We start from the raw sequence: 113,710 nt of genomic DNA on the forward strand, positions 1-113,710 counted from the left end.
CCTTCGGTCTTGCGTTTCCGACTCTATCAGACCGTTTCCCGATCCGATTTCCTCGGTGCTTTCCAGGTTCCCGCTTTCGCGTTTCCCTTTCCGGCGGCTCCCACTTTATCAGAAGTTTTGAGCCGGACTGACCGGCCGCTCATTTCCGATTCATCGGGAGTGGCTTCTTCGAAATCGATGTTTTCGAGAAGCAGGCAGATACTCACTGTTGCCGACCGGACTAGATCCAGTTCCAGGCAACTGTTCGAATCTACCTCCCCACCAGGTCCGTGTCAACGGCTCCTGTGGGGCGAAGGAGAGACTAACAGGTCGGGAGGCGCGGTCGCACATCAGGCGGCCGTCGGCACCGTGGCGCTGCGCTCTGCTGCCTTGACGTCTCCAGTCTCTCCTGCACGGGCCGCTCGGCCGCCCAGGACGAAGACGTACATGAGGAAGGCGAGTTCCACAGCGACCCCGATCCCTATTCGAGCCCATGTGGGCAGGCCGGAGGGGGTGACGAAGCCTTCGATGGCGCCTGAGACGAAGAGGACGAGCGCGAGACCGATCGCCATGCCCACGGCGGCACGGCCCTCCTCGGCAAGGGCCGTGCGGCGGGAGCGGGGGCCCGGGTCTATGAGGGTCCAGCCGAGGCGGAGGCCGGTTCCGGCGGCCACGAAGACAGCGGTCAGTTCGAGCAGGCCGTGTGGGAGGACCAGGCCGAGGAAGGTGTCGAGTCGGCCGGCCGAGGACATCAGCCCGAAGCCGACGCCGAGGTTGATCATGTTCTGGAGGAGGATCCAGAGGACGGGCAGGCCGAGGAAGACGCCCAGGATCAGACACTGAGCGGAGGCCCAGGCGTTGTTCGTCCAGACCTGGGCGGCGAAGGACGCCGCAGGGTGGCTCGAGTAGTACGTCTCGTACTGTCCCCCTGGGCGGGTGAGTTCACGCAGCTCGCTGGGGGCCGCAATCGTGGCCTGCACCTCGGGGTGGGTGCCTATCCACCAGCCCAGGAGCACGGCGACGACGGTGGAAAGAAGCGCCGTGGGGACCCACCAACGGCGCGATCTGTAGACCGCGGCAGGGAAGCCCTGCGTCAGGAAGCGGGTGACGTCTCGCCAGGAGGCGCGTCGGGTGCCTGTGACTGCGCTACGCGCGCGTGCCACGAGCTGGCTGAGGCGTCCGGTCAGCTGGGGGTCAGGGGCGCTGGACTGGATCAGAGAGAGGTGCGTGGCCGTGCGCTGGTAGAGCACGACGAGTTCGTCGGCCTCGGCACCGGTGAGACGGCGTTGACGCCTGAGGAGAGCGTCGAGGCGATCCCATTCGGCTCGGTGGGCGGTGACGAATACGTCGAGGTCCATCGGTTTGCCTGCTCCTCGGCTGTTCGTCGGCGGCTCGTCCTGGGGTCAGCTTTTCGTACTGCGGCGCGATGCGTCCCCAGCTTGGCAGACTGGCCCTTCACGGGGCAGGCCAGGGGAAGGACTACAGGCGTGAGTGAGCTTGTGACGGGCGAGGCGGTGGCGCTGGAGTTGCGCCCCGCGAGGCTGCCCAGTAGGGCGCTTGCGGTACTGCTCGATCTGACCGTGGCCATGCTCGTCTACGTGGTCCTGACCATCGCTCTCGTAGCTGCCACGGCCTCGCTGGATGACGCGGCGCAAGTCGCGGTGTCGATAGCGGCCTCCGTTCTCGTGCTGGTGGGCGGGCCGATCGCGGTCGAGACGCTCAGCCATGGGCGCTCGCTCGGAAAGCTGGCGTGCGGGCTGCGGGTGGTGCGGGACGACGGGGGGCCGATCCGGTTCCGGCATGCGCTGGTCCGGGGTGGGATCGGTGTGGTCGAGATCCTGATGACGTTCGGGGTCGTCGCCTGCATCGCATCCCTGGTGTCGGCTCGCGGGCGACGGCTCGGCGATGTATTCGCCGGGACTCTCGTCGTTCGGGAAAGGGTGCCTGTGATGCGGACGGGCTTTCTGCCTCCGCCACCGCCCTGGCTGGCCGGGAGGTTCTCGGGGCTTGATCTGTCTGCGGTTCCCGACGGGCTGTGGCTCGCCGTCCGTCAGTATCTGTCGCGAATGCAGCAGCTGGACCCACAGGTCGGCTGGGCGATGGCGGAGCGGCTCGCCTCGGACCTCTCGGCGCGTACGGGCACGCCGGTTCCCCAGGGAGTTCCACCAGCTGCGTTTCTGGCGGCTGTGATGCAGGAGCGGCAGTCCCGGGAGGCGCGACGGGCCTTCGCGAAGGGAGCCGCGGTCGGGAGCCCGGCTACGGACGCGGTGCACCCGGCCGGTGCGCCGAGTTCCTACGAGCCCCCGGCCGGAATCCCTCCGGTGGTGGCTTCGCCGGCTGCCCATACGGCGCATGCGGCTCCGGCGCACAAGGCCGTCCAGACCGCCCGGCGGGATGCAGCGTCGAGCGACCGTCCAGCGGGCGGAACCGCCGAGTCCACCGGGTTCGTACCGCCGGCGTAGCCCCTTCGCGGCTGCCGTTCGGGCCTGGACCAGGCAGCTTGCATCGCTTCGGCGAACGTCTCGCTCAGATGAATGTGGACGGCGGCGATTCGAGGTCTTCGAGCTCGATGCCGGGCGCGGCGAGCACCACGTCGCCGGCGATGTGTACAGCGTGCTGCTCACCCGTGTCCAGGGCTGTGACCTGGTACTCGTCCACGGTCAGAGAGGCGTTGTCAGTGGCGTGTGTTTCTCTGTTCACCAAGGCCCAGGACTGGTCCACGGTGCGCGGGGCGAGGACGGGGTCGGTGAAGGCGACGAGGCGTACGCGAGTTGCTGTGGCGGAGGGGGTGAGGCGCAGGAGACGGGTGGTGGCGACGAGGAACGCGGGGGATGTGCCGGTGAAGGCGTGGGCGCGGACGTTGCCTTCGGTGGCCTGGGCTCCGCTGGGGTCCGTCCGGACCCAGGTGACGCCATCGAGGGCGGCACCGCGGACCTGCCAGCCCGCGGCATGCAGTTCGAGGCGGATGGGTCGGCCCAGCTCGTCGAGGGCGAGGTCGACGGAGCCCCGGTGATCGCCCGCGGGGCTGGTGAGTTGGGAGACGTAGCGCCAGCCGGAAGGTCCGGGGGCGCAGTGGAAGTGCTCTTCTGCGAGGGGGGTGTGATCGTGCGGATCGTGGAGCGAATAACGGCCGCGGGGCATGGGGGTCCTGGGTCTTGACGGGCTGGTCCGGCCGACGGGCCGCAGAGCCAAAGGGGCAGGCCCCCGACACGGGGGTGCGGGGGCCTGCCTCGGAGGAACTGCTGCTGGTGAGCGCGTCAGCGCACCGACACGCTCACCATCGACTGCGCCGAGCCGCTCAGTAGCGGTAGTGGTCCGGCTTGAACGGGCCCTCGACGTCGACGCCGATGTACGCCGCCTGCTCCGGGCGGAGCGTGGTCAGCTTCACGCCGAGGGCGTCCAGGTGGAGACGGGCGACCTTCTCGTCGAGGTGCTTGGGCAGCGTGTACACGCCGGTCGGGTACTCGTCGGGCTTGGTGAACAGCTCGATCTGGGCCAGGGTCTGGTCCGCGAAGGAGTTGGACATCACGAACGAGGGGTGGCCGGTGGCGTTGCCCAGGTTCAGCAGACGGCCCTCGGACAGGATGATGATCACCTTGCCGTCGGGGAAGGTCCAGGTGTGGACCTGCGGCTTGACCTCGTCCTTGACGATGCCCGGGATCTTGGCGAGGCCGGCCATGTCGATCTCGTTGTCGAAGTGACCGATGTTGCCGACGATCGCCTGGTGCTTCATCTTGGCCATGTCCGAGGCCATGATGATGTCCTTGTTGCCGGTCGTGGTGATGAAGATGTCGGCCTTGTCGACGACCTCGTCGAGGGTCGTGACCTGGTAGCCGTCCATCGCCGCCTGCAGCGCGCAGATCGGGTCGATCTCCGTGACGATGACGCGGGCGCCCTGTCCGCGCAGGGACTCCGCGCAGCCCTTGCCCACGTCGCCGTAGCCGCAGACCACCGCGGTCTTGCCGCCGATGAGTACGTCGGTGGCGCGGTTGATGCCGTCGATCAGGGAGTGCCGGCAGCCGTACTTGTTGTCGAACTTCGACTTGGTGACGGCGTCGTTGACGTTGATCGCCGGGAACAGGAGGACGCCGTCGCGCTGCATCTCGTACAGGCGGTGCACGCCGGTGGTGGTCTCCTCGGTCACGCCGCGGATCTCCGAGGCGAGCTGGGTCCACTTCTGCGAGCCGTTGGTGATGGTGCGGTGCAGGAGTTCGAGGATGACGCGGTGCTCGTCGGACTCGGCGGTGTCGACGGAGGGGACCTTGCCGTCCTTCTCGTACTCGACGCCCTTGTGGACGAGGAGGGTGGCGTCACCACCGTCGTCCAGGATCATGTTGGGGCCGCCGGTGGGGCTGTCCGGCCAGGTCAGCGCCTGCTCCGTGCACCACCAGTACTCTTCCAGGGTCTCGCCCTTCCAGGCGAAGACCGGGACGCCCTGCGGGTTCTCGGGCGTGCCGTTCGGGCCGACGGCGATGGCGGCGGCCGCGTGGTCCTGAGTGGAGAAGATGTTGCAGGAGGCCCAGCGGACCTGCGCGCCCAGGGCGACCAGGGTCTCGATGAGCACAGCGGTCTGCACGGTCATGTGCAGGGAGCCGGTGACACGGGCGCCGGCCAGCGGCTGGGTCTCGGCGTACTCCTTACGGATCGCCATCAGGCCGGGCATCTCGTGCTCGGCGAGGGTGATCTCCTTGCGGCCGAAGTCGGCCAGGGAGAGGTCGGCGACCTTGAAGTCCTGTCGGTTGTCGACAGTCGTCATTGCGAGCTGCTCCTCGGGGTTGGGACGAGGGTTGGGTACGGCTGATCTGCGCGGCGGCGGACACAGGGGTGCCCGAAGAGGACACAGGCATGCCCGCGTACGCGCAGCGCAGTCCGTCGGAGGCCCTCTCTCCCTCGGTCGGTCCGCACCGGGACCGCCCGACCGCCATCAGCAGCGACGTCTGGCTCGGTTCCAAGCTACACCGGACGCCCGGGCGGCCCCAGTCCGCCTTCGAACACATCAAGCCGATCGGCACCTTCGCCGGGTGCCGGCGTCCAGGGCTGGGAGGGCGATACCAGGACACCTACGAACGGAAGAGGAGGCAGAAGACCATGCCGAACAGGGACTTCCCCACCTTCGAGCAGGGCTGTGGATGTTGCAGGATGCCGGGCGATCGGGAATCGCTGATAGATCTTGCTGAGGGTGTGGCATGGACGCCGACGCAGGGGCCATCGGGGCTGAAGACGTCCTGAGCGACAACGATGTCAGCACCATGGAGCATCGTCGTCGCCGCGGACAAGGGTGCGGAACCGACGCCGACCGCAGCTGCTCGGTCAGCCGCTCGGGGGGTGATCAGGCCCCGCGGCCGTCGAGGGTGCGGGCCCGCGCAGCCGGTTCGCAGCGGGCGGCTAGCCTCTGCGCGGCGCGGATGTTCCGTGTGGGGAGGGAGTGGCGATGGGCAGGGCTCGGAAGCTCGGAATCTGGGCGGGGGTGCTGGGGTCCCTGGGTGTCGTGCTGGTGGTTGTGGCGCTGGCGAGCCTGTGGACGGGCTTCCACGGGACCACGGTGGCCAGCGACAGCATGTCGCCGACATACACGCAGGGGCAGCAGCTGGTGTACGAGCGCATGGAGGGACCGGGGTGCGCCGGGGCGACGTCGTGCTCTATTCGGCGCCGGAGCGCTATCAGGGCGCCGTCGTCATGCAGCGGGTCATCGGAGTCGGCGGCGATCACATCGTCTGCTGCACGGGGGAAGAACGGGGTGAGCGGCTGCTGGTGAACGGAAAGCCGCTCGACGAGCCGTACCTGGCGGGCGGTATCGCCGACGGGACGCACCAGAAGTACGACGTGCAGGTGCCCGAGGGGCGGCTCTTCGTGCTCGGTGATCATCGGTCGAACGTGCGGGACTCGCGGGCCTTTCCCGACGATCACGGGGGCACGGTCCCGGTGAGCGCGGTCCAGGGCCGTGTGACGGACGACTACACCGAGGCGGCCCTGCTCGGGGTGGCCGCGCTGGTGGGTGGCTTGATCGCGCTCACCGGGCTCGGACTGGGGATCGCGGCGGTTGCCGTACGGAAGCGTGTCGTCGTGCCCCCGCCGCCGCCCTGGGCCGTGCAGGTATGACGAGGGCCCGCCGAGCGTTCGGCGGGCCCCTTGGTCGTACGGCGAAGTGGTGTCAGTGGCCGGCGGGGTGCGGCGCCGGTCCGCCGGGGGTGGCCTCGCGGTCGGGGCCCTTGGTGGCCTCGGCCTCGCTGTAGATGTCCGGCTCGAGGTAGATGACGCGGGCGATGGGGACGGCGGCGCGGATGCGGGCCTCGGCGGCGTTGATGGCGGAGGCGACCTCCGCGGCCGTGTCGTCGTGCTGGACGGCGATCTTGGCGGCGATCAGCAGTTCCTCGGGGCCGAGGTGGAGCGTGCGCATGTGGATGATGCCGGTGACCGTGTCGCCGTCGACGAGGGCCGCCTCGATCTGCTTGACCTCGTCGACCCCTGCGGCCTCGCCGAGGAGGAGGGACTTGGTCTCGGCGGCGAGGACGAGGGCGATCAGGACGAGCAGGAAGCCGATGCAGACCGTGCCGACGCCGTCCCAGACGCCGTCGCCGGTGAGCAGGGCGAGGCCGACACCGCCGAGGGCGAGGACGAGACCGATGAGCGCGCCGAAGTCCTCCAGGAGGACCACGGGCAGCTCGGGTGCCTTGGCGCGGCGGATGAACTGCGACCAGGACAGCTTGCCGCGCAGCTCGTTCGACTCCTTGATGGCCGTCTTGAAGGAGTAGCCCTCGGCGATGATCGCGAAGACGAGGACGCCCACCGGCCAGTACCAGTGCTCCACCTGGTGCGGGTGGCGGATCTTCTCGTAGCCCTCGTAGATGGCGAACATGCCGCCGACCGAGAAGAGGACGATGGAGACGAGGAAGGCGTAGATGTAGCGCTCGCGGCCGTAGCCGAAGGGGTGCTGCGGGGTCGCCTCGCGCTGGGCCTTCTTGCCGCCGATCAGCAGCAGGAACTGGTTGCCCGAGTCGGCGAGCGAGTGGACGCCCTCGGCGAGCATCGACGAGGAACCGCTGAACGCGAACGCCACGAACTTCGATGCCGCGATCGCGAGGTTGGCGCCGAGTGCCGCCACGATCGCCCTGGTGCCGCCTGACGCGCTCATCTGTCCGCGTTGTCCCTTCGCCTTCGTACGTACGCCGTCCGGGGCCCCGCCTCGTCGCGGCTTTGCCCGTGCTTTGCCGGTGGGCCATTCTTGCAGCCCGGCCCGAGGACGGCGTGTCAGGTATCCACAACCCCGGTCATACGATCACAGTGGCCCGGAAGACCGTACCCGCTCCCGACACCTCGGCCTTCTCGCCTGCCGGGACGAAGACCGACTGGCCGGGGCGCAGTTCGTGTTCGCCCGCCTGCACGGAACCGGCCGTGCAGAGCAGGATCTGCGGGGTGGCGCGGGTGAGGTCGTGGGCGGAGCCGCCCTCGGGGAGGACGTAGCGCGACAGCCGGAACTCGTCGATCGGGGTCTCGTAGACCTCCTCGCCGTCCGGGGACGCCTCGGGGCGCAGTACGCCGGGGTCGCTCGCCTCGAAGCGGACGATGCGCAGGAGTTCGGGGACGTCGACGTGCTTGGGGGTCAGGCCGCAGCGCAGGACGTTGTCGGAGTTGGCCATGATCTCGACGCCGAGGCCGTTCAGATACGCGTGCGGGATGCCCGCGCCGAGGAACAGGGCCTCGCCGGGCTGCAGACGTACGTGGTTGAGGAGCATGGCGGCGATGACGCCCGGGTCGCCCGGGTAGTGGTGCGCGATGTCGGCGTAGGGCGCGTAGTCGCCGCCGAGGCGGGTGCAGGCGGCCGCGGCTTCGGCGACCGTGTGGTGCATCTCCTCGGGGTCGGCGGTGAGGATCGCCGTGAGGACCTCGCGCAGGGCGGCGTCCTCGGGGTGGGCGTGCAGCAGGTCTACGTACGGCTTGAGGGAGTCGACCCCGAGGCCGTCGAGGAGGGTGGCCGCCCGGAGCGGGTCGCGGAAGCCGCACAGGCCGTCGAACTCGGTGAGCGCGCAGATCAGTTCGGGCTTGTGGTTGGCGTCCTTGTAGTTGCGGTGCGGAGCGTCGACGGGGATGTTCCGGCGCTCCTCGTCCTCGTAACCCTCCTTCGCCTGCGCCAGGTTGGGGTGCACCTGGAGGGAGAGCGGAGCGCCGGCGGCGAGGATCTTGAGGAGGAAGGGCAGGCGGGGGCCGAACCTGGCGACGGCGGCCGGGCCGAGTTCTTTCTCCGGGTCCGCGTCGACGACCTCGACGAGCGTGCCGCGTCCGGTGCGCGAGGGTGCGCCCGGGTGGGCGCCCATCCACATCTCCGCCTGCGGTTCACCGGTCGGTTCGACACCGAGCAGGTGCGGGATCGCGGTGGTCGAACCCCAGGCGTAGGGACGGATGGTGTTGTCGAGGCGGTCCATGCTGTGTCTTCGTCTCCGTACGTACGCCGCGCTCGGCGGGCGCTGGTCAGTAAGCGCGGGTTGCGCGGGTCAACGTCAGGCCCCCGAGGCGAGCGCCAGGTAAACGGCGGCGAAATCCGTGATGGCGATCAGCTCGGCGAGGGTCTCCAGTTCGCCGCCGGGTTCCGGTTCCAGTTCACTGATCGGCGTGTCGTGGCTGAGGGCCAGGTCACGGGCGGCCGGTGCGGCGGTGAGGCCTTCGATCGGGCGGTCGCGGAGCAGCACCACGCGCGCGTGCAGGGCGGGTGCTTCCTCCACGCGGTCGCGGAAGAAGTCGTCCGGGTCGGCGCTGGCGGCGAGCGGGCCGGCCAGCAGGGCGCTGTGTGCGGCGAGTGCCTCGGGGAGTTCGGCGACGACCGCCGGGCGGCCGGAGAGTTCGGCGAGGGCGGCCGCGAAACGCCGTCCCGCGGGGCCCGCCGAGGCGCCCTCGGTCCATACGACGGGCAGCGCGTCGGCGAGTTCGGCGGCGAGCGTCTTGGCGGGGTTGCTGTAGGTCGCGATGGCGGGGCCGCAGCGTTCGGCGATGTGGTCGAGACGGTCGGCGATCTTCTCGACGGCCTCCGGTGGGGCGGTGACCAGGCCGGTGCGGTCGAGGAGGGCGAGGAGGGGTGTGAGCAGCGCCCACAGGACGCCGGGGGCGGAGGCGGCGAGCTCCTGTTCCTCCAGCTCGTACGGGGCTGTCGCCATCGGTACGAAGAGGCCGTGGGCGCCTTCCACCGCCTCGGCGAGCGGGGTGCGGGCGGGGGCGACGGCGACGACCGTGCAGCCGCGGCGGTAGGCCGCCTCGGCGAGCAGGGACAGGCCCGGTTCGGTGCCGTCGGGGGTGGTGATCAGGAGCAGGTCGACGCTCCCCGTCCAGCCCGGGAGTTCCCAGCGCAGGGCGCCCGCGGCAGGGGCGACGCCGGTGGGGGCGAGGCGGATGACGGGGCTGCCGGGGCCGGCGAGCGTGCCGAGGAGGTCGGCGACGCAGATCGCTGCGGCACCGGGGCCCGCGATGAGGACCGCGCGGGGGCGGCCGTCGGGCTTGAGGTCGCCCACGCCGGCCTCTGTGGCGTGCCGGGCCGCTGTGCGGACGCGGGCGCCTGCCTCGGCGGCGCCGCGCAGCAGGCCGCGGCGGTCGACTTCCGAGAGGGCCTCGGGGGTGTCGAGCAGCGATTCGTCGAGCATGGACGGAAGCCTCCGATCGCCGGGGGTTCTATGTGTGCGCCGGGGTTGTGCGCGTGGCGCGGGCTTGTTGCGCGGGTGCCCTTTTGCGCGCGTGCCTCTTTACGCGGGTGCCTTTTTGCGCGGTGGCTTTTGCGGGTGCCTGCTTGCGCGGGTGGCGGGGCTCGGCGTTACGCGGGGCGGCGGGCCTCGTCGACCAGCAGGACGGGGATGCCGTCGCGGATGGGGTAGGCCAGGCCGCAGTCCTTGCCCGTGCAGATCAGCTCGGTTTCCTGCTCGCCGGCTTCCTGCTCCTTGAGGGGGGCGTGGCAGGCCGGGCAGGCGAGGATCTCCAGGAGGCCGGCTTCGAGCGGCATGGGTGTGTGTCCCTTCGGGGGCGCGCGAGTGCGTGTGCGGATGTGCCTGGTCAGCGTACCGCCGTGGGGGGCGGGGTGCCGGGGTTGGGCCGAGGTCGGGTCGGGCGGCTGTGGGAGGGGGTCGCCCCGCCGCCCCTACCCGTTCCCGACCCCAGGGGCGCTGCCCCTTCGACCCCGCCAGGGGGCTCCCCCCTGGACCCCCATCGGCCTGAACGGCCTCGTCCTCAAACGCCGGACGGGCTGAAAGGGGTGTGGTCAGGCTCGGATGATGGTCAGGGCCTCGTCTCGGATCTTTGTCATGGTGGCCTCGTCCCTTGCCTCCGCGTTCAGGCGGAGCAGGGGTTCCGTGTTGGAGGGGCGGACGTTGAACCACCAGTCCGTGGAGGTGACCGTCAGGCCGTCGAGTTCGTCGAGGGTGATGTCCTCGCGGGCGCCGTACGCCGCCTTGATGGCCGCCAGGCGGTCGGCCTGGTCGGCGACCGTCGAGTTGATCTCGCCGGAGCCGACGTAGCGGTCGTACTCGGCGGTCAGGGCGGAGAGCGGGCCCTCCTGGCCGCCGAGCGCCGCGAGGACGTGGAGGGCGGCCAGCATGCCCGTGTCGGCGTTCCAGAAGTCCTTGAAGTAGTAGTGCGCCGAGTGCTCGCCGCCGAAGATCGCGCCCGACTTCGCCATCTCGGCCTTGATGAAGGAGTGGCCGACCCGGGTACGGGCCGGGGTGCCGCCGTGTTCGCGCACCACCTCGGGGACCGACCAGGAGGTGATCAGGTTGTGGATGATCACGCCCTTGCCGCCGTTCCTGGCCAGCTCGCGCGCGGCCACCAGGGCCGTGATGGCGGACGGCGAGACCGGGTCGCCGTGCTCGTCGACGACGAAGCAGCGGTCCGCGTCGCCGTCGAAGGCGATGCCCAGGTCGGCGGACTCCTCGCGCACGCGCTGCTGCAGGTCGACGAGGTTCGCCGGGTCCAGCGGGTTCGCCTCGTGGTTCGGGAACGTGCCGTCGAGTTCGAAGTACATGGGTACGACGGTCAGGGGCAGGCCGGCGAAGACCGTGGGGACGGTGTGGCCGCCCATGCCGTTGCCCGCGTCGACGACAACCTTCAGGGGGCGGATGGAGGCCAGGTCGACGAGGGAGCGCAGGTGGGCCGCGTAGTCCGACAACGTGTCGCGCGAAGTGATGGTTCCCGGCTCGGCGACCGGCTCGAGGGCGCCCGACTCGCTCCACTGCTCGGCCAGTTCGCGGATCCGGGACAGGCCCGTGTCCTGGCCGACGGGCGCCGCGCCCGCGCGGCACAGCTTGATGCCGTTGTACTGCGCCGGGTTGTGCGAGGCCGTGAACATCGCGCCCGGCAGGTTCAGGGCGCCCGAGGCGTAGTACAGCTGGTCGGTCGAGCACAGGCCGATCTCGGTCACGTCGACGCCCTGTGCGGCCGCCCCGCGCGCGAAGGCACGCGACAGGCCCGGGGACGACGGCCGCATGTCGTGGCCGATCACGATCGCGTCCGCCCCGGTCACCTGGACGAAGGCCGCACCGAAGAGCTCGGCCAGCGACTCGTCCCACTGGTCCGGGACCACCCCGCGTACGTCGTACGCCTTCACGATCTGCGACAGATCAGCAGCCACGGCCAACCCTCCTGAAGTCCTATCGGTCGCCTCAAACTACCCGTACCGGCAGGCCGTGCGCCGCGCGGACTCAGAGTGCACTCCCAGCCGTCGCCTCAGGTCAGAGCCGGGTGAGAAACGGGGAAGGACCGGGGCAGGATCCGGGAAGAGCCTGGCCAGGATCCGGAAGAGGCAGCGCAGAATCCGAAAAAGTCAGAATCCGGAAGAGTCAGGACAGCATCCAGTCCAGGACCGGCGAGTTCTGGCCACCACGATCAGGCGCATCACCAGCAGCAGGCTCGCGCTCCAGGGCAGCACCCCGCGCAGCAGATCCCCCTCGCGGCCCGCTAGGCCCACGGCCGCGCAGGCGATGGTGAGGTTCTGCGGCAAGATCATCTTGCCGAGGTGTCCGAGCCGGAGACCACCACCCCGAACCAGCCCAGGACGGGTGGCAGGAGAGCCAGTCCGGCTCCCGCCGCCGCCACGAAGTGGCCGATGGTGCCTGCCCGCCCGGAGAAGTTCATGACGTACGCGAGCGCGAGCACGGACGTCACGGTCTGGATCGCGGACCTCAGCTCGTGCACGGTCGCCAGCCACTCCTTGACCGCCACGCGGGCGTGCACACCGAGCACGACCGCCGTGCAGACTCCGGCGACGAGGACGAGCGTGCCGCCGGTCGACACGATCGGTCTGTGTCGCCCGGGCCGGCCAGTCCTTGACCGCCGGGATCTGCGCGACGGAGAAGATCGCGACGATGAGTGCGTACGGGGCGTAGGCGCGCAGGACTTCGGGGCGCGAGTCCTCGTCCCGTTCCTCGCTGCGCACGCCGGTGAGCACGGACGCGCGTACCGACTCGGCGGTGGGCACGCGCGCGTGCGGTACGGCGACCAGGGCGCCCGCGCCCACCAAGGAGGCACCGATGTCGGCGAGTTGTGCGGAAGACGTAGTTGGAGGCGGCGAACTGGGCGACGGTGAAAGCGACTCCGCACACCAGGGCAGGCATCCAGGTCTCGCGCAGGCCGCGCCGTCCGTCCACCAGACAGACCAGGACGAGTGGCACCAGCGGTGCCGGCAGCGGGGTTTGACGCCCCACCACGGAGGCCACGGAGTCCAGCGGCAGCCCCGTCACCTGTGCGAGCGTCACGTCCGGTGTGCCATCGCCCCGAAGGCGACCGGTGCCATGTTGGCGATGAGCGCGACGACCGCGGCGCGCACCGGGTCGAAACCGAGGGCGACGAGCATCACGGAGCAGATCGGGACCGGCGCACCGAATCCGGCGAGGCGTTGACCACGATCCACAGGATGGGGAAGAGGCCGAAGACGGCCCTCTGGGCGGCGCTGAGAGCATCTGGTCGAGCGGCATGCGGTAGGCGAGCCAGGCGACCAGAACGGCCGCCAGAAGCCCCGTCAGGCCCGCCAGGTGCGACTCATGCGGAAAGCGATTTCCCACCGGACGCCTCACCGGATGATCGTGTCCGCGCCAAGGGCGCGCCAACGGGTGTGCACCACTGGGCGGAACGGGGGACGGAAAGCGCGGCTCAGTTGTCCGGAGAGCGCAGTACCCGCAGATGCCCGCGCCGCGCGACCTCCATGGGGTCCGCCGTGCGCGCCCCGCCGCCGGCGCCTGCCGCCCGCTCCTGGGGGCGGGCCGCCTCGCGCACCGCGTTGGCAAGCGCTTCCAGGTCGTCGCCGCTGGGGCGGGCCGGAGCGGAGCCGTCGAGCAGTCGGACGACCTCCCAGCCGCGCGGGGCGGTGAGGCGCTCGGAGTGCTCGGCGCACAGGTCGTAGCAGTGGGGTTCGGCGTAGGTGGCGAGCGGGCCGAGGACCGCGGTCGAGTCGGCGTAGACGTACGTCAGCGTCGCGACGGCGGGACGGCCGCAAGCGGTGCGCGAACAGCGACGTACAGGGCTCACGACGTTGGACGGTACCGCACTCTTGAGCGGGCCGCGACGACTCTCCCCCAGCTCACCCCACCGTGTCGTACTGTGAAACACCCCACACCCCTCCCCTGGAACACCCGACTGACCTGCACGGACGCACATTCACACGGCCTTGCGGGCCTCTTCGCCCGATCAACACACCGTACAAACACCGTCAATTGCCCCAAGATCGTCGGTCTCGTAGAGATACGGAAACGAGCCCAACCTTGGCTGGAATGGTCATCCTGCGACAGGCCGTCCAGGGGGATCCGAGGCACTCCGGCCGGCCGCGTGGGGCACGGCGTGCGGTCCCGGCGGGGACTACGCTTCACCAGTGATGGACAACCCCGTACCGCACCGTGCCGCCCGCCCCGGGCCCCGCCGTCGTGATCGCCACGGCCGGGGCATGCGCGGCCCGATCGCGCCGCCCCAGGTGCCGCTCGCCGCGAGCCGTGCCGAGGCGTTCGCGGATCTGGTGCAGGACTCCGTGGAGCGGCTGGAACGGCGGTGGCCGCAGCTCGCCGAGATCGACTTCCTCGTCCTCGAGGTGCCGCGCCTGGACGGCCCGGCCGAGGCCTGGAGCGACGAGGCGGTGCCGCTGGGCGGCACGATCCCCTCCCGGGAGGGGCGGCCGGCACGGGTGGTCGTCTATCGGCGGCCGGTGGAGATCCGCACCAAGGGGCGCGACGAGCGGGCCGCTCTGGTGCACGAGGTCGTTGTCGAGCAGGTGGCGGAGTTGCTGGGGCTTACTCCGGAGACGGTGGATCCGCGGTACGGGGAGGACTGAGCGGCGGTTCTGTGCACCCGGCGGTGGTGTGGCCGTGCTGGGGGCTACCGCCCCCAGACCCCCGCTTTTCGGCCTGAACGGCCTCGTCCTCAAACGCCGGACGGGCTGAAAAGATCAAACCCCGGGCGGCGCTCACCAGCAACAGCTACTTCTGCAGCACCGACAGGTCCTGGTCCGCCTCCGGTACCGCCACCGTTCCGCGGTCGTCCGGCAGGGTCTGGACCGTGAAGCCCGGGACTCCCTCCTGCGTCGCCGCCAGCGTGCGTGCCGCGTAGACCGGGCCGCCCGACAGGGGCTCGACCGTCAGGGCGTAGGTGCCCTGGAGGCCGCTCGGGACGGGGGCGGTGATGTCCTGGGTGGTGCCGGCCTTGATCGTGTACGTCTTCGAGACCGCGGTGCCGCCGTCGCTGCCCGCGGACGCGGTGACCTTCACCTGGGCGGTGCGGGTGGGTGCGGCGAGGGACAGCGTGGTGCCCTTTCCGCTGTTGTCGGCGGACGTCGCGCGCGTGCCCACCGGGCTGGTGGCCGGGATGAACGCCGTCTCCTGCTTGTCGCCCTTGCCCCGTACGACGCGGAGCGCGGCGACCACCGGTACGGACTTGTCGGTGGGCGTGAGGACCAGGGAGCCGGCCTCGCCGCGGGTGACGGGGCCGAGGTCGACGGCGCTGGTCATACCGGCCTTCACGTGCAGCGTCTCGTTCCCGGCGGGCGTGATCTGACCGGACGGGGAGGCGAGCCGTACCTTCAGGTCGGCGTCCGCGTCGCCGGGCGTGAAGGCGATCAGGCGCACGTCCGTGGCGTCCTTGGGGATGCCGGGCAGGACGAGGCTGCCCGCCGGGTCCGTGGACGCGGCCAGCCAGTCGCCGCCGGACTTGTCGTCGAGGGCCTGCACTGCGGCGCCCACGCGGCCGCTGCGGACGTTCACGTGCACGGTGAGGTCGGTCTGCTTCACGTCGGTGAGCGTGGACAGCAGGACCGGGTCGCTGGAGTGCGGTGCGACGGTGATGCCCTCCCCCACGGTCGACTTGAGGGCGCCGTCCTTGCCGTAGAGCTCGATGTCGACGACGGCGGCGGAGTCGTCCGGGTTGGTGAGGTGGACATAGTCGGTGCGGGCGGCGTCCGTGCTGGCACCCGGGAACCAGAACTCGGTGTCCGGGGCTGTGCAGTTGACGCCCTGGAGGCCGCGTCCGCTGCCCGCGGCGACCTCGGTGGTCTCCTGCACCGCCCAGCCGGGCGCGAACCTGCCCTCGGCGGTGCCGACGAGCGCGGGTGTGTCAGCACCGGAGGTGTCACCCGTGACGGGCTTGCCGGGCTCCTTGGGCGTGAGGACCGGCTTGTCGCCCGTCGGCTTGCCGGCCTTCTTCTTGCTGTCCTTTTTGCTGTCCTTCTTGCCGCCCGTCTTGCCGCCCGTCTTGCCGCCCGTCTTGCCGCCCGTCTTGCCGTCGGCGCCCGCCGCGTCGGCCGACTGCTCGGAGGCGGACCGGAGTTGGGCCGTGCCGTCGCTTCCCGTGCCCTTCGTGACGGGCGTGAAGGATGTGTACGACGTGTCGGCGAGGTCCGAGGTACTGGGCTGCGGACACAGCAACGTGGTGCGTTCCACGGGCAGTTCGGCGGCCGTCTTGGCGGTGTCCGCGCCGGAGGCGCCCGGCTCGGTGAGCGAGGCGAAGCCCGTGATGGCGGCGAGCGCGGCCGTGCCTGCGATCAGGGAGATGGTGGTGCGGTTCACTGCTGACTCCCGTCGGGGCGCTCATGGGCGTGCGGGTGCGGCTGCGGCTGCTCCGGGTCGTACGTCGGGTCGTAGCCCTGCTGGTACGACGGGTCGTACGCGGTCTGGTCGTACGACCCCTGGGAGGAGCCGCCGTACGCGTACGGGTCGTACTGGCCGCCCTGGTACGGGTCCGCCTGGTACGTCTGGTCGTAGGTGCCCGCCGGGTACTGCTGGGTGCCCTGGTACTGCTCGTTGCCGTAGCTGCCGTAATCGGCGCCCTGGTAGCCCGCCGCGTCCCAGTCGCCGTAGGACTGCTGGTGCGGGACCGCCACCGGTGTCTCCTCCGCAGGAGGAGACGGGAACTCCTCGCTCGGGCCCGCCTCTTCGGTCTCGGCCTCCGCCTGGGCGCGCAGGCGGCGGGCGCGGCGGCCCTCGCCCGCGACGGCCTCGGCGGGTACGGCCGGTTCCTCGGGGAGGTCGTCGTCGACGTCGCGGCGCCGGCCGGGCAGGGCCAGGACGACGAGGACGACGGCCAGGAAGCCCTGCGCCCACAGCCAGGCGGTGTGTGTGATCGGGTCGTTGTAGGTGACGTCCAACTTGCCGCCGGAGGCGGGGAGTTGGAAGCCCTGGGCCCAGCCGTCGACGGTGGTGCGGGTGAGCGGCCTGCCGTCCAGGGTGGCCGTCCAGCCCTCGGAGGCGGTGTCGGCGAGGCGCAGGACGCGCGCGCCGGAGCCGGACGGGACCGTGGTGTGGATCTCGACGGGTCCGGCGGCGACGGGCTGCGCCGTACCGGAGCCGGAGGCGGGGACGAGGGTGGCGCGCGCGACCTCCTGGTCGACCCGCCACAGGGCGCTGCCGCCCTGCTGGCTCAGCCGGGAGAGGCCGGGGGTGGCGTCCAGGACGCGGGTGACCTCGCGGGGCGCGCCCTTGCGGACGAGGACGTAGCGGACGGCGAACTTGCCGAGTTGGTCGGCCTGGTCGGCGCCGGAGCCGGCGACGAGATTGGCGACGACCTTGTCGAGCCTTGCGTTCTCACCGCCGGCCGCGGCGCTCTCGGCGTCGCCGAGCCGGGCGCCGGAGCCGCGCACCAGGGTGTAGCCGACGCGGGCCGTGGAGTCGCTGTCGAGCACGAGCGTGCGTGCCTGGTCCTGGGTGCCGCTCTCCTCGGCGACGAACGCGGGGACCTGCACGGGGTCCTGCCGCTCGACCGGTCCGTCGGCGCCGCGGATCATCCAGCCGAAGGCGATGACCAGCGGGCCCGCGAGCGCGGCGAAGGCTATGAGTGCGGCCACCGGCTGGCGCCAGCCGAAACTCTGCTCGGCCACGCGCGCGCGTGCACCCTCGGCGCCGAGGACGGCGGCGGTCAGGAGGGCGAGGCCGTAGACGAGGGTTGCCGGGCCCGCCCAGGTCGAGCGGTTGGACAGGACCGCGAAGACGAGGCCCACCAGGGCGACCGCCCAGGCCGTCCAGATTCCGAACTGACGCTCCGAGCGCAGCAGGGCGGCCAGCGCGGCCAGGACGATGCCGATGAGCATCAGCCCGCTGACCGTGCCCGGCCCGCCGGGGCTCATGCCGAGCAGGTCGAGGGCGGAGGCGGCCGAGGGGCCGTAGTCGAGCCCGGCCTCCTTGAAGAAGCCGAACGGCAGCAGCGACAGCGACCAGGGTGCGAGGACCAGCAGGGGCGTGCCGAGCTGGGCCAGGAAGCGCAGGCCGTGGGCGGTGAGGTCGGTGCGCCGCACGGCGAGCGGCGCGAGGCCGAGGACCAGCGCGACGGGCCACACGATGGGCGTGAACGCCGTGGTGATCGTCAGCAGCAGCGTGTACGCCCAGGTGGCGCGCCAGCTGCCTGGTGTTCCCGAGGTGTTCGCGAGGCCGCTGGCCGCGATGCCCGCGCGCGCGATGAGCGGCAGCAGCACGGCCAGTACGGCGGTGCCGATGCGGCCGCCCGCGAGCGCGCCCGTGGCGGCCGGCAGGAAGGCGTAGACGACGGCGGCCCATGCGCGCAGCAGACGCGACTCGACGAGCGGGCGGGAGGCGAAGTACGCGGTGACGCCGGCCAGCGGCACCGAGCAGACGAGCAGGACCGTGACCGCGAGTCCGGTGGAGCCGAACAGCACGGAGGCGAGCATCGCCACGATCGCCAGGTACGGCGGTGCGGGCGGGGTACCGCCGGCGCCCACGGCGTGCCAGGAGTCGAGATAGCGCGACCAGAGCGCGCCGGAGTCGGCCGGGGCGGGCAGCAGGGCGCCGCCCGCGAGCGCGCCGCCGCCGAGCAGGGCGCGGCAGGCGACCAGCGAGACGAACAGCAGCACCAGGAAGAGCATCGGGCCGGGCTTGCGGCCGATGCGCTTGAGGCGGGCGAACTGCTCGATCTCCAGGAAGTCGGCGTCGTCGCCGCCGGGCCCGGACTCGACCGCGCCGCCGTGCCGTCCGGCGCCGGAGGTCACCTCGGGGTCGGAGCGGCCGACGAGATCGCCCGCGGCCTGCTCGACGGTGGCCCGTATGGTCGCGCCGGGCGGGGGGAACAGGGCGCGCAGTTCGCCCTTGTCGATCTGCGGCCGGCCGCGCCTGCGCCGTCCGGCGATGATCCGCTCGGGCCGCAGCAGCGTGCCCAGCAGGCCGCGGATCTCGTCGACCGCCTGCCCCGGGACCTTGCCGACGAGGTAGGCGACGGTCCGCAGGAGCGTGCCGAGCACGAGGCGCACCAGCACCCAGGGCAGCGCGGCGGTACGCGTGTTCACCAGGAGCGTGTAGACGGCCCCGGCCTTGTCGACCTTGTGCGGGGAGGCGACGGTACGGCCCGAGCAGTCGACGGTGCGGCGCTCACGGGAGGCCGCCTCGGCGTGTCGTACGACCGCCTCGGGGGCGACGAGGACGCGGTGTCCGGCGGCGGTGGCGCGCCAGCACAGGTCGACGTCGTCACGCATCAGCGGCAGCCGGTTGTCGAAACCGCCGAGCTGCTCGAAGACGTCGCGCCTGATCAGCATGCCGGCGGTGGACACGGACAGCACGGCCCGGACGTGGTCGTGCTGGCCCTGGTCCTGTTCGCGGCGGTCCAGGCCGGTCCAGCGGCGGCCGGAGTTGGCGATGGTGACGCCGACCTCCAGGAGCTGGCGGCGGTCGTACCAGCCGCGGAGCTTGGGGCCCACGACGGCCACGTCGTCGCGGCCGAGCTCGTGCTCGTTCTCCACGACGCGCAGCAGCTGGGCCAGGGCGTCGGGGTCGGGGGCGCAGTCGTCGTGCAGCAGCCACAGCCACTGGACCGGCTCGCCGTGCGGGAGTTCCGGCATGTCGTACGCGTCGTCGCGCCAGCTGCGGGTGACCGGGTCCCAGCCGCTGGGCCGCCTCAGATAGGGCAGCTCGTCGGGGGTCAGGACGGGCGCGCTGCGTTCCGCCTCCTCGACGGCCTGGCCGAAGCCGGTGCGCCGGGCGAGGTGCAGCACGCGGTCGGCGCCGAGGGCGTCGGTGAGCAGCTGGGCGGAGTCGTCCGCGCTGCCGGTGTCGGCGGCCACGGCGTACTGAACGGGGCGCTCCTGGCCGAGCAGCCCGGCGAGCGCGTCGGGCAGCCAGCGGGCGCCGTCGTGGGAGACGACGACCGCCGTCACCACGTGACGCGGAAACTCAGGCGGGCGGGTCGGGTCGAACCCGGCTGTGGCAGCGAGGTCTTGGTGGGCTGCCGTGTGGCTGTGCACGGACATCGAGGTACGGGCCCCGGTTCGGTGGACTGCGGTGGACGTCTGTGCCCTCCGGGGGCAGCGAGGCGTCTCGGACGAGCGACCACACTATCGGCTGGGCATCACGGCGGCCCGCCGCCTGTGGATAACCCCACCTGCGACGGGCCGTTCGAATGTGTTTCGGTTGTGTGGGGGCGGCGGCCGCCCGCTCAGATCGCGGCCTTCTTCAGACGGCGTCGTTCACGCTCGGACAGTCCGCCCCAGATGCCGAAGCGCTCGTCGTTGGCGAGGGCGTACTCGAGGCACTCGGAGCGGACTTCACAGGCCAGGCACACCTTCTTGGCCTCACGGGTGGAGCCGCCCTTCTCGGGGAAGAAGGACTCGGGGTCGGTCTGGGCGCACAGCGCGCGCTCCTGCCAGCCGAGTTCCTCGTCCGCGTCGTCGACCAGCAGTTGCTGCACCAGCTCGGTCATGTGCGCCCCTCGTCTGTCTTTCGCGTCCCCGTGATGTAGCCGTTACCGATTCCGGCTGAACGACACGAGTGAAATTACAAGTGTGCTGCTCCGGGCGAGTCAAGCCGAGATCTGCTATTGAGCCCCTTATTCACTCTGCGGAACCAAGGCCATGCGGAAAGTGTTCAAATCGGCATAAACCTTGACATGCAGACGAGGCCCGGAAGGGCCTTCGACCCCGAGCAGAGCCTGTACGGGGAAGGACGCCCGCAGATCCGATCTCGTTCCACGCGCACCTCGAAGCAAACCGGATCACAGTCGGATCACAGGACCGCAACGAGGTTTGAGCGCCATGTGTCCCGGGCGGCGCATGCACAAACCTTTCGCCTCCGAGATGAACCGGATGAGGTGAACCATGTCCCACCTACCGGGCGCCGAGTTGACAGGGAGGGTGTGAACCGCTGTCCTTATGGGCATGCTCGCGAACTTGGCGCTCACCTCGACCCGCACCGCCGGGTCCCACGGTGCTGCCCGCGCTCGCTGTAGCTGTTGTTGCTGTGCCAGCTGTTGAGCCACACCCGCTCCGGCTGTAGGCCCTGTCGTCCGTGACGGGGCTCCCGTTCCCTCTGACCTTTCTTTCACTGAGGAACCACGCACCCCTTATGAACAGCGACAACGACCTCCAGATCGCCGGCGACATCCTCGAAGTGCAGCACCTGCTGCAGCCCCCGCGCGAGCACCCGGCCACCGTCGCCGAGTTCGTGGGCCTGGCCCGGTCCATCGCCGCCGACCGCTCCCAGTGGGAGCACCTCGTCGAGTACGACGCGACGACGCGCTGGTACCACCGGCTGCGCACGGGGCCGGGCTACGAGGTGTGGCTGCTGTCCTGGGTGCCCGGTCAGGGCAGCGGGCTGCACGACCACGGCCGCTCCTCCGGTGTGCTGACCGTCCTGGAGGGCACGCTGACCGAGCGGACCGAGCGGGGCACGCGCGCGCTGGGCCCGGGCGCGCAGCGGGTGTTCGCTCCGGGGTATGTGCACGAGGTCGTCAACGACGCGCTGGAGCCGGCGGTCAGTCTGCACGTCTACTACCCGGGCCTGACGGAGATGCCGATGCTCCCCCAGTCTCAACTCCGTTCGACCGGGGGGACCGCCATCGCATGCACCGCCACCCCTGCTGCGTACGACGAGGTCGACGCCGTAACCGCCTGACGCGTTGTCGTACCCGCCTGTAAGACTTGGCCCATGCGCATTGTGGTTCTGGCAGGCGGCATCGGTGGTGCCCGGTTCCTGCGCGGTCTGAAGCAGGCCGTGCCGGACGCGGACATCACCGTCATCGGCAACACCGGGGACGACATCCACCTCTTCGGACTGAAGGTCTGCCCGGACCTCGACACGGTGATGTACACGCTCGGCGGCGGTATCAACGAGGAGCAGGGCTGGGGGCGGGCCGAGGAGACCTTCCACCTCAAGGAGGAGCTCGCGGCGTACGGCGTGGGGCCGGAGTGGTTCGGGCTCGGGGACCGGGACTTCGCCACGCACATCGTGCGGACGCAGATGATCGGCGCCGGGTATCCGCTGAGTGCGGTGACGCAGGCGTTGTGCGACCGGTGGAAGCCGGGCGTACGGCTGATTCCCATGACGGACGACCGGGTCGAGACGCATGTGGCCGTCGAGGTCGACGGTGAGCGCAGGGCGGTGCACTTCCAGGAGTACTGGGTGCGGCTGCGGGCCTCGGTGCCGGCCGAGGCGGTCGTGCCCGTCGGGGCGGAACAGGCGAAGCCGGCGCCCGGTGTGCTGGAGGCGATCGCGGAGGCCGACGTGGTGCTGTTCCCGCCCTCGAACCCGGTTGTCTCCGTGGGCACGATCCTCGCCGTGCCGGGCATCCGGGAGGCGATCGCCGATGCCGGGGTGCCCGTCGTCGGTCTCTCCCCCATCGTCGGGGACGCGCCCGTGCGGGGCATGGCCGACAAGGTGCTCGCGGCGGTCGGCGTGGAGTCGACGGCCGCGGCGGTGGCCGAGCACTACGGCTCGGGTCTGCTCGACGGCTGGCTCGTCGACACCGTGGACGCGGGCGTCGTGGACCGGGTCGAGGCCGCCGGGATCCGGTGCCGGGCCGTACCGCTGATGATGACCGACATCGAGGCGACCGCCCGGATGGCACGCGAGGCACTGGCACTGGCGGAGGAGGTGCGGGTGCCTTGAGCGGCATTTCCGAGGGCACGGGCGCGTGCGGCGACAGGGACGGCGGGTATCGGGTCTGGGCCGTGGGCGGGATTCCTGAGGTCGTGCCGGGGGACGACCTCGCCAAGTTGATCGCCGCCGCCGAACCCGGGCTGGCCGACGGGGACGTGTTGCTCGTCACCTCGAAGATCGTGTCCAAGGCGGAGGGACGGGTCGTCGAGGCGGCCGACCGGGAGGCCGCGATCGATGCCGAGACCGTGCGGGTCGTGGCGCGGCGCGGGGCCCTGCGGATCGTCGAGAACCGGCAGGGGCTGGTGATGGCCGCGGCGGGCGTCGACGCCTCCAACACCCCCTCCGGCACGGTGCTGTTGCTGCCCGAGGATCCCGACGCGTCCGCCCGGGCGATCCGGGCAGGGCTGCGGGACGCCCTCGGCGTCAACGTCGGGGTCGTCGTCACCGACACCTTCGGGCGGCCCTGGCGCTCGGGGCTCACGGACGTCGCGATCGGCGCCGCCGGGGTGCACGTGCTCGACGATCTGCGCGGGGGCACGGACGCGTACGGCAATCCGCTCAGCGCGACGGTCGTGGCGACGGCGGACGAGCTGGCCGCCGCCGGCGACCTGGTCAAGGGCAAGGCCGCCGGGCTGCCCGTCGCCGTCGTGCGGGGGCTGCCTCATGTGGTGGCCCAGGGCGACGGAGAGGGGGCACGGGCCATGGTGCGCGGCGGGCGCGACGACATGTTCCGGCTGGGGACGTCCGAGGCGATCCGGACGGCGGTGACCCAGCGGCGTACCGTGCGGGCCTTCACGGACGAGCCCGTCGATCCCGGTGCCGTACGGCGGGCGGTCGCCGCGGCCGTGACCGCGCCGGCGCCGCATCACACGACGCCGTGGCGGTTCGTGCTGCTGGAGTCGCAGGACGCGCGGACCGGGTTGCTGGACGCCATGCGCGACGCCTGGATCGCCGATCTGCGGCGTGACGGAAAGAGCGAGGAGTCCATCGCCAAGCGGGTACGGCGGGGGGATGTGCTGCGGAACGCGCCGTATCTGGTGGTGCCGTGTCTGGTGATGGACGGGTCGCACACGTACGGGGACGCTCGGCGGGACGGGGCGGAGCGGGAGATGTTCGTCGTCGCCGCGGGGGCCGGGGTGCAGAACTTCCTGGTTGCGCTGGCCGGGGAGCGGTTGGGGTCCGCGTGGGTTTCCTCGACGATGTTCTGCCGGGATGTGGTGCGGGAGGTCCTGGGGCTGCCGGGGGACTGGGATCCGATGGGGGCGGTGGCTGTGGGGCATGCGGCGGAGGAGCCGCGGGCCAGGCCCCAGCGGGAAACCGGGAGCTTTATCGCTGTGCGATGACGTTTCACCAGGTGCGCCGGGTGGTGCCTACGGTTGAGGGTTCTGGTTTTCGTGCGCGACTGCGGGCGAGTGGGGGTTTGTCGCGCCCACGCGGCGGAGCCGCATATTCGTACAGTCCCGCGCCCCCTGAAAAACTTGTGCGCACCCGGCAGCCGCTGTGTACCGCCTAGTCTCGTAGAGCATCCCCGATACCCCCAGGAACTCAGCTGTGGCAGGACGGTTCTCTCCCCGGCCCACGCGTACGACCGTGCGCGGTGGGCATGTCGTGGTGCCCGGGGGTGTGCCGCGGCAGGCCGGTGCGCCCGGGCGGGTGCGGACCGTCGTACCGGACGGGCCGCTTGATCTTGGGCTGGTGCTGGGGCCGCTTCGGCGGGGTGGCGCGGATCCGACGTTCCGGGCCATGCCGGACGGGTCCGTTTGGCGGGCCAGTCTGACTCCCGGGGGGCCCGGAACCCTGCGCGTCTCCGTGTGCGGGGGTGAGGTCCGTGGGGAGGCCTGGGGGCCCGGGGCCGAGTGGCTGCTGGAGCAGTTGCCGGAGCTGCTGGGGGGCGCGGACGAGCCCGATGCGTTCGTGCCGCGGCACCGGCTTGTGGCGCACACCGCGCATCGGCGGCCGGGGCTGCGGCTGACGCGGACCGGGCTGGTGCTGGAGTCGTTGATCCCGTCCGTTCTGGAGCAGAAGGTCACGACCGGGGAGGCGTACCGGGCGTGGCGGCTGCTCGTGCGGAAGTTCGGGGAGCCGGCGCCGGGGCCCGCTGCGGGCGGGCGACTGTGGGTGATGCCGGGGCCGCGGACCTGGGCGTTGATTCCGTCGTGGGAGTGGCACCGGGCCGGGGTCGACAACAAGCGGGCGTCGACGATCCTGCGGGCCGTGAAGGTCGCTGCGCGGCTGGAGGAGGCGGTCGGGATGGAGCCGGCGGCCGCGCAGGCGCGGCTGGAGGTCGTGCCGGGGATCGGGCCCTGGACGTCCGCGGAGACCGTGCAGCGCAGTCATGGGGCGCCGGATGCGGTGACCGTGGGGGATCTGCATCTGCCGGGCATCGTGGGGTGGGCGCTTGCCGGGGACCGGGATGCGGACGATGCGGCGATGCTGGAGTTGCTGGAGCCGTATGCGGGGCAGCGGCATCGGGCTGCGCGGTTCATCCTGCTGAGCGGGCGTACGCCGGCGCGGCGGATGCCGAAGATGCCGAAGACCGACATCGGTCGGCTGTGACGCCGCGGACGAATCAGCCTGCGTCCACCGGCCGCTCGAAGAACGTCTCCAGGACCACCGTCGCGTGCGTCCCGCTGACCCCCTCGATCGCGTAGAGGCGTCGTAGCACGTCCTGGAGCTGTTCGGTGGTGGCGGTGCGCACCTTCACCAGCACGGCCGCACTGCCCGCGATGACGTGTGCCTCCTGGATCTCCGGTACGGCGGCGAAGGCATCGCCCCGCTCACCCATCCAGGCGCTGGAGTCGACATGGACGAAGGCGAGCACTCCACGGTCGAGCGCACCGGGGTCGACGTCGACCGTCGTGGCCCGGATGACGCCCTGTTCGCGCAGCTTGCGCACCCGCTCGTGGGCGGCGCCCGCCGACAGGCCGACCTCCTTGCCCAGCACCGCGTAGGACTGGGTGGCGTCTCGTTGGAGCAGCGCGACCAGCCGACGGTCGATGTCATCCACTCGCTTCATATGAAGACCATATCTGATTCGGCAGAGTGCATGTTACGTTGAATTTCATCCTGATCGACAGCCCGCTAGGGGAACCATGTCAGGCACCATCGTCAAGAACCTGTACGAGATCCTGGACGACCGCTTCCGGACCGGACGGTGTACGAACGGCGACAGCCGGCTGGAGGTGCTGTACGACGGCTGCCGCTGGGCCGAGGGCCCGTTGTATCTGCCCGCCTGGCGCCAGCTGATCTGGAGCGACATCCCGAACGACCGCATGCTGCGCTGGGACGAGGCCACCGGCACCGTCACCGTCTTCCGCACCCCGGCCGGTCACGTCAACGGCAACACGCTCGACCGGCAGGGCCGGCTGGTCAGCTGCGAGCAGGGCAACCGCCGCGTCACCCGCACCGAGCCCGACGGTTCGGTCACCGTCCTCGCCGACCGCTACGAGGGCAAGCGCCTCAACAGCCCGAACGACTCCGTCGTACGCTCCGACGGCACGATCTGGTTCTCCGACCCGGACTTCGGCATCACCAGCGACTACGAGGGCCATCGCGCCGAGTCGGAGATCGGCGCGTGCAACGTGTACCGGATCGACCCGGTGAGCGGGCGGGTGCAGCTCGCCGCCGACGGGTTCGAGGGGCCCAACGGCGTCATTCTCTCCCCGGACGAGCGGCGGCTGTACGTCTCCGACACCCGGGCCGCCCGTATCCGCGTCTTCGACGTCGGCGACGACGGCACGCTGTCCGGCGGGAAGGTCTTCGCCACGGCCGCCGAGGGCGTCCACTACGACAACATCCGCTTCGACGACGAGGGCCGGTTGTGGGCCGCCGCGCTGTCCGACGGGGTGCACTGCTACGACCCCGACGGCACCCTCGTCGGCCGGCTCCGCGTGCCCGAGCCGGTCTCCAACATCGCCTTCGGCGGCCCGAAGAACAACCGGCTGTTCATCACGGCCACCACCTCGCTGTACTCGCTGGTGATGTCGGTGACGGGGGCGCCACGCGTGTGAGACCCGGGCGGGGCGCCCCCGGGGGCGGCACTACTGGTCCGAGGAGAACCGCACCGACCCCGCTGGGATTTGGGCGTCGCACCACACTCGTACGCCGGTGCGCAGTTCGTTGTCGGCGCCGATGACGGCGCCGTCGCCGATGACCGTGCCGGTGAGGACGGAGCGTTCGCCGACGCGCGCTCGGGTGCCGATGAGGGAGTCGGTGATGACGGCGCCCGGTTCGATGACGGCGCCGGGGAGGATGGCCGAGCCGAAGACCCGCGCGCCCTCCGCCACGAACGCGCCCTCGCCCACCACCGTGCCGCCCGTCAGCTTGGCGTCGGGGGCGACCCTCGCCGTCGGCAGGATCAGGCGGTCGCCGCAGCGGCCGGGGACGGCCGGGGACGGCGCCCGGCCCAGGACCAGGTCGGCGGAGCCGCGGACGAAGGCCGCCGGGGTGCCGAGGTCCAGCCAGTACGTCGAGTCGACCATGCCCTGCAGATGGGCCCCGGCCGCCAGGAGGTCGGGGAAGGTCTCGCGTTCGACCGAGACCGGGCGGCCCGCGGGGATGGTGTCGATGACCGAGCGGCGGAAGACGTACGCCCCCGCGTTGATCTGGTCGGTGACGATCTCCTCGGGGGTCTGCGGCTTCTCCAGGAAGGCGAGGACACGGCCGGTGTCGTCCGTGGGGACCAGGCCGTAGGCGCGTGGGTCCGTGACCTTGGTGAGGTGCAGGGAGACGTCGGCGCCGGTCTTCTGGTGGGTGTCGACCAGGGCGCGGATGTTCAGGCCGGTGAGGATGTCGCCGTTGAAGACGAGGACCGGGTCGTCGGGGCCCGAGTGCAGGCGGGACGCGACGTTGCGGATGGCGCCGCCCGTGCCGAGGGGCTCCTCCTCCGTCACGTACTCGATGTGCAGGCCCAGGGACGAGCCGTCGCCGAAGTACGGCTCGAAGACCTCGGCCAGATAGGACGTGGCCAGGACGATGTGGTCGACACCTGCCGCTCTGGCTCTCGCCAGCTGGTGGGTGAGGAACGGGACGCCGGCCGCCCGGACCATGGGCTTCGGCGTGTGGACCGTGAGCGGGCGCAACCGCGTGCCCTTGCCGCCGACCAGGAGGATCGCTTCTGTCACCTGTCGTCTCTGCTTCCTGCCGGGACCGGCCGAACTCTCTTTCGACCGGCCAGTTTATGCAGACCGTCGTGTGGTGATGTGGATGGCCGTTGCGGCGTCCCGCGTTCCGCCCGGTGCCCCGCTATGACGTAGATAACGCTTCCGTGCCCGACTCCTTTGCGAGAACCGGCGGTCCCTCAACGGCGGCCCTGGTAGTGCGCCGCGGTGGAGCGGATCGTGCCGAGCTTCCGGTACAGCTGCCAGCCAGGGCACGCCGTGGGGTAGCCGTCGCGGTGGCCGGAGATCACATTCATTCGGACGTTCTTACCCTTTCGGTAGAGATTGCCACCGCTCGACTTCAGATATGTCTTTCCGCGGGGATTGGCGCCGTAGAGGCCCAGTTTCCAGGCCGTGAGCCGGGCGATGGCCTTCAGGACGGCCGCGGGCGGCTTGCTCTTGCTGAAGTTGCCGATGACGGCGATGCCCATGCTGTTGTTGTTGAAACCGAGGGTGTGAGCGCCCCTGACCGCCTTCGCCACTCCCCCGGCGCGGCCCTCGTAGATGGTTCCGCACTTGTCGACGAGGAAGTTGTAGCCGATGTCGCGCCAGCCCATGCTCACAACGTGGTAGCGGTAGATGGCACGGATGACGGAGGCCGCCTGCGAACAGCGGTAGGTGTTGCCGGACGACGTGTGGTGCACGAACGCCGCCTTGACCTTCTTCGTGTAGGCGAACCCCCTCTCGCGCAGATCCTCGTCCGCGCCCCAGCCCCGGCGGGTGACGATGCGGGGGCGGGGCCCGATGTGCGGCTTCTTGCGCTGACCGGCCGTCAACTCGTGCCCGCGCAGCGTCCGCATCTCCCGCACGGTCGCCGACTTGCTCAGCGCCGGGATCACGGTGGCGTCGAGCGGGACGAGATCGGCGTTGGCGGAGGACGAGGCCTGAGCCTCGGCCGACTCGGAGTTGCCGGTCCCGGTGCCGGGGGGGCCGGCCTGGCTGCCGTGGGGCACGATCGGGGCCGTGCTCCGCATCGGAACCTCGTCGCCGCCGTCGTCCGGGCCGCCGGGGTCCACGAGTTGCAGACGCAGGCCTGAGGGGAGTCCGGCCGGCGCCGGGACGGCGCGGGTGCTGCGGGCGTGACCTTCGGCACGGGGTCCGCCCTCGGCCCGGACCCGGACCTCCACCCCGTCCGAGTCGCCCACCCACAGCGGTGCGGTGGAGCCGCGGACCCGGCCCGAGGCACCCTCGGCGGTGCCGGGGTCGGCCGCGTCGTCGTTGTGCGTCTCCAGGGTGCGCCAGCCGGACCAGACGCGATTGCCGGCCGCGCGGGTGCGGACCTGGACCTGGCCGTGCAGTTCGGTGTTCGGGTTGTCCCAGACGACGCCGACCATCGAGAAGTGCCGTACGTCCCGGCGGGTCAGTCCCTGCTCCACGAGGGCCGTCGAGGCCGTCGATCCGAGGGCGCGGGTGAGGGGGGTCAGCGGGGCGAGCGGCAGCGACTGCGTGCTGCCGTGCACGTCGGGCCGCGCGGGCGCCGGCGCGGATCCTGCGCCGGCCAGCGCGGCCCTCGCCGTCGCCACGGGGACGGGCAGAGTCAGCGGAAGGGCGAGGGCGGCCGCGCAGGCGACGCCGATCGAGGAGGCGATCGAGGAGGCAAGGAATCCACGCATGCTCCTGATCTTGGACATAGTCATACATATCTGTCCATACCGAAATTGACGGATCGTCGGATTTCGTTCCTCCGAACCGGTGGCCCCAGCAGGGGGTGAGCGCGCGGTCGTCCGCGTACCCTTGCGCGGGTGAACGCCACCGACCGCACCCCTGCCGACCTGCTGCGTTCCGCGCTCGCCGCGGACCCCGGACGCCCCCTGGTGACCTTCTACGACGACGCCACGGGCGAACGTGTCGAACTCTCTGTGGCCACCTTCGCCAATTGGGTGGCCAAGACCGCCAATCTCCTCCAGGGCGACCTCTCCGCGGCCCCCGGCGACCGGGTCGCGCTGCTGCTGCCGGCGCACTGGCAGACCGCGGTGTGGCTGCTGGCGTGTGCGTCGGTGGGGGCGGTCGCCGATGTCGGCGGGGATCCGGCGGCGGCCGATGTGGTGGTGAGCGGGCCGGACACGCTCTCCGCCGCCCGGGCCTGCCGTGGGGAGCGGATCGCGCTCGCCCTGCGGCCGCTGGGTGGTCGCTTCCCGCAGGTGCCGGACGGCTTCGCCGATTACGCCGTGGAGGTGCCGGGCCAGGGGGATCGGTTCGTGCCGTTCGCGCCGGTGGATCCCGACGAGGCCGGGCTGATCGTGGCCGGGCGGGAGCTCAGCGGCGCGGAGGTGGTCGAGCGGGCCCGGGCGGAGGCGGCGGGGCTGGGCCTCACCGGGCCGGGGGCGCGGATTCTGTCCGGGTTGCCGTACGACACCTGGGAGGGGCTGAATGCCGGGCTGTACGGACCGCTTGCCACCGGGGGATCCGTGGTGCTGTGCCGGCATCTGGAGCAGCTGGGGGAAGAGGCGCTGGCCTCGCGGGTCGAGAGTGAGCGGGTGAGTGTGGTGCGCCGCTGAGGGGTTGTTTTTTCGGGTGCGGGTCCGTCGTGGCTGGTCGCGCCCACGCGGCGGAGCCGCATATCGACACAGCCCCGCGCCCCTCAAGGCGGTGCAGTCACCCGGATGGATCAGCACCGGACGCTTCCACCCGTCTCTCCACGCCATGCTCGTAAGGACTGCATGTTCCTACGCCATGAGGGGTGGAGCCGCACGTGAAAGGGCTGGTACGGCGGCGTCGGCGGCGGTGGGTGCGGTTCGGGGGTCTTGCGGTTGCCGCCGTGGTCGTGGGGGCCGTCGCCGGCGGGGTGGTGGTGTACGCGAAGCTCGACGGGAACATCAGGGCCGACGATGCGGCCGCCCGGGAGCTCGCCCGGTATGACAAGGAGCGGCCCACCTCGCTCGTCAAGGGGGCGCAGAACATCCTGCTGATCGGGTCGGACACACGGGCCGGGGACGGGAACGCCCGGTACGGGCGGGACTCGGGGACCGAGCGGTCCGACACGACGATCCTGCTGCATCTCTCCGCGGGGCGGCACGCCGCCACCGCGATCTCGCTGCCCCGTGACCTGATGGTGGACATCCCGGCCTGTCTGCGGTCCGACGGGAACCGCTCCGAGCCGATGTTCGCGATGTTCAACTCCGCCTTCGAGACCGGTGGTTCGGCCTGCACCATCCGGACCGTGGAGAAGCTGACGGACATCCGCATCGACCACCACATCGTCCTCGACTTCCACGGATTCAAGCAGATGGTCGACGCGGTCGACGGCGTCCAGGTGTGCCTGAAGAAGCCGATCGACGACAAGGCGGCCAAGCTGAAGCTGCCCGCCGGACGGGTCACGCTCGACGGCGAGCAGGCTCTCGGGTACGTGCGCGCCCGCAAGTCCCTCGGCGACGGCAGCGACACCGACCGGATGGACCGTCAGCAGCGGTTCCTCGGGGCGCTCGTCAACAAGGTCCAGAGCAACGACGTACTGCTGAACCCGGTGAAGCTCTATCCCGTGCTGGATGCCGCCACCTCGTCGCTCACCACCGACCCGGGGCTGGCGAGCCTGCGCGGGCTGTATCAACTCGTGCGCGGGCTGCGCGACATCCCCACAAAAGCGGTGCAATTCCTCACGGTTCCGCGGGAGTCGTACGTCTACGACGCCAATCGCGACCAGCTCGTGGAGCCGGAGGCGGAGAGATTGTTCGAACGGGTGCGCAGGGACGCGCCATTGGCGGTCGCGCCGGAAGTTCCGCGGGATTCCGACTCAAAGAGCCGTAATTCGGCCACGGGTGACATGGGGAACTCGTACGGGTATTCGGGCAGGGATTCGTATGAGCAGTCGCACGACTACGGCGCGTACGGGCACGGCGACGCGAAGTCGGGCGGACAGCGGTACGGCGGGGCTCCGGAGGGCAGTTCGCCCGCGCCGACGTTCCGCGGGAACACCGCCGACGAGGACAGCTGCGGGTAGGGCGAGCATCGACGCGACGAACAGCCGTCCCAAGAAAACCCGAAGAAATGGGTGGATTGCCCAGTTGTAGGGGCGTGGAATTTGTCACCGACGTCGCTCCACGCTCAACTGGCCGGATAGTGTGAGCGATCCGGTGCACCGGTCCGCCAGGTCCTTCCTGGGGTCGCGCACTGTGTGACCGAGACCCGAGCGTCTTTGAGGGGGAAGGCGCCGCGTGGCCCAAACGGAGGATTCGGAAACCGTGGACGCGCAAAGCCGTGGGCGGGCGGAGAACATCGACCCCGCAGACCAGTGGGTGCTCAATCCGAACACCGGCGAATACGAACTGCGACTGGCTCCTTCCGCACCGCAATCGGCGGTTCCCAGGCCGCGCAGGGCCGCCCCCCGGGGCGCGGACGGCGCGGCACGCGGGCGTACGGCGAATCCGCAGGCCCCGGGCCGCGGGGTGCCGCCGCAAAGGCGCCGCCGTGGCGCGCCCGAGGAGCCGCCGCCGGGGCGGCGTGGCCGCCGGCCGGTGCAGAAGAAGTCGAAGGCGAAGAAGGTCCTGCTGTGGACCGGCGGCACCATGGCGTTCGTGCTGGTCGCCACGGCCGGCGCCGGGTACCTCTACATCAAGCACCTCAACGACAACATCACCTCCGTCTCCGACGACGGCGCGAGCACCGGTGGCTTCAGCAAGGGCAAGGCGATCAACATCCTGCTGATCGGCACCGACAAGCGCACCGGCAAGGGCAACGACGAGTACGGCGACAAGGACAGCGTCGGTCACGCCGACACCACGATCCTGCTGCATGTCTCCAAGGACCGCTCGAACGCGACGGCGCTGAGCATCCCGCGTGACCTGATCACCGACATCCCGGACTGCCCGACCACCCAGGCCGACGGCTCCAAGAAGGTCATCGCCGGCACCAGGAACGTCCGCTTCAACACCAGCCTCGGCCAGGACGACCGTACGCCCAGCTGTGTCGCACGCACCGTCACGGAGCTGACCGGCATCAAGCCGGACAACTTCATGGTGGCCGACTTCAACGCGGTCAAGACGCTGACCAGCGCGGTGGGCGGCGTCGACGTCTGCCTCGGCAAGGACATCAACGACCCCAAGTCGCATCTGAACCTGAAGAAGGGCATGCGGCACATCGAGGGCGAGACCGCACTCGCCTTCGTGCGCACCCGGCACGCGGTGGGCTTCGGCGGTGACCTGAGCCGGATCACCCTGCAGCAGCAGTTCCTCAGCGCGCTGATGCGCAAACTGAAGTCGAACGACACGCTCACCGACCCGACGAAGATGATCAGGGTCGCCGAGGCGGGCACCAAGGCGCTGACCGTCGACGCCAACCTCGACAGCATCGGCAAGCTGAAGGACCTGGGTCTGGAGCTGGGCAAGCTCAACCCGAAGAACCTGACGTTCACCACGGTGCCGGTGATCGACAACCCGGCCGAGAAGGTGCACGCGACGGTCGTCCTCAAGCCGGGCGCGGCCCAGCCGGTCTTCGACGCCATCAGGAACGACGTCTCCTTCACCGCGGTGAAGGAGAAGAAGAAGCAGGAGGCGGCCGCGGTGGCCGCCCGCCTCAAGGGCACCAAGTCGGCCGCGTCCGCGGTCCGGGTGAGGGTCCTGAACGGCGGCGCCGAACCCGGCAGTGCGCAGGCGGAGCTCGAGTACCTGCAGAACCAGGCGGGCGTGCTGAAGTCCGAGAACGCCGGCAACGCGGGCGTACAGCTCAGCAGGACGACGCTGGAGTACGGCCCCGACCAGGCCGACCAGGCGCGCCGGCTGGCCGCCATCCTGGGCCTGTCCGGCTCGGCGATGAAGCCGGGCAAGAGCGTGATCAACTCCCAGGGCCTGCCGGCCATCACGCTGACCCTCGGCAAGGACTTCCCGGGCGCCGGGGACTCCTTCACCGCGGCGACCAAGGCGCCGGACGTGGACAAGACCACGGCCGACAAGGTTGAGTGCGCCAAGTAGTGACCTGACAGGCCTGTCGTACGTCTAACAGGGCGTACGACAGGCCTGATGCATGGGCGCAGGGTGGGGAGGACGGGGAGATGGCGCAGAGCAGCGTGCAGGGGGAAGGGACGTTCCGGGGCGTTCCGCACACTCGTGAACCCGAGCGGAACGGCGGTGGGCCGGGCGGCGGGCGGCGGGTCGGACCGGGCAGTCGCGGGCCGCGGCGGGGGCGCCGGGTGCTCAGATGGTCGGCGACCACGCTCTCGGTGCTGATACTCGGCACGGCCGGCGCCGGATACCTGTACTACCAGCACCTCAACGGCAACATCCAGAAGGGCGAGCGCAGCAGCGGCGACGCCAAGGCGCAGAAGACCGCGCCGAACGCGGCGGGGCAGACCCCGCTGAACATCCTGCTGATCGGTTCGGACAGCCGTAACTCCGACGAGAACGTGAGGCTCGGCGGCGCCAGGTACGACCGCGGCACCCCGCCGCTGGGCGATGTGCAGATGCTGATCCACCTCTCCGCGGACCGCAAGAGCGCCGCCATGGTGAGCATTCCTCGTGACACCCGGGTGGAGATCCCCCAGTGCAGGGACCCGCAGACCGGCAAGATGTTTCCGGAGACGAACAAGATCATCAACGAGTCCCTGGCCCGTGGCGGTGCCGGCTGCACGCTGGCCACCTGGGAAAAGCTCACCGGGGTCTACATCGACCACTGGATGACGATCGACTTCTCGGGTGTGGTGCGGATGGCCGACGCCATCGGCGGCGTCGACGTCTGTGTGAAGCAGAACGTGTGGGACCACCCGACGGCCGCCGTGCCCGGGGGATCCGGCCTCAAGCTGACGGCCGGCACCCACAAGGTCGAGGGCACGCAGGCCCTGCAGTGGCTGCGCACCCGGCATGCCTGGGGCAGCGACCTGATGCGGGCCAGGGCCCAGCACATGTACCTCAACTCGATGATCCGCACGCTGAAGAACCAGAACGTCTTCACCGACACCGGGCGGCTGACGGACCTCGCCGAGGCGGCCACGAAGTCCCTCAAGGTCTCCGAGGAGATCGGCACCGTCAAGAAGCTCTACGACCTGGGCATGCAGCTCAAGTCGGTGCCGACGGACCGCATCACCTCGGTGACGATGCCGAACGTCACGGACCCGCAGAACTCCGAACACGTCATACCTGACGGCGCGGGCGCCGCAAAGCTCTGGGAGATGCTCCGCGACGACATCCCCCTCGACAACAAGGGCAAGGCCTCGGACGCGAAGAAGACGACCGTCAAGGAAGAGGCCACGAAGGCCCCTTCGGCGCCGGACGGCCAGATCGGTGTCGTGGTGCAGAACGCCACCGGGACCTCTGCCCTCGGCCCGGTCGTAGGACGCGCGGGCACGGTCGCCCACGAGTTGGTGCAGCAGGGGTTCAGCAAGGCGTCCAGGGACGCGACGGCGGGGCTCTCCGCGGACCGGACCGTCGTGCGCTATCCGAGCGCGGAACTGGAGGGTGACGCCCAGCGCATCGCCAAGTCGCTGGGTATTCCGCTGAGTTCGGTGCAGAGGTCGACGGACGTCTCCGGGGTCACGGTCGTCGTCGGCGCCGACTGGCGCACCGGCACGGCGTATCCGAAGCAGTCGAAGCCCAAGGCAGGCGACCTGCCCGGCAACGCGGACGCCATCAACGGCTCGGACAAGGGCCAGTGCATGGACGTGTACGGACCGTACCGCTGGGCCTGATCTTCACCGATCCGCACAGCGAACTCCCAAGTGCCTGCACAATGATGAGGCGCGCTCACGTCCGAGGGACTTCAGGGGGCGGCGCGCCCTCTCATTCGCCTGATCCGGGGGGACGGGCAGCGGAGAGGTTCGGCATGTCCAGGGGTGGGAGGCAGGGAGTTGGCGCGGAGCAGTGTGCGCGGAAAGGTTTCCGCGGTCGAGGACACGATGTCCCTGACACCGCGGGACCGGGACGCGACGACCGAGCACGGGCGGCACGGCGGAGGCAGACGCAGAAAGGGCCCGGGCGGCGACGGGAAGCGCCGCAGACGGCGCGTCCTGCGCTGGGCGGCGATCGTCCTGGCGGTGGTGATACTCGGCACGGCGGGGGCCGGTTATCTCTACTACCAGCACCTGAACGGCAACATCAGGAAGGACCCCCTGAACATCGGGGACGCCAAGGACAGGGCGGCGGCGTCCCAGGCGAACGCGGCCGGCCAGACGCCGCTGAACATTCTGCTGATCGGGTCGGACGGGCGGAACAACAAAGAGGACCAGAAGCTCGGCGGCGCCAAGGACACCTTCAACACCGCGCCGCGCGCGGACGTCCAGATGCTGCTGCACCTCTCGGCGGACCGCACCAACATGTCAGTGGTCAGCATGCCGCGCGACACCCGCTTGGACATGCCCAAGTGCACGGACCCGGACAGCGGCAAGGTGTACCGGGCCACGACGTTCACCATGACCAACGACTCGCTGGGCCGCGGCGGCCCCGGCTGCACGGTGGCGACCTGGGAGAAGCTCACCGACATCCACATCGACCACTTCATGATGATCGACTTCGCGGGTGTGGTGTCCATGGCCGATGCGATCGGCGGTGTGCCGGTCTGCGTGGACGCCAACATCCGCTCCAAGGACCGTCAGGGCCACGGCTCGGGCCTGAAGCTGAAGGAGGGCACCACCGACATCAAGGGCGTCCAGGCCCTGCAGTGGCTGCGCACCCGGTACGGCTTCGAGGACAACACCGACATAGCCCGGGCCAAGGCCCAGCACCAGTACATGAACGCGATGGTCCGTCAGTTGCGCGAGAACGCCACGCTGAGCAACCCGGGCAAGCTGCAGTCTCTCGCCGAGACGGCCACCAAGGCTCTGACGGTGGACGAAGGGCTCGGCACGGTGGCGAAGCTGTACGACCTGAGCAAGGAGCTCAAGAAGGTCCCCACCAAGCGCATCACCATGACCACGATGCCGTGGCAGTACGTCTCCGCCACCGACACCCGGGTCGTGCCGAAGCCGGGTGACGCGGCGAAGCTGTTCCGGCTCGTCCGCGAGGACATCGCGCTGGACGGCAAGGGCAAGAAGAAGTCCGCCGGCACGAAGGCGTCCTCGGACCCGGCCGCGGCGGACGACAAGATCGCCGTACAGGTGCAGAACGGCACCCGGTCCAGTACGCAGCCCGCGGCCACCGGACGGGCGCGTACGATCGCCCAGCTGCTGGTCGGCAAGGGGTTCACCGAGGCGGTGGCGGACACCACGACGGTCCTCAGCGAGGAGAAGACGGTGATCCGCTATCCGAGCGCGGACCTGGAGGGCGACGCCCAGCGCATCGCCAAGTCACTGGGGATTCCGCTCGGTGCGGTGCAGAAGTCGGCCGACGTCTCGGGGGTCAGGCTGGTCGTCGGCGCCGACTGGCGCTCCGGTACGACGTACACGGCCCCGAAGGACGACGACAAGACGCCCTCGTCCGCGCAGGTCATCAACGGCTCGGACAAGAAGCAGTGCATGCACGTGAACCCGGACTACACCTGGTAGCCCGGGTTCAACAGGCGGCCCCGGGTGCTCAGTTGGAGACGAGCACCGCGGGGCGGCGGGAGGCGATGACCTTCTTCGCGAGCGCCTTGGGGCTGGTCAGGAAGCCCCAGCCCCACGACATGTGCATGGTGGCGAGAGCGACCGGGATCTGCAGCCGCGCCTTCAGCGGCAGCCCCTTGCCCGCCGGGACGGACCCGAGGGTTATCGCCGCGAGATAGCCGCCGGGGATCACGAAACCCCAGGGCGTCAGGACCGCGCCGACCACGAGACCGGCCGCGATCGCGAGGACCGCCGTCGGCGGCGCGAGGTAGCGCAGGTTGATGGAGCCCTCGTGGTAGCGGGCGACGACATGCCGCCAGCGGCCGTAGTCCTTGTACTGCTTGGCGAGGGCCCTGACCGACGGCCGCGGCCGGTACGACACCTTCAGCTCCGGCGAGAACCAGATCAGCCCGCCCGCCTCCCGGATCCGGAAGTTCAGCTCCCAGTCCTGGGCGCGGATGAACTCCTCGTTGTACCCGCCCTGCTGCTCCAGCGCCTCGCGCCGGAACACCCCGAGGTAGACGGTCTCGGCCGCCTGGGCCTCGCCACCGGTGTGGAAGGCTGCGTTGCCGACGCCGATCTTCGAGGTCATGGCGGCGGCGACCGCGTGCTCCCAGTCGTTCTCGCCCTCGGCATGCATGATGCCGCCGACGTTCTGCGCGCCGGTCTCCTCCAGGAGCCGTACGGCCGTCGCGATGTAGTTCGGCGAGAGCATGCCGTGCCCGTCGACGCGGACGACGATCGGGTGCCGGGAGGCCTTGATCGCGGCGTTGAGGGCGGCGGGCGTACGCCCCGCCGGGTTGGGGACGGTGTGGACGCGCGGGTCGGCGGCCACGAGCTCGGCGGCGATCTCGTCCGTGCGGTCCTTGGACGGACCGAGGGCGAGGACCACCTCCATCTCGCCGGCGTACTCCTGCGCAAGGATCGCTTGGACGGCTCCGCGCAGATGCCGCTCCTCGTCGAGGACAGGCATGATCACAGAAACGGCGGGGAGCGGCGCGTCGGGGTTGGCGTTCATCGCCCGTTACGTTACCGCGAACGGGGGACACCTTTGCGCCCCGCCGGGGCGGTGGCCCGGTCCACAGATCGTATCGGCCTACGGTGCTCACGGTCCCACGTACGGCCGTCGCCCGGAGGTGTCCGCCTTGCCCACGCAGCCTCGGTCCGCCGCGCCCGCCCCTCCGCAGCGCCGGCCCCAGCCCGCGCGCACGCCACCGCCGCGCGGGCCGCGGCCGCCCGTGCCACGGAGGAAGCCGCGCTGGGTGATGCGGGCGGCGACGACCCTCTCCGTGGTCGTGCTCGCCTCCGCCGGGATCGGGCATGCCGTGGTGACCAGCCTGGATGCGGGCATCGCCCGCGTCGATCCGTTCAAGGACATGAAGAACCGCCCCAAGGCCGGTCACGGCATGAACGTCCTGCTGGTCGGCACCGACGGCCGCGACCGGATCAGCGAGGCGGAACGGCACCGCTACCACCTGGGCGGCGAGCCCTGCCACTGCACCGACACCATGATGATCGTGCACATCTCCGCGGACCGGGAGCGGGCGACCGTGGTGAGCCTGCCGCGCGACTCGTACGCCATGACGCCCGCGCACACCGACCAGAAGACCGGCAAACGGATTCCCGGCCACCCCATCAAGATCAACGCGGCGTACGCGGAGGGCGGCCCGAACCTCACCGTCCAGACCGTCGAGGACATGACCCATGTGAAGATCGACCACTATCTGGAGGTCGACTTCACGAGCTTCATGAAGACGGTGGACGTGCTCGGCGGAGTCTCCGTCTGCACCGCCTTCCCCCTGAAGGACACATACACCGGACTCGACCTGCCCGCCGGGACGCATGTCCTCAACGGCGGACAGGCCCTGCAGTTCGTGCGCGCCAGGCATGTCGACGCGGACTCCGACCTCGGCCGGATGAAGCGCCAGCAGCGGTTCCTGGCGGCCCTCATCGAACGGGCCACCTCCTCCGGGATCCTGCTGAACCCGATGAAGTTCCGGGACGTGACACGGGCCGTGCTGGGATCGGTGCGTGCGGACAAGGGTTTCGGCACGGACGAGCTGCTCGACCTCGGGCGGGCGATGCGCAACTTCTCCCCCTCGTCCTCCGAGTTCACGACCGTGCCCATCGGGCAGATGGGCTACGTCGTGCCGGGCATCGGCGAGACGCTGAAATGGGACACCGCCAAGGCCGACCGTCTCTTCCAGTCGCTGCGCGACGACAAGCCGCTGGCCGCGCGCCCGTCCCGCCCGCAGCCGGTGCCGGTCGAGGTGGACCCGCAGCAGATCCACGTCCAGGTCGAGAACGGCACGGCCACGGAGGGACTCGGCAAGCGGGTGGACGCCGCCCTGGCGGCGACGGGCTTTCGCACGACCCGGGTGCCGGCGGACGCGGACGACCACGCCCAGAAGCGGACCGTCATCGTCTACGACCCCGGGTGGGACCGCTCCGCGAAGGCGCTGGCCACCGCGCTGCCCGGCAGCGAACTGCGGGAGGTGCCGGGACTCGGGCCGACCTTGAAGGTGATCGCGGGGGCCGACTTCAAGCAGGTGCGGCGGGTGCGGGCGGAGGCCGCGGACCAGGGGGAGCCCGGGGTGATGACGGGGGGCCAGGAGATGTGCTCGTAACCCGAACGGACCTGTGTCGCGACCCCTGACGGAATGTCGCGGGTCGTGCACTGTGCGGCATAAGTTGCGGATTGTTGGCGTCCGCCCGATGGCGCGCGGCGCCCGGCGGGCGTAGGAACAGAAGGGCACGGGGCCCACCCCCGGGCCCCTCTGCCTCTCAGGAGGAGCCATGACCCAGCCCGGAACCATGACCGCCATGAGCAAGGAGATGCAGGACTGCGTCCAGGCGTGCATGTCCTGCCACACCGTCTGCGAGGAGACCATGAGCTCCTGCATGCAGATGGGCGGGCAGGCCCAGATGCAGATCATGCGTGCGCTCATGGACTGCTCCGAGACGACCCGCATGTGCGCGGACATGATGATGCGCCGCTCGCCGATGTCGGCCGAGATGTGCGCGATGTGCGCCAAGGCGTGCGACATGTGCGCCGAGGCGTGTATGTCCATGCCGGACGACCCGCAGATGATGCGGTGCGCGGAGGCGTGTCGTCGCTGTGCCGAGATGTGTCGTGCGATGTCGGGCGCCACGATGTGACGACTGTCTGAGCGTGGCTCAAGGGCACCCGCGGTGTGGGTGCCCTTGATCAAGTGCGGGCGGGATGTGCGCGGCGCCGGGCGTCGGTGCAGGCCGGGGCGGTGCGCGGCCCGGCGGTGCGGGGTGCCGCCTTTCTTTGGGTCGGGAGCCGCCCTGAGCGGCACGTATGCCCGCAGGCTAGGGGGGCTCCGGGCCTGTCATGTGAACAGGGGCTCCAGCGCACGCTCCAGGTCCTGCGCCGTTCGGAAGTGGACCGGCTGCATCCCGAGCGCCGTTGCAGCCTCGGTGTTTTCTTCTGTGTCGTCGATGAACAGGCAGCGTTCGGGGCGCACGCCCGCCAGGTCGGCTGCCAGGCGGTAGATGCGGGGGTCCGGCTTGGCGAGGCCTACGCGGGCGCTGTTGACGACCTCGTCCGCCAGGTCGGCGAGGCCGAGCGCGGTGAGGTCGTCCTCGAGGCGGACGGTGGCGTTGCTGACGAGGACGAGCGGCACCCGGGTACGTGCCCGCCGCAGCAGCGAGACCACCTTCTCGTCGGCCGAGAAGGGCGACTCCAGCAGGGCGGTGCCCAGGTCCCAGGCCGTGGCTTCCGGGACCAGCCCGGCAAGGCCCTCGGCGATCGCCTGCACCCACTCCTGCAGGTCGACCCGGCCCAGCAGCACCGGCAGATCGGTTCCCGGCGCGAAGGCGACCTTCGCGGTCGTGCCCTCGGCGAGCCCGGCGGCCCGCTCCAGGGCGTGCAGCCCGGAGGGGTCGTAGGACCGGATCACGTTGTCCACGTCGCAGAGCACCGCGTCGAACGGTGCTCTGCCAGGCAGCCGCTCAGTCACCCGAGACCGTGACCTTCTGGTCGTTGTTCAGCTCGTCCACCAGCGTCTTGACCTTCGCCTTGTCCCAGAGGAGGTTGCCGCCGGTGGAGCCGGAGATCGGCATGTTCATCGACGTGCCGTCACCGCCGCTGACGCCCTTCATCGCCCAGAACATGGACGCCAGGTCCCACAGGCTCATGTCCTTGTCGACGGTGAGCGAGTCCAGACCCGCGCCCATCGTCGGGTACAGCTTGAAGGGGTTCATGACGGTCGACGGGGTGGCCACCTGGTGGGCCAGCGCGGAGAGGAACTTCTGCTGGTTCTTGGTGCGCTGCAGATCGGAGGTGGCGAACGCGTGCCGGGTACGGACGAAGGCGAGGGCCTGCTCGCCGTTCAGCGTCTGCTCGCCGGCCTTGAAGTCGGCGCCCGAGTACTTGTCCTTGAAGCCCTTGTCGATGTTGATGGTGACACCGCCGACCGCGTCCACGATGTTGGCGAAGCCGGCGAAGCCGATCTCCACGTAGTGGTCGATGTGCAGGCCCATGTTGGCCTCGACCGTGCGGACCAGCAGGGTCGGCCCGTCCTCCGCGTAGGTCGCGTTCAGCTTGGTCTGCCGGCCGGTGGCCGGGTAGGTCTTGCCGGAGGTCGACCCCTTGTAGGAGGGGATCGTCACGTTCGAGTCGCGAGGCAGCGATATCAGCGTGTCGCCGCTGCTGCCGACGTGCAGGATCATCATCGAGTCGGTCCGCTTGCCCTCCGCAGAACCTGTGTGCAGCTTCTGCTTCTGCGCGGAGGACAGCCCGGCCCGGCTGTCGGAGCCGACGATCAGGTAGTTCGTGCCGTCGCCCGGGGCCGGCCGGTCGATGACCGTGGACAGGTCGACGTCTCGGTGCAGCTTGCCGTCGGCCCAGAAGTACGTGGCGACCGACGTCACGGCCAGTACCGTGACCAGGGTTATGGCGGTCCACTTGATACGGCGCCGCCAGTTCGGCCGCGGCCGGTACTCGCCCTGGTCACCCGAGCCGCCCGGCCCTCCGCCGCCGGGCGAGCCGTAGACCTGGCCGGTGTTGTAGCCGCTGTCGTAGCCGTCGCTCGCGTTGTCGCCGCCGTACCCCTGGCCGTTGACGTACGAGGGCTGCTGGGGCACTCCGCCGCCGTACGGCGGGGCAGAGCCCCCGTAGCCGCCCGAGGCAGGCCGGCGGACCTGCCGCATCGCGCGGGCACCCTCGGGGTGCGCGCTCGCGCTGCCGCGTCCGTACCGGTTGCGGTTGTCGTCGGACCATGCCTCGGGCCAATCGTTCATGGGGCCCAGTGTGCCGGGAGCAGCCATGCCCTTCACAAGGGTCGTAGGAAAATCAGGGCACGCCTGTTGCGAAGCCAACACAAAGTCCGCGGATGTGACCTCGGCATAAGGTGGAGGCCATGACAGACCAGGCCCCCGCCACGGAATCGGACACCTCGGATATACCGGAGGTCCCTGGCAAGCCCACCTCGGCGTCCCGGACCACGCTCAGTCACATCATGACGCACAACGACACGAATCTGCTGGGCACGGTGCACGGCGGCGTGATCATGAAGCTGGTGGACGACGCGGCGGGCGCGGTGGCCGGCCGGCACAGCGGCGGTCCTGCCGTCACGGCGTCGATGGACGAGATGGCGTTCCTGGAGCCGGTCCGCGTCGGTGACCTGGTCCATGTGAAGGCTCAGGTCAACTGGACCGGCCGGACCTCGATGGAGGTCGGGGTCCGGGTCCTGGCCGAGCGCTGGAACGAGTCGACCCCGCCCACCCAGGTCGGCTCCGCCTATCTGGTCTTCGCCGCGGTGGACGCCGACGGCAAGCCCCGCCGGGTGCCGCCGGTGCTGCCGGAGACGGAGAAGGACCGGCGCCGCTACCAGGAGGCCCAGATCCGCCGCACCCATCGGCTGGCGCGGCGGCGGGCGATCGTGGAGCTGCGCGAGAGGCGGGCGGCGGAGGGGCTCGACGACTGAGCCGGAACGCAGCACAGCCCCCGGCAGGACGCCGGGGGCTGTGCCATGTGCGCCGGGGGTGCTACGGCAGGTTCCGCGCCATCACGATCCGCTGGACCTGGTTGGTGCCCTCGTAGATCTGGGTGATCTTCGCGTCGCGCATCATGCGCTCCACGGGGTAGTCGCGGGTGTAGCCGTACCCGCCGAGCAGCTGTACCGCGTCCGTGGTGACCTCCATGGCCACGTCCGACGCGAAGCACTTGGCGGCGGCGCCCTGGAAGGTCAGGTCCTTGTCGCCGCGCTCGGAGGCGGCCGCGGCCTGGTAGGTGAGGGCGCGGGCGGCGGAGACCTTCATGGCCATGTCGGCCAGCATGAACTGGATGCCCTGGAAGTCGGCGATCGGCTTGCCGAACTGCTTGCGCTCCTGGACATAGCCCTTGGCGTAGTCGAGGGCGCCCTGCGCGACACCCAGCGCCTGCGCGGCGATCGTGATGCGGGTGTGGTCGAGGGTCTTCATCGCCGTGGCGAAGCCGGTGCCCTCCTCGCCGATCATGCGGTCGGCGGGGATGCGGACGTTGTCGAGGTAGACCTCGCGGGTCGGGGAGCCCTTGATGCCGAGCTTCTTCTCCGGGGCGCCGAAGGAGACGCCCTCGTCCGACTTCTCGACGACGAAGGCCGATATGCCCTTCGAGCGCTTCGAGGGGTCCGTCACGGCCATCACCGTGTAGTACTCGGAGACGCCCGCGTTGGTGATCCAGCGCTTCACGCCGTTGAGCACCCAGTGGTCGCCGTCGCGGACCGCCTTCGTCTTCATGCCGGCCGCGTCGGAACCCGCGTCCGGCTCGGAGAGGCAGTACGAGAACATCGCGTCGCCCTTGGCGAGCGGGCCCATGTACTTCTTCTTCAGCTCCTCGGAGCCGGAGAGGATCACCGGGAGCGAGCCCAGCTTGTTCACGGCCGGGATCAGGGACGAGGAGACGCAGACACGCGCGACCTCCTCGATCACGATGACCGTGGCCAGCGCGTCGGCGCCCGCGCCGCCGTACTCCTCGGGGACGTGCACCGCGTGCAGGTCGTTCGCGACCAGGGCCTCCAGTGCCTCCTGTGGGAAGCGGGCGTCCTCGTCCACGACGGAGGCGTACGGCGCGATCTTCGCCTCGGCCAGTGAGCGGATCGCGTCGCGGAGCATGTCGTGCTCCTCGGACGGGCGGTACAGGTCGAAGTCAGCCGATCCGGCCAAGGTTTCTCACGCTCCAAGGACGCTTCTGACGCACTGTGGTGATGGCGCTAATTACCGTTAAGTAACTCAAATTTTAGGGGGCCGCCCACGGGAGGGATACGTGACCTTGGCGACAGCGGGAAAACTGCCCGGGGAACGGCCCGACTATGCTCGGCTCGGCACCAACCACGTCCCTCTCTGGAGCACCCATGGCCCTCAGGATCACCGTGATCGGCACCGGCTATCTCGGCGCGACACACGCCGCCGCGATGGCGGAGCTGGGCTTCGAGGTGCTCGCCCTGGATGTCGTACCGGAGAAGATCGAGAAGCTGGCGCGGGGCGAGGCCCCGATGTTCGAGCCGGGCCTCGACGAGTTGCTGCGCAAGCACGTCGCCGGGATCGAGGGGTCGACCGGGCGGCTGCGCGTCACCATGGACTGGGCCGAGGTGGGGGCCTTCGGCGACGTCCACTTCCTGTGCATCAACACCCCGCAGAAGCACGGCGAGTACGCCTGCGACATGTCGTACGTCGACTCCGCCTTCGCCTCGCTGGCCCCGCATCTGACCGGGCCCGCCCTGGTCGTCGGCAAGTCGACCGTGCCGGTGGGGTCCGCCGACCGGCTGGCCCGCTTCCTGGTCGAGAACTCCCCGGCCGGCGAGGACGCCGAGCTGGCCTGGAACCCCGAGTTCCTGCGTGAGGGCTTCGCCGTGGACGACACCCTGCACCCCGACCGGATCGTGGTCGGTGTCCGGAGCGAGCGGGCGGAGAAGCTGCTGCGCGAGGTGTACGCGAAGCCGGTGTCCGAGGGGACGCCGTTCGTCGTCACCGACTTCCCGACCGCCGAGCTGGTGAAGACCTCCGCGAACTCCTTCCTCGCCACCAAGATCTCCTTCATCAACGCGATGGCGGAGATGTGCGAGGCCTCCGGCGGCGACGTCACCAAGCTCGCCGAGGCGATCGGGTACGACGACCGGATCGGCAAGAAGTTCCTGCGGGCGGGGATCGGGTTCGGCGGCGGCTGTCTGCCCAAGGACATCCGGGCCTTCATGGCGCGCGCCGGTGAGCTCGGCGCCGACCAGGCGCTGACCTTCCTGCGCGAGATCGACTCGATCAACATGCGGCAGCGAGGGCAGATGGTGGAGCTGGCCCGGCAGGCCCTCGGCGGCGGGCCCTTCCTGGGCAAGCGGGTCGCGGTGCTCGGTGCCACCTTCAAGCCCGACTCGGACGACGTACGCGACTCCCCCGCCCTGAACGTCGCCGGTCAGATCCACCTCCAGGGCGGCCAGGTCACCGTGTACGACCCGAAGGGCATGGACAACGCCCGCAAGGTCTTCCCGACGCTCGGCTACGCCGACACGGCGCTGGAGGCGGTGCGGGGCGCCGACGTGGTGCTGCATCTGACCGAGTGGCGGGAGTTCCGCGAGCTGGACCCGGCGCAGCTGGGCGAGGTCACGGCGGCCAAGGTGATCCTGGACGGGCGCAACGCCCTCGACCCGGAGCTGTGGCGCAAGGCGGGCTGGACGTACCGGGCGATGGGGCGCCCTACAGCGTGAGAGAGCCGTTGGGGCGCGCCGGTGTCGGGAGGCCATGGGGGCACCTCCCGCTCGAGCGAAGCCGAGAGTGGGGGAGCGCCGAGGCCCGAAGGGCTGAGCACGATCGGCCTCCCGACACCGGCATGAAGCGCCCCGGAGGCGAACGAACAACTAAAGGGGGACGACGCCGGTTCGGCCGAGGCTCAGTCGGCCGAACCGGCGTCTTGTTGCATTCTGCACCACCGGCCGCCGACACGGCCCGTGAACTACTTCGCCCGGTACCGGCGCATTTTCGCGCGCGCCCCGCACACCTGCATGGAGCACCAGCGGCCACGGCCGGCCGGGCTGCGGTCGTAGTACGCCCAGTGGCAGGTGACCGACTCGCAGGCCTTCAGGCGCACCCAGGTACCGGCGACGAGTGATTCGGCTACGGCGGCGGCGACGCGGGAGACCAGGGTGCCCGCGTCGGCGGGTGCCAGCGCCGCCGAGCCGTCCGCGGTGTCGACGGTCAGGCGCAGGGGCGCCGAGGCCAGCAGCTCGCCCAGGGGCGTCACCGGGGCGTGCGGCGGATGACCGGCGTGGGCGAGCAGCACGGCGCGCAGTGACTCGCGCAGCTCACGCGCAGCCGCCACCTCTGCCTCCGGGAGACCGAACCGCGCCCGGCCGTCCGCCGTGTCCAGCGCGTCGGCGCCGGACTCGATGTCCAGCGTGTTCACCAGGGACTCGACGAGCACCAGGCTCCCCGGCGCGGCCGATCTCTCACTCATGCTTGCGACGTTACCTCCAATGAGGCAGCATGCAGTAACCGTTACTGCATGACCGCATCTACAGGTAACGCAGGAGGAAGTCATGGCTCTCGCCGAACTGGGCGCCGTCGTCCTGGACTGTCCCGACCCGAGCGCGCTGGCCGGGTTCTACGCCGAGGTGCTGGGCGGCACCGTCAAGGCGGAGGACGGCTGGGCGGACCTCACCACCCCCGACGGCCGGGCGCTGGCCTTCCAGGCCTCCCCCGGCTTCGTCGCCCCCGAGTGGCCCGCGCCCGACCACTCGCAGCAGTTCCACCTGGACCTGACCGTCGAGGACCTGGACGCCGCCGAGGCGGGTGTGCTGGCGCTCGGCGCCAAGCCGCTGGACGCCGACGACCGCTCGCGCACCTGGCGGGTTTACGCGGATCCGGCCGGGCACCCGTTCTGTCTCTGCGCCTGCTGAACCGGGAGGACACCATGCCAGTGGCCCGCTTCCGCTCCGTCGTCCTCGACTGCCCCGACCCGCTCGCACTCGCCCGCTTCTACGCGGGTGTCGTGGGCGGTACGCCCGAGGAGGAGGACCCCGACTGGGCCGTACTGCACGTCCCCGGCGGGCCCCGGCTCGCCTTCCAGCGGGCGGAGGGCCTCGTCCCGCCCGAGTGGCCGCGTGCGGACCGCAACTCGCAGCAGTTCCACCTCGACTTCGACGCCGGGTCCACCTGGGAGGAGATCGACGCGGCGCACGAGAAGGTGCTGGCGCTGGGGGCGCGGCCGCTGGACCTGGAGGACCGGGAGAAGAAGGACTTCCAGGTGTACGCCGACCCGGCCGGGCATCCGTTCTGCCTGTGCCGGATCAGCGAACCGTAGACCGGCCGTCGGCCTGCGCGAGCGTCGCCGTCGAGGGCTCCCGGCGCTCCTGGAGCGCGCGGGCCGTGAAGTCGGCCGCGCGCAGCACGCGCTGCACGTTTCCCCAGGTCAGCAGGGCGACGTCGGTCTCGGACCAGCCACGGTCCAGAAGTTCGGCGATGAGGCGCGGGTAGCAGGAGGTGTCGCCCAGGTGCTCGGGGTGGGCGGTGCCGGCGTCGTAGGTGCCGGACAGGCCGACGCAGTCCGGGCCCGCCACCTCGCGCACATGGTCGAGGTGGTCGGCGACGTCCTGGACGGACGGGCCCGTCTGGTCCGGTGTCAGCGGCACCATGCACAGGCCCTTGGCGGCCCCCAGCCGGGTGAGCAGGTCGTCGGTGAGGTTGGCCGGGTGGGGGCGCAGGGTGGCTGAGGCGGAGCGGGTGAACAGGACCGGCGCCCTGGAGACCGCCAGGGTGCGGCGGACGGTGTCGGAGGAGGCACCGGAGAGGTCGGCGAGCACCCCGAGCCGGTTCATCTCCCGCAGGACCTCCTCGCCGAACCGGGTGAGCCCGTCCTCGCTCGCCCAGGACACCCCGGACAGGGTGAGGATGCGCAGGCCGAGGGTGTGCAGGGCGCGCAGGATGCCGAGGGAGTCGCCGAGCGCGGCGGCTTCGGCGGGGCCGAGCAGCACGGCGATACGGCCGCAGTTGTGGGCGTCGGTGGCCTGCCCGGCGGTGTGGACGAGGCGCAGCCCCTCGGGGTGGGCGCGCGCCACGATTTTCACGAGGTCCAGCTGCTCCAGGGTCGCCGCGACGATCCGGTCGCCGTCGATGCCCTCCGGCAGGTGCAGCGACCCGAACAGCATGCCGACGTGCCCCTCGTGCAGCCGCGGCACATCCGTCTCGACATCGCTCTCGCCGAGCTCCAGGTCGTACCAGGACAGATGCCTGAGGGCCCAGGGGAGCCCGTTGTAACCGTCGGCGACGGGATGGACGGCGAGGATGGCATGGGCGCGCTCCACGGGGTCGGCGCCCGGATCGGAGACGGGCTGGTAGGACCCGGTCTGGAAGGGGTCCGGCAGGCCGATGCCGTCAAGCTCCCCGATGGTCTGCAGTTCGTCGTCCTGGAGGTCTGCCATGGCGCGGGCTCCGTACGTCGTGAATCGTCCCCAAGGGGTACGGTCACCGTCGCACGGGGGCGCGGGGCGCTTCCTGATGAGTGGGGCGTTCGGGGGTACGGGACCCGGCTCAGCGCTCCCGAGCCGCCTCGACGACCTCGTGGGGCGTGGCGGACGGTCAGCCGTCCAGGGACTCGATCGTCGCGTTGGACGGCGGGCGGGTCGCCTGGAGCTCGCGGGACACGTCCTCCGCCGCGGCCAGTACCCGTACCGAGTTCTGCCAGGTCAGCTTGGCCAGGTCGGGCTTGGACCAGCCTCGGTCGAGGAGTTCGGCGATCAGGTTCGGGTAGCCCGAGACGTCGTTCAGTCCGTCCGGGGTGAAGGCCGTGCCGTCGTAGTCGCCGCCGATGCCGAGGTGGTCGATGCCGGCGACCTCGCGCATGTGGTCCAAGTGGTCGGCGACCGTGGAGACCGTGGCGACCGGGCGCGGGTTGCGCTCCTCGAAGGCGCGGTGCACCTTCATCGCCTCGGGGGTCGTGTCGAGGTGGTGGAAGCCGTGGGAACGCAGGTTCTCGTCCGCGGCGGCCGTCCAGTCCACGGCCGCCTGGAGCACGAACTTCGGCACGAACGTCACCATCGCCACGCCGCCGTTCCCGGGCAGCCGCTCCAGCACGTCGTCGGGGATGTTGCGCGGGTGGTCGCAGACGGCCCGGGAGGAGGAGTGGGAGAAGATCACCGGCGCGGACGTGGCGTCCAGTGCGTCCCGCATCGTCGTCGCCGCGACGTGGGAGAGGTCGACGAGCATGCCGAGGCGGTTCATCTCCCGGACCACCTCACGGCCGAAGGACGAAAGACCGCCGACGTTGGGCTCGTCGGTCGCCGAGTCCGCCCACGGGTTGTTGTCGTTGTGGGTGAGCGTCATGTAGCGCACGCCCAGCCCGTACAGGCCGCGCAGCGTGCCGAGCGAGCAGGCGATGGAGTGCCCGCCCTCCGCACCCATGAGGGAGGCGATACGGCCGTCCTTGCGCGCCGCCTCCATGTCGGCGGCCGTCAGCGCGGGCGCCAGGTCCGCCGGGTAGCGCGCCAGCAACTGCCGTACGCAGTCGATCTGTTCGAGCGTCGCGGGCACCGCGTCCGGCAGATCGGAGCGGACGTACACCGACCAGTACTGCGCACCGACGCCACCCTCGCGCAGCCGCGGGATGTCGGTGTGCAGATGGGCGTTCTGGTGTACGGCGATGTCGCGGGCGTCCAGGTCGTAGCGGACCTGCTTGCGCAGCGCCCAGGGCAGGTCGTTGTGGCCGTCGACGACCGGGAACTCGCCGAGGAGTTCCCGGGCCGCCTCCAGCGAGGCGGAGGTCATCGCCGTCACTTCCCGGATCCGAAGCCGAAGCCGCCCGACCCCTCGACCTTGGCGCGCAGGCGCTTGCCCTTCTCGGTGGCCTGGTCGTTCAGTTCCTGCTGGAACTCCCGCATGCGGCCGAGGAGTTCCTCGTCCTGCGTGGCCAGGATGCGGGCCGCGAGCAGGCCCGCGTTGCGGGCGCCGGCGACGGACACCGTCGCGACGGGCACGCCGGCCGGCATCTGCACGATCGACAGGAGGGAGTCCATGCCGTCCAGGTACTTCAGCGGCACCGGGACGCCGATGACCGGCAGCGGGGTGACGGAGGCGAGCATCCCGGGCAGGTGGGCGGCGCCCCCGGCGCCCGCGATGATCACCTTGAGCCCCCGCTCGGCGGCCTGCTCGCCGTACGCGATCATCTCGCGCGGCATGCGGTGCGCGGAGACGACGTCGACCTCGTAGCCGATCTCGAACTCGTCGAGGGCCTGGGCGGCGGCCTCCATGACGGGCCAGTCGGAGTCGGAACCCATGACGATGCCCACGAGGGGGCCGGCGGCTGTACTCATTCGGTGATGGTGCCTCTCAGGTAACCGGCTGCGTGACGTGCGCGCTCGAGGACGTCGTCCAGGTCGTCGCCGTAGGTGTTGACGTGGCCCACCTTGCGGCCGGGCTTCACGTCCTTGCCGTACATGTGGATCTTCAGCTGGGGGTCGCGGGCCATGCAGTGCAGATACGCGGAGTACATGTCCGGGTAGTCGCCGCCCAGCACGTTGACCATCACGGTCCACTTGGCGCGCGGGCGCGGGTCGCCGAGCGGGAGGTCGAGGACCGCGCGCACATGGTTGGCGAACTGCGAGGTCACGGCCCCGTCCTGGGTCCAGTGACCGGAGTTGTGCGGGCGCATCGCGAGCTCGTTGACGAGGATGCGGCCGTCGCGGGTCTGGAACAGCTCGACGGCGAGATGGCCGACGACGTCCAGTTCCTTGGCGATGCGCAGCGCCATCTCCTCCGCCCGGAGGGCGAGGCTCTCGTCGAGGTCGGGGGCGGGCGCGATCACGGTGTCGCACACGCCGTTCACCTGCTGGGACTCGACCACCGGGTACGCGACCGCCTGGCCGTGCGGGGAGCGCACGACGTTCGCCGCCAGCTCCCGTACGTAGTCGACCTTCTCCTCGGCGAGGACCGGGACGCCCGCGCGGAACGGGTCCTCGGCCTCGGTCACGTCGTCGACGACCCACACGCCCTTGCCGTCGTAGCCGCCGCGGACGGTCTTGAGGACGACGGGGAAGCCGTCGCCCTCCGCCGCGAAGGCGGCCACGTCCGCCGGGTCGGTCACGATCCGGTGCCGCGGGCAGGGCACGCCGATCGCATCGAGCCGCGCCCGCATCACGCCCTTGTCCTGGGCGTGCACGAGCGCGTCGGGGCCCGGGCGCACGGGGATGCCGTCCGCCTCCAGTGCCCTGAGGTGCTCGGTGGGTACGTGTTCGTGATCGAAAGTGATCACATCGCAGCCCTTCGCGAACTCACGCAGTGTGTCGAGGTCGCGATAGTCGCCGATGACGACATCGCCGACGACCTGCGCCGCGGAGTCCTGAGGGGTGTCGCTGAGGAGCTTGAACCTGATGCCGAGCGGAATGCCTGCCTCGTGTGTCATACGAGCGAGCTGGCCTCCGCCGACCATGCCGACTACCGGGAACGTCACGCCCCTAGGGTATCGGCCACAGCACGCCGGCCGGTTTCCGGCCGTTGCCCGGGTCCTCTTACTCCCGCCTTTCCCGGCTTTTCCGGTCCTCTTCCCCACCTCTATCCCGTCTGTGAACGCAACGACAGGCGTTTGAGATGGGGGGTGGTTAGCATGGCTGGGTTGACGAAACCGACCGAATGGGGGCCTGCACGGCCATGGGACATGGTTCCGCCGGGCTGCGAAGGCTCGCACACGAGGTAGCGAAGTTCGGTGCGGTGGGTGCCCTGGGCACCGTCGTGAACTTCGGAGTCTCCAATCTGCTGTGGCACCTCACGAGCCTGCAGGCCGTACGCGCCAACGTGATCGCCACCGTGGTCGCGATCGGCGTCAACTACCTGGGGTTCCGCTACTTCACCTACCGTGACCGCGACAAGAGCGCCCGGACCAAGGAGCTCTCGCTCTTCCTGGCCTTCAGCGCGGTCGGCCTGGTGATCGAGAACGGCATCCTGTACGCGGCCATCTACGGCTTCGGCTGGGACAGCTCGCTGCAGCGCAACATCTTCAAGGTCGTCGGCATCGGACTCGGCACGCTGTTCCGGTTCTGGTCGTACCGCTCGTGGGTGTTCAAGGCCCTGCCGGCCCACGAGACCGTCGCCGACGCCGAATCGATCCTGGAAGAGGCCGAAGCGGCCGAGGCCCGCCGCCCCAAGCCCAAGGCACGCGTCAGCTGATCGCTCCACGGGCCGTGCAGGTGGGGTCTGCCGCGGGGCCCGCGAGTCGGCTACGCCCGCGCCGCTTCACCGGACTTCGCCGAGGCGCCGAGAGCCTGCCCGAAGCAGTCCGGGCCACGTGAGGCCGGCCGCGCCCCACCGGGGGTTCCGGTCTCACCGGACCATCGGCTCCTCGTCCTCCGCCGGCGGCCGCTTCAGCGGCGTACGCGAGAGGAACAGGCCGAACACCGGCGGCTGGGTCTGCAGCATCTCCAGGCGGCCGCCGTCCGCCTCCGCCAGGTCCCGCGCCACCGCCAGCCCGATGCCCGTGGAGTTCCGTCCGCTGATCGTGCGCTCGAAGATCCGCGCACCGAGGTCGGCGGGCACGCCCGGTCCCTCGTCGGTGACCTCCACGACCGCCTGGTTGCCGGTCACGCGGGTCCGCAGCGCCACCGTGCCCCCGCCGTGCATCAGCGAGTTCTCGATCAGCGCTGCCAGCACCTGGGCGACCGCGCCCGGTGTGCCGACCGCCTGCAGATGCCGTTTGCCGGAGCTCACGATCGCCCGCCCGGCCTGGCGGTAGGCGGGCCGCCACTCGGCGAGCTGCTGCTGGATGACCTCGTCGAGGTCGAAGGAGACGGCGTTGCCGGTGCGGGGGTCGCGGGAGTTGGTCAGCAGCCGCTCCACCACGTCCGTCAGCCGCTCGACCTGGGTGAGGGCGACATTGGCCTCCTCCTTCACCGTGTCCGGGTCGTCGGTGAGGGTGATCTCCTCCAGCCGCATCGACAGCGCGGTCAGCGGTGTGCGCAGCTGGTGGGAGGCGTCGGCGGCCAGACGCCGCTCGGCGGTGAGCATGCGGCCGATGCGCTCGGCGGAGGAGTCCAGGACGTCCGCCACCCGGTCCAGCTCGGGAACGCCGTACCGCTTGTGGCGGGGCCGCGGGTCGCCGGAGCCGAGTCGCTCGGCCGTCTCCGCGAGGTCGGTGAGCGGGGAGGCGAGCCGGTTGGCCTGCCGGATCGCCAGCAGTACGGCGGCCACCACGGCGAGCAGCGCGACCAGCCCGATGATCAGCAGCGTGCGGCCGACCTCCCGGCTCACGGTCGAACGCGGCTCCTCGACGACGACCCGCTCGCCCTCCTCGCCGGTGGCCCGGCCGCGGATGACCTCGCCGTCGGGCTTGGTGCCGACCGCGATGGGCGACTGCCCCGGGACCTCGATCACGGCGTACCGCTCACCCGTGACCTGTCCCTTCAGCACCTCCGCGCTGACGGTCCCGGCCCCGATGAGCCGGCTGTCCACGATGCTGGCCAGCCGCTGAGCCTCGGAGCTCACCCGCTCCTGGGCACTGTTGCTGATGGTCCGCGTCTCGACGATGACGAGGGACACGCCGAAGACGGCGATGACCACGAGCACGACGGCAAGCGTGGACTGGATGAGACGACGACGCACGAGGCCCTCCGGGCAGTGGCTTTACGACGACCAGTGTGCCTCGGGGGCCCTGCCGACTCCGAGCGGCTCCTGCCGGCTCTTCTCGAACCGGCTCTTCTCGAACCAGCTCTTCTCGAACTAGCTCTTCTCGAACCGGAAACCCACACCGCGCACGGTGGCGATGTACCGCGGGTTCGCCGCATCGTCGCCCAACTTCTTGCGCAGCCAGGAGATGTGCATGTCGAGGGTCTTCGTGGACGACCACCAGGTGGTGTCCCACACCTCGCGCATCAGCTGGTCCCGGGTGACGACCCGGCCCGCGTCCCGCACCAGCACCCGCAGCAGGTCGAACTCCTTGGCGGTGAGCTGGAGTTCCTCGTCCCCCATCCACGCCCGGTGCGACTCGACGTCGATCCGCACGCCGTGCGTGGCGGGCGGCTGCGCCGGCTCGGCCGCACCGCGCCGCAGCAGGGCCCGGACACGGGCGAGCAGTTCGGCGAGGCGGAACGGCTTGGTGACGTAGTCGTCGGCGCCCGCGTCGAGGCCGACGACGGTGTCCACCTCGTCGGCTCGCGCGGTCAGGATGAGGATCGGCACGGTGTGGCCTTCGGCGCGCAGCCGGCGGGCGACCTCTAGGCCGTCCATGCCGGGCAGTCCGAGGTCCAGCACGACCAGGTCGATGCCGCCGGCGTTTCCGGCGTCGAGCGCGGTGGGTCCGTCCTCGCGCACCTCGACCTCGTAACCTTCCCGGCGCAGGGCGCGGGCCAGCGGTTCCGAGATGGACGCGTCGTCCTCGGCGAGCAGTACACGGGTCATGAGGTGATGGTAGTCCGCTCTTGACAGGTGCTGTGGTGTGATCGGCACCCGTGATTCTTACCTTCGGACGCTCCGAAGCGAACCTGTGCCTGTGCGGTGCCATCGTCGAAGAGACCTTGGAAAAGGTGTGTATGGTTCCACCTCCGCCTGTGATCCCGGTCTCAAGTCCTTCCATATCCGGCACTGTCCTGCCGTATGGTGAAACAACGCCTGTAGCACTGCGGGGACCTTTGGCAACCACTTGACGCCGAAGGTCTCTTTTGTGTGCGGTAAACCCCCACCAGCACAGCAAGGAACGACCATGGCGTCCAGCCTGACGAAGGACTCGGTCCGCCCGGACACCCCCGGCTCCGAGAAGACCTTCTTCGGCCACCCTCGCGGACTGGCCACTCTCTTCATGACCGAGATGTGGGAGCGGTTCTCCTACTACGGCATGAAGGCTCTGCTCCCGCTGTACCTGGTCGCTCCGGGCGGCCTGCACCTGAGTGCGGCCACTGCGACCGCGATCTACTCGGTGTACCTGTCGCTCGTGTACCTGCTCGCCCTCCCCGGCGGCTGGTTCGCGGACCGGGTCCTCGGGCCCCGCAAGACGGTGGCCGTGGCCGGCGCGATCATCATGCTCGGCCACCTCACCCTGGCCCTGCCGAACTCGGGCACCTTCTACGGAGGCCTCGGCCTCGTGGCCATCGGTTCAGGTCTGCTGAAGGCCAACATCTCCACGATGGTCGGTCACCTCTACGACGGTCCGGAGGACCCGCGCCGCGACGGTGGCTTCACGCTCTTCTACATCGGCATCAACCTCGGCGCCTTCGCCGCGCCGCTGGTCATCGGCACCGTCGGCGAGAACGTCAACTGGCATCTGGGCTTCGCGCTGGCCGCCCTCGGCATGGCGCTGGGTCTGGCCCAGTTCCTGCTCGGTACCCGCCACCTGGACTCGCGCTCGGACATCGTCCCGACGCCGTTGTCCGACGCCGAGAAGAAGGCCACGCTGACGAAGGCCGCCCTGTGGGCGGGAGTCGCGGCCTTCTTCTACGTGATCGTCGGCGTATCCGGCGTCTACACGCTGAACTGGCTGCTGGTCCCGATCACCGTGGCGGGTCTGCTCATCCCGGTCGTCGTGATCGCCCGCATCAAGCGGGACAAGGAGCTGGACCGCGCCGAGCAGTCCAAGATGAGCGCCTACATCTGGTTCTTCGTGGCCGCCGCCGTGTTCTGGATGATCTACGACCAGGGTGGCTCGACGGTCTCCCTGTTCGCCGAGGCCTCCGCCAAGAACACCGTGTTCGGCTGGGAGTTCCCGGTCTCCTGGTACCAGTCCGTCAACCCGGTCATGATCATGGCGTTCGCGCCGGTCTTCGCCTGGGCGTGGCTGGCGCTGGCACGGCGCGGCAAGGAGCCGAGCACCGCGGTGAAGTTCGCGATGGGCCTGGTCCTGATCGGTGCGTCCTTCTTCCTGTTCCTGGCTCCGCTGGCGATCGCCGACGGTGGTCACAAGGCCGCCGCGATGTGGCTGGTCGGCATCTACTTCGTGCAGACCGTCGGCGAGCTGATGCTCTCCCCTGTCGGCCTGTCGGTCACCACGAAGATGGCGCCCGCGAAGTACGCCTCCCAGATGATGGGCGTCTGGTTCCTGGCCGTCACCGCCGGTGACGCCACGACCGGCCTGCTCTCCATCGCCGGCGTCGACCTCAACAAGACGGGCATCGTGATGCTGCAGGCCGTGCTTGCGGTGATCGCCGGTGCGGCGGTGTGGATGTACCGCCGGAGCGTGAAGTCGCTGATGGGCGACGTTCACTGAGTCCGAACCGTTGAAGAGGGCCACTGCACCGCGGTGGCCCTCTTTGTCATCGGGCTAACTGCTCCTCCGCTTCGGCAGGAACGTGAAGACCGCTGCGCCCAGCAACACCGCGGTGCCCGCCACCAGGCCCAGTGCCTTCAGGGCGCCGTGATCGTTCGAACCCGTCTCCGCCAGGCCGCCGCTCGACGACCCGCTGGATGACGAGCCGCCGGAAGTCGACGAACCGCCCGACGCGCCGCTCGCCTGCTGTGTCGTGTCCAGGGTCAGGGAGACCTCGGTCCTGTCGGGCTTGCAGGTGGTCGTCGTGCCCAGGGCGTTGATCGTGAGGACGCCCGGGGACAGGGTCGACCTGCCGTCCGCGCCCGGTTTGTAGGTGCCCGTCAGGTCGGAAATCTCGATGGGTTCGCCGGACTTGATGTCCTTGGAGTTCGTCGGGCCCTCGACGTGCACCGTGCCCTTGTCGGCGCCGCCCAGGACCACCTCCATCGACGGCTTGACCGAGCCCTTGGGGATGTCGGCCGGGCTGTCCATCACGGACTTCTTGAACCGCACGGTGAGGTCGAAACTCCCGCCGTCCTTCTTGGCGTTGATCTGGATGGGCGAGGTCGCCTTCTTCTCGCCGATGGGCGACTGGCAGGTGTACGGGATCTCGACCTGCTTGCCGGTGAAGTCGGTCTGGTCGCTGCCGGTGCCGTCACTGGCGGAAGCGGAGGCCGACGCGGACGGCGAGGCGGACTGGGAGGCCGAGTCCGTCGGCTGCGGTGTCGTGCTCGACGAGCTTCCGCCGCCCGGCGACACCTGGATCGTCGCCGCCTTCTGCACCGTCTCCTTCGGCGTGCACTTGGTGTCGGTGGACATGGCGTTGACGGTGTACGCGTCCGGAGTCAGCGTCACCTCGCCCGGTGCCGTCAGCTTCAGGCTGCCCTTCATGTCGGACAGCACCATGGCGCCGCCCTTGGGGATGGCGGGGTTCGTGCGGGTGCCCTGCATCGCGATGTCGGCGGCCTGCGCGCCGGCCGCCTTCAACACCCCGGACGGCTGCACCGAGTTGGCGGGCAGGTCGATGATGTCCGGGTTCTTGGAGGCGGCCTGGACGAACTTCCATACGACGTCCACCGTGTCGCCCACCTTCGCCGTGGCCGGCGCGGTGATCTCGACCTTCGTGGTGCCGTCGACAGGGGTGATGCCCGCGGGCGGCACGCAGTGCGTCGCGAACGACACCTCCGCGGCCTGCGCGGGCCCGGCGGCCAGGCCCAGCAGGATGCCTGCCGAGCCCAGTACCAGGGCGGCGCCCGCCGCACCCGCTCTCCCGCTGCCGACCGGTGTGACTCTCCTGCGCTTTCTCACGGGGGTCCCTTCCTGGTGGGAGTCGTAGGACTCGTCGGGCTGTCGTCGTGGTGCGGTGCGGAGAGCCGACCGGCCGTGCCCGGATCGGAGTCCGGGGTGAACCACGGCAGGGTCGAGTTCGAGGGGGGCTCCTGAGCCGCCTTGGGGCTGAACTTCGGCATGCGCAGGGCCAGTTCGGGCAGGCGGAGTCCCCGGTGCCGGAGACCGCCGGCGCGGCGCGGCCGTACCCGGTCCACGATCGCCATCCCGGCGCGGAACAGCGCGGCCGGCACGACCACGCAGACCAGCAGCCAGAACAGGGTCACGCCCCACGGGCGGCCCACGCCCCAGGGCTGCTCGGCGAGGACCCTCCCGCTGTACTTGAGGGAGACGGAGTAGTCGCCGTGCGCTCCGGCCGTCAGCTCGACGGGGAGTTTGATCTCCGCCTTCTTGCCGGGTGCGATGGTGCCGCGCCACTCCTGGTCCTCCCACTGCGGGGCGAACACGCCGTGGGAGGTGCCGAGTTGGAAGACCGGGTTCTTGATCGCGGTGGTGCCGGCGTTGCCGACGGTGAAGACGAGGGTGCGGGTGGGCGGCGCGCCGAACCAGGTGAGCAGGCCGCTCGCCCCGTCGAGCCGGGTGTCCGTGAGGACCGACAGCCGCCCGCCGGACGGCTCGGCGGGCAGCGGTTCGACGGCGTGTCCGGCCACCTGGAAGACCGCGTCCGCCTGCGCTTTCGCGCCCTCGACCGTCGCCACGTGCACCACGCACGGACACGGCACCGGCGGCTCAGCGACCGGCAGCTTCTTGCTGAAGGAGCCCTTGGCGTCGGTGGTGACGGCCCTTCCGTCCGAGTTGGCGCAGGAGTTGGTGCCGCCGATCACGCCCCGGGACGGGGTCGCCTGCCCGCAGACCAGCATCATCAGCAGGGCGTTCGGCCGCCAGCCGCTGCCGCTGACGGTGATCGAACCGCCGGTGCCGGCCTGGGACCGGGAGAGCCCGACGGTCGGCCCGTCCGCCGCAGCCGTGCCCGCCAGGGGCAGCAGGAGCAGCGCGAGCACCACCGGCAAGGCCGTGATCCGCAGCTTGCCGTTCACGTCACCGCTCCCGTCAACTCGACTTCCTTACCCGGGCATTCGAGCGCCTCGCCGTCGCCCGTACGGCGCCCACGACGTCGTGGACCTCGTACGAGAAGCAGTGCGCCCCCCGCCACCACCGCACCCGCGGCTCCCGTCACCGCTCCCCACGGCACGAAGAGCGCCGCCACGCCGGCCGAGTCGCGCGCACCGCCCGCCGCCGTCACGGTCAGCCGGACGTCGACCGAGTCCAGGGCAGGGCGGTCGGACCAGGGCTCGGCGAGACGAAGGCGCTGCCCGGGCCTCAGGCGGACCGGCAGCGCCCGCGGGGCCCGGTCGAGGACCGGCCCGAAGACGCCGTCGACATGCACGGCAAGGCTCGGCACGAGCACCGTGGTGCCGCGATTGACCAGGTCATACGTGATGCGCCTACCCCGCACGGCCACGTGCTCCACGGTCAGCGCGGACAGCACCGGTCCACCCGTCCGCAGCCGCACGGGAACCACTGCCCGGCGGCCGTCCTGGTCCCGCGCGACGATCTCGCCACCGCGATCATCACGCGCACTCACGGCGAACGGCACGTCGGCCCGCGTACGGGCGGGCACCCGCACCTGCTCGGCGGCAAAGGTGACCGGAACCCCGCTGCCGCTCAGCCGCACCGTGACCGCCCGCCCACTCCGGTTGACCACGGACACCGCATCCTGCAGCACCGCTCCGGGCGCTCCCTCGGCGTAGAAGGCCGGCCGCGACCCCCCGGCGGGCACGAGCGCCCAACCATCGGCGGCGGAGGCCGACGGGGCAGCGATCACGACCAGCAACAGAGACCCGAACAGGACACGAGCAGCAGACGACATCCGGCGGCTCCAGTGGTCGTGCGGACGGCGCTTCGGCACCACCCTGAAGGGGAGCGCCCCATCAGGAGCGCGGGGAACTGCGCGACCAGCCACGACGAAGCCGCAGACGACCGGCGGCGCATCGCGGCACAGCCGACGAACCGTTACCGCCGGGCTGTCTGATTCCGCCGAGTCACCCACAACGCCCCCGCGACTCCGGCAAGGAGCACCGTGCCGCCAAGCGTCCCCAGCGCGACGGCGGAGTCATCAGGCCCGGTCTGCGGCAGGGAACCGCCGGAATCCGCACCGCCCTGACCACCCCCGGCGGAGCCCCCGGCAGCCGTCACATCAAGGCTGAGTGCCGGCCCCGGACTGTTCGACGGCGTGCAGGTGGTCGTCGTACCGAGCGCCTTGATCGTCAGAATGCCCGGCGTGAAGGTGACCTTCCCGGTCTTCTTCGGCGTGTACGTGCCCGTCAAGTCGTTGATCTTGATGGGGGTGTTGGCGGGGATCGCCGCCTGGTTGGCGGGCCCGGAGACGGACACCGTGCCGCTGTCGGCGCCGCCCAGCACGATGGTGGCGCTCGGGTTCATCGCGCCCTTGCCCAGTTCGACCGGGCTGGAGGAGACGCCCTTCTGCCACGACATGGTGAGCTTGTAGGCGCTGCCGCTCTTGACGCTCTTGACGCTCTTGATGTCGATGGGCGAGACGGCACTCTTGTTGCCGATCGGCGTCTTGCACTGGTAGTTGACGTCGACGACCGTGGCCTCGGCTGCGGGGGCGGCGAGCAGCACCGCCGAGCCGGCCAGGGCCGCGGCGGACGCGAGCGCGGCGGTTCGATTCCGGTACGACACGGTTCCGCTCCCTCTTCGAGATCCTCGGGTTCCTCCGCCAATTCCTGACGGCACATCAGATTCGGCCGTCAAGGTACGCCCGGCGTCCTGAGGAGGGAAGAGAAGGTGCGCGCCGGAGTTGTGGGGATCCGGCGCGCACGGGAGGGGGTTCGAGTGGAGGGGGTGACCGCGGGTAACCCCGGGCTAGTGCGTCCGCAGGACGTCCGGCGCTCCCCACCGCCGCAGCACCTCCGGCACCGCCACCGTGCCGTCCGCCCGCTGGTGCTGCTCCAGGAGCGCGGGCAGCAGACGGCTGGTGGCGAGGCCCGAGGCGTTGAGGGTGTGCAGGTAGGCCGGTTTGCCGCCGCCGGTCGGGCGATAACGCATGGCCCCGCGTCGCGCCTGGTAGTCGCGGGCGTTCGACACCGAGCTGACCTCGGCGTACGCCCCCAGGCTCGGCAGCCAGACCTCCACGTCGTACGTCTTGGCCTGGGCGGGGCTGGTGTCCCCGGCCGCGAGTTTGGTGACGCGGTAGTGCAGGCCGAGTCCGGCGACCAACTCCTCGGCGCGGGCGAGCAGTTCCAGCTGGGCGGCCTCCGAGTCCCCGGGGCGCGTGTACTGGAACAGCTCGACCTTGTTGAACTGGTGGCCGCGCAGGGTGCCCCGGTCCGCGGTGCGGTGGGCGCCGCTCTCCTTGCGGTAACAGGGCGTGTAGGCGACGTACCTGAGCGGCAGGACCCGCTCGTCGAGGGTCTCGCCGCGGTGCAGGTTGGCCAGGGCGGTCTCGGCGGTGGGGAGGAGGAAGTGCTCGTCCACGCGGAAGACCTCGTCGGCGAACTTCGGGAACTGTCCGGCCGTATAGCCCGCTTCACGGGTGAGCAGGTGCGGCGGCAGCACGAATTCGTAGCCCGCCCGGCGGTGGGTGTCGAGGAAGTGGTTGAGCAGCGCCCACTCCAGGGCGGCGCCGTCGCCCCGGTAGATCCAGTAGCCGCTGCCCGCGAGCGCCGCGCCCCGCCGGTGGTCGACGAGGCCGAGGTCCTGGGCGAGCTGTACATGGTCCTTGGGCGCGAAGCCGAACGCGGGCGGGGCGCCCACGGCCCGTACGACCTGGTTGTTCTGCTTGCCGCCCGCGACGACGTCGTCGTCCGGGAGGTTGGGCAGGGCGTCGAGGAAGTCCTGGTGCCGCCGTGCCAGCCGGTCGAGCCCGGCCTCGGCCTCCGTCAGCCGGTCGGCCAGGGCCCCGGCAGCGGCCCGGAGCTCCTCGGCGGCCTCGCCGGCCCGCCGTCGTGCGGCGATGTCCGCCGAGATGCGCCGGCGCTCGCCGCGCAGCCGCTCCACGGCCGTCCGGGCCTCGTGGAAGGCGGCGTCCAAGGCGAGGAAGGCCGGGATGTCGGCGTCCACGGCGCGCTTGCGCAGGGCGTCGCGGACGGTGTCGGGGTGCTGTCGGATGAGGGTGACGTCGAGCATGGTGCGCGCTCCGTCCGGTTCTGCCGGAGCGGCACGCGCCGCCCCGGGGGTGGTCCCTCGGGGCGTGGGCGAGAGGGTGCTCGCGGTGCCACCACGCCTTCACCGTCGTACGCAACCAAAGCTCACGGCCGTACGACGGTCTCGTTGCGGCCCGATGACGGGGGCCGGCCGGCGGGGCATTTCCTCCCCGCACTCGGGAGTGGATTCGCCCTGGCCCGCATGGACCCCGGCTACTTGTCTCCGTCAGCGCGTTGCAGACAAGGGTAGGCAGCGGGTCCGGGCCCGCCAAGCCGATTACCCCGGAGCGCCGAGCTCCGCCCACACGGTCTTGCCGGTCACGCCCGGTGTCCGGACGACACCCCAGTCCAGACACAGCCGCTGCACGATGAACATGCCGTGCCCGCCGGGGCGGCCCGCGCGGTGCGGGGTGCGGGGTGCCGGCTGGCCGGAGCCCTTGTCCGAGACCTCGATGCGGATGACCTTGTTGTCGCAGGCGATCCACAGCTGCTCTGGGCCCTCGGCGTGCAGACAGGCGTTGGTGACCAGCTCGGAGACGACGAGCAGCACGTCCTCGGCGGCGGCCCGCTGGTCGGCCGTGGCGGCGGGCAGCCAGCCCCACGCGTACAGCGCCTGGCGGGTGAAGTCGCGGGCGAGCGGCACGACACCGCTCTCGCCGTCGAAGTCCAGCCTGCGGGCCTGGCCGCCGCCCGCGGACGACACGGGCGCAGCCGACGACAGAGCCTCGCCGCCCTCGGACGCCCCGGAAGCGCCGCTCGGCTCCGGGCCGCGGTCGCCCGGCGAGTAAGGCCGGGTGGTGCTCATCAGCGCTTCACCTCACCGATTCACCGATTCACCAGTTCACGATTCAAGAGTCAGTACGTACCTCGACGGTGGATCCGCCGCTGTGCCGCCGGACACATTGCTGCCGACACGTTCAGGATGTCCCTGCCGACAGGATGTCTCCTGCCCGACCGAACCGGCGGAACACCCCCCTATTCGACCCGGAGGGCGCGAGGCCCGGAAAAGGCCGGTCACACAGGGGTGAGTGGGGCAGGACACGGGGTCGGGCGCGGCGGCCGGGCTCAGCCGGATTCCTGGGCCAGGGCCGCCTCGAGCGTGTCATGGACGGTGAAGACCGCTTCCGCCCCGGTGATCTCGAAGACGCGCGCCACCACGGGCTGCATCCCCGCGAGATGCACTCCGCCCCCCGCTGCCTCCGCCTTCAGGCGTGCGCCGAGCAGCACGTTGAGTCCGGTGGAGTCGCAGAACTCCAGCCGTGTGCAGTCCACCACCAGCCGGCTGAATCCCTTGGTGAGGCATTCCTCGAGTGGCTCACGCAACAGATCGGCGGTGTGGTGATCCAACTCACCCACCGGGGTCACTACGGCGCTGGAGCCCTCTTCCCTGACCTCCACCAGTAGCCGGCCAGACTGTGTGCTGCCGACCGTCCCGCGGTCCATGCCGTCTTTCTCCCGACGTCGTGGCTGCTGACTCACGCCCTCGAACACTACGCCTTCCTCACACTCTCCGACACCCGAACAACCGCACGCAAACGGACATATACCTACAGAACGCACTTGCGATGAACGTGGGAAAGCGGGTAGGGCTAGTAGACATACGTAACCGACCACGGCCGGCTTTGGAGGCGCCGCACACCGCAGTGCACGCACTGGCTTCGGCAGCCATATGCCGAGAACGATGGAGGACATCATGTCACCCCGGCTCGACGCATCGCATACCCAGGAGGCGACGTCGACATCCCCTCCGGAACATCTGGATCCCATCGAGAGCATCGAGAGCAACGACCCAGACACGCTTGCCGGGCTGGCAGGCCTTCCGGAGATCCCCCCGTACGACGAAGTGGGACCGGTAGACGCACGCGCGCTCTCCAAGACCCTCTTCGAGCGCCTTGAGTCCCTCGAGGAAGGCACGTACGAATACTCGTACGTCCGCAACACCCTCGTCGAGCTCAACCTCGCGCTGGTCAAGTTCGCCGCCTCCCGCTTCCGCTCACGGAGCGAGCCGATGGAGGACATCATCCAGGTCGGCACGATCGGCCTGATCAAGGCGATCGACCGGTTCGAACTGGCGCGGGGTGTCGAGTTCCCCACGTTCGCCATGCCGACCATCGTCGGCGAGATCAAGCGGTTCTTCCGCGACACCTCGTGGTCCGTGCGCGTACCGCGCAGGCTGCAGGAGCTCCGGCTCGACCTGGCCAAGGCCGGTGACGAGCTGGCCCAGAAGCTCGACCGGGCGCCGACGGTTGCGGAACTCGCCGAGCGCCTCGAGCTGACGAAGGAAGAGGTCGTCGAGGGCATGGCGGCGTCGAACGCGTACACCGCCTCCTCGCTGGACGCCCAGCCCGAGGAGGACGACGCCGAGGGCGCGCTGGCGGACCGGATCGGCTACGAGGACCACGGACTCGAAGGCGTCGAGTACGTCGAGTCGTTGAAGCCGCTGATCGCCGAACTCCCGCCCCGGGACCGGCAGATCCTGTCCCTGCGGTTCGTCGCGGGCCTGACCCAGTCCGAGATCGGCGACGAGCTCGGCATCTCGCAGATGCATGTGTCGCGGCTGCTGTCGCGGACGCTGACGCGGTTGCGCAAGGGCCTGACCCTCGAGGAGTGACGGTCCAGGGGTGACGGTCTTCCCACCCCCGTTTTTCTGAGCGCGGTCCGTCCGGTTGCCGGGCGGGCCGCGCTCAGGCGTCCCCGGTGTTACCCACAGAAACTCTTTCCCCAGAGGTTTCCATCCATCACTATGGGCCCCCATACCCGCCGGTCGGTCAGAATCCCGGCGGGCTGCAAGGGTGCAAGGAGGCGGGCGGATGGCTCGGGCCGACGGGACCGACAAGGGAGTCGAGACCGGGGACGGCCGGGGGTCCGGGGGCATCCCCCGGACAGAGGTGCATGCGGGCGCGTCCGACGCGCGGCTGACCGAACTGCTGCGCACCAGCGCCCCGACCCTCTACCCGGCTCTGCAGGAACTCCGCGCCCGGCATCAGCCGTCGGTCCTCGACTACGCCCGGCTGTGCACGACGAGCGAGTCCGCCGCACGCGACCTGGCCACACAGGCGTTCACCCTGGCGGCCCGGCAGACGGCACGCGGCACCGAACCGCTGGTCCCCGTCCGTCTTCACCTCCTGCTGCTGACCGGGCGCCTGGCCGCCTCCTGGCCGGCCGAAGGGCGGGCGGGCGGTCTCGACCCGGGGCTGCTGCTCGCCCTGACCGCGGCGGGCTCCGACCTCCCCGTCCCGCCCATGCTCACCGCCTTCCGGTCCCTTCCGTCCCGTGCCCAGGGCCTCGTCTGGTACGGCGTCGTGGAGCAGGAGGCGGAGGACAGGACGGCGGCCTTCCTCGGTCTGACCCGCGAGGACGTGGGCCACGAGACCGCCTCCGCCCTCCAGGCCATGGGCCAGGCGTGTCTGCGTTCCCGGCTGGCCGCCTCGGCCGACCCGCGCTGCGGCAACTTCGGCCGGCTGATCGAGGAGTCGGTACGGCCGCACAGCCCGCGCACCAGCGCCGACCTGCAGGCGCACATGGTGCACTGCGCCCACTGCACGACGGCCTACGAGGAACTGTCGGCCCTGCGCGACGCGCCCCGCACCGCGCTGGCCGAGGGCATGCTGCCATGGGCCGGCAAGGCGTATGTCACGACGCCCGAGGCGCCGCGCCCCAAGGCCCGTGCGGACGTCACGCCGTGGCCTCCGTCCCGGCGCCTCCTGCTGACCTCGGTCGCTGTCGGCGTGGCCCTGGCGCCCCTGATCGTCTTCCTGCTCTCCCAGGCCGCTTCGCCGTCCTCGCCGCCCCAGGAGGCGGCGGGCGCGGTGGGTACGCCGACGATCCCGACGCAGGTCACGGTCACGGCGACGGTCTCCGCCGTCCCTTCGCCGTCGCCGTCACCTTCGGCGAAGAGCAAGTCGCCGTCACCGACGCGGAGTTCAGCACCGTCCAAGCGACCCTCCAAGTCGCCTTCGAAGTCTCCGAAGCCCTCCCCCTCGCCCACCCACGCCCCGGACGGCACGTTCGCGCAGATCGTGAACGTCGCCACCGGGCGGTGCCTGGACGTCCGCGACGGCGACTTCCAGGACGGCACGGACGTCCTCACTGCCCCCTGCTCCACCTCCCGCACCCAGCGCTGGCGCGTCGACTCCGGGCGCGGGGTGGTGCAGTCCTTGGCCGACCCGGACTTCTGCCTGGACAGCCGGGGTGATGTGGACAGGGGCGTGGGCATCTGGGAGTGCGACTCGGTGTACAGCAGGAACGGCCAGAACCTCATGTTCATGGTGGACGCCGACGGGGTGGTCCGGCCCGCGATCGCCATCGAGACGGCGCTGACTCCGTACTGGGGCGACGGGCTGTCGCTGCGACCGCTGGACGGCGGTGCCGAGCAGCGCTGGCGGGCGGGGGCCTCCTGACCGGGAAGCCCGGTCAGACTTCCCGGACGCCCCGCCGCCACACCCCGGTCACCAGCGGCACACCCGGCCGGTAGGCGAGGTGGACGTGGCTCGGGGCGTCAAGGGTGACGAGGTCCGCGCGGGCGCCGGGGCTCAGGCGGCCGACGTCGTCCCGGCGCAGGGCCCGGGCACCGCCCGCGGTGGCCGACCAGACCGCCTCGTCCGGGGTCATCCCCATGTCCCGTACCGCGAGGGCGATGCAGAAGGGGACGGAGGAGGTGAAGGACGAGCCCGGGTTGCAGTCGGTGGAGAGGGCGACGGTGGCGCCCGCGTCGAGGAGACGGCGGGCGTCGGGCCACTCGGCGCGGGTGGAGAACTCGGCGCCGGGCAGCAGGGTGGCGACCGTGGCGCTGCCCGCGAGCGCGTCCACGTCCGCGTCCGTGAGATGGGTGCAGTGGTCGGCGCTTGCGGCATCGAGCTCGACCGCCAGCTGGACGCCGGGGCCGTAGGAGAGCTGGTTGGCGTGGATGCGCGGGTGCAGGCCCCTGGCCTTGCCCGCGGTGAGGATCGCGCGGGCCTGGTCGCCGTCGAAGGCGCCCTTCTCGCAGAAGACGTCGATCCAACGCGCGTACGGCGCACAGGCGTCGAGCATCTCGCCGGTGACCAGGGCGACATAGCCGGCGGGGTCGTCGGCGTAGTCGGGGGACACGATGTGGGCGCCGAGGTAGGTGACCTCGTCGGTGTGGGCGGCGGCGATGCGCAGGGCGCGGGACTCGTCCTCGGTGGTCAGGCCGTAGCCGGACTTCGTCTCGAAGGTCGTGGTGCCCTGGCGGAGCGCCTCGGCGAGGTAGCGGGTGAGGTTGGCCTCCAGCTCCTCGTCGCTCGCGGCGCGGGTGGCGGCGACGGTGGTGCGGATGCCGCCCGCGCTGTACGACCGTCCGGACATCCGGGCGTTGAACTCCTGCGTCCGGTCGCCCGCGAAGACCAGGTGGGAGTGCGAGTCGACGAAGCCGGGCAGGACCGCCCGGCCGCCGGCGTCGACCCGGTTGTCAGTGGCGGGTGCTTTGCTTGATTCACCGGTCCACGCGATGCGGTCGCCGTCGATGACGAGCGCCGCGTCCTGGATCAGTCCGAGGGGGGAGCCGTCACCGAGGGAGGGGTCGTTGGTGACCAGCGTGGCGATGTTGGTGATGACGGTGCTGCTCATCGTCGTGTCCTCGTGGGTGGCCGGACGGGGGATGGTGGTCAGCCGCGCAGGGCTTCGACGGCTTGTGCCAGGGCCTGCGGCACATCCGGTACGAGCGCGTGCGCGCCGTCTCGTACGACGTGCCGACCGCCCACGACCGTATGCCGTACGTCGGCCGCGCTCGCGGCGAATACGGCGGTCTCGGCACCGAGCCTGGACAGCGGCCCCGCTGTCCTGACGGAGTCGAGCGCGATCGTCGTGAGGTCGGCGAGGGCGCCCGGTTCGATCCTGCCCGCCTCGTCCCAGCCGAGGGCGGCGTGACCGTCGGCCGAGGCCGCGCGCAGCAGTGCCGCGGCGGTCCAGTGGCCGCGGCTGCGGGTGCGCAGGCGCTCGTTGAGCTCCATCGCGCGGGCCTCTTCGAGCAGGTCGATGACGGCGTGGCTGTCGGAGCCCAGGGAGAGCGGGGAGCCCTCGTTCTGCAGGGCGGCGGCCGGTCCGATGCCGTCCGCGAGGTCCCGTTCGGTCGTCGGGCACATGCAGGTGCCGGTGCCGGAGCCGCCGATGAGGGAGATGTCCTCGGCGGTGAGGTGGGTGTTGTGGACGCCGGTGGTGCGCGGGCCGAGCACCCCGTGCAGGGCGAGGAGCTGGGTCGGGGTGCACCCGTGGACCTCCAGGCACGCCTCGTTCTCGGCGGTCTGCTCCGACAGGTGCACGTGGAGCGGGGCCCGCCGCTCCTCGGCCCACCGCGCCACGGTCGCCAACTGGTCCGCGGGCACGGCCCGTACGGAGTGGATCGCCGCACCGATCCGCGCGTGATCCCGTTCCTTGAGAACTGAACAGCGTTCCGCCCAGGCCTCCGCGCTGCCGTCGGAGAAGCGCAGCTGGTGGGTGTTGGGGGGCTCGCCGCCGGGCCGGTTCGAGAGGCCGGAGGAGAGGTAGAGGGTGTCGAGGAGGGTGATGCGGATACCGGCGTCGGCGGCGGCCGCGATGAGGGCCTCGCCCATGGCGTTGGGGTCGGCGTAGGGGGTGCCGCCACGCGCGTGGTGGACGTAGTGGAACTCGCCGACGGAGGTGACGCCCGCCAGCGCCATCTCGGCGTACACGGCGCGGGCGAGCGCGTGATAGGTCTCCGGGGTCAGCCTGTCGGCGACCGAGTACATGACCTCGCGCCAGGTCCAGAAGGTGCCGGAGCCGACCTGGACGGTGGAGCGCAGGGCGCGGTGGAAGGCGTGCGAGTGGGCGTTCGCCAGCCCGGGCAGCGTGAGTCCGCGCAGGATCTCGGCGCCCGGAGGCGGGGCGGGCACGTCGGTGCGGACGGCGGTGATGCGGCCGTCGGCGACGTCGAGGGCGACTTTCGGCTCGACGTGGGTGTCGAGCCAGGCGTGCTCCAGCCAGTACGTCCGCGTGCGGGGGTGCGTCACCTGCAGGCCAGCCCTTCCAGTACGTCGGCGAGTGCGAGCACCCCGGCCACGCAGTCGTCCTCGGCGGCGAACTCGGCCGGGGAGTGCGAGACACCCGTGGGGTTGCGCACGAACAGCATGGCGGTCGGGATGCTCCCGGAGAGGATTCCGGCGTCGTGTCCGGCACCGGTACCCAGCACGGGCACCGTGATGTCGGTGTCCTTGCCGAGGATGCGGGCCAGCTCGTCGCGCAGGGCGTGGTCGAACTCGACGACGGGCGTGAAGGACTCCCGGACCACGTCGAGGTCGATGCCGTGGGCGGCGGCGTACTCACGAGCGGCGTTCTCGATCCCGCCGACCACGGCGTCGAGGCGCTCCTGGTCCTCGGCGCGGGAGTCGAGCCAGCCGCGCACGAGCGAGGGGATGGCGTTGACACCGTTCGGCTCGACGGCGATCTTGCCGAAGGTGGCTACGGCACCGGCGAGTTCGGCCTCCCGGCGGGCGGCGAGCACGGTCTCGGCGTACGACAGCATGGGGTCGCGCCGGTCGACGAGACGGGTCGTGCCGGCGTGGTTGGCCTCGCCCCGGAAGTCGAACCGCCAGCGGCCGTGCGGCCAGATGGCGCTGGCGATGCCGACGCGGTCGCCGGACAGGTCGAGCGCCCGGCCCTGCTCGACGTGCAGCTCGACGAAGGCGCCGATCCGCCCGAGCCTCTCCGGGTCGGCCCCGATGGCGTCGGGATCGTAGCCGGCGGCCTCCATGGCCTTGGGCAGGCTGATCCCGTCCCCGTCGGTCAGCTTGTGGGCGTTCTCGACGGTGAGCTGTCCGGCGGTGAGCCGCGACCCGACACAGGCCAGCCCGAACCGGGCGCCCTCCTCGTCACCGAAGTTGACGATGGCGAGCGGCTTGCGGAACTCCACTCCCCTGCCGCGGAGTTCGTCGAGAGCGGCAAAGGAGGACACGACGCCCAGGGGACCGTCGAAGGCGCCCCCGTCGGGCACGGAGTCAAGATGCGACCCCGTGACCACGGCGTCCCCGGCCCCCGGATCCCCGACCCAGGCCCACTGATTCCCGTTCCGGTCGACCTCGTACACCAACCCACGTGCCCGGGCCTGCTCCTTGAACCAGGCCCGACACTCGACATCGGCCCCGGTCCAGGCGAACCGCCGGTACCCACGGGACTCGGCATGCCGCCCGATGGGAAGCAACTCCCGCCACATGGAGTGGAACGAGCCACCACCGCCAGGCTGCGAGGCGCCCGCCTGTCCAGACTGCGGGGCGTCAGCCGGCCCAGGCTGCTGGGCATCAGACCGCCCAGGCTGTCGGGCCTCAGACCGTCCAGGCTGCGAGGCGCCCGCCTGTCCAGACTGCGGGGCGTCAGCCGGCCCAGGCTGCTGGGGCTGCGGGGCGTCAGGCCCTCCAGGCTGTGGGCAGTCGTTCCGCAGGGCGGAACGGGTGGACACAGCCGAAGCCGCAGTCGGCGACGAGACCTCAGCCCCCACCGGACGGTTGCCGCGCCGCTCATCTCCCGGAAGGGTCACGCGTCGTCACCCTCGCGCATGGGAACCCGCACGCCCCGCTCGTCGGCGACCGACTCGGCGATGTCGTACCCGGCGTCGACATGCCGGATGACACCCATCCCGGGGTCGTTCGTCAGCACCCGGCGGATCTTCTCGCCCGCCAGCTTCGTACCGTCGGCGACGGACACCTGCCCCGCGTGGATGGACCGGCCCATGCCCACACCGCCACCGTGGTGGATGGACACCCAGGACGCACCCGACGCCACGTTCACCATCGCGTTCAGCAGCGGCCAGTCGGCGATCGCGTCCGAGCCGTCGAGCATGGCCTCGGTCTCGCGGTACGGAGACGCCACGGACCCGCAGTCCAGATGATCCCGCCCGATGGCCAGCGGAGCCGCCAGCTCACCGGAGGCCACCATGTCGTTGAACCGCTCCCCGGCCTTGTCCCGCTCGCCGTAGCCGAGCCAGCAGATACGCGCGGGCAGCCCCTGGAAGTGGACCCGCTCCCCCGCCATCTTGATCCAGCGCGCGAGGGACTCGTTCTCCGGGAAGAGGTCCAGGATCGCCTTGTCGGTCTTCGCGATGTCGGACGCCTCACCGGACAGCGCGGCCCACCGGAAGGGCCCCTTGCCCTCGCAGAACAGCGGCCGGATGTACGCCGGCACAAAGCCGGGGAACGCGAACGCCCGCTCGTACCCGGCGAGTTGGGCCTCGCCGCGGATCGAGTTGCCGTAGTCGAAGACCTCCGCGCCGGCATCCATGAAGCCGACCATCGCCTCGACGTGCCTGGCCATCGACTCCCGCGCGCGCACCGTGAACCCGGCCGGGTCCTTCGCCGCCGCGTCCGCCATGTCGTCGAAGTCGATGCCCAGCGGCAGATACGACAGCGGGTCGTGGGCGGAGGTCTGGTCGGTGACGATGTCGATGGGGGCGGATTCGGCGAGCATGCGGGGCAGCAGTTCGGCGGCGTTGCCCAGCAGGCCGATGGAGAGCGGGCGGCGCGCGTCGCGGGCCTCGACCGCGAGCTGGAGGGCGTGCTCCAGGCTGTCGGCCTTCACGTCCAGGTACCGGTGCTCGATGCGGCGCTCGATGGCACGCGGGTCGCAGTCGATACAGATGGCGACGCCGTCGTTCATGGTCACGGCGAGGGGCTGGGCGCCGCCCATGCCGCCGAGTCCGGCCGTCAGCGTGATGGTCCCGGCGAGGGTGCCGTCGAACTTCTTGGCGGCGACGGCGGCGAAGGTCTCGTAGGTGCCCTGGAGGATGCCCTGGGTGCCGATGTAGATCCAGGAGCCGGCGGTCATCTGCCCGTACATGGTCAGGCCGAGGGCCTCCAGACGGCGGAACTCCTCCCAGTTGGCCCAGTCGCCGACCAGGTTGGAGTTGGCGATGAGGACGCGCGGGGCCCATTCGTGGGTCTGCATGACACCGACCGGGCGGCCGGACTGGACCAGCATGGTCTCGTCCTGCTTCAGCCCCTTCAGGGTCCGCACCATGGCGTCGAAGGAGCGCCAGTCGCGGGCGGCCTTGCCGGTGCCGCCGTAGACGACGAGCTTGTCGGGGTGCTCGGCGACCTCTGGGTCGAGGTTGTTCTGCAGCATCCGCAGGGCGGCTTCCTGCTGCCATCCCAGGGCGCTCAGTTCCGTGCCGCGCGGTGCTCGGACGGGGCGGGGTCCTGACATGGTCTGCCTCCTAGCGGATTGTTGCTGCCGTTATTCACATCCTGACGTCCTGAATAGAACTAGTCAATACATCCGCGGGCCAGCATGCGCCCGCCGCAGATGTTTGGCTGGAAGCACAGGCACGGACGGCGAGGAACGGGGGACGTCATGGACGGCAGGTACGGCAGGGACGGGGACGGGGCCGAGCGGTCGGCCCGGCGTGACGACGCGGTGCGGGCCGCCGTGGAGCAGGGGCTGCTGGGGCCCGGCACCCCCATCGTCGGCCTGCTCGACGTCACCGGCATCCGGGAGGCGGCCGCCGAGCTGCGGGCGGCGTTCGACGCGGTCACGGCGCCCGGCACCCCCGTGCTGCACGCCTTCGCGGTGAAGGCGACGCCGCTGGTGCCGGTGCTGCGGCTGCTGGGCACCGAGGGGATCGGCGCGGAGGTGGCGAGCCCGGGCGAGCTGGCGCTGGCGCGGGCGGCGGGCGTGCCGCCGAACCGCACGGTCCTGGACTCGCCCGCGAAGACCCCGGCCGAGCTGCGCGAGGCGCTGGCGCTGGGCATCGCCGTGAACGCGGACAATCCGCAGGAGCTGGACCGCATCGACGCCCTGATGCGGTCGGCAAACAGCCGCTCCCCGCTGGGGATCCGGGTGAACCCGCAGGTCGGCGGGGGTTCCATCGAGGCGACGTCGACCGCGACGGCGACCTCGAAGTTCGGGGTGGCGCTGCGCGACGAGGGGGCGCGGGAGTGGGTCGTACGGGCGTATGCGGATCGCCCGTGGCTGCGTCGGCTGCATGCGCACACCGGGTCGCAGGGCATTCCGCTCTCGCTGATGGCGCAGGGCGTGGCCGAGACGTATGCGCTCGCCGAGGAGATCAACCGGCGGCTGGGGCGCCCGCAGATCGACACCCTGGACATCGGCGGCGGGCTGCCGGTGAACTTCGGCTCGGACGACACGACACCGACGTACGCGCAGTACGCGCGGCTGCTGAGCGAGGCGGTGCCGGGACTGTTCGACGGGCGGTACGGGCTGGTCACCGAGTTCGGGCGGTCGTTGCTGGCCAAGCACGGCACGGTGGTGGCGCGGGTGGAGTACGCCAAGAGCGCGGGCGGGCGGCCGGTCGCGGTCACGCACGCGGGCGTGCAGGTGGCGACGCGGACGGTGTACGCGCCGGGCGCCTGGCCGCTCAGGATCGCCGCCTACGACGGCAAGGGGCGCCCCAAGGAGGGCCCGGCGGTCGTGCAGGACGTGGCGGGGCCGGCCTGCTTCTCGGGCGACCTGCTGGCGGAGGGGCGGGCGCTGCCGCTGCTGGAGCAAGGGGACTACGCGGCGGCGCTGGACACGGGGGCGTACTACTTCGCGCACCACTACGCGTACAACTCCCTTGCGCGGCCCGGGATCTACGGCTTCGCGCCGGACGGGGCCGGAGGCGTCGCCTTCGCGACCGTCCGGGAGCCGCAGAGCCTCGACGAGATCGTGGCCGAGTCGGGAGGGGCGCACGCGGACTCGCTCACCACCCTCCGGACGCCTGACCACCATTGACGTACGCCGATGGATCTGATGGTCAACTGGGCGTGAATCAAGGCAAGTTGACCTACCTTAGTCCCTCGCCGCATGTTCCACTGGAAAATGCCAGAATGCTCACCCCTCGCGCACACGTTGCGTAGTTTCGGCGTCACTCAGCCGAACCGCAGGCGGGAGGGGAGCCACGGTGCCCGGAATCGACGAGTGTCTGCTGGAAGCGATGCGACTGCCCGGTGCCCGGGGGGCCGCACTGATCGACTGGATGAGCGGGCTGGCCCTGGGCACCGTCGGCGAGTCTCCTGGCGGCGACCGGGAGGCGGCCGCGGTGGAGGCCGCCGAGATCGCCCGGCTGGCCGCCGAGCAGCGTGCGTTCGCGCCGGACGACGATCCGGACGACGGCGCGGCCGCCGACGCGGATCCGCCGGTCGAGGACCTGATCGTCAGCAACCGGGACAGTTATCACGTGCTGCGGTTCGTGGGGGCCTCCTTCGACGGCAGTGTGTTCCTGCACCTGTGGCTGGCCCGCGCGGAGGGCAACCTGGCGCTGGCCCGCATCCGGCTGGGCGAGATGGCCGAACGGCTGGTGCTGGCATGACCGCCGTCCGGACGGCCGAACCCCCGCGTCTGCCCGTGCGCACCAAGACCGCGGCCGGTGAGCGGGGGTGGGGCGGTGTCTCGCCGATGCTGACCCGGCTCGCCGCCGAGCGGGCCACCGGCGTGCTGGTCCGCGAGCGCGGCACCCTCCACCTGGCCGAGGGCCTGGTCGTACACGCCGAGAGCCCGTACGCACCCGGCCTGGGCACCCTCCTCACGGCCCACGGCACGCTCGCCCCCGAGGCCTGGCAGCGTGCGCTCACGGAGGCGGACGACGGTCACGGCGTCGGCGGCCACCTCGTCGAGGGCGGCCATCTCGCCTCCGGGGCACTGGAGTTGTGCCGGCTGACGGCCCTGTACGACGCCGCGTACTTCGCCCTCGCCCCCAGCAGCACACCCGGCCGCTTCCGCTACGGCACCGCTCACCCGCTCGGCCCGGTCCACCCGGTCCCGGTGGCCGCCCTGGAGCACGAGACGCTGCGCCGCCGCGACCTCCTCCACCGCATCTGGCCGGATCCGAGGACCGACGAGGCCCCCCTGATCCGCGCGGACCCCGTGGCGGCCCCCGCCCTCACCCGCCGCCAGCAGACGGTGCTGGACCGGGTGAACGGCGTGCGCACGGCGCCCGACATCGCCCGCGAACTGGGCCGTCCGGCCTTCCACACCCTGGTGGACGTGCGGCGGCTGACGGCGGCAGGGGTCGTGTCGCCGCGGCCCGGACCGGCACAGCCGAAGCCGGCCCAGCCACCGGTCGCCGGCGGTGGCTCGCCGCCGGCGGCCGGCCCCGAACAGCTGCCGCCCGATCCCCACACCATCTTGCTGAAGAGGCTCAGGGATGCGCTGGAGGCCCTTTGACTGGTTCGAGAGGAGACACCGGATGGCTGCCGACCCCCACATCCTCGAGGAGCTGCGCCGTCTGAGAGCCCGCGTCCCCCAGCTCACCGGCGCCCTCGCGACCGGCCTCGACGGGCGCGTCCTCGCCCACGACACCCCGGGCGTCGAGCCGAACGGCATGGCCGCGCTCGTCGAGACCGCGCACGGAGCAGCGGTGAAGCTGGCGGACGCGACGGGACAGGGCGAGTTCCGCGAACTGCTCGTGCGGGGTGTGTACGGCTATGTGGCGACGTACGCGGCGGGCGGCGCAGCCGTGCTGACGCTGCTCGCCCAGGACCGCGTGAACCTCGGCCGGCTCCTCCTGGAGGGCCGCCGGGCGGCCGCCCGCATCGGCGAGCTCGGCGACAGCCGTACGACACCCGCCCACCAGAGCAGTCCGGCCAGGGAGGGCAGGGCGGCCAGACCGGAGACCAAACCGGCCGCCACAAGGACCAGAACCCCGCGCGCAGCACGCAGCACGACCACCAACGCGCGCACCACCACGGAAAGTTGAGAGGAACCGAGGAGCACAGTCATGGCCAACACCGAAACCGCGCTGAAAGAGGCGCTCGCCTCCATCGAGGGCGCCACCGGCGTCGCGCTCGTCGACTACACCAGCGGCATGGCGCTGGGCACGATGGGCGGCAGCAAGAGCTTCGACCTGAATGTCGCCGCCGCCGGCAACACCGATGTCGTCCGCGCCAAGATGCGCACCATGGAGCACCTCGGGCTGAAGGGCCAGATCGAGGACATCCTGATCACGCTGAACGATCAGTACCACCTGATCCGCCTGATCAGCGGTCGCGGCGGCAACGGTCTCTTCCTGTACCTGGTGCTGGACGCCAAGAGGTCCAACCTGGCGATGGCCCGCCACCAGCTGAGGAAGATCGAGGAGGAGCTCGAAGTCTGACCGTCCGTCTCACTGGACGAGCGCCGCGGTGCGGCGCCGCGCTCCGCCCGGAGCCGCGTCGCCCGCCGCGATGCCCGTGCTGCGGTACGCCTTGACGGCCTGGCCTTGCCGGCCGGGCGGCCGCCGTTCGCGGCGAGCCAGTCGACGCGCACCCACAGCAGGGCGTCGTCGGCCCGTTCACGCCGCCCGAGCCAGGCGGCCTTCAGCCGCAGCCCGGTACCGCACCCGGCGAGCAGCATGCCCCCGGCGGCGGGCACCGCGAACGCGCTGCCCACGGCCGCCGCGAAGGCGAGCAGCAGCCACCAGCGGTGCCCGCGGCGCCAGTTGCGCACGCTCACCGCGCGGTCCTGGAGCACGTCGTGCCTGCCGGCCCGGGCGGCCGCCCGGGCGAGACCGGCGTACCGTCTGCGCCGCGCGGTCGAGACGACCGCCACGGCGAGGATGAACAGCACGGCTCCCGACATCACGCCGATCCGCCGCCCGGTCAGCCCCGGCACCAGCACCCCTGCACCCGCCGCGAACACCCCGGCCCACCACAGGGGTGCGGCTCCGGCCCGTACGACGACGGCCACCCGAGCCAGACCCTGGGCTCTGCCTTCTCCGCGTGCCACGTCCGTCTCCCGTCTCATGTCTGTGCGGCATCCGTGAGACGCACGCTAACGAGGCAACGTGAGACGAATCTGAAAACATGGGCCTACTCCACGAACAGCCCCCGCGCCGCCGCCCGTGCGTCGAACTCCTCCAGACGGGCCTGCGCGTCCGGCAGGTCGTCGCACATCGCCTCCAGCAGGACGCGGCCGAGCAGCATCGGCGCGCAGGCGGTGTCGAAGGCGAGGCCCGTGCCGACGGCGGCGGGCAGGAGCAGGTCGGAGACCTTGGCGACCGGTGCGAAGGCCGAGTCGGCGACCGTCACCACCGTCAGGCCGGCCTCCTTCGCGAAGGCCAGCGTGTCCACGACCTCGCGCGGATGCCGGGGCAGCGCGAAGCACAGCAGCGCCGTCGCCCCGGCCCGTACGGCGGCCTCGATGCGGTCCTGGATCATCGTGCCGCCCTCGTTCAGCAGCCGTACGTCCGGGTGGACCTTGGCGGCGAAGTAGCCGAAGCCGTAGGCCTGGGAGGCGGCGGCGCGCAGCCCGAGGACGGGCAGCGGGCGGGAGGCCGCCAGCAGCCGGCCCGCCTTCTGCACGGGCCGGGGGTCGGCCAGCAGCTCCGCGAGGTGCCGCAGGTTCTCGATCTCGGCCTCCACGGCCTGCTGGTACTCGTTGTACGAGCCGGCGTCCGCGGCCTGTTCGGCGGGGGCGACCTCGCGCAGGTGCTTGCGCAGCGCCGGGTAGCCGTCGAAGCCGAGGGCGACGGCGAAGCGGGTCACGGACGGCTGGCTGACCCCGGCCAGTTCGGCCAGCTCCACGCTGGACAGGAACGGCACGTCGGCGGCGCGCCGCACCATGCTGTGCGCGATGCGCCGCTGGGTCGGCGTCAGCCGGTGCCCCTCGAAGAGCGCCTGCAGCCGCCCCGCCGGACTGTCCACCACGCTCGGTTCCCTCTCCGTGCTCATGACCCGCTCCCCCTCCAGATGTCCGTGAACCGGTCCAGCAGTGCGGCCGCCGCCGTCACGTCGTCCGTGAGCGGCCGGTCGGCCTGGTCGGCCGCCAGCACCGACTCGGCGAGCTCCAGCGCCCGGCCCACCGGGAGGTCCGGTTCGGGCCGCAGGTCGCGTTGGCGCAAGGCGCGTACGGCGGCGACCAGTTCGCAGCCCACGACGAGACGGTACGCGCGGCAGGCGCGCAGTGTCTGACGTGCGGCGAGCGAGGCGAAGCTGGCCTGTTCCTCGACGCCCCGGGAGAGTACAGCGTGTCCGAGCGAGGCGGGGGCGGAGAAGGCCCGCAGATCACCGAGGGCGGCCCCGGCGGCGTATTCGAGGATCATCACGCCGGAGGAGGCGGGCGCCTCGTCGGCGAGGAAGGGCCGCAGCCGGGTGAAGGCGGGCTCGTTGAGCGTGGACAGGCGCGAGGTCGACAGGCGGGCGACCTGGGTGAGGGCCAGCCTGAAGTGGTCCAGGGCGAGGGCGAGTTGGGCCTGGTAGAAGCCGCCGTGGTGGTAGGCGGCCATGTCCTCGGGTGAGATCAGGGGGTTCTCGGCGGCCGCGTTGATCTCGATCGCGACGACCTCCTCCAGGTCGTCCGCCGCGTCCAGCGCCGGGCCGTGGATCTGGGGCAGACAGCGGAAGCCGTACGGGTCCTGGATCCGGCCGAGGGGAGGCGTGGGCCGGTCCGCGGCGCCGATCAGCTGCCGCATCCGGCGGGCGACCTCGCTGGAGCCCCGGTGCGGGCGGGCGGCGTGCACGGGGGCGGCGTACGCCTCGTGCGAGCCGTCGACGGCCAGCAGGGAGAGGGCGGCGACGACCTGGGTGGCCTGCACGAGGCCGCGCAGTTCATGCAGGGCTAGGGCGGACTGGCCGAGGGTGAGGGCGTTGCTGCTGATGAAGGCCAGTGCGTCGTTGTTGTCGAGGGGCTGGGGCTTGGGCGCGTTCGGCCCCCGCCAGGGGTGCTCCCCGGCGAGCGCGAGGCCCGCCTGCGCCAGGGCCGCGATGTCGCCGGTGCCGACCGAGCCGAACTCGTTGACGACCGGGTGCGCCCCGCTCTCCAGCGCCTCGCACAGCGCGGTGACGACGGTGGGCCTGAGACCTGCGCCGCCCGCGAGGAGCTGGTTGGCGCGGACGGCGAGCATCGCCCGCACCTCCCGCGCCGGCAGCTCCTCGCCGATCGCGCCGGCATGGCTGCGCAGCAGCCGCAGCCCGTGCTCGGCGGCCGCCTCGGTGGGCACGTCCTCGTTCCGGTTGGCGCCCACGCCGGTGGAGCGGCCGTAGACGCGTCCGGTCGCGGCGATCTGCCGGGCGGCGTCCCAGGACTCCTCGACGCGCCGCATCGCCTCGCTCCCGGGGACGGGCCGCGCGGTCCCGTCGGCGAGGTGCACGACGTCCGCGACGCCGAGACCGACCCCGTCGAGGACGACGAGACCGGCGCCGCCGGAGAACGCCGCAGGCGGCGCGTCCACGATCCGAGACGACATAAAGCCCCAAGCTCCCCTCAATCCGGACACTCGATCTTGCTGTTCGGTCATCCGTTACCTCGGATTAACACCAACCCGTTGACAACCTATTCAGCTACCAAGAACTCTGCATGACGTTATACAGCCGGGCAAGGGACAACTCATGATCCAGTTCGACGCGGTCCACAAGCGCTTCCCCAACGGCACGACAGCAGTCCACGACCTCTCCCTGGAAATGCCGGAAGGGGGCGTGACGGTCCTCGTCGGATCTTCCGGTTGCGGCAAGACGACCACCCTGCGGATGGTCAACCGCATGGTAGAGCCGACCTCCGGGACCATCCGGGTCGGCGGCAAGGACGTCACGCGGCAGGACGCCGCCGAGCTGCGCCGCTCCATCGGGTACGTCATCCAGCAGTCGGGGCTGTTCCCGCACCGCACGGTGCTGGACAACATCGCCACCGTGCCGCTCCTGCTCGGCTGGGGCCGCCGGAAGGCCCGCGCCCGGGCCGCCGAGCTGCTGGAGACCGTCGGCCTCGCCGCCGAGGCCGGCCGGCGCTACCCGCACCAGCTCTCCGGCGGCCAGCAGCAGCGCGTGGGCGTGGCCCGCGCCCTGGCCGCCGACCCGCCCGTGCTGCTGATGGACGAGCCGTTCGGCGCGGTCGACCCGGTGGTGCGCACCCAGCTCCAGGACGAACTGCTGCGCCTGCAGAAGGAGTTGAGCAAGACCATCGTCTTCGTCACGCACGACGTCGACGAGGCCGTGCGGCTCGGCGACCAGATCGCCATCTTCCGCACCGGCGGCCATCTGGTGCAGTGCGCCGCACCCGCCGAGCTCCTCGCCCGCCCGGCCGACGACTTCGTGGCCGACTTCCTAGGCGCCGAGCGCGGCCTGAAGCTGCTCTCGCTGAAGACCCTCACGGCCGTCCCGCAGGGCCCGGCCCCCGAGGGCGGCGCCTGGACCCTCGTACTCGACGAGGCACGCAAGCCCCTGCACTGGGCGCCGAAAGACGCGAAGGACGCCGAACTCCCCGTACGCCCGCTCAAGGACACCGACTCCCTCCTGTCGGCCCTCAACGAGTCCCTCGCCTCCCCCACCGGCCTGATCGCCCGCGTCGACGCGGACGGCGTCCTCACCGGCGTCTCCTCCCGCGACGACATCCACCGGCACGCGGGCCAGGCGCACACGGAAGCCCGGGTGGCCGCATGACCATCGACTGGTCGTGGATAGGCGACCACACCGACGACCTCACCAGCCTCACGGTCTCCCACCTCCAGGCGGCCCTGACCGCCGTCTTCTTCGGCGTCCTGATCTCGCTGCCGCTCGCGGTGGTCGCACACCGGATCCGCCCCCTGCGCGGCTTCCTGCTCGGCGTCTCGAACGTCCTGTTCACGATCCCGTCGATCGCGATCTTCGTGCTCCTGCTGCCGATCAGCGGCCTGACCCGCACCACCACGGTCATCGGCCTGACCGTCTACACCCTGGTCGTCCTGCTGCGGAACACGGTCGAGGGCCTCGACTCGGTCCCCGCGAAGACCAAGGAGGCTGCGAAGGCGATGGGCACGCGCCCCCTGCGCACGCTCCTCACCGTCGAGTTCCCGCTCGCGCTCCCCGTGATCATGGCGGGCGTCCGTATCGCGACGGTCATGTCGATCTCGCTGGTCTCCGTCGCGACCTATATCGGCGACGGCGGCCTCGGCCAGCTCTTCACCGACGGCTTCCAGCGCAACTTCCCGACCCCGGTGATCGTGGGCGTGGTCCTCACGATCCTCCTCGCCGTGGTCGCGGACGCCCTGCTGGTGGCCCTCCAGTACGCCCTCACCCCGTGGCAGAGGCGGCGAGCCTGAGATGTACGAACTCCTCAAGAACCTCGGCGGCTGGCTGACCAGCGGATCGCAGTGGACCGGACCGGACGGCATCGCCCACCGCCTCGCCGAGCACCTCCAGTACTCGCTGCTCGCGACCCTCATCGCGGCCGCGATCGGCCTGCCCCTCGGCCTGCTCATCGGCCACACCGGCAAGGGCGCCTTCGTCGCGATCAACCTGTCGTCCTTCGGCCGCGCCCTGCCGACCGTCGGCCTGGTCGTGCTGGTCTTCCTGGCCGGCGGCCTGTCGATGCTGCCGGTGTACGTCGCGCTGGTCGCCCTCGCGGTCCCGGCGATCGTCACCAACACCTACGCCGGGATGACGGCCGTCGACCCGGACGTCCGCGATGCCGCCCGCGGCCAGGGCATGCGCGGCCACCAGGTCCTGTTCCAGGTCGAGCTGCCCCTCGCACTCCCCCTGATCATGACGGGCCTGCGCCTGGCACTGATCCAGGTCGTCGCCACGGCCACGATCGCCGCGTACGTCTCCTTCGGCGGCCTCGGACGCTACGTCTTCGACGGCCTCGCCCAGCGCGACCTCGTGCAGGTGCTGGGCGGCGCGGTGCTGGTCGCCGTGATCGCCGTACTCCTCGACGTCCTGCTGAGCACCCTCCAGCGCTTCCTCTTCCGCCACCGCACCGCCTAGGGACTCTCCGATGAACCGACGCACCCTCCTCGGCGGCCTGTTCGCCGCGGCCTCCGTCCCCGCCCTCTCCGCCTGCGCGAGCGGCATCACCTCCCTGGACGGCCAGGGCTCCGCCTCCGGTGGCGGCGGCTCCAGCAAGGGCGGAGTCACCATCGGCACCGCCAACTTCACCGAGAACCAGGTACTCGGCTACCTCTACGCGGCCGTGCTCCGGCAGGCCGGCGTGAAGGTGAAGGTCCGCCCCAACCTCGGCACCCGCGAGATCGTGATCCCCGCCCTGAAGAGCGGCGACATCGACCTGCTGCCCGAGTACCAGGGCGCCCTCCTCAACTACCTGGCCCCGAAGGACGATTCGGCGGAGCCCGGCACCATGCAGAACGCCCTCACCCTGGCGATGCCGAGCGGCCTCCAGGTCCTGCCGTACGGCCAGGCCGCCGACTCCGACTGTTTCGTGGTCACCCGCCGGACGGCCCGGAAGTACGGCCTGACCACCCTCGCCGACCTGGCGAAGCAGAACGGCAAGCTGGTCATCGGCGCCGCGCCCGAGGTGAAGAAGCGCCGGGTGGGTGCGATCGGCCTGAAGGACGTCTACGGGGTGGAGTTCAAGGAGTTCAAGTCGCTCGACTCCGACGGCCCGCTGGTCAAGGGCGCCCTCAAGAAGGGCGACGTGGACGTGGCGAACCTCTTCACCACCGACACCGACATCGCCGCCAACGACTGGGTAGTGCTGAGCGACCCGAAGAACCTGATCCCCAGCCAGCACATCGTCCCGCTCATCGCCGACCGCAAGGCCGACGACAAGGTCCGCAAGGCCCTCGCCAGGCTCGGCAACGTCCTGACGACCGCCCAGCTCACCCAGCTCAACAGCCAGGTCGACAACGACAAGAAGGACCCGGAGGACGTGGCCGACGCATACGCCAGGCAGCACGGGCTGGCCTGATCAAGCAGCGGTATCGCGGGGGCGATGATCTGACGACGAATCGGCCAAGTGTCGTTAAACGGGCACTCAGGGTGACTGATCGCATGCATACGGTGAAATGCGCTACTGGCACCCCACCTGAGGAACCGTCATGGCCTCGAACCGCAGGGCCTTTCTGACCGCCACGGCCGCCGTCGGCGCGCTGGCCGCCGCCCCCGCGTCGGCGGCCCCCGCCGAACCGGAGGACCGCCCCCGCCCGGCCGACGCCCGCGCCGCCCTGGCCGAACTGCTCGCCGGCAACCGGCGCTACGCCATCGGCGGCGCCCGCCACCCCGACGAGGGACTGCTGCGGCGGCACGCGCTGGCGGCCGGTCAGCACCCGTTCGCGGTGGTCGTCGGCTGCATCGACTCCCGGGTGCCGCCGGAACTCGTCTTCGACCAGGGCCTCGGAGACCTGATCTGCATAAGGACGGCCGGCCAGGTGCTGGACGAGGCGGTGCTCGCCTCGATCCAGTACGGCGTCCAGGAACTGCACATCCCGCTGGTGCTGGTGCTCGGGCACGAGCGCTGCGGGGCGGTCGCGGCCACACTGGACCACCTGCGCACGGGCGCCCCGGTCCCCGGCCATCTGGAGCTGCTGGTGGACGAGATCGCCCCGGCCGCCCGCCGCACTCGGCACCTGCCCGGCGACTGGGCCGAACACACCATGCGGGCCAACACGGTCTGGGTACGGGACGCGATCCGCGCGGACTCCGCGTTCGCGGCGGCGCACATCACGGCGGCCCGCTTCGACCTCGACACCGGACTGGTCTCCCTGCTGCCCTGATCCACCTGTCACCCCCTCACGAAGAAGACCCATGAACCCCCCTCGCTCGGCCCTCTCCGTCCTGCCCTCCCTCGCCGACCTCCGCTCCATGACCCGCGCCCCGCGGCGCGACCTGCTCTGCGGCCTCACCGTGGCCGTCGTCGCCCTCCCCCTCGCCCTCGGTTTCGGGGTGACGTCCGGGCTCGGTGCCGCCTCCGGGCTGGTCACCGCGATCGTCGCCGGGTCGCTCGCCGCGCTCTTCGGCGGCAGCGCACGCCAGGTCAGCGGCCCCACCGGCGCGATGACCGTCGTCCTCGTGCCGATCGTCCACCACTACGGCGCCGACGGCGTCCTCACCGTCGGCCTGCTCGCCGGGCTCATGCTGCTGGGGCTGGCCTTCGCCCGGGCCGGATCCGCCATGGCGTACGTGCCCGCGCCCGTGATCGCCGGCTTCACCATCGGCATCGCGGCGGTGATCTCCCTGCAGCAGGTGCCGAACGCGCTCGGCGTGCCGCTCCCGCACGGCGAGCAGGTCGCGGTCGTGGCGGCGCGGGCGGCCGAGGAGTTCGGGGCCGCCCCGCACTGGCCGGCCCTGCTGCTCGCCCTCGGCTCGGCCGCGCTGATGCTGGCGGGCGCCCGCTGGAAGCCCGGCGTGCCCTTCTCCCTCGCCGCCGTCGCCGCGGCGACGGTCGTGGCCGCGGCCCTGCACCTCCACGTCACCCGCATCGGCTCGCTCCCGCCCTCCCTGCCCGCGCCCTCCCTCGCCTTCCTCGACGTCACCCGGATCCCCTCCCTCCTCGCGCCCGCTGCCGCGGTCGCCGCGCTCGCGGCCCTGGAGTCCCTCCTGTCCGCGTCCGTCGCCGACGGAATGCGCCCCGGGGAGCGCCACGACCCCGGCAAGGAGCTCTTCGGGCAGGGCATCGCCAACCTCGCGGCCCCGCTCTTCGGCGGCGTCCCGGCGACGGGCGCGATCGCCCGCACCGCGGTCAACGTCCGCACCGGCGCCGCCTCCCGCCTCGCCGCCCTCGCGCACGCCGTGATCCTGGCCGGGATCGTCGCGGTCGCCGCACCGCTGGTGGGCCGCATCCCGCTGGCCGCGCTGGCGGGCGTCCTGCTCGCGACGGCCGTACGGATGGTGGAGACGGACGCGGTACGGGCCATGGCCCGCGCGACCCACGGCGACGCCCTGGTCCTGGTCCTCACGGCCGCCTCGACGCTCGCCCTTGACCTGGTACGGGCCGTACTGATCGGTCTCGGCGTCTCCGTCCTGCTGGCCCTGCGCGCCGCCGTCCGCGGCACCCGCCTCACACCCGCCGCCGTCGACGAGGTGCCCGGCGGGGCGGGCACGGTGACGTACCGCTTCGACGGTCCGCTGCTGTTCGCCGCCGCCCACCGCTTCCGCCGCAGCCTCGCCGACGTGCAGGGTGTCGCAGCTGTCGACCTGCGCCTGTCGGGCCTTACGGCGGTGGACGCGACCGGCGCGATGGCGCTGAAGGACGTGGTCGGCGAGCTGCGCGGCCGCGGTATCGCGGTCAGCATCAGCGGGGTGGGCCAGGACCACCGGAGGGTCCTGGAGCCGTTCGGTGTCCTCCCGGCCGGCCCCAGCCCCGACAGGGGGGCTATCCCCAGTGCGGTGAGCGCCCCGGCTCCCTAACGTGGGTTCCCATGACAGGAATGGAGACGGGGATGGACACGCGGGACGCCGAGCTCAAGAAGGAACTCAACGCCACCCTCCAGGCGCGCAGGGAACTCGGCCAGGAGTACGAGTCGGCCCTGGTCGACTCGTTCCTGGAGAAGGTCGACCAGCGCATCGACGGCGCGGTCGAGCGCCGGGTGCGCCGGCAGCTCGCCGAGCAGCAGATGGTGGTGGCCCGGGGCGCGAAGTCGCCGAGGCCCACGGACACGTGGGGCGAGCGCTTCGGCTTCGGCCTGGTCTCCCTGATCCTGGCGATCCCGCTCTCCGCGATCGGCGGCTCGCTCGGCGACGGCCTGCCCGGCCTGCTCACCGTCTGGGCCGGCATCGTCGGCGTCAACTTCGTCCAGGCTGCCCGCTCCAACCCAGCGCTCCTCGGCCACCGCCGCAGCCGCGCCAAGGACGAGGACCGCTGGGAGGACTGACCTCACGCCTGCCGGGTCGGCAGCACCATGATCTGCCGCAGGTTGACGTGCCGGGGACGGCTGCTGACGTAGGCCACGACATCGGCGACCTCCTCGGCCGACAGCGAGCCCAGCGCCTCGGCCATTCCCAGCACCTGCTCCTGCAGCGAGTCGCTGTCGATGTGCTGCGCCAGTTCGGTCTCGGTCAGCCCGGGCTCGATGTTGGTGACGCGCACGTCACGCGGCCCGAACTCACCCCGCAGAGACTGCGAGAGATAGGTGACGGCGGCCTTGGTCGCCCCGTACACCGCGTAGTTGGGGAAGGTGATGTGCGCGCCGATGGACGAGATGTTCACGAGGTCCGCGGTACGGCCGTCCGCGGCCGCGCCCACCAGGTCACCGGTGAAGGCGCGGATCACCCGCAGCACTCCGCTGACGTTGGTGTCGAGCATCCGCTGCCACTCGTCGGCCCGCCCGTCGTCGACGGGGTTCGGAAGCATCACTCCGGCCGAGTTCACGACCAGGTCGACGGTCCCGTAGGCCGCGTGGATCCGCTCGACGGCCGCGTCCACCGACCCGCCGTCGGTCACATCGGCGACCACGGCGAGCGCCTGCCCGCCGTTCGCCCGGATCTTCTCCACGATCGCGTCCAGCCGTTCCCGGCGCCGGGCCAGCAGCGCGACCCTGGCGCCCTGCGCGGCCAGCAGCACGGCAACGGCCTCGCCGATCCCGCTCGCGGCCCCGGTGACGACAGCGGTACGGCCGGCCAGGTTCTCGTACGACATGAGTGCTCCTTGGCAAGGAAGTCGCCCGGGTGTTTCCCGGCGACGCCCACCACCCTGCGCCGCCCGGCCGGCCCTACCCAGGGATGAGCTTTTCCTGGGTCTGCCAGTACCAGGTTCGAACACCGCCCCTCCCCTACGATCGAACCCATGGACGGGGACCTCGGAGATTTCCTGCGCTCGCGCCGCGCCCGCATCCAGCCCGAGGAGGTGGGGCTGGCCTCGCACGGGCGGCGCCGCGTGCCCGGTCTGCGCCGGGAGGAGGTGGCGCAGCTGGCGGGCGTCAGCGTCGATTACTACATCCGGCTCGAACAGGGGCGAGGCACGAGCGTCTCGGACGCGGTACTGGACGCCATCGCGCGCGTACTGCGCATGAACGAGACGGAACACGCCTATCTGCACACGGTGGCACGACCGCCGAAGAAGGGTGGCCGCCGCCGGTCCGCGCCCCGCGTCCGCCCCGGCATCCAGCTGCTGCTCGACAGCATGGACCGCACCCCGGCGTTCGTCCTCGGGCCCCGGATGGACGTCCTGGCCTGGAACGCGCTCGCCGACGCCCTGAACGGCTTCAGCCGCATGGCCCCCGCGCGGCGCAACATCGTCCGCCAGGTGTTCCTGGACCCCGAGGGCCGCGACCTCTATCCCGACTGGGCCGCGATCGCCGCCCAGACCGTCGCCCACCTGCGGCTGAGCGCGGGCTCCCGCCCCGACGACCGCGAGCTGTGCGAACTCGTCGGCGAACTCTCCCTCAAGAGCGACGACTTCCGCCGCCTGTGGGCCGACCACCAGGTCAAGGCCTGTATGTACGGCGTCAAGCGCGTCCGCCACCCGGTCGCAGGCCTGCTGACCCTGCCGTACGAGTCCCTGTCCCTCCCGTCGGAACCGGACCAGACGATCGTGGCGTACACCCCGGAGCCGGGTTCGGAGACGGCGGAGCGCCTTGCGCTGTTGGGCCACCACGGGCGCGTAGCCCCGCAGAAAGAGATATGCGCGGGGACCGCCGCACCCCCGTTGCCGGGGGGCGGGACGACGGCGGTCCCCGCGAAGGACGCTGACCGGGTCAGGGCCGGGTCTCACGTCCGGGCGTCCATGGAGGTCCGGGAGCCGCTCCGGAGGTCCTTGGACGTTTCGGTGTCGGCGGGGGCGGGGAGCCGCTCCCGCCCTGCCGACACCCACTAATGTGCCGGACCCGTGTTAAGCGTGTGCTGCGTGGACGTGACACGCTCGTACCACTTCGACGAAGTCCACCACTTCGGTAGGCAAACGGAAGTTCGCCTCCGGCACCCGCCGTTCACCGGACGTTTGCCGCTACTTCCCGCCCTTGGCGAGGAAGGCCAGCAGGTCCTGCCGGCTGACCACACCGGTCGGCTTGCCCTCCACGAGGACGATCGCCGCGTCCGCGGCGCCGAGCACCGACATCAGGTCGCCGACCGGTTCGCCGGAGCCCACCTGGGGCAGCGGGGCCGACATGTGCTTCTCCAGCGGGTCCTCCAGGGAGGCCCGCTTGGTGAACAGGGCGTCGAGCAGCTCGCGCTCCACCACCGAGCCCACGACCTCGGCGGCCATCACATCCGGGTGGCCGGCGCCCGGCTTCACGATCGGCATCTGCGAGACGCCGTACTCGCGCAGCACCTCGATGGCCTGCCCGACCGTCTCGTCCGGGTGCATGTGGACGAGGGACGGGATGGCGCCGTGCACCTTGTCGCTGAGGACGTCGGCGACGCGGGCGCTCGGGCCCTCGTCCTCCAGGAAGCCGTAGTCGGCCATCCACTCGTCGTTGAAGATCTTGGAGAGGTACCCGCGTCCGCTGTCCGGCAGGAGCACCACCACGACGCCGTTCTCGTCCAGCCGCTCGGCGACCCGCAGGGCCGCCACCACCGCCATACCGCAGGAACCGCCGACGAGCAGCCCCTCCTCCTTGGCGAGCCGGCGGGTCATCTGGAAGGAGTCCTTGTCGGAGACCGCGACGATCTCGTCGGCGACGGTCCGGTCGTAGGCGGTGGGCCAGAAGTCCTCACCCACGCCCTCCACGAGATACGGCCGCCCGGAGCCGCCCGAGTAGACGGAGCCCTCGGGGTCGGCGCCCACGACCTGTACGCCGCCGTCGCTCACGTCCTTGAGGTACCGCCCGGTGCCGGAGATGGTGCCGCCGGTGCCCACACCCGCCACGAAGTGGGTGATCTTCCCCTCGGTCTGCTCCCACAGCTCGGGGCCGGTGGAGTGGTAGTGGGAGAGCGGGTTGTTGGGGTTGGAGTACTGGTCGGGCTTCCACGCGCCCGGCGTCTCACGCACCAGCCGGTCGGAGACGTTGTAGTACGAGTCCGGGTGCTCGGGGTCGACGGCCGTCGGGCAGACGACGACCTCCGCCCCGTACGCCCGCAGCACGTTGATCTTGTCGGTGCTCACCTTGTCGGGGCACACGAAGATGCACTTGTACCCCTTCTGCTGCGCCACGATGGCCAGGCCGACGCCGGTGTTCCCGCTGGTCGGCTCCACGATCGTCCCGCCGGGCTTGAGCGCGCCGCTCTCCTCCGCCGCCTCGATCATGCGCAGGGCGATGCGGTCCTTCACGGAGCCGCCGGGGTTGAAGTACTCGACCTTGGCCAGGACGGTCGCCCGGATGCCCTTGGTCACGCTGTTGAGCCTCACCAGCGGGGTGTTGCCGACGAGACTGATCATCGAGTCGTGGAAATGCACCGTTGTCTCCGGATGCTTGCAAAGAAGTGGTCGTGATTGTCCCGCCAGCCTACGGCCCGGGGGAGCTGGGGGGTCTGGGGGTTTCCCCCAGAAGGCACAGCACGCGCCGTTGAGATTGGCGAACGGCCGGTACGGGGCAAGGAGTGGATGTACGGCTTCGAGGAGGTGGCGGCGACGTATGACGAGCATGTCGAGGGCGAGGGTGGCCCGGCGGATCGCGGCCGGCGCTGCGTACGGCGGTGGCGGGATCGGCCTGGCCGGCGCGGCCGCGGTCGGCCTGCTGCTGGCGGAGGTCCGGATGGCCAGGCGCCATGTGGGCAACGGCTCCGGCGGCCGGGTCCCCGTGGCGGACGGCCTCTACGGCACCACGTACGCCACCCCCGACGAACCGCCCCTGCGCCTGACCATGCTCGGTGACTCCACGGCGGCGGGGCAGGGCGTGCACCGGGCGAGCCAGACGCCGGGCGCGCTGCTGGCCTCCGGGCTGTCCGCGGTGGCGGAACGCCCGGTGGAACTCCACAACGTGGCCCTCCCGGGGGCCACGTCCGACGACCTGGACCGCCAGGTGGCGCTGGTCCTGGCGAACCCCGCGCTGGTGCCGGACATCTGCGTGATCATGATCGGCGCGAACGACGTCACCCACCGGATGCCGCCGACCCGTTCGGTACGTCACCTCTCGTCGACGGTACGGAGGCTGCGGACGGCCGGTGCGGAGGTGGTGGTCGGCACCTGCCCCGACCTGGGCACGGTGGAGCGGGTCCAGCAGCCCCTGCGCTGGCTGGCCCGCCGGGCCTCCCGCCAGCTGGCGGCGGCCCAGACGATCGGCACGGTGGAACAGGGCGGGCGCACGGTGTCGCTGGGCGACCTGCTCGGCCCGGAGTTCGAGGCGAACCCCCGCGAGCTCTTCGGCCCCGACAACTACCACCCCTCGGCCGAAGGGTACGCCACGGCGGCGATGGCGGTGCTGCCGACGGTCTGCGCTGCCCTGGAACTGTGGCCGGCCGAGGAGGAGCGCCCCGACGTCACGCGCCGGGAAGGGTTCCTGCCGGTGGCCAAGGCGGCCGCGGAGGCCGCGTCGGAGGCGGGCACGGAGGTCACGGCAGCGATGCCGACGGGTCCGCGGGGCCCGTGGGCCCTGCTCAAGCGGAGGCGCAGGCGCCGGGTCCCGGAGCCCGACCGGGCCCCCGTGCAGCAGCCGTCCCAGTGATTCTCGCCCCCGCCGCCCCTTCCCGTCCCGACCCGGGGGCCAGCCCCCGGACCCCCGCTCCTCAAACGCCGGAGGGGCTGAGTCTTCGACGGCCGGGCTTTGGTTTTTCAGCCCGTCCGGCGTTTGAGGACGAGGCCGTTCAGGCCGAAAGCGGGGGCTGGGGGCGGCAGCCCCCAGGGTCGGGACGGGAAGGGGCGGCGGGGGCGGACAAAGCAAGCGCTTAGAAAATTGCGGTCAGGGTCACACGGCGACACCCGTGACCCAAGCCATACGTACGGGTAACTTCCCAACCAGGCCTGCCCGGAAGAACACCCCCCGTACGCCAATGGAGCCGTGATGCCCGAAGCCGTGATCGTCTCGACCGCCCGCTCCCCCATCGGCCGCGCCGTCAAGGGCTCCCTCAAGGACCTGCGTCCCGACGACCTGACCGCCACGATCATCCAGGCCGCCCTCGCCAAGGTGCCCGAACTGGACCCGCGCGACATCGACGACCTGCACCTCGGCTGCGGCCTCCCCGGCGGCGAGCAGGGTCACAACCTGGGCCGGATCGTGGCGGTACAGATGGGCATGGACCACCTGCCCGGCTGCACCATCACCCGTTACTGTTCCTCCTCGCTCCAGACGAGCCGCATGGCCCTGCACGCCATCAAGGCCGGCGAGGGCGACGTCTTCATCTCGGCCGGCGTCGAGATGGTCTCCCGCTACGCCAACGGCAGCTCCGACATGCCCAGCGGCCGCAACCCCCTCTTCGCCGAGGCCGAGGCCCGCACCGAGGCCGTCGCCCAGCAGGAGGGCACCACCTGGCACGACCCGCGCGAGGACGGCCTGCTCCCCGACCCCTACATCGCGATGGGCCAGACCGCGGAGAACCTGGCCCGCCTCAAGGGCGTCACCCGCCAGGACATGGACGAGTTCGGCGTCCGCTCCCAGAACCTCGCCGAGGAAGCCATCAAGAACGGCTTCTGGGAGCGCGAGATCACCCCGGTCACCCTCCCCGACGGCACGGTCGTCAGCAAGGACGACGGCCCCCGTGCGGGCGTCACCCTGGAGGGCGTCGCGGGCCTCAAGCCGGTCTTCCGCCCCGACGGCCTGGTCACCGCCGGCAACTGCTGCCCCCTCAACGACGGCGCCGCCGCGGTCGTCATCATGAGCGACACCAAGGCCCGCGAGCTCGGCCTCACCCCGCTCGCCCGCATCGTGTCGACCGGCGTCTCGGGCCTGTCCCCGGAGATCATGGGCCTCGGCCCGGTCGAGGCCTCGCAGCGGGCGCTGCGCCTGGCCGGCCTCACCATCGACGACATCGACCTGGTCGAGATCAACGAGGCGTTCGCCGCCCAGGTGATCCCCTCCTACCGCGACCTCGGCATCGACCTCGACAAGCTGAACGTCAACGGCGGCGCCATCGCCGTCGGCCACCCCTTCGGCATGACCGGCGCCCGTATCACCGGCACGCTCATCAACTCCCTCCAGTTCCACGACAAGCAGTTCGGTCTGGAGACGATGTGCGTCGGCGGCGGCCAGGGCATGGCGATGGTCATCGAGCGCCTCAGCTGAACCCCTGACCCCACCTCTCGGTAGTCAACTCGGCACCCACCGTGAGCCGATGGCCCGGAGTCCGGGAAACCCCGGCCCTCCGGGCCATTTTGTGATCCAATCTCCCCCAGGATGTGACCTATCTCCCTTAGAAGGAGGATTTACGCAGGTCAAGGCGGGCGCGCCACTAAACCCCGGACCCAAAGTCCTGCCCGTTTCGTGACGTTACGCACTGACAGCTGGTTAGTCCGCCCTTCAAGCTGATGTAGGAAGTCGGGGGTCGACTTTGAACCGGGAGTACGTCAGTGAGCGCCATGCCGATCACCTTGCTGGTCATCACGGCCGCCACGGGCGCCGTGGGTGTCGCCGTCCTGCGGACGCTCATGGTGTTGCGCCGTGAGGTCGCGGCACTGCACACCCAGCTCGCCGAGCACCGCTCCGCCCGCGGTCTGGTGCCGGCCGCCCGCCCCTCCTCGGAGGCCGACGACATACGTGCCGCGGTGGCCGAGGCGCTCGCCGAGGAGCGTGAGCGCGAGCTGGCCGAGGCGCGCGCCTTCTGGGCCGCCCAGGAGGCCCGTGACGCCTCCGACGCGCCCTCGCTGCTGGGCCTTGCGGACAGCGAGCTGTTCCTGCCCCGGCAGGCCGACTTCATGGGCCTGGAGCCGGTGAGCGAGCCGACCGCGGACGCCGACGAGTTCGCGGGGGACTCCCCCGAACTGGCCGCGGCCCGCCGCCGCCACCCCTCCCACCCGGACTTCGTCCCGGTCCAGTCACCGGTCGTGAACGACCACGAGCGCACGGTGGCCACCCTTGAGGAACTCGCCGCCTCCCGCGTGGAACTGGCCGACGTCCGCCCGGGCCCTCTCGGCACCCTCGACGTCTACGTCTTCGCCGACGGCACCACCCTCTGCATGACCCCGGGCCACCGCGAAACGGCGGAACGCCTCGCCGCGGCCCTGCGCGCGGGCGAATCCCCGGTCCTGCTGGGCGGCTCGGGCATCTCGGGCGCGTACACGCTGACGTTCGAGTGCGGCGAGGAGAACGTCTACATCCTGGCGGACCGGGTCATAGCGTCCCTGTAGGGATCACACCCCGGCGCGTTTCTGCGCCTCCTCCACCAACCGCACAGCTTCCTGCACCTGGCCCTCGTCACTCAGTACGAGGGCCAAGTCATGCACGGCGACGGTGATTTGGTCGGCGGCGGCGAACATCCCGGCGTCGGGCATCTCACGGGGCTCGGTTCCGGGTTCCTCCACGGCCTGGGCGCGCCGGGCCATCTCCCTGGCCAACTCCAGGGCCTCGGCGGCGGCGCCGCGCTGCAGCCGACTCTGAGGTGCGGCCCGCAAACGGTCGGCGAAGTGATCAACGGCACGAGTCAAGGGCGTCGTATCAACCACGCAGTGGAGCGTACGCGTCGCATCCCGACTGTTGCCAACGGGCGAACGCTCAGGCACGGTGACCTGAAGGACCGGCTTACATCCCCTTTGCGTCCGGAGGCGCCGATGTCCCAAGTCTTCTCCGAGGAGACCCATCGCAACCTGCTAGCCCGCATCCCCCACTGCACCGGCCGTGAGGTCTCAGACTGGCTTCGCGCCGTCGAGGAAGGCCCGGCTCTCTTCAACTTCGAGGAGAAGGTCAGCTGGCTCCGCCACGAGCACAATCTGGCGTACGGCCACGCCAAGGCGATTGTTCATGAGTACGACCTGAGGAGGGCCGCGCGCAAATTCCTCTAGGCGCGCACTGCACGACGGCGAAGGGCCCCGGGATCGGAACCCGGGGCCCTTCGCTGGGACGACGTCGGCGACTAGTCGTTGCTGTTCAGGATCGCGAGGATCCGCAGGAACTCCATGTAGATCCACACCAGTGTCAGCGTCAAACCGAAGGCCGCCAGCCACGCCTCGCCCTTCGGCGCGCCGTAGGCGATGCCGTCCTCGACCTGCTTGAAGTCCAGGGCGAGGAAGCAGGCGCCGAGGATGACGCCGATGACACCGAAGAAGATGCCGAGCCCGCCGCTGCGGAAGCCGAGGCCGTCACCGCCGCCGAAGACGGCGAACAGCATGTTCACCATCATCAGCAGCACGAAGCCGAGCGCGGCCGCCATCACGAAGCCGTAGAAACGGCGGTTGACGCGGATCCAGCCGGCCTTGTAGGCGATCAGCACCGCGGCGAAGACCGCCATCGTGCCGATCACGGCCTGCATGGCCGCGCCGCTCGCGATGCGGTTGTCGACGATGCTGGAGACGACGCCGAGGAAGACACCCTCGAACGCGGCGTACGACAGGATCAGCGCCGGCGAGGCCGTCCGCTTGAAGGACTGGACGAACGCCAGGACCATGCCGATCAGCGCGGCGCCGATGCCGATGCCGTAGGACCGGCCGATGTGGGCGTCGTCGACCGGCAGCAGCGCCCAGGCGAGCGCGGCCGTCACGATCAGCGTGCCGAGCGTGGACGCCGTGCGCAGCACGACGTCGTCCATCGTCATCCGGCCGGTAGTGTCCGGCGCCTGCGGCGGGGCGCCCTGCTGCAGGCCCTGCTGGGCGTAGGGGTTCTGCGCGTACGGGTTGCCGGTCGGCTGGGCGTACGGGTTGCCCTGCGTGGCGACGGCGGGGCCCCCGGCCTGCGGCGCGGCGTTGAAGCCCGCGTAGCCGTTGTCGCGGCTGAACCCCCGTCGCGAGAAGACCGGGTTTCTGCTCCTCATTGCACTCCTCCGTGGCCGCCGTGCGCGGCCTTGAGCATCAAGGGTAATGGGTAGGCAAAGGATTGACCCTAGTGCTTGGGGAGGATCTTTCCCTCGTCGTGGTGCGCAACACGCTACGCGGATCCGTGATTCCCCTCACCGCGGGGCCCCATTCATGACCAAGCTGCGACATGGCCGGAACCCATCGGAGATCAGCTGCTTACGCCGTCCGTACGTCGGACGCCTGTACGTCAGTGCAGCGGGAAGCCCGTGTAGCCCTCGGCGAGGTCGGTCTCGGCCGCCCGCGAGGAGGCGATGCGTTCCAGCCGGGCGAGCTGCAGCCGGTCCTCGAAGGGCGTGGCGTCGGGGCTGCGGTGCAGCAGGGTCGTCATGTCGTACGAGAACCGCTCGGCCTGCCAGACGCGGCGCAGACAGGTCTCGGAGTAGGAGTCGAGCAGCTCCGCCGAACCGGTCTCCTTCCGGTGGGTCAGCGCCTGCGCGAAGGTCACGACGTCCCCCACGGCCAGGTTCAGCCCCTTCGCTCCGGTCGGCGGCACGATGTGTGCCGCGTCCCCGGCGAGGAAGAGCCGGCCGTGGCGCATGGGCTCGTGGACGTACGACCGCATGGGGGTCACCGACTTCTGGGTGATCGGCCCGCGCTCCAGCCGCCAGTCGTCCTCGGTCTCGAAGCGGCGCTCCAGCTCGGCCCAGATCTCCTCGTCGCCCCATTCCCCGGCGTCCGTGCCCTCGGGCACCTGGAGGTAGAGGCGGGAGACGGACGGGGAGCGCATGGACAGCAGGGCGAAGCCGCGGTCGTGGCGGGCGTAGACGAGCTCGTCGTGCGAGGGCGGCACGTCGGCGAGGATGCCGAGCCAGCCGAAGGGGTACGTCCGCTCGAAGACCCGGGCGAGCTCGGCCGGGACCGCCTGGCGGGCCACGCCCCAGAAGCCGTCGCAGCCGACGACGTAGTCGCACTCCAGGACGGACTCGCGGCCCTCGTGCCGGAACCGGACGGACGGGCGGTCGGTGTCCGCGCCCTCGACGGCCAGCGCCTCCGCCTCGAACAGCAGCGGGCCGCCCTCCTTGAGCTGGAGGGCGATGAGGTCCTTGCACACCTCGGTCTGCGCGTAGACCATCACGGACCGGCCGCCGGTGAGGGCGGGGAAGTCGACCCGGCGGCGCTTCTTCGCGTACCGCAGCTCGATGCCGTCGTGGCGCAGCCCCTCGCGGTCCATGCGCTCGGCGGCGCCGGCCGCGCGCAGCACGTCCACCGTCCCCTGCTCCAGGATCCCGGCGCGCTGGCGCTGCTCGACGTAGGCGCGGTCGCGGCTCTCCAGCACGACCGAGTCGATGCCGGCGTTGTGGAGCAGCCGGGCGAGGAGGAGACCGGCGGGGCCGGCTCCGATGATGCCGACGGTGGTGCGCATCCCTGCATCCTTTGGTCGTCGCCAGTTCTGTGTTCGTCCAGTGAAATTTAGTTCACTCAATTTCTGACGTGAGTTTCCGTCCGCTCAGGCCCGATGTCAACGGGTTGCGCGGTGAAGTCTTCAATGCAGGGTGCAGGTATCGCCACGCATCGACGACATGGTGGTGCCCGGAGCCGGACTTGAACCGGCACGCCCGCGTAGGGGCAGCGAGGTTTAAGCTCGCCGTGTCTGCATTCCACCATCCGGGCAGGCCATGGGCTCCGCGTCGAGATTCCGAGCCTATCGGGATACATCCCCCGAACAGCGGAACGGGGGACCGATGTTGTCTTATTTTATTGACGTCTGAGGGTGCATCAGCCCATGGAACGGGCCATCCGCACTTGCCAATAGCCTTGCGTGCGGCGGTCGGCGGTGTATGCGGAATGACGGAATTTCACCGCCCGAACGAGGGTGCTCCACCGGTTCTCGACCGGGTGTCCGCCGGGGCCGCCGGGGCGCTGGCCGTCAGGGGTGCCCGTCATCCCCAGGTATGACACGGCGCACCCGGGTCCCTCCGAAGTCGCCCCCGGGAACCGGAACAGCGGCTGACTACACGGCGGACTCCGGCCACCACGATGGAACACGTCCCTTCAAGACGTCGTCCCACGAGGAGTTCCTGCCCGTGACCACCACACCCGTCGCCGACCGGTCGACCACCACCGTGGCCGCACGAGCCACGGATCTCTCGAAGATCTACGGACAGGGCGAGACCCAGGTGGTCGCCCTCGACCGGGTCTCCGTCGAGTTCCGGCAGGCCGAGTTCACCGCGATCATGGGCCCCTCCGGGTCGGGCAAGTCCACGCTGATGCACTGTGTGGCCGGTCTCGACACCTTCTCCTCCGGCTCCGTGCGCATCGGCGAGACCGAGCTGGGCTCGCTCAAGGACAAGCAGCTCACGAAGCTGCGCCGGGACAAGATCGGCTTCATCTTCCAGGCGTTCAACCTGCTGCCGACGCTGACGGCCCTGGAGAACATCACCCTGCCGATGGACATCGCGGGCCGTAAGCCAGACCGGCAGTGGCTGGAGCGGGTCATCGACATGGTGGGGCTGCGGGACCGTCTCGGTCACCGCCCGGCCCAGCTCTCCGGCGGCCAGCAGCAGCGCGTGGCCGTGGCCCGCGCGCTCGCCTCCCGGCCCGACATCATCTTCGGCGACGAGCCCACCGGAAACCTCGACTCCCGCTCCGGCGCCGAGGTACTGGGCTTCCTGCGCAACTCCGTAAGGGAGTTGGGGCAGACGGTGGTCATGGTGACCCACGACCCGGTGGCTGCGGCGTACGCGGACCGGGTGGTGTTCCTGGCGGACGGCCGGATCGTCGACCACATGCTCCAGCCGACGGCGGAGAGCGTGCTCGATTTCATGAAGCAGTTCGACGCGAAGGGCCGCACCAGCTGATGTTCCGCACCGCCCTGCGCAACGTACTCGCGCACAAGGCCAGGCTGCTGATGACCGTGCTCGCCGTGATGCTCGGCGTCGCGTTCGTGTCGGGAACCCTGGTCTTCACCAACACCATCTCGGATGCCTACCAGAACAGTTCGGCCAAGGGCTTCGACCGGGTCGACGTGGCCGTGCAGGCCAAGTTCCAGGAGGACAAGGGCAACACCATCAGCAAGACGCCCGAGCTGACCCAGGCCATGCTCGACAGGAGCGCGAAGGTGCCGGGGGCCGCGTCCGCGGTCGGCGTCGTCAGCGGCTTCACCGCCATCGCCGACAAGGACGGCAAGCTCGTCGGCGGCGGCTTCCAGTCGCAGGGCGGCAACTACTGGGGCGACAAGGACGCCCGGTACCCGCTGAGGTCCGGCAGCGCGCCGCACGGCGCACACCAGGTCGCCATCGACGCGAAGACGGCCGAGCGCGCCGGGTACAAGGTCGGCGACGAGGTCCGCCTGTCCGTGAACGGCCCGGTTCTGACCCCGACCATCAGCGGCGTCTTCACGACCGACGACGGCAATGTCGCCGCCGGCGGCAGCCTCGCCCTCTTCGACACGGCCACCGCCCAGAAGCTGTTCGGCAAGCCCGGCACGTACGACGAGATCGATGTGAAGGCCGCCTCCGGCACCTCCCAGACCGCGCTGAAGGCCGGACTGGACAACGCGCTCGGGACGAAGCTCGTCGAGACCACCACCGGCAAGAAGCTCGCCGCCGACCAGGCCCAGCAGATCTCCTCGTCGATGAGCGGGCTGAGGCAGGGCCTGCTGGTGTTCGCGGGCATCGCGCTGTTCGTCGGCACGTTCATCATCGCCAACACCTTCACCATGCTGGTCGCCCAGCGCACCAAGGAACTGGCCCTGCTGCGTGCCGTCGGCGCCTCCCGCCGCCAGGTCACCCGGTCCGTGCTGATCGAGGCCTTCGTGGTCGGCGTGGTGGCAGGCGTCACGGGACTGGTCGCGGGCATCGGCATCGGCGCGGGACTGCGCTCCCTGATGAACACGCTGGGCGCCACCGTCCCGGACGGGCCGCTGGTCGTCTCGCCCGGCACGGTCGCGAGCGCCCTCGCGGTGGGCGTCGTCATCACCATGCTGGCCGCCTGGCTGCCCGGCCGCCGGGCCGCGAAGATCCCGCCGGTCGCCGCCATGAGCAGCGTGCATGCGCAGGCGACCACCAAGTCGCTGGTGCTGCGCAACACGCTGGGCGCGCTGTTCGGTGCAGCGGGCGTCGCGACCGTGCTGGCGGCCACGACGATGGACGGCTCGGACGGCCAGGCGCCGATGGGGCTCGGGGCGGTCCTGCTCATCATCGGCGTCTTCATCCTCACGCCGCTGCTGTCCCGCCCGCTGATCGCGGCCGCGGCTCCGGTGCTGCGCGTCTTCGGCGTCTCGGGCAAGCTGGCCCGGCAGAACTCGGTGCGCAACCCGCGCCGTACGGCCGCCACCGCCTCCGCGCTGATGATCGGGCTCACCCTCATCACCGGTATGACGGTGATGGCGGGCAGCCTGCAGAAGTCGATCGACAAGATGGCGTCGTCCGCCATCAAGGCCGACTACGTCGTCTCCATGGCGAACGGCAACGAGCTCTCCCCGGACGTCGACCACAAGCTGGACACCACCGCCGGGGTGACCGCCACCAGTCCGCTGCGCAACGTCTATTCGCGCATCGACGGCACGGGCGAGTCCCTGACCGGTGTGAACGGCCCGGCGATCGCCGAGCTGACCGACCTGAAGGTGGACAACGGCACCTTCAAGGTGGGCGGCACCCAGGTGGCCGTCGACAAGGACACCGCCAAGTCCCACGGCTGGAAGGCGGGTTCGTCCTTCACCGCGCACTACGAGGACGGCAAGTCCTCCCGTCTGACGGTCTCCGGGATCTACGAGGGCAACGACCTGATCCGGGGCATCCTGCTCGACAAGGACCTCGTCACCCCGCACATGACCGCCCCCAGCGACATGCGGGTCCTGGTCAGGACTGCGGACGGAGCCTCCGACGCGACCAAGGACAAGCTGGTCAAGGCCCTCGGCACCAACCCTGCCATCAAGGTCCAGAGCAAGCAGGACCTGTCGAACGACATCGCGCAGGTCTTCACCCTGATGCTGAACATGCTCTACGGCCTGCTGGCCATGGCGGTGATCGTCGCGGTCCTCGGTGTCATCAACACCCTGGCCATGTCGGTCTTCGAACGCTCGCAGGAGATCGGCATGCTCCGCGCGATCGGCCTGGACCGCAAGGGCATCAAGCGGATGGTCCGGCTGGAGTCCCTCGTCATCTCGCTCTTCGGCGGCGTGCTCGGCATCGGCCTGGGCGTGTTCTTCGGCTGGGCGGCCGGTGAACTCCTCGGCACGAAGATGGCGACGTACGAACTGGTCCTGCCCTGGACGCGGATGGCCGTCTTCCTCCTGCTGGCGGCGACGGTCGGCGTCCTGGCGGCCCTGTGGCCCGCCCGCCGGGCGGCGCGGCTCAACATGCTGACGGCGATCAAGTCGGAGTAGCGGTACGACGCTCGGGGCCCCGTTCGCTCGCCGGACGGGGCCCCTTCGTACGTACGGGACTCACGCACCCCAGGTGCGGGCGCGCAGCGGCATCCCGGAGGCCCCGCCCTCGGGTGTCCGCACCGCCAGCACCTGGTTGACGCCGATGCGGTTGCGCTCGAAGGCGAGGGCGCTGGCGGCCATGTACAGCCGCCAGACACGGGCGCGGCCGGGCCCGGCCAGCCGCATCGCGCGGGGCCAGTCGGCCTCCAGATTGGCCACCCAGCGGCGCAGGGTGAGCCCGTAGTGCTCGCGGATGGCCTCCACGTCCCGCACCTCGAACCCGGCGCGCTCCAGCTGCCCGACGGTGCTGCCGAGGGGGGCGAGTTCACCGTCGGGGAAGACATAGGCGTCGATGAACTCGTCGACGCTGTACGAGGATTCGTCGCGCTGCGGGCGCCGTGCGATCTGGTGGTTGAGCAGCCGCCCGCCGGACTTCAGGAGGCGGTACAGGTCCTCGGCGTACTCCAAGTACCGTTCCTTGCCCACGTGTTCGGCCATGCCTACGGAGGCGATGGCGTCGTAGGGCCCGTCGGGGACGTCCCGGTAGTCCTGCACCCGGATCTCGACCCGGTCGGTCAGCCCCTCGTCCGCGACGCGCTTACGGGCGTAGGCGGCCTGTTCCTGCGACAGGGTGATCCCGACGACGTTCACGCCGTACTCGCGGGCGGCGTGGATGGCCAGGGAGCCCCAGCCGCAGCCGACGTCGAGCAGCCGCTGACCGGTCGTCAGAGCGAGCTTGCGGCAGATGAGTTCGAGCTTGTCGCGCTGGGCTTCTTCCAGGGTGGCGTCGGGGGTGGGCCAGTAGGCGCACGAGTAGACCATCGACGGTCCGAGGACGATCTCGTAGAAGTCGTTGCCGACGTCGTAGTGGTGGCTGATGGCGCGCCGGTCGCTGCGCTTGGTGTGCAGATGGTTGCGGGCCCTGCGGACCTCCTCGCGGGGCGGGGCCGGTGGCAGCGGGAGCCCGGCGACCTTCACCAGGCCGCGGGCTGCGGCGCGCACCTCGGGGTCGCGCACCATCTGCAACAGGCTCCTGGCGTCCTCCCCGCGCTCCCACACGAGCTCCGACATCAGATCGAGGGCGGCGTAGAGGTCCCCCTCGATGTCCAGGTCCCCGGCGACCCAGGCACGGGCCAGCCCCAGCTCCCCCGGCTTGAACAGCAGCCGCCGTACCGCCCGCCGGTTCCGCACGACCAGCGCCGGTGCGCCCGGCGGCCCCGCCTGCGAACCGTCCCAGGCGCGGATGCGCACCGGGAGCGGAACCCCCAGCAACTGTTCGACGAGGCTCTTCAGCCGCGGGGCAGCGTCGGCCATGGTGCACACCTCCGTGACAACGATCCCGGAATGTCCAACACCACGTATAAACAAAAAAGGGGGTGCTGCGCAGTCCCCCGTTGGCGTTTGTCTTTCAGGGGGGTCTGCGGCACAGCCCCCAGGTACGCCGAAGGGCCCCCTGCACCACGGATGGCAGGGGGCCCTTCGATTCGTTCAGCGACCGCAGCCGGTCAGGAGGCCTTGGCCTCGGTCTTCTCCTTGGGCGCGGCGGCGACCGGGGCCGGCTTGGCGGCCTCGTAGAACTCCTCGCGAGGATGCTCCATCGCGCCGAGGGAGACGACCTCGCGCTTGAGGAACATGCCGAGGGTCCAGTCGGCGAACACGCGGACCTTGCGGTTCCAGGTCGGCATGGCCAGACCGTGGTAGCCGCGGTGCATGTACCAGGCGAGACGGCCCTTGAGCTTGATCTTCATCTTGCCCATGACGATCATCGCGACGCCCTTGTGCAGGCCGAGGCCCGCGACGGCGCCCTTGTTGCCGTGGCTGTAGTCCTTCTGCGGGAAGCCCCGCATACCGGAGATCACGTTGTCGCCGAGGACCTTGGCCTGGCGCAGCGCGTGCTGGGCGTTCGGCGGGCACCAGGCGTTCTCGTTGCCCGCCTTGCGGCCGACGAGGTCCGGGACCTGCGCGTTGTCGCCGGCGGCCCAGATGTAGTCGGTGCCCTGGACCTGGAGGGTCGGGGCGCAGTCGACGTGACCGCGGGGGCCGAGCGGCAGGCCGTAGCGGGACAGGACCGGGTTCGGCTTGACGCCGGCGGTCCACACGATGGTGTTGGAGTCGACCTCGAGGCCGTTCTTCAGCACGACGTGGCCGTCGACGCAGGAGTCCATCGAGGTGGAGAGGTAGATCTCCACACCGCGGCTCTCCAGGTGCTCCTTGCCGTAGGCGCCCAGCTTGGGGCCGACCTCGGGGAGGATCTTGTCGGCGGCGTCGACGAGGATGAAGCGCATGTCCTCGCGGGACACGTTCTTGTAGTACTTGGCCGCGTCGCGGGCCAGGTCCTCGACCTCACCGATGGTCTCGGCGCCGGCGAAGCCACCGCCGACGAAGACGAAGGTGAGCGCCTTGCGGCGGATCTCCTCGTCGTTCGTGGAGTCGGCCTTGTCGAGCTGCTCGAGGACGTGGTTGCGCAGGCCGATGGCCTCCTCGATGCCCTTCATGCCGATGCCCTGCTCGGCGAGGCCGGGGATCGGGAAGGTGCGGGAGACCGCGCCGAGCGCGATCACCAGGTAGTCGAAGGGCAGCTCGTACGCCTCGCCGACCAGCGGCGAGATCGTGGCGACCTTGCGGTCCTGGTCGATGGTGGTGACCCGGCCGGTGAGAACCTCCGCCTTCGGCAGCACGCGTCGCAGCGGGACGACGACGTGGCGCGGGGAGATGTTGCCGGCGGCGGCTTCGGGGAGGAAGGGCTGGTAGGTCATGTACGACCGGGGGTCGACGACCGTGACGGTCGCCTCGCCGTAGCGCATCTTCTTGAGGATGCGCCGAGCTGCGTACAGGCCTACGTACCCACCGCCTACTACGAGGATCCTGGGACGCTCCGTGGTGCTCATGCCATCGAGTATCCACCTGCCCCAGGGGGGTCGCTCGTGCGCCCCTTCACAAGCTCTTGCAGGGGGTGTGTTATCCTCCGCGACTCGCTGTCGCGGGGCAGGTGGCGGCGAGGCCTCCGCGGGGCGGTACGTCCCGTTGTCAATGCCGCGTGAGCTGCCTCTCCGCGTCATCGGAGGCGGGGTGAGCCCTCCGTGACACCCCCTCGTGAGCGCCCTCCAGGGAAGCTTCCCACACCCCTTCTGAACACGTTCAAGGGCCTGTTGGGCCCCCGGAAGGCCCAACCGGGCCCTTTTCGTGCTTCCACGGGGCGGAATTCCTTGTGAAGAACTTCACGAACTTTCCTGGCGGCGTGTCGCCAAGGGGCCCCGAAAGGCCCCCTGAACACGCTCATACGCTATCCGACCTGCTCGTCCGAGAGCTACCCATCGGTAACAATCGAGACCTACGCCACGGCCCGACAGGCGGGGGCGGAAAGCCGTCTCCATGACTTCTCCAACAGAGACCACGAGTCCTTCACACCGCTATAAGCTCCCGCTGCAACGCACCACAAGGGGGAGGAACTCCTATGCGCGCACGTCTTGCTGCCTCGGCGATCACCGTCGCCCTCGCCGGCGTCCTCATCAGCGCACCGACCGCTTCCGCGGCCACGCTGCCGGCCACCAACACGGCCCACCACTGCGTCAGCCACACCACCGGCGTGTGCGGCTGGACCCACCACCAGCATCCGAGGGACAAGTACGAGACGGCGAAGTGCAAGGACGCCACCCTGTCCTACTCGCGCCACTCGCAGGGCACCTGTTCGCACCACCACGGCGTCCGGTACTGGTTCAAGTAGTCCGCGGCAGCCGGATCGTCAGACGCCTTCCGCCACCTTGAAGGCGATCCCGTCGAGGATGTCGTGCTCGCTGACCACGACCTCCTCGGCGCCGATCCGCTCCATGATCGACAGCAGTACGAGGGCGCCCGCGGCGATCACGTCGACCCGCCCGGGGTGCATGGAGGGGACGGCCGCGCGCTCGGCATGGGTCGAGTGCAGCAGCCACTCGGTGATCTCGCGGACCTCGGCGAGGGAGATCCGGGAGTGGTGGATGCGCTCCGAGTCGTACTCGGGCAGTTCCTGAGCGATCGCCGACACGGTCGTCACCGACCCGGCGAGGCCGACCAGCGTGCGCGCCTCGCGCAGCGGGACCGTCTCCTCGGCGAGGTCGAGGGCCCGCTCGATGTCGGCCCGCATGGCCGCGATCTGCTCCTCGCCGGGCGGGTCGGTGACGGCGCCGGCCCGGACGAGATGCCGCTCGGTCATCCGCACGCACCCGACGTCGACGGAGCGCGCCGCGCGCACCCGGTCGTCGCCCACGACGAACTCGGTCGAGCCGCCGCCGATGTCGACCACCAGATAGGGGCGGTCGAGGTCGTCACGCCCCTTCAGTTCCTTGGTCGCCCCGGTGAAGGAGAACTCGGCCTCCTGCTCGCCTGAGATGACCTCGGGCTCGACACCCAGGATGTCCACGACGCCCCGTACGAACTCGTCGCGGTTGGAGGCATCCCGGGAGGCCGACGTGGCCACGAACCGCACCTTGGCGGCGCCCAGGTCACGGATCACCTCCGCATACTCCCGGCAGGCCGCGAACGTCCGCTCCAGCGCCTCGGGGGCCAGCCGCCCGGTCCGGTCCACGTCCTGACCGAGCCGCACGATCGTCATGCGCCGGTCGAGCTCCAGCAGTTCACCGGTGGCGGGGTTGACGTCCGCGACGAGGAGGCGGATGGAGTTCGTACCGCAGTCGACGGCGGCGACCCGGCTGAAGCCCTCGGGAACCATCGGCTTGGACGCGAAGAAGCCGCTGCGGATCGCGGTGGGGTCGGTGCTCTCGCCCTGCGCCTCGCCGGGGAGCTCGTCCGCCGGGTCGGGGGCCTGAAGCGGCTGCACGCACGGCCCCTTGAGCCACCACTCCGGCAGCATCGCGATCGCCTCGTCGCCCAGCGGGTTGACGCCCGGGCCCGCGGCCAGCGAGTGGCCCACCAGTACGTGCAGGCACTTCACCCGGTCGGGCATGCCGCCCGCGCTCGGGAAGCCCTCCAGGACCTCGATGGCGTCACGGCGCGCGATGTAGTCCTCGTGCGCGGCGCGGTAGGCGGCGGCCAGCTCCGGGTCCGTCCGGAGCCGCTCCGTCATCTCCTTCATGACGCCGTTCGCCTCCAGCGTGCCGATCGCCGATGCGGCGCGGGGGCACGTCAGGTAGTACGTCGTCGGGAAGGGCGTGCCGTCCGGCAGGCGGGGGGCCGTCTCCACGACGTCCGGCCGGCCGCAGGGGCAGCGGTGCGCGATGGCGCGCAGCCCGCGCGGCGGCCGCCCGAGCTGCTGCTTGAAGGCCTCGACATCGGCGTCGGTGGGCTCGGTGCGCGGGGTGGGCGGCGGGGGCGTATCCATGCCTGTGCTGAATTCCTCTGTCGGTTCACTGGGCGGAGGCGTCGGACTTGTCGACCCCGTCCCAGACGTTCGTGTACCAGGGGCGGTGGCCCGCGCCCTGCTCGAAGCGCGACTGCTTGGCCGTGCTCGGGTCGATCACGACGTAACTGGTCTCCCCGGGCAGCACATAGTGCAGCCGCAGCCGGATCTGCTGCTCGGCGTACTCGTCGTCCTGCCAGCGCGCCTTCAGGTCGCGCAGCTGCTCGACCCGCGCCCTGGCCTGCTCCCTCTGCCGCTGGAGATCGGCGATCTGGGAGCGCTGGGAGACGTACTGCCTTATGGGGTACGCCAGCGCCACCACCATCGAGCACAGCACCAGGGCGAGCAGCGCCGCCCGGCCGGTCAGCCGCGACCGGCGGGCCTGCCGCTTGGTCTGGGAGCGGTAGACCCGGGCCGCCGTCTGCTCGCCGAGCAGCCTGATCCTGGTCGCGGTGGAGAACCGGTCCCGGTCCTTCACGGCCATGTCCCCGCCTCCCGTCACACGTGCGTACGTCCCCGCACACGGTACGGGACCGGTACGGGGACGTACGTACGACTGGCTAAGGCTTGACCCCGTAAGGGTCAGCCCCTGGAGCTGGTCAGCCCTTGAAGCGCGGGAACGCGCTGCGGCCCGCGTACTCCGCCGCGTCGTCGAGGATCTCCTCGATGCGCAGCAGCTGGTTGTACTTGGCGACGCGGTCCGAGCGGGCCGGGGCGCCGGTCTTGATCTGGCCGCAGTTCACCGCGACGGCGAGGTCGGCGATGGTGACGTCCTCGGTCTCGCCGGAGCGGTGGGACATCATGCACTTGAAGCCGTTGCGCTGGGCCATCTCGACGGCGTCCAGGGTCTCGGTCAGCGAGCCGATCTGGTTCACCTTGACGAGCAGGGCGTTGGCGGTGCCCTCCTCGATGCCGCGGGCCAGGCGCTCCGGGTTGGTGACGAACAGGTCGTCGCCGACGATCTGGACCTTGTCGCCCAGCTTGTCGGTGATGACCTTCCAGCCGGCCCAGTCGTCCTCGAACAGCGGGTCCTCGATGGAGACGAGCGGGTAGGCCGCCACGAGCTCCTCGTAGTACTCGGTCATCTCGGCGGCCGAGCGGGACTTGCCCTCGAACTCGTACGTGCCGTCCTTGTAGAACTCGGACGCGGCGACGTCGAGCGCGAGCGCGATCTGCTCGCCGGGGACGTAGCCGGCCTGCTTGATGGCCTCGATGATGAGGTCGAGCGCGGCGCGGTTGGACTCCAGGTTCGGGGCGAAGCCGCCCTCGTCGCCGAGGCCGGTGGACAGGCCCTTGGTCTTCAGCACCTTCTTGAGGGTGTGGTAGACCTCGGCGCCCCAGCGCAGGGCCTCGGAGAAGGACTCCGCGCCGATCGGGGCGATCATGAACTCCTGGATGTCCACGTTGGAGTCGGCGTGCGAGCCGCCGTTCAGGATGTTCATCATCGGCACCGGCAGCAGGTGCGCGTTCGGGCCGCCCAGGTAGCGGAAGAGCGGGAGGTCGCTGGCCTCGGAGGCGGCGTGCGCGACGGCGAGGGAGACGCCGAGGATGGCGTTGGCGCCGAGGGAGCCCTTGTTGTCGGTGGCGTCCAGGTCGAACATGGCCTGGTCGATCAGGCGCTGCTCGGTGGCGTCGTAGCCGACCAGCTCCGGGCCGATCTGCTCGATGACGGCGAGGACGGCCTTCTCGACACCCTTGCCCTGGTAGCGGTTGGGGTCACCGTCGCGGAGCTCGATGGCCTCGAAGGCGCCCGTGGAGGCGCCGGACGGAACGGCGGCACGACCCGTGCTGCCGTCGTCGAGGCCGACCTCGACCTCGACCGTGGGGTTGCCTCGGGAGTCCAGGATTTCCCGGGCTACGACGACGTCGATGGACGGCACGAGCATCTCCTTCTTGGATGTGACACGGCTACGGCAGTAGCGCGGTGGCTCTGCGGGATGAGCCTAACCGCCTGAGGCCGATCGGCCACGCTGCCGACCACCTCTTGGGCAGAACCGAGAGTAAATTGTTTCCGAACGGAACAAAGAGGGGGTGCAAAAAAGAACCCCGCTCCGGTGCGTACGGGGGAACACGCACCGGAGCGGGGAGCCGTGGGGGACGGGGGTGACCCTAGCCCTGCATCACTTCAGGTGCAGCTGCTGGCCGGGGTAGATGAGGTTGGCGTCCTCGACGATGTCCTTGTTCAGCTTGAACAGCTTCTGCCAGCCGCCCTTGACGCCGTGCTTCTCGGCGATCGAGCTGAGGGTGTCGCCCTTGACGACCTTGTACTCGCCGTCGCCCTTCTTGACCTTCTTGCCGGTCGGGGTGGTGACGGTCTTCGTGCTCTTCTGGGTCTTCGTGCTCTCGGTCTTCGCGGCCGGGCGCTCGGCGGAGCGGGAGGCGGCCTGCGAGTCGCTGGAGCGGTTGGTGGACGGAGCGCTGCCGTTGTAGGCGGCACCGGACAGGCCCGTGCCGCAGACCGGCCAGGCGCCCTTGCCCTGCGCGGCGAGGACCTTCTCGGCGACGGCTATCTGCTGCGCCTTGGAGGCCTGGTTGGCCTGCGGGGCGTAGGCGGTGCCGCCGTACGCGGCCCAGGTGGAGGCGGAGAACTGCAGGCCGCCGTAGTAGCCGTTCCCGGTGTTGATGGCCCAGTTGCCGCCGGACTCGCACTGGGCGACCGTGTCCCACTCGGAGGCGGTGGCGGCGGAGGCGTTGCCGGCCGCCATCAGCGGAGCGGCGATGGCGACACCGGTGACGCCGGCCAGCGCGGCGGCGCGGGTGGCCTTGGACGGACGGCGGTGCTTGCCCTTACCGGAAAACAGCATGGTTCGATCCCCTCACCGACGCCTGCGAGGTGAGCTGTCGGGTTCGGGCCGGTTGAGTTGCCCGGCCGTGCTCTCACGAGACACGGCTACACCCCTAGCCGCCCGTCAACTGCCCGGGCAGGCACCTACCTTGGGTCCCCCGCTCCTGCCTACGGCGCTTTACGCGACGACTGTTCCCGTACGGCCGCTGGCAGGATTCGGCGTTGCGGCAGCCGGGGCTCGTGTTGACGAGCGGTGACGACGGTAGACACGCGATCCGTCGAATTTCAAAGACGATCAGGGCTTCTGAGACTCATCCCACACTTTCACCAATCCGGACATTCGGTGGCGAAGTGTGACGTGAACTCCCGTTGTTTTTCGCCCTATTCGGCACCGAGTTTCAGGGTCTGACCGGCGAAGATGTGATTCGGGTCGGTGCCGATGGCGTTCTTGTTCTCGGCGTAGAGCGCACGCCACCCGCCGTCCAGGCCAAGGGAGTCGGCGATGGAGGCGAGGGTGTCACCGGCGTGGACGGTGTACGTGTCGTGCGTGCCGCCGTCAGCCTTGGTCTTGTCGGCGGTCTTGTCGGCCGTCTCATCGGCGCCGGCGCCACGGTGGCGGCCGGTGCCGGTCGTGCCGGTGTCGACGAGGGTCCAAGTGGACGCCGGGGGCTCGATATTGTCCGAGTAGTCCCCCTTCGCCTTGCCTGTCGACGAGCTGTCGGCACTCTGTGGGTCGCCCGTGGCCTTCTTGGACGGAGAGGTGGACGGCGAGGCGGATGTGCCGGATTCGGTGGAGTTGTCCGTCGCACTCACGGAGGCCGAAGGGGAGGCGCTGGAGGTCGAGCCGGAGGACGAATCAGACGAAGAGGACCCATCGGAAGCGCTGCCCGAGGAGTTGGACAGACCGGTCGAGTCGGATGCCCCGGATGAATCGGACGAACCGGAACCACCGCCCAGCACGCCGGTGTCGATGGCGGCCGAGCCCGAGTCCTTGGTGAGCCCGGAGGTCAGTCCACAGGTGTGGAAGGCGCCGACGCCCTGGTCGTCCAGGAGCTTCTCGGCGACGGCTATCTGCTGGTTGCGGCTGGCGAGGTCGGCCCTGGGGGCATAGTCGAGGCCGCCGTACTTCTCCCAGTTCTCCTGGGTCAACTTGAGCCCGCCGTAGAAGCCGTTGCCGCTGTTCTCGCTCCAGGAGCCGCCCGTCTCGCACTGCGCGACCTTGTCCCACGTGGTGCCGTCGGCAGCGCTGGCGCCGCCCGCGGCGAAGAGCGGGATCGCGATGGCGGAGCCTGTCACTCCGGCCGCGACGAGGATGGCCGGAGCCTGACGGGGGCGACGGTGTCGACCGTTCCCGGAGAGCATGCGGAGGCCTTTCGCGAGACAGCAATGACCGCGCGGCGCATGACACCGACAGGCGTTCGATACCGCCGCGCTGGTCCGTGAACGTAGCCGGTGCCGATCACTTGTCACAAGTTAATGCCGCGTAGATCACGTGAAGATCACAGACTTGAACGCGCGTCATCTTTGGCCCGTTCACTGCGGCGGCCCCTCCACCGGCGGGCTCCGGATACGGTCGTCCTGTGAACGTCCCGAACACCGCTCCCGAACTCTTCACCTGGGAATTCGCCGGTGACCCGTATCCGGCCTACGCCTGGCTGCGCGAGCACTCCCCCGTCCACTGGACGAAACTTCCCAGCGGGGTCGAGGCCTGGCTGGTGACCCGCTATGCCGACGCACGTCAGGCGCTCGCGGACGGGCGGCTCTCGAAGAACCCCGAGCATCACGCCGAGGACGCGCAGGGCAAGAGCAGGACCGGTATTCCGGGTGAGCGCAGCGCCAATCTCATGACGCATCTGCTCAATATCGACCCGCCGGACCACACCCGGCTGCGCCGCCTCGTCTCCAAGGCGTTCACCCCCCGGCGGGTGGCCGAATTCGCGCCGCGGGTGCAGGAGTTGACGGACGACCTGATCGACCGGTTCGCGCCGCACGGCGAGGCCGATCTGATCCACGACTTCGCGTTCCCCCTCCCCATCTATGCGATCTGCGATCTGCTCGGTGTGCCGCGCGAGGACCAGGACGACTTCCGCGACTGGGCGGGGATGATGATCCGGCACGGCGGAGGCCCGCGCGGCGGCGTCGCCCGCTCCGTGAAGAAGATCCGCGGCTATCTCGCCGAACTCATCCACCGCAAGCGGGGCGACCTCGGCGAGGACCTGATCTCGGGCCTCATCCGCGCCTCCGACCACGGCGAGCACCTCACCGAGAACGAGGCCGCCGCGATGTGCTTCGTGCTTCTCTTCGCCGGCTTCGAGACCACCATCAACCTGATCGGCAACGGGACCTATGCACTGTTGCGCAGTCCCGGGCAGCGGCAGCGGCTCCAGGAGTCGATCGAGCGCGGCGAGAGCGCACTGCTCGACACCGGTATAGAGGAACTGCTCCGCTACGACGGTCCGGTGGAACTCGCCACCTGGCGCTTCGCCACCGAGCCGCTGACCATCGGCGGGCAGCGCATCGCCACCGGCGACCCCGTCCTGGTCGTCCTGGCCGCGGCCGACCGCGACCCGGCCCGCTTCTCGGAGCCCGACACGCTCGATCTCTCCCGCCGGGACAACCAGCACCTCGGATACGGCCACGGCATCCACTACTGTCTGGGCGCCCCCCTGGCCCGTCTCGAAGGCCGCACCGCCCTGGAGACGCTGCTGCGCCGGCTGCCCGATCTCGAGCTCGCCGCCGACCCCGCCGAACTGCGCTGGCGGGGCGGGCTCATCATGCGCGGGCTACGAGACCTGCCCGTGCGCTTCACCGCCGCCTGACCCGCTCCCGCCCTCCGTCTCCTTGATCGCGTCCCGGTAGGCCCGGGCGGCCGCCCGCAGCGCGGCCTCCGGGTCCACGCCCGCCGCCTCGGCGCGCACCGCCAGCGCGAGCAACTCGTACCCGACGCCCTCGGCTTGGGGCAGCGGAACCTCCAGGCCGGCCGTCCGCACCCGCGAAGCCAGCTTCGCCGCGAGGGCCAGGCCCGGCTGGCCCAGCGGTATGCCCTCCGTCACCGAGGTGCGCTGCTTCTCGACCGCCTTGGTGCGCAGCCAGTGCTCCTTGACCTCCTCGGGCGTGGCGGCGGTCTCGTCACCGAAGACGTGCGGGTGGCGGTGGATGAGCTTGGCGACGATGCCGGCGGCCACGTCGTCGACGGAGAAGGGGGCGTCCGGGTCCTCCTCCGCGATCCGGGCGTGGAAGACCACCTGGAGCAGGACGTCGCCCAGTTCCTCGCGCAGTTCCTCGCGGTCGCCCTCCTCGATCGCCTCGACGAGTTCGTACGCCTCCTCGATGCCGTACTTCGCCAGGCCCTTGTGGGTCTGCTGTGACGACCACGGGCACTCGGCGCGGATGCGGTCCATGACCTGGACGAGGTCCAGGAGGCGGGCGCCCGGGAGGTCGTAGGAGGCGGGGAGCAGCTCCAGGTCCGGCATCTGTGTCCGTCCGGAGCCGGCGAGGCGGGCCAGGCCGTCGGTGAGGGCCGGCTCGCCCTCGCCGGTCGCGACCACGACGACCGTACGGCCGCCCGCGCACCCGTCGACCAGCTCCTCGGCGGCGGGGGCTGCCTCGTCGACCGGTATCCCCGCCTCCCGCAGATACGGCAGCTGCGGGTGGGCGCCGTCCGAGCACAGCACGCGGTCGGCGGCGTGCAGGGCCTGCCAGGCGGGCCAGGACAGCAGGCCGGGCGCGACGCGGTGGCTGGTGGTGAGCAGGACGATGCGGCCGGGGGACGGTCCGGAGCTGGTTGCGTCGGAGCTGGTTGCGTTCACGATCCGAACGTAACGCACACCGCCGACAGCTCCGGAAGTTGTCCACAGGGCTGTGGTCCGCAAGGCCGCTGTCCACAGGGACGGCGGCCATGGAGGACCGTTACGCCGTCTGCTGCGTCCCGGTCGCCGTGACCTCTCGCACCCACGGGGTCTTCGCGTCGACGCGGCTGCTCTTCTGGACGTCCCAGGTGCCGTAGCGCGGGTTCAGGTCGACGTGGAGTTCCTTGGACGCCTTGGACAGGGCGTTCCAGAAGGCCGGCTTGCTGGTGTCGGCGCCGAGGGCCTGGGCCAGCTTCTGGGCCTCGAGCTGGAGGCGCAGGTTCTCGTCCAGGCGCTGCGGGGCGACCCCGTACTGCTGGAGCCAGGCCGTCTGCAGGGCCTTGGAGCCGCCGACCTGCTGCTCCAGGCCGGTGCGCATCTGCTGGACCTCCTTGGGCGTGACGCTCACGCCCGCGTCCTGGGCGGCGCGGTGCAGTACCTGATCGATGACCATTCCGTGCAGGGTGTCGCGGGTGAGGCTCGCGGTCTGCGAGACGGCCTGCTTGTACTGCGCGTCGTCCTTCACGGCCGCCCGCTGCGCCGCGCGCACCTCGTTCACCCTGGTCTCCAGCTGCGCCACGGTGATCCGCTGACCGCCGACGACGGCTGCCGCACCGGGGTGCGCATCGCTTCCGCAGGCGGTCAGGACGGGGGCCGCGGCGGCGATCGCGGCGGTGAGGACGAGCGCGGTGCGACGGCGGTGCAAGGGAGCCTCCCGAGGAGATTGTGCGACGGTGCACAAAGTCTTGCGGTGATCGATGGTAGGCAGTGACCAGGCTCTGGCCAACCCATTCGACCAACGATTCACCGGGACTTCGGGCACCGCCGCGCCTCCGCGGGGCCGGGGCTCAGCCGGTGATGGCCACCGGGGCGTCCCACGCGTCGCGGTCCACGGTGATCGTGTAGCCGTTCCGCGTCTCCTTGCTGTTGACGAGGTACTGGTGACCGCGGCTGTGGTCCGTGTACTGGGTCGAGCCGAACGGCCAGTCCGCGGTCGTGGTGTTCTGCTTGTCCCACAGGGCGTACCAGAGGTTGCCCGGCAGGTCGGTCTTGTCGGTGGCGTTCGCGATGGCCTTGGCGCTGGAGCTGGTGAAGCCGTAGTAGCCGGCGCGGTACACCTTGGCGCGCAGTTCCTTGTCGAAGGCGCGGACGTAGGTGAGCACGGCGTTGTTGCACGACGTGTTGGTGATGTCGTACGACTCCATGTCCAGGTAGATCGGGCTGCCGGCCTTCATGCCGAGCGCCGATGCCTTGGCCACGGCGTCGTCCGCGTCGGTCTTGCCGAGGGAGGCGGCCGTGGTGGCGGTGATCTTCTCGGGGCTGGAGCCGGACTGGCAGGGCGGCTGGGCTCCGACGTAGATCGGGATGAGCTTCCAGCCGACCGTGCTGACCGACTTCACCCAGGAGGCGGTCAGGTTGGGCTGGGAGCAACCGCGGTTCTTGCCGCCGACGTAGACGGCCGCGGCGCCGTAGAAGCCGGTGTGCCAGGCCTTCATCGCGGCCAGGGAGGGCGCGGCGCAGGTGTCGAAGGCGCGGCCGGTGTACGTCTTCTGCGCGGGCCAGGTGGTGGCGGCCATGGAGCTCTGCGCGGCGAGGCCGGCACCCGCTACCACGGCGGCACCGGCGGCGGCCCAGGTGATGTATCTGCGCTTCTTGGACTGCCGATGGCCGGCCATGTGTACCCCACCCCTGGTTGTGCGTCGGCTGCGTTGCGCGTTGCCTGGCGCAATGCGTTGCCTGGCGTAAAACGAACGGAACGTATCGGAACGCGATCAAGCGTTCGGGAAACGAAAGCCCCCGGAGATCACAAGAATCCCTCATGGTTCGGTAAAAACTAACCGCGTACCTGCCCCAACCACCCCAATGTGCGGCGGATTTCGGCCACGAGCGGGTGTGCGGGGCCGCGCAGGCGCTCCACATCGAGCAGGAGCCTGGCGAGCGTGTCGTGGGCGGCGGCGCGGTCGCCGAGGGCGAGCAGGAGGTGCCCGATGCGGCGGCGGACGTCGTGGGCGAGTTCGGGGTCGCCGGCCACGTACTGGTTCTCGTAGTACGGCAGCAGAGCGCGGTACTCGGCGAGCGCGGCCGCCGGCTCGCCGAGCTGCTCCAGGCACTGGGCGGCCTCGTAGCGGAAGCGCAGCGACTGCGGGTCGGCCAGGCCCGCCTCGGCGGCGCGTTCGTCGGCGAGGCGGCGCAGTTCGGGCAGTGCGCGCCGGTACTGGCCGTCGTCCATGAGGGTGGCCGCGTACTGCTTGCGCAGGGTGCGGACGACCGGCGAGTGCTCGCCGTGCTGTTCGGCGGCGGTCGGCAGGATCGCGCCGAGGATGTCGACGGCCTGCGTGATGCGGCCCTCGCCGAGGAGTCGCTTGA

Annotated in this window: 98 protein-coding genes, 1 tRNA gene, 4 pseudogenes and 1 riboswitch (1 of these 104 cut by a window edge); of the genes and pseudogenes, 44 read left to right on the forward strand and 59 right to left on the reverse strand. The window is 70.8% G+C overall.

Going from position 1 to position 113,710, the window contains the following annotated elements; translation table 11 throughout:
- Positions 1-329: 329 nt before the first annotated feature.
- Positions 330-1,337: a stage II sporulation protein M gene (locus ACWCRD_RS38390; RefSeq protein ID WP_450970319.1), complete on the reverse strand. Its 1,008-nt coding sequence runs from the start codon at positions 1,335-1,337 to the stop codon at positions 330-332.
- 129 nt (positions 1,338-1,466) lie between these two features.
- Between ACWCRD_RS38390 and ACWCRD_RS38395 the strand changes: the two genes are divergently transcribed.
- Positions 1,467-2,441: an RDD family protein gene (locus tag ACWCRD_RS38395; protein ID WP_450970320.1), complete on the forward strand. Its 975-nt coding sequence runs from the start codon at positions 1,467-1,469 to the stop codon at positions 2,439-2,441.
- A 64-nt stretch (positions 2,442-2,505) separates the two neighbouring features.
- Here the strand turns inward: ACWCRD_RS38395 and ACWCRD_RS38400 are convergent, their stop codons facing one another.
- Complete coding sequence (locus ACWCRD_RS38400; RefSeq protein WP_450970321.1) at positions 2,506-3,120, reverse strand: hypothetical protein; 615 nt, start codon at positions 3,118-3,120, stop codon at positions 2,506-2,508.
- Positions 3,121-3,277: 157 nt separating this feature from the next.
- Positions 3,278-4,735, reverse strand: a complete 1,458-nt coding sequence (gene ahcY / locus ACWCRD_RS38405) for an adenosylhomocysteinase (RefSeq protein ID WP_450970322.1) — start codon at positions 4,733-4,735, stop codon at positions 3,278-3,280.
- An 860-nt stretch (positions 4,736-5,595) separates the two neighbouring features.
- Here ahcY and lepB point away from each other — a divergent pair.
- Positions 5,596-6,078, forward strand: coding sequence for a signal peptidase I (lepB, locus tag ACWCRD_RS38410; protein WP_450970323.1), 483 nt, complete (start codon positions 5,596-5,598; stop codon positions 6,076-6,078).
- 52 nt (positions 6,079-6,130) lie between these two features.
- Here lepB and ACWCRD_RS38415 read toward each other — a convergent pair whose 3' ends face one another.
- The 7 genes and pseudogenes from ACWCRD_RS38415 to ACWCRD_RS38445 form a co-directional block, all read right to left on the reverse strand.
- Complete coding sequence (locus tag ACWCRD_RS38415; protein ID WP_450970324.1) at positions 6,131-7,111, reverse strand: cation diffusion facilitator family transporter; 981 nt, start codon at positions 7,109-7,111, stop codon at positions 6,131-6,133.
- A gap of 136 nt (positions 7,112-7,247) precedes the next feature.
- Entirely contained in the window at positions 7,248-8,399 is a 1,152-nt protein-coding gene (gene manA / locus ACWCRD_RS38420) for a mannose-6-phosphate isomerase, class I (RefSeq protein WP_450970325.1), read from the reverse strand.
- Between the two features lie 75 nt (positions 8,400-8,474).
- Positions 8,475-9,605 (reverse strand): SIS domain-containing protein, encoded by a 1,131-nt coding sequence (locus ACWCRD_RS38425; protein ID WP_450970326.1) that lies wholly within the window; start codon positions 9,603-9,605, stop codon positions 8,475-8,477.
- A gap of 167 nt (positions 9,606-9,772) precedes the next feature.
- Complete coding sequence (locus ACWCRD_RS38430; RefSeq protein WP_450970327.1) at positions 9,773-9,958, reverse strand: Trm112 family protein; 186 nt, start codon at positions 9,956-9,958, stop codon at positions 9,773-9,775.
- Between the two features lie 255 nt (positions 9,959-10,213).
- Complete coding sequence (locus ACWCRD_RS38435) at positions 10,214-11,578, reverse strand: phosphomannomutase/phosphoglucomutase (RefSeq protein WP_450970328.1); 1,365 nt, start codon at positions 11,576-11,578, stop codon at positions 10,214-10,216.
- Between the two features lie 208 nt (positions 11,579-11,786).
- A pseudogene (locus ACWCRD_RS38440) lies at positions 11,787-12,986 on the reverse strand (L-lactate permease); the annotation flags it as partial.
- 109 nt (positions 12,987-13,095) lie between these two features.
- A complete protein-coding gene (locus tag ACWCRD_RS38445; protein WP_053667517.1) occupies positions 13,096-13,470 on the reverse strand; it encodes a DUF3499 domain-containing protein in 375 nt (124 codons plus the stop codon).
- Between the two features lie 343 nt (positions 13,471-13,813).
- Here ACWCRD_RS38445 and ACWCRD_RS38450 point away from each other — a divergent pair, with 343 nt between their 5' ends.
- Complete coding sequence (locus ACWCRD_RS38450) at positions 13,814-14,263, forward strand: metallopeptidase family protein (protein ID WP_344402334.1); 450 nt, start codon at positions 13,814-13,816, stop codon at positions 14,261-14,263.
- 145 nt (positions 14,264-14,408) lie between these two features.
- On the opposite strand, the gene ACWCRD_RS38455 is transcribed toward ACWCRD_RS38450, so the two are convergent.
- From ACWCRD_RS38455 to ACWCRD_RS38465, 3 genes are all read right to left on the reverse strand, one after another.
- A complete protein-coding gene (locus tag ACWCRD_RS38455; protein ID WP_450970329.1) occupies positions 14,409-15,989 on the reverse strand; it encodes a DUF5719 family protein in 1,581 nt (526 codons plus the stop codon).
- The gene (locus tag ACWCRD_RS38460; RefSeq protein ID WP_450970330.1) at positions 15,986-19,669 is read right to left on the reverse strand and encodes a glycosyltransferase family 2 protein; all 3,684 of its coding nucleotides are present in this window, start codon (positions 19,667-19,669) and stop codon (positions 15,986-15,988) included. The genes ACWCRD_RS38455 and ACWCRD_RS38460 overlap by 4 nt, the downstream gene beginning before the upstream one ends.
- Before the next feature lie 185 nt (positions 19,670-19,854).
- Positions 19,855-20,118: a WhiB family transcriptional regulator gene (locus ACWCRD_RS38465; RefSeq protein WP_010986447.1), complete on the reverse strand. Its 264-nt coding sequence runs from the start codon at positions 20,116-20,118 to the stop codon at positions 19,855-19,857.
- Positions 20,119-20,759: 641 nt separating this feature from the next.
- On the opposite strand from ACWCRD_RS38465, the gene ACWCRD_RS38470 reads away from it, so the two are divergent.
- The 4 genes from ACWCRD_RS38470 to ACWCRD_RS38485 all read left to right on the forward strand — a co-directional run bounded on the left by ACWCRD_RS38470 (position 20,760) and on the right by ACWCRD_RS38485 (position 24,848).
- On the forward strand, positions 20,760-21,308 hold the full coding sequence (locus tag ACWCRD_RS38470) for a cysteine dioxygenase (protein ID WP_450970331.1): 549 nt from the start codon (positions 20,760-20,762) through the stop codon (positions 21,306-21,308).
- A gap of 33 nt (positions 21,309-21,341) precedes the next feature.
- Positions 21,342-22,301: a 2-phospho-L-lactate transferase gene (gene cofD / locus ACWCRD_RS38475; RefSeq protein WP_450970332.1), complete on the forward strand. Its 960-nt coding sequence runs from the start codon at positions 21,342-21,344 to the stop codon at positions 22,299-22,301.
- The gene (locus tag ACWCRD_RS38480; RefSeq protein WP_450970333.1) at positions 22,298-23,635 is read left to right on the forward strand and encodes a coenzyme F420-0:L-glutamate ligase; all 1,338 of its coding nucleotides are present in this window, start codon (positions 22,298-22,300) and stop codon (positions 23,633-23,635) included. The genes cofD and ACWCRD_RS38480 overlap by 4 nt, the downstream gene beginning before the upstream one ends.
- Positions 23,636-23,843: 208 nt before the next feature.
- Positions 23,844-24,848: a DNA-3-methyladenine glycosylase family protein gene (locus tag ACWCRD_RS38485; RefSeq protein WP_450970334.1), complete on the forward strand. Its 1,005-nt coding sequence runs from the start codon at positions 23,844-23,846 to the stop codon at positions 24,846-24,848.
- Between the two features lie 13 nt (positions 24,849-24,861).
- On the opposite strand, the gene ACWCRD_RS38490 is transcribed toward ACWCRD_RS38485, so the two are convergent.
- A complete protein-coding gene (locus ACWCRD_RS38490; RefSeq protein WP_450970417.1) occupies positions 24,862-25,299 on the reverse strand; it encodes an Lrp/AsnC family transcriptional regulator in 438 nt (145 codons plus the stop codon).
- An 85-nt stretch (positions 25,300-25,384) separates the two neighbouring features.
- On the opposite strand from ACWCRD_RS38490, the gene ACWCRD_RS38495 reads away from it, so the two are divergent.
- Positions 25,385-26,302 (forward strand): SMP-30/gluconolactonase/LRE family protein, encoded by a 918-nt coding sequence (locus ACWCRD_RS38495; protein WP_450970335.1) that lies wholly within the window; start codon positions 25,385-25,387, stop codon positions 26,300-26,302.
- 30 nt (positions 26,303-26,332) lie between these two features.
- On the opposite strand, the gene ACWCRD_RS38500 is transcribed toward ACWCRD_RS38495, so the two are convergent.
- Positions 26,333-27,415, reverse strand: coding sequence for a sugar phosphate nucleotidyltransferase (locus ACWCRD_RS38500; RefSeq protein ID WP_450970336.1), 1,083 nt, complete (start codon positions 27,413-27,415; stop codon positions 26,333-26,335).
- Positions 27,416-27,591: 176 nt separating this feature from the next.
- A complete protein-coding gene (locus ACWCRD_RS38505; RefSeq protein ID WP_450970337.1) occupies positions 27,592-29,064 on the reverse strand; it encodes a peptidoglycan recognition protein family protein in 1,473 nt (490 codons plus the stop codon).
- A 129-nt stretch (positions 29,065-29,193) separates the two neighbouring features.
- Here ACWCRD_RS38505 and ACWCRD_RS38510 point away from each other — a divergent pair, with 129 nt between their 5' ends.
- The 5 genes from ACWCRD_RS38510 to ACWCRD_RS38530 all read left to right on the forward strand — a co-directional run bounded on the left by ACWCRD_RS38510 (position 29,194) and on the right by ACWCRD_RS38530 (position 36,854).
- Complete coding sequence (locus ACWCRD_RS38510; protein WP_450970338.1) at positions 29,194-29,949, forward strand: TIGR03089 family protein; 756 nt, start codon at positions 29,194-29,196, stop codon at positions 29,947-29,949.
- Positions 29,950-30,143: 194 nt separating this feature from the next.
- A complete protein-coding gene (locus ACWCRD_RS38515; protein WP_450970339.1) occupies positions 30,144-31,388 on the forward strand; it encodes an LCP family protein in 1,245 nt (414 codons plus the stop codon).
- Positions 31,389-31,629: 241 nt separating this feature from the next.
- The gene (locus tag ACWCRD_RS38520) at positions 31,630-33,354 is read left to right on the forward strand and encodes an LCP family protein (RefSeq protein ID WP_450970340.1); all 1,725 of its coding nucleotides are present in this window, start codon (positions 31,630-31,632) and stop codon (positions 33,352-33,354) included.
- A gap of 80 nt (positions 33,355-33,434) precedes the next feature.
- Positions 33,435-35,063 carry an LCP family protein gene (locus ACWCRD_RS38525; protein ID WP_450970341.1) on the forward strand — a complete coding sequence of 543 codons (1,629 nt, stop codon included), beginning with the start codon at positions 33,435-33,437 and terminating at the stop codon, positions 35,061-35,063.
- 207 nt (positions 35,064-35,270) lie between these two features.
- On the forward strand, positions 35,271-36,854 hold the full coding sequence (locus ACWCRD_RS38530; RefSeq protein ID WP_450970342.1) for an LCP family protein: 1,584 nt from the start codon (positions 35,271-35,273) through the stop codon (positions 36,852-36,854).
- A 28-nt stretch (positions 36,855-36,882) separates the two neighbouring features.
- On the opposite strand, the gene ACWCRD_RS38535 is transcribed toward ACWCRD_RS38530, so the two are convergent.
- A complete protein-coding gene (locus tag ACWCRD_RS38535; RefSeq protein WP_450970343.1) occupies positions 36,883-37,911 on the reverse strand; it encodes a glycosyltransferase family 2 protein in 1,029 nt (342 codons plus the stop codon).
- 127 nt (positions 37,912-38,038) lie between these two features.
- On the opposite strand from ACWCRD_RS38535, the gene ACWCRD_RS38540 reads away from it, so the two are divergent.
- Both ACWCRD_RS38540 and ACWCRD_RS38545 read left to right on the forward strand, forming a co-directional pair.
- Positions 38,039-39,520, forward strand: a complete 1,482-nt coding sequence (locus ACWCRD_RS38540; RefSeq protein WP_450970344.1) for an LCP family protein — start codon at positions 38,039-38,041, stop codon at positions 39,518-39,520.
- Positions 39,521-39,689: 169 nt separating this feature from the next.
- Positions 39,690-40,052, forward strand: coding sequence for a four-helix bundle copper-binding protein (locus tag ACWCRD_RS38545; protein ID WP_450970345.1), 363 nt, complete (start codon positions 39,690-39,692; stop codon positions 40,050-40,052).
- 197 nt (positions 40,053-40,249) lie between these two features.
- On the opposite strand, the gene ACWCRD_RS38550 is transcribed toward ACWCRD_RS38545, so the two are convergent.
- Positions 40,250-40,879, reverse strand: a complete 630-nt coding sequence (locus ACWCRD_RS38550) for an HAD family hydrolase (RefSeq protein ID WP_450970346.1) — start codon at positions 40,877-40,879, stop codon at positions 40,250-40,252.
- Entirely contained in the window at positions 40,872-42,161 is a 1,290-nt protein-coding gene (locus ACWCRD_RS38555; RefSeq protein WP_450970347.1) for an LCP family protein, read from the reverse strand. Before ACWCRD_RS38555 ends, ACWCRD_RS38550 begins: the two co-directional genes overlap by 8 nt.
- A gap of 119 nt (positions 42,162-42,280) precedes the next feature.
- Between ACWCRD_RS38555 and ACWCRD_RS38560 the strand changes: the two genes are divergently transcribed.
- Complete coding sequence (locus ACWCRD_RS38560) at positions 42,281-42,847, forward strand: acyl-CoA thioesterase (protein WP_450970348.1); 567 nt, start codon at positions 42,281-42,283, stop codon at positions 42,845-42,847.
- Positions 42,848-42,908: 61 nt separating this feature from the next.
- Here the strand turns inward: ACWCRD_RS38560 and ACWCRD_RS38565 are convergent, their stop codons facing one another.
- Positions 42,909-44,066, reverse strand: a complete 1,158-nt coding sequence (locus tag ACWCRD_RS38565; RefSeq protein ID WP_450970349.1) for an acyl-CoA dehydrogenase — start codon at positions 44,064-44,066, stop codon at positions 42,909-42,911.
- Positions 44,067-44,254: 188 nt separating this feature from the next.
- Between ACWCRD_RS38565 and ACWCRD_RS38570 the strand changes: the two genes are divergently transcribed.
- Positions 44,255-45,598 (forward strand): UDP-glucose dehydrogenase family protein, encoded by a 1,344-nt coding sequence (locus ACWCRD_RS38570; RefSeq protein WP_450970350.1) that lies wholly within the window; start codon positions 44,255-44,257, stop codon positions 45,596-45,598.
- 245 nt (positions 45,599-45,843) lie between these two features.
- On the opposite strand, the gene ACWCRD_RS38575 is transcribed toward ACWCRD_RS38570, so the two are convergent.
- Positions 45,844-46,344: a CGNR zinc finger domain-containing protein gene (locus ACWCRD_RS38575; protein ID WP_450970351.1), complete on the reverse strand. Its 501-nt coding sequence runs from the start codon at positions 46,342-46,344 to the stop codon at positions 45,844-45,846.
- Between the two features lie 82 nt (positions 46,345-46,426).
- Here ACWCRD_RS38575 and ACWCRD_RS38580 point away from each other — a divergent pair, with 82 nt between their 5' ends.
- Together ACWCRD_RS38580 and ACWCRD_RS38585 are read left to right on the forward strand one after the other, a co-directional pair.
- Positions 46,427-46,786: a VOC family protein gene (locus ACWCRD_RS38580; protein ID WP_450970352.1), complete on the forward strand. Its 360-nt coding sequence runs from the start codon at positions 46,427-46,429 to the stop codon at positions 46,784-46,786.
- Positions 46,787-46,800: 14 nt separating this feature from the next.
- The gene (locus ACWCRD_RS38585) at positions 46,801-47,190 is read left to right on the forward strand and encodes a VOC family protein (protein ID WP_450970353.1); all 390 of its coding nucleotides are present in this window, start codon (positions 46,801-46,803) and stop codon (positions 47,188-47,190) included.
- Here the strand turns inward: ACWCRD_RS38585 and ACWCRD_RS38590 are convergent.
- The 4 genes from ACWCRD_RS38590 to ACWCRD_RS38605 all read right to left on the reverse strand — a co-directional run bounded on the left by ACWCRD_RS38590 (position 47,177) and on the right by ACWCRD_RS38605 (position 51,330).
- On the reverse strand, positions 47,177-48,307 hold the full coding sequence (locus ACWCRD_RS38590) for a dipeptidase (protein ID WP_450970354.1): 1,131 nt from the start codon (positions 48,305-48,307) through the stop codon (positions 47,177-47,179). The genes ACWCRD_RS38585 and ACWCRD_RS38590 overlap by 14 nt on opposite strands.
- 157 nt (positions 48,308-48,464) lie before the next feature.
- Positions 48,465-49,649 carry a dipeptidase gene (locus tag ACWCRD_RS38595; RefSeq protein ID WP_450970355.1) on the reverse strand — a complete coding sequence of 395 codons (1,185 nt, stop codon included), beginning with the start codon at positions 49,647-49,649 and terminating at the stop codon, positions 48,465-48,467.
- A 5-nt stretch (positions 49,650-49,654) separates the two neighbouring features.
- Positions 49,655-50,194 (reverse strand): 5-(carboxyamino)imidazole ribonucleotide mutase, encoded by a 540-nt coding sequence (purE, locus tag ACWCRD_RS38600; RefSeq protein WP_389084577.1) that lies wholly within the window; start codon positions 50,192-50,194, stop codon positions 49,655-49,657.
- Positions 50,191-51,330, reverse strand: coding sequence for a 5-(carboxyamino)imidazole ribonucleotide synthase (locus ACWCRD_RS38605; RefSeq protein WP_450970356.1), 1,140 nt, complete (start codon positions 51,328-51,330; stop codon positions 50,191-50,193). Before ACWCRD_RS38605 ends, purE begins: the two co-directional genes overlap by 4 nt.
- 197 nt (positions 51,331-51,527) lie before the next feature.
- On the opposite strand from ACWCRD_RS38605, the gene ACWCRD_RS38610 reads away from it, so the two are divergent.
- Complete coding sequence (locus tag ACWCRD_RS38610; RefSeq protein WP_450970357.1) at positions 51,528-52,043, forward strand: GtrA family protein; 516 nt, start codon at positions 51,528-51,530, stop codon at positions 52,041-52,043.
- Between the two features lie 153 nt (positions 52,044-52,196).
- Here ACWCRD_RS38610 and ACWCRD_RS38615 read toward each other — a convergent pair whose 3' ends face one another.
- Entirely contained in the window at positions 52,197-53,471 is a 1,275-nt protein-coding gene (locus tag ACWCRD_RS38615) for an ATP-binding protein (protein WP_450970358.1), read from the reverse strand.
- Between the two features lie 117 nt (positions 53,472-53,588).
- Positions 53,589-54,266, reverse strand: coding sequence for a response regulator transcription factor (locus ACWCRD_RS38620; protein ID WP_030941720.1), 678 nt, complete (start codon positions 54,264-54,266; stop codon positions 53,589-53,591).
- Between the two features lie 301 nt (positions 54,267-54,567).
- On the opposite strand from ACWCRD_RS38620, the gene ACWCRD_RS38625 reads away from it, so the two are divergent.
- A complete protein-coding gene (locus tag ACWCRD_RS38625; RefSeq protein ID WP_450970359.1) occupies positions 54,568-56,064 on the forward strand; it encodes an oligopeptide:H+ symporter in 1,497 nt (498 codons plus the stop codon).
- A gap of 54 nt (positions 56,065-56,118) precedes the next feature.
- Here the strand turns inward: ACWCRD_RS38625 and ACWCRD_RS38630 are convergent, their stop codons facing one another.
- From ACWCRD_RS38630 to ACWCRD_RS38660, 7 genes are all read right to left on the reverse strand, one after another.
- Positions 56,119-57,411: a hypothetical protein gene (locus ACWCRD_RS38630; RefSeq protein ID WP_450970360.1), complete on the reverse strand. Its 1,293-nt coding sequence runs from the start codon at positions 57,409-57,411 to the stop codon at positions 56,119-56,121.
- A complete protein-coding gene (locus ACWCRD_RS38635; RefSeq protein ID WP_450970361.1) occupies positions 57,408-58,487 on the reverse strand; it encodes a neocarzinostatin apoprotein domain-containing protein in 1,080 nt (359 codons plus the stop codon). The genes ACWCRD_RS38630 and ACWCRD_RS38635 overlap by 4 nt, the downstream gene beginning before the upstream one ends.
- Entirely contained in the window at positions 58,484-59,320 is an 837-nt protein-coding gene (locus ACWCRD_RS38640; protein WP_450970362.1) for a hypothetical protein, read from the reverse strand. The genes ACWCRD_RS38635 and ACWCRD_RS38640 overlap by 4 nt, the downstream gene beginning before the upstream one ends.
- Positions 59,321-59,463: 143 nt before the next feature.
- Positions 59,464-60,153 carry an LPXTG cell wall anchor domain-containing protein gene (locus ACWCRD_RS38645; protein WP_450970363.1) on the reverse strand — a complete coding sequence of 230 codons (690 nt, stop codon included), beginning with the start codon at positions 60,151-60,153 and terminating at the stop codon, positions 59,464-59,466.
- 183 nt (positions 60,154-60,336) lie between these two features.
- Positions 60,337-61,599 carry a serine--tRNA ligase gene (gene serS / locus ACWCRD_RS38650; RefSeq protein WP_450970364.1) on the reverse strand — a complete coding sequence of 421 codons (1,263 nt, stop codon included), beginning with the start codon at positions 61,597-61,599 and terminating at the stop codon, positions 60,337-60,339.
- A 294-nt stretch (positions 61,600-61,893) separates the two neighbouring features.
- Positions 61,894-62,421: an ATP-binding protein gene (locus ACWCRD_RS38655; RefSeq protein WP_450970365.1), complete on the reverse strand. Its 528-nt coding sequence runs from the start codon at positions 62,419-62,421 to the stop codon at positions 61,894-61,896.
- Positions 62,422-62,681: 260 nt separating this feature from the next.
- Positions 62,682-63,059: an STAS domain-containing protein gene (locus ACWCRD_RS38660; RefSeq protein WP_450970418.1), complete on the reverse strand. Its 378-nt coding sequence runs from the start codon at positions 63,057-63,059 to the stop codon at positions 62,682-62,684.
- Between the two features lie 238 nt (positions 63,060-63,297).
- On the opposite strand from ACWCRD_RS38660, the gene ACWCRD_RS38665 reads away from it, so the two are divergent.
- Both ACWCRD_RS38665 and ACWCRD_RS38670 read left to right on the forward strand, forming a co-directional pair.
- A complete protein-coding gene (locus ACWCRD_RS38665) occupies positions 63,298-64,227 on the forward strand; it encodes an RNA polymerase sigma factor SigF (RefSeq protein ID WP_450970366.1) in 930 nt (309 codons plus the stop codon).
- Positions 64,228-64,426: 199 nt separating this feature from the next.
- The gene (locus ACWCRD_RS38670; RefSeq protein WP_450970367.1) at positions 64,427-66,016 is read left to right on the forward strand and encodes a ricin-type beta-trefoil lectin domain protein; all 1,590 of its coding nucleotides are present in this window, start codon (positions 64,427-64,429) and stop codon (positions 66,014-66,016) included.
- A 13-nt stretch (positions 66,017-66,029) separates the two neighbouring features.
- Here the strand turns inward: ACWCRD_RS38670 and hutI are convergent, their stop codons facing one another.
- From hutI to hutU, 4 genes are read right to left on the reverse strand one after another with little or no spacing between them, the layout of a single operon-like run.
- Positions 66,030-67,202: an imidazolonepropionase gene (hutI, locus tag ACWCRD_RS38675; RefSeq protein ID WP_450970368.1), complete on the reverse strand. Its 1,173-nt coding sequence runs from the start codon at positions 67,200-67,202 to the stop codon at positions 66,030-66,032.
- 38 nt (positions 67,203-67,240) lie between these two features.
- The gene (locus tag ACWCRD_RS38680; RefSeq protein WP_450970369.1) at positions 67,241-68,602 is read right to left on the reverse strand and encodes a formimidoylglutamate deiminase; all 1,362 of its coding nucleotides are present in this window, start codon (positions 68,600-68,602) and stop codon (positions 67,241-67,243) included.
- The gene (locus ACWCRD_RS38685; protein WP_450970370.1) at positions 68,599-70,122 is read right to left on the reverse strand and encodes an allantoate amidohydrolase; all 1,524 of its coding nucleotides are present in this window, start codon (positions 70,120-70,122) and stop codon (positions 68,599-68,601) included. Before ACWCRD_RS38685 ends, ACWCRD_RS38680 begins: the two co-directional genes overlap by 4 nt.
- Entirely contained in the window at positions 70,119-71,783 is a 1,665-nt protein-coding gene (hutU, locus tag ACWCRD_RS38690; RefSeq protein ID WP_450970371.1) for a urocanate hydratase, read from the reverse strand. The genes ACWCRD_RS38685 and hutU overlap by 4 nt, the downstream gene beginning before the upstream one ends.
- A 147-nt stretch (positions 71,784-71,930) precedes the next feature.
- Here hutU and ACWCRD_RS38695 point away from each other — a divergent pair, with 147 nt between their 5' ends.
- The 5 genes from ACWCRD_RS38695 (at position 71,931) to ACWCRD_RS38715 (ending at position 75,669) form a co-directional block, all read left to right on the forward strand.
- A complete protein-coding gene (locus ACWCRD_RS38695) occupies positions 71,931-73,310 on the forward strand; it encodes a diaminopimelate decarboxylase (RefSeq protein WP_450970372.1) in 1,380 nt (459 codons plus the stop codon).
- A gap of 169 nt (positions 73,311-73,479) precedes the next feature.
- On the forward strand, positions 73,480-73,887 hold the full coding sequence (locus tag ACWCRD_RS38700; protein WP_450970373.1) for a hypothetical protein: 408 nt from the start codon (positions 73,480-73,482) through the stop codon (positions 73,885-73,887).
- Positions 73,884-74,741, forward strand: coding sequence for a transcriptional regulator (locus ACWCRD_RS38705; RefSeq protein ID WP_450970374.1), 858 nt, complete (start codon positions 73,884-73,886; stop codon positions 74,739-74,741). The genes ACWCRD_RS38700 and ACWCRD_RS38705 overlap by 4 nt, the downstream gene beginning before the upstream one ends.
- 22 nt (positions 74,742-74,763) lie before the next feature.
- Entirely contained in the window at positions 74,764-75,273 is a 510-nt protein-coding gene (locus ACWCRD_RS38710) for a roadblock/LC7 domain-containing protein (RefSeq protein WP_450970375.1), read from the forward strand.
- Between the two features lie 21 nt (positions 75,274-75,294).
- Positions 75,295-75,669 carry a hypothetical protein gene (locus ACWCRD_RS38715; RefSeq protein WP_450970376.1) on the forward strand — a complete coding sequence of 125 codons (375 nt, stop codon included), beginning with the start codon at positions 75,295-75,297 and terminating at the stop codon, positions 75,667-75,669.
- A gap of 9 nt (positions 75,670-75,678) precedes the next feature.
- Here the strand turns inward: ACWCRD_RS38715 and ACWCRD_RS38720 are convergent.
- The 3 genes and pseudogenes from ACWCRD_RS38720 to ACWCRD_RS38730 form a co-directional block, all read right to left on the reverse strand.
- Positions 75,679-76,298, reverse strand: a pseudogene (locus tag ACWCRD_RS38720) (hypothetical protein).
- Positions 76,299-76,363: 65 nt separating this feature from the next.
- On the reverse strand, positions 76,364-77,224 hold the full coding sequence (locus tag ACWCRD_RS38725; protein WP_450970377.1) for a MurR/RpiR family transcriptional regulator: 861 nt from the start codon (positions 77,222-77,224) through the stop codon (positions 76,364-76,366).
- Complete coding sequence (locus ACWCRD_RS38730; protein ID WP_450970378.1) at positions 77,221-78,738, reverse strand: aromatic amino acid ammonia-lyase; 1,518 nt, start codon at positions 78,736-78,738, stop codon at positions 77,221-77,223. The genes ACWCRD_RS38725 and ACWCRD_RS38730 overlap by 4 nt, the downstream gene beginning before the upstream one ends.
- Before the next feature lie 142 nt (positions 78,739-78,880).
- Between ACWCRD_RS38730 and ACWCRD_RS38735 the strand changes: the two genes are divergently transcribed.
- From ACWCRD_RS38735 to ACWCRD_RS38765, 7 genes are all read left to right on the forward strand, one after another.
- On the forward strand, positions 78,881-79,924 hold the full coding sequence (locus tag ACWCRD_RS38735) for an ABC transporter ATP-binding protein (protein ID WP_450970379.1): 1,044 nt from the start codon (positions 78,881-78,883) through the stop codon (positions 79,922-79,924).
- Positions 79,921-80,562, forward strand: coding sequence for an ABC transporter permease (locus ACWCRD_RS38740; protein ID WP_450970380.1), 642 nt, complete (start codon positions 79,921-79,923; stop codon positions 80,560-80,562). The genes ACWCRD_RS38735 and ACWCRD_RS38740 overlap by 4 nt, the downstream gene beginning before the upstream one ends.
- 1 nt (position 80,563) lies before the next feature.
- Complete coding sequence (locus tag ACWCRD_RS38745; RefSeq protein WP_450970381.1) at positions 80,564-81,226, forward strand: ABC transporter permease; 663 nt, start codon at positions 80,564-80,566, stop codon at positions 81,224-81,226.
- A gap of 10 nt (positions 81,227-81,236) precedes the next feature.
- A complete protein-coding gene (locus ACWCRD_RS38750; protein WP_450970382.1) occupies positions 81,237-82,166 on the forward strand; it encodes an ABC transporter substrate-binding protein in 930 nt (309 codons plus the stop codon).
- A gap of 130 nt (positions 82,167-82,296) precedes the next feature.
- Positions 82,297-82,971, forward strand: coding sequence for a carbonic anhydrase (locus tag ACWCRD_RS38755; protein ID WP_450970383.1), 675 nt, complete (start codon positions 82,297-82,299; stop codon positions 82,969-82,971).
- A gap of 31 nt (positions 82,972-83,002) precedes the next feature.
- Positions 83,003-84,604 carry a SulP family inorganic anion transporter gene (locus ACWCRD_RS38760; protein WP_450970384.1) on the forward strand — a complete coding sequence of 534 codons (1,602 nt, stop codon included), beginning with the start codon at positions 83,003-83,005 and terminating at the stop codon, positions 84,602-84,604.
- A 32-nt stretch (positions 84,605-84,636) separates the two neighbouring features.
- Positions 84,637-85,068: a hypothetical protein gene (locus ACWCRD_RS38765; protein ID WP_450970385.1), complete on the forward strand. Its 432-nt coding sequence runs from the start codon at positions 84,637-84,639 to the stop codon at positions 85,066-85,068.
- A gap of 2 nt (positions 85,069-85,070) precedes the next feature.
- Here ACWCRD_RS38765 and ACWCRD_RS38770 read toward each other — a convergent pair whose 3' ends face one another.
- The gene (locus tag ACWCRD_RS38770; RefSeq protein WP_450970386.1) at positions 85,071-85,832 is read right to left on the reverse strand and encodes an SDR family oxidoreductase; all 762 of its coding nucleotides are present in this window, start codon (positions 85,830-85,832) and stop codon (positions 85,071-85,073) included.
- A 147-nt stretch (positions 85,833-85,979) separates the two neighbouring features.
- On the opposite strand from ACWCRD_RS38770, the pseudogene ACWCRD_RS38775 reads away from it, so the two are divergent.
- Positions 85,980-86,783: pseudogene (locus ACWCRD_RS38775) on the forward strand (helix-turn-helix transcriptional regulator); the annotation flags it as partial.
- Between the two features lie 354 nt (positions 86,784-87,137).
- Here ACWCRD_RS38775 and ACWCRD_RS38780 read toward each other — a convergent pair.
- On the reverse strand, positions 87,138-88,526 hold the full coding sequence (locus ACWCRD_RS38780; protein ID WP_450970387.1) for a cystathionine beta-synthase: 1,389 nt from the start codon (positions 88,524-88,526) through the stop codon (positions 87,138-87,140).
- A 178-nt stretch (positions 88,527-88,704) separates the two neighbouring features.
- Between ACWCRD_RS38780 and ACWCRD_RS38785 the strand changes: the two genes are divergently transcribed.
- The 3 genes from ACWCRD_RS38785 to ACWCRD_RS38795 all read left to right on the forward strand — a co-directional run bounded on the left by ACWCRD_RS38785 (position 88,705) and on the right by ACWCRD_RS38795 (position 92,348).
- On the forward strand, positions 88,705-89,733 hold the full coding sequence (locus tag ACWCRD_RS38785; RefSeq protein ID WP_450970388.1) for an SGNH/GDSL hydrolase family protein: 1,029 nt from the start codon (positions 88,705-88,707) through the stop codon (positions 89,731-89,733).
- Positions 89,734-90,069: 336 nt separating this feature from the next.
- Positions 90,070-91,287 carry an acetyl-CoA C-acetyltransferase gene (locus tag ACWCRD_RS38790; RefSeq protein WP_450970389.1) on the forward strand — a complete coding sequence of 406 codons (1,218 nt, stop codon included), beginning with the start codon at positions 90,070-90,072 and terminating at the stop codon, positions 91,285-91,287.
- Between the two features lie 284 nt (positions 91,288-91,571).
- Positions 91,572-92,348, forward strand: a complete 777-nt coding sequence (locus ACWCRD_RS38795) for a hypothetical protein (protein ID WP_450970390.1) — start codon at positions 91,572-91,574, stop codon at positions 92,346-92,348.
- Positions 92,349-92,351: 3 nt separating this feature from the next.
- Here ACWCRD_RS38795 and ACWCRD_RS38800 read toward each other — a convergent pair whose 3' ends face one another.
- Positions 92,352-92,663 carry a hypothetical protein gene (locus tag ACWCRD_RS38800; protein ID WP_450970391.1) on the reverse strand — a complete coding sequence of 104 codons (312 nt, stop codon included), beginning with the start codon at positions 92,661-92,663 and terminating at the stop codon, positions 92,352-92,354.
- 105 nt (positions 92,664-92,768) lie between these two features.
- Here ACWCRD_RS38800 and ACWCRD_RS38805 point away from each other — a divergent pair, with 105 nt between their 5' ends.
- Positions 92,769-92,999: a DUF4287 domain-containing protein gene (locus ACWCRD_RS38805; protein ID WP_115907750.1), complete on the forward strand. Its 231-nt coding sequence runs from the start codon at positions 92,769-92,771 to the stop codon at positions 92,997-92,999.
- Between the two features lie 71 nt (positions 93,000-93,070).
- On the opposite strand, the gene ACWCRD_RS38810 is transcribed toward ACWCRD_RS38805, so the two are convergent.
- The 3 genes from ACWCRD_RS38810 to ACWCRD_RS38820 form a co-directional block, all read right to left on the reverse strand.
- On the reverse strand, positions 93,071-93,964 hold the full coding sequence (locus tag ACWCRD_RS38810) for a Bax inhibitor-1/YccA family protein (protein WP_450970392.1): 894 nt from the start codon (positions 93,962-93,964) through the stop codon (positions 93,071-93,073).
- A 230-nt stretch (positions 93,965-94,194) separates the two neighbouring features.
- Positions 94,195-95,370, reverse strand: coding sequence for a 4-hydroxybenzoate 3-monooxygenase (locus ACWCRD_RS38815; protein WP_450970393.1), 1,176 nt, complete (start codon positions 95,368-95,370; stop codon positions 94,195-94,197).
- A gap of 161 nt (positions 95,371-95,531) precedes the next feature.
- A tRNA-Leu gene (locus tag ACWCRD_RS38820) sits at positions 95,532-95,618 on the reverse strand.
- A gap of 413 nt (positions 95,619-96,031) precedes the next feature.
- Between ACWCRD_RS38820 and ACWCRD_RS38825 the strand changes: the two genes are divergently transcribed.
- Positions 96,032-96,805: an ABC transporter ATP-binding protein gene (locus tag ACWCRD_RS38825; protein WP_450970394.1), complete on the forward strand. Its 774-nt coding sequence runs from the start codon at positions 96,032-96,034 to the stop codon at positions 96,803-96,805.
- Positions 96,805-99,333: an ABC transporter permease gene (locus ACWCRD_RS38830; RefSeq protein WP_450970395.1), complete on the forward strand. Its 2,529-nt coding sequence runs from the start codon at positions 96,805-96,807 to the stop codon at positions 99,331-99,333. The genes ACWCRD_RS38825 and ACWCRD_RS38830 overlap by 1 nt, the downstream gene beginning before the upstream one ends.
- Before the next feature lie 60 nt (positions 99,334-99,393).
- On the opposite strand, the gene ACWCRD_RS38835 is transcribed toward ACWCRD_RS38830, so the two are convergent.
- Positions 99,394-100,689 carry a class I SAM-dependent methyltransferase gene (locus ACWCRD_RS38835; protein ID WP_450970396.1) on the reverse strand — a complete coding sequence of 432 codons (1,296 nt, stop codon included), beginning with the start codon at positions 100,687-100,689 and terminating at the stop codon, positions 99,394-99,396.
- A 191-nt stretch (positions 100,690-100,880) separates the two neighbouring features.
- Positions 100,881-102,263, reverse strand: coding sequence for an NAD(P)/FAD-dependent oxidoreductase (locus ACWCRD_RS38840; RefSeq protein WP_450970397.1), 1,383 nt, complete (start codon positions 102,261-102,263; stop codon positions 100,881-100,883).
- Positions 102,264-102,829: 566 nt separating this feature from the next.
- Here ACWCRD_RS38840 and ACWCRD_RS38845 point away from each other — a divergent pair.
- The gene (locus tag ACWCRD_RS38845) at positions 102,830-103,099 is read left to right on the forward strand and encodes a DUF3761 domain-containing protein (protein ID WP_450970398.1); all 270 of its coding nucleotides are present in this window, start codon (positions 102,830-102,832) and stop codon (positions 103,097-103,099) included.
- 18 nt (positions 103,100-103,117) lie between these two features.
- On the opposite strand, the gene ACWCRD_RS38850 is transcribed toward ACWCRD_RS38845, so the two are convergent.
- The 6 genes and pseudogenes from ACWCRD_RS38850 to ACWCRD_RS38875 form a co-directional block, all read right to left on the reverse strand.
- Positions 103,118-104,083, reverse strand: a complete 966-nt coding sequence (locus tag ACWCRD_RS38850; RefSeq protein ID WP_450970419.1) for a Ppx/GppA phosphatase family protein — start codon at positions 104,081-104,083, stop codon at positions 103,118-103,120.
- 159 nt (positions 104,084-104,242) lie between these two features.
- A pseudogene (locus ACWCRD_RS38855) lies at positions 104,243-104,692 on the reverse strand (DUF501 domain-containing protein); the annotation flags it as partial.
- Between the two features lie 25 nt (positions 104,693-104,717).
- Positions 104,718-105,194: an FtsB family cell division protein gene (locus ACWCRD_RS38860; RefSeq protein WP_450970399.1), complete on the reverse strand. Its 477-nt coding sequence runs from the start codon at positions 105,192-105,194 to the stop codon at positions 104,718-104,720.
- 115 nt (positions 105,195-105,309) lie between these two features.
- Positions 105,310-106,596 carry a phosphopyruvate hydratase gene (eno, locus tag ACWCRD_RS38865; RefSeq protein WP_450970400.1) on the reverse strand — a complete coding sequence of 429 codons (1,287 nt, stop codon included), beginning with the start codon at positions 106,594-106,596 and terminating at the stop codon, positions 105,310-105,312.
- A gap of 234 nt (positions 106,597-106,830) precedes the next feature.
- Complete coding sequence (locus ACWCRD_RS38870; RefSeq protein WP_450970401.1) at positions 106,831-107,514, reverse strand: transglycosylase family protein; 684 nt, start codon at positions 107,512-107,514, stop codon at positions 106,831-106,833.
- Between the two features lie 4 nt (positions 107,515-107,518).
- Positions 107,519-107,681: riboswitch (cyclic di-AMP (ydaO/yuaA leader) on the reverse strand.
- A 195-nt stretch (positions 107,682-107,876) separates the two neighbouring features.
- Complete coding sequence (locus tag ACWCRD_RS38875) at positions 107,877-108,857, reverse strand: transglycosylase family protein (RefSeq protein ID WP_450970402.1); 981 nt, start codon at positions 108,855-108,857, stop codon at positions 107,877-107,879.
- A gap of 218 nt (positions 108,858-109,075) precedes the next feature.
- Between ACWCRD_RS38875 and ACWCRD_RS38880 the strand changes: the two genes are divergently transcribed.
- Entirely contained in the window at positions 109,076-110,314 is a 1,239-nt protein-coding gene (locus ACWCRD_RS38880) for a cytochrome P450 family protein (protein WP_450970403.1), read from the forward strand.
- On the opposite strand, the gene ACWCRD_RS38885 is transcribed toward ACWCRD_RS38880, so the two are convergent.
- From ACWCRD_RS38885 to ACWCRD_RS38900, 4 genes are all read right to left on the reverse strand, one after another.
- Positions 110,279-111,304, reverse strand: coding sequence for a nucleoside triphosphate pyrophosphohydrolase (locus tag ACWCRD_RS38885; protein WP_450970404.1), 1,026 nt, complete (start codon positions 111,302-111,304; stop codon positions 110,279-110,281). The two genes, ACWCRD_RS38880 and ACWCRD_RS38885, sit on opposite strands and share 36 nt — an antisense overlap.
- Before the next feature lie 100 nt (positions 111,305-111,404).
- Positions 111,405-112,049: a SurA N-terminal domain-containing protein gene (locus ACWCRD_RS38890; protein WP_450970405.1), complete on the reverse strand. Its 645-nt coding sequence runs from the start codon at positions 112,047-112,049 to the stop codon at positions 111,405-111,407.
- A gap of 142 nt (positions 112,050-112,191) precedes the next feature.
- Positions 112,192-113,019, reverse strand: a complete 828-nt coding sequence (locus ACWCRD_RS38895; protein WP_450970406.1) for a glycoside hydrolase domain-containing protein — start codon at positions 113,017-113,019, stop codon at positions 112,192-112,194.
- 158 nt (positions 113,020-113,177) lie between these two features.
- Positions 113,178-113,710: the final stretch of a protein kinase domain-containing protein gene (locus ACWCRD_RS38900; protein ID WP_450970420.1), read on the reverse strand. 961 nt of this gene lie beyond the right edge of the window; only the last 533 of its 1,494 coding nucleotides appear in the window; its start codon lies beyond the right edge, outside the window — the gene reads right to left on this strand; the stop codon is at positions 113,178-113,180.

The organism is Streptomyces sp. NPDC002092 (genome assembly GCF_053593775.1).

Excerpts from the sequence above, each read along its gene's own strand:
- ACWCRD_RS38860 (WP_450970399.1), bottom strand. The coding sequence starts at position 105,194 with ATGGCCGTGAAGGACCGGGACCGGTTCTCCACCGCGACCAGGATCAGG.
- ACWCRD_RS38765 (WP_450970385.1), top strand. The coding sequence starts at position 84,637 with ATGGACACGCGGGACGCCGAGCTCAAGAAGGAACTCAACGCCACCCTC.
- ACWCRD_RS38655 (WP_450970365.1), bottom strand. The coding sequence starts at position 62,421 with ATGAGCACCACCCGGCCTTACTCGCCGGGCGACCGCGGCCCGGAGCCG.
- ACWCRD_RS38805 (WP_115907750.1), top strand. The coding sequence starts at position 92,769 with ATGTCCCAAGTCTTCTCCGAGGAGACCCATCGCAACCTGCTAGCCCGC.
- ACWCRD_RS38545 (WP_450970345.1), top strand. The coding sequence starts at position 39,690 with ATGACCCAGCCCGGAACCATGACCGCCATGAGCAAGGAGATGCAGGAC.
- ACWCRD_RS38570 (WP_450970350.1), top strand. The coding sequence starts at position 44,255 with ATGGCCCTCAGGATCACCGTGATCGGCACCGGCTATCTCGGCGCGACA.
- ACWCRD_RS38740 (WP_450970380.1), top strand. The coding sequence starts at position 79,921 with ATGACCATCGACTGGTCGTGGATAGGCGACCACACCGACGACCTCACC.
- ACWCRD_RS38555 (WP_450970347.1), bottom strand. The coding sequence starts at position 42,161 with ATGAACGATTGGCCCGAGGCATGGTCCGACGACAACCGCAACCGGTAC.
- ACWCRD_RS38580 (WP_450970352.1), top strand. The coding sequence starts at position 46,427 with ATGGCTCTCGCCGAACTGGGCGCCGTCGTCCTGGACTGTCCCGACCCG.
- ACWCRD_RS38590 (WP_450970354.1), bottom strand. The coding sequence starts at position 48,307 with ATGGCAGACCTCCAGGACGACGAACTGCAGACCATCGGGGAGCTTGAC.
- ACWCRD_RS38850 (WP_450970419.1), bottom strand. The coding sequence starts at position 104,083 with ATGGTTCCCGAGGGCTTCAGCCGGGTCGCCGCCGTCGACTGCGGTACG.
- ACWCRD_RS38460 (WP_450970330.1), bottom strand. The coding sequence starts at position 19,669 with ATGTCCGTGCACAGCCACACGGCAGCCCACCAAGACCTCGCTGCCACA.
- ACWCRD_RS38505 (WP_450970337.1), bottom strand. The coding sequence starts at position 29,064 with ATGCGTGGATTCCTTGCCTCCTCGATCGCCTCCTCGATCGGCGTCGCC.
- hutU (WP_450970371.1), bottom strand. The coding sequence starts at position 71,783 with ATGTCAGGACCCCGCCCCGTCCGAGCACCGCGCGGCACGGAACTGAGC.
- ACWCRD_RS38745 (WP_450970381.1), top strand. The coding sequence starts at position 80,564 with ATGTACGAACTCCTCAAGAACCTCGGCGGCTGGCTGACCAGCGGATCG.
- ACWCRD_RS38450 (WP_344402334.1), top strand. The coding sequence starts at position 13,814 with ATGGACAACCCCGTACCGCACCGTGCCGCCCGCCCCGGGCCCCGCCGT.
- ACWCRD_RS38390 (WP_450970319.1), bottom strand. The coding sequence starts at position 1,337 with ATGGACCTCGACGTATTCGTCACCGCCCACCGAGCCGAATGGGATCGC.
- ACWCRD_RS38465 (WP_010986447.1), bottom strand. The coding sequence starts at position 20,118 with ATGACCGAGCTGGTGCAGCAACTGCTGGTCGACGACGCGGACGAGGAA.
- ACWCRD_RS38665 (WP_450970366.1), top strand. The coding sequence starts at position 63,298 with ATGGAGGACATCATGTCACCCCGGCTCGACGCATCGCATACCCAGGAG.
- ACWCRD_RS38425 (WP_450970326.1), bottom strand. The coding sequence starts at position 9,605 with ATGCTCGACGAATCGCTGCTCGACACCCCCGAGGCCCTCTCGGAAGTC.
- purE (WP_389084577.1), bottom strand. The coding sequence starts at position 50,194 with ATGAGTACAGCCGCCGGCCCCCTCGTGGGCATCGTCATGGGTTCCGAC.
- ACWCRD_RS38755 (WP_450970383.1), top strand. The coding sequence starts at position 82,297 with ATGGCCTCGAACCGCAGGGCCTTTCTGACCGCCACGGCCGCCGTCGGC.
- ACWCRD_RS38525 (WP_450970341.1), top strand. The coding sequence starts at position 33,435 with ATGGCGCAGAGCAGCGTGCAGGGGGAAGGGACGTTCCGGGGCGTTCCG.
- ACWCRD_RS38895 (WP_450970406.1), bottom strand. The coding sequence starts at position 113,019 with ATGGCCGGCCATCGGCAGTCCAAGAAGCGCAGATACATCACCTGGGCC.
- ACWCRD_RS38760 (WP_450970384.1), top strand. The coding sequence starts at position 83,003 with ATGAACCCCCCTCGCTCGGCCCTCTCCGTCCTGCCCTCCCTCGCCGAC.
- ACWCRD_RS38625 (WP_450970359.1), top strand. The coding sequence starts at position 54,568 with ATGGCGTCCAGCCTGACGAAGGACTCGGTCCGCCCGGACACCCCCGGC.
- ACWCRD_RS38705 (WP_450970374.1), top strand. The coding sequence starts at position 73,884 with ATGACCGCCGTCCGGACGGCCGAACCCCCGCGTCTGCCCGTGCGCACC.
- ACWCRD_RS38715 (WP_450970376.1), top strand. The coding sequence starts at position 75,295 with ATGGCCAACACCGAAACCGCGCTGAAAGAGGCGCTCGCCTCCATCGAG.
- cofD (WP_450970332.1), top strand. The coding sequence starts at position 21,342 with ATGCGCATTGTGGTTCTGGCAGGCGGCATCGGTGGTGCCCGGTTCCTG.
- ACWCRD_RS38400 (WP_450970321.1), bottom strand. The coding sequence starts at position 3,120 with ATGCCCCGCGGCCGTTATTCGCTCCACGATCCGCACGATCACACCCCC.
- hutI (WP_450970368.1), bottom strand. The coding sequence starts at position 67,202 with ATGAGCAGCACCGTCATCACCAACATCGCCACGCTGGTCACCAACGAC.
- ACWCRD_RS38575 (WP_450970351.1), bottom strand. The coding sequence starts at position 46,344 with ATGAGTGAGAGATCGGCCGCGCCGGGGAGCCTGGTGCTCGTCGAGTCC.
- manA (WP_450970325.1), bottom strand. The coding sequence starts at position 8,399 with ATGGACCGCCTCGACAACACCATCCGTCCCTACGCCTGGGGTTCGACC.
- ACWCRD_RS38790 (WP_450970389.1), top strand. The coding sequence starts at position 90,070 with ATGCCCGAAGCCGTGATCGTCTCGACCGCCCGCTCCCCCATCGGCCGC.
- ACWCRD_RS38470 (WP_450970331.1), top strand. The coding sequence starts at position 20,760 with ATGAACAGCGACAACGACCTCCAGATCGCCGGCGACATCCTCGAAGTG.
- ACWCRD_RS38620 (WP_030941720.1), bottom strand. The coding sequence starts at position 54,266 with ATGACCCGTGTACTGCTCGCCGAGGACGACGCGTCCATCTCGGAACCG.
- ACWCRD_RS38495 (WP_450970335.1), top strand. The coding sequence starts at position 25,385 with ATGTCAGGCACCATCGTCAAGAACCTGTACGAGATCCTGGACGACCGC.
- ACWCRD_RS38735 (WP_450970379.1), top strand. The coding sequence starts at position 78,881 with ATGATCCAGTTCGACGCGGTCCACAAGCGCTTCCCCAACGGCACGACA.
- ACWCRD_RS38870 (WP_450970401.1), bottom strand. The coding sequence starts at position 107,514 with ATGCTGTTTTCCGGTAAGGGCAAGCACCGCCGTCCGTCCAAGGCCACC.
- ACWCRD_RS38585 (WP_450970353.1), top strand. The coding sequence starts at position 46,801 with ATGCCAGTGGCCCGCTTCCGCTCCGTCGTCCTCGACTGCCCCGACCCG.
- ahcY (WP_450970322.1), bottom strand. The coding sequence starts at position 4,735 with ATGACGACTGTCGACAACCGACAGGACTTCAAGGTCGCCGACCTCTCC.
- ACWCRD_RS38840 (WP_450970397.1), bottom strand. The coding sequence starts at position 102,263 with ATGAGCACCACGGAGCGTCCCAGGATCCTCGTAGTAGGCGGTGGGTAC.
- ACWCRD_RS38415 (WP_450970324.1), bottom strand. The coding sequence starts at position 7,111 with ATGAGCGCGTCAGGCGGCACCAGGGCGATCGTGGCGGCACTCGGCGCC.
- ACWCRD_RS38535 (WP_450970343.1), bottom strand. The coding sequence starts at position 37,911 with ATGAACGCCAACCCCGACGCGCCGCTCCCCGCCGTTTCTGTGATCATG.
- ACWCRD_RS38670 (WP_450970367.1), top strand. The coding sequence starts at position 64,427 with ATGGCTCGGGCCGACGGGACCGACAAGGGAGTCGAGACCGGGGACGGC.
- ACWCRD_RS38595 (WP_450970355.1), bottom strand. The coding sequence starts at position 49,649 with ATGACCTCCGCCTCGCTGGAGGCGGCCCGGGAACTCCTCGGCGAGTTC.
- ACWCRD_RS38810 (WP_450970392.1), bottom strand. The coding sequence starts at position 93,964 with ATGAGGAGCAGAAACCCGGTCTTCTCGCGACGGGGGTTCAGCCGCGAC.
- ACWCRD_RS38530 (WP_450970342.1), top strand. The coding sequence starts at position 35,271 with ATGTCCCTGACACCGCGGGACCGGGACGCGACGACCGAGCACGGGCGG.
- ACWCRD_RS38710 (WP_450970375.1), top strand. The coding sequence starts at position 74,764 with ATGGCTGCCGACCCCCACATCCTCGAGGAGCTGCGCCGTCTGAGAGCC.
- ACWCRD_RS38830 (WP_450970395.1), top strand. The coding sequence starts at position 96,805 with ATGTTCCGCACCGCCCTGCGCAACGTACTCGCGCACAAGGCCAGGCTG.
- ACWCRD_RS38610 (WP_450970357.1), top strand. The coding sequence starts at position 51,528 with ATGGGACATGGTTCCGCCGGGCTGCGAAGGCTCGCACACGAGGTAGCG.
- ACWCRD_RS38785 (WP_450970388.1), top strand. The coding sequence starts at position 88,705 with ATGACGAGCATGTCGAGGGCGAGGGTGGCCCGGCGGATCGCGGCCGGC.
- ACWCRD_RS38660 (WP_450970418.1), bottom strand. The coding sequence starts at position 63,059 with ATGGACCGCGGGACGGTCGGCAGCACACAGTCTGGCCGGCTACTGGTG.
- ACWCRD_RS38835 (WP_450970396.1), bottom strand. The coding sequence starts at position 100,689 with ATGGCCGACGCTGCCCCGCGGCTGAAGAGCCTCGTCGAACAGTTGCTG.
- ACWCRD_RS38640 (WP_450970362.1), bottom strand. The coding sequence starts at position 59,320 with ATGTCGTCTGCTGCTCGTGTCCTGTTCGGGTCTCTGTTGCTGGTCGTG.
- ACWCRD_RS38770 (WP_450970386.1), bottom strand. The coding sequence starts at position 85,832 with ATGTCGTACGAGAACCTGGCCGGCCGTACCGCTGTCGTCACCGGGGCC.
- ACWCRD_RS38560 (WP_450970348.1), top strand. The coding sequence starts at position 42,281 with ATGACAGACCAGGCCCCCGCCACGGAATCGGACACCTCGGATATACCG.
- eno (WP_450970400.1), bottom strand. The coding sequence starts at position 106,596 with ATGCTCGTGCCGTCCATCGACGTCGTCGTAGCCCGGGAAATCCTGGAC.
- ACWCRD_RS38750 (WP_450970382.1), top strand. The coding sequence starts at position 81,237 with ATGAACCGACGCACCCTCCTCGGCGGCCTGTTCGCCGCGGCCTCCGTC.
- ACWCRD_RS38730 (WP_450970378.1), bottom strand. The coding sequence starts at position 78,738 with ATGTCGTCTCGGATCGTGGACGCGCCGCCTGCGGCGTTCTCCGGCGGC.
- ACWCRD_RS38725 (WP_450970377.1), bottom strand. The coding sequence starts at position 77,224 with ATGAGCACGGAGAGGGAACCGAGCGTGGTGGACAGTCCGGCGGGGCGG.
- ACWCRD_RS38430 (WP_450970327.1), bottom strand. The coding sequence starts at position 9,958 with ATGCCGCTCGAAGCCGGCCTCCTGGAGATCCTCGCCTGCCCGGCCTGC.
- ACWCRD_RS38695 (WP_450970372.1), top strand. The coding sequence starts at position 71,931 with ATGGACGGCAGGTACGGCAGGGACGGGGACGGGGCCGAGCGGTCGGCC.
- serS (WP_450970364.1), bottom strand. The coding sequence starts at position 61,599 with ATGCTCGACGTCACCCTCATCCGACAGCACCCCGACACCGTCCGCGAC.
- ACWCRD_RS38815 (WP_450970393.1), bottom strand. The coding sequence starts at position 95,370 with ATGCGCACCACCGTCGGCATCATCGGAGCCGGCCCCGCCGGTCTCCTC.
- ACWCRD_RS38845 (WP_450970398.1), top strand. The coding sequence starts at position 102,830 with ATGCGCGCACGTCTTGCTGCCTCGGCGATCACCGTCGCCCTCGCCGGC.
- ACWCRD_RS38875 (WP_450970402.1), bottom strand. The coding sequence starts at position 108,857 with ATGCTCTCCGGGAACGGTCGACACCGTCGCCCCCGTCAGGCTCCGGCC.